This window comes from Pandoraea cepalis (assembly GCF_902459665.1).
Classification (GTDB): domain Bacteria; phylum Pseudomonadota; class Gammaproteobacteria; order Burkholderiales; family Burkholderiaceae; genus Pandoraea; species Pandoraea cepalis.
Genome location: NZ_CABPSL010000001.1, coordinates 741,645 through 855,812, shown reverse-complemented (window position 1 = coordinate 855,812; position 114,168 = coordinate 741,645). Strand labels below are relative to the sequence as shown.

At 62.7% G+C, this 114,168-nt stretch carries 105 protein-coding genes, 1 other RNA gene and 2 pseudogenes (2 of these 108 running past the window's edge); 46 read left to right on the top strand and 62 right to left on the bottom strand.

Annotated elements, in window-relative coordinates; all coding sequences use genetic code 11:
• The 3 genes from PCE31106_RS03950 to tyrS form a co-directional block, all read right to left on the bottom strand.
• Positions 1-9, bottom strand: the beginning of a protein-coding gene (locus PCE31106_RS03950; RefSeq protein WP_017235654.1) for a YbhB/YbcL family Raf kinase inhibitor-like protein. It extends 618 nt beyond the left edge of the window; the window shows 9 of its 627 coding nt (coding positions 1-9); it begins with the start codon at positions 7-9; the stop codon falls past the left edge of the window.
• 183 nt (positions 10-192) lie between these two features.
• Positions 193-660 (bottom strand): D-aminoacyl-tRNA deacylase, encoded by a 468-nt coding sequence (dtd, locus tag PCE31106_RS03945; RefSeq protein WP_150562448.1) that lies wholly within the window; start codon positions 658-660, stop codon positions 193-195.
• A gap of 52 nt (positions 661-712) precedes the next feature.
• On the bottom strand, positions 713-1,957 hold the full coding sequence (tyrS, locus tag PCE31106_RS03940; protein ID WP_017235652.1) for a tyrosine--tRNA ligase: 1,245 nt from the start codon (positions 1,955-1,957) through the stop codon (positions 713-715).
• Positions 1,958-2,156: 199 nt separating this feature from the next.
• Between tyrS and PCE31106_RS03935 the strand changes: the two genes are divergently transcribed.
• On the top strand, positions 2,157-3,527 hold the full coding sequence (locus tag PCE31106_RS03935) for a M23 family metallopeptidase (protein ID WP_017235651.1): 1,371 nt from the start codon (positions 2,157-2,159) through the stop codon (positions 3,525-3,527).
• A gap of 93 nt (positions 3,528-3,620) precedes the next feature.
• Complete coding sequence (locus tag PCE31106_RS03930; protein ID WP_150562447.1) at positions 3,621-4,769, top strand: anhydro-N-acetylmuramic acid kinase; 1,149 nt, start codon at positions 3,621-3,623, stop codon at positions 4,767-4,769.
• A 99-nt stretch (positions 4,770-4,868) separates the two neighbouring features.
• Here PCE31106_RS03930 and erpA read toward each other — a convergent pair whose 3' ends face one another.
• The 4 genes from erpA to rplM form a co-directional block, all read right to left on the bottom strand.
• Positions 4,869-5,234 carry an iron-sulfur cluster insertion protein ErpA gene (gene erpA / locus PCE31106_RS03925; RefSeq protein WP_017235649.1) on the bottom strand — a complete coding sequence of 122 codons (366 nt, stop codon included), beginning with the start codon at positions 5,232-5,234 and terminating at the stop codon, positions 4,869-4,871.
• A 97-nt stretch (positions 5,235-5,331) separates the two neighbouring features.
• Positions 5,332-6,375, bottom strand: coding sequence for an N-acetyl-gamma-glutamyl-phosphate reductase (gene argC / locus PCE31106_RS03920; protein WP_017235648.1), 1,044 nt, complete (start codon positions 6,373-6,375; stop codon positions 5,332-5,334).
• Between the two features lie 183 nt (positions 6,376-6,558).
• Positions 6,559-6,954: a 30S ribosomal protein S9 gene (gene rpsI / locus PCE31106_RS03915; RefSeq protein WP_010805092.1), complete on the bottom strand. Its 396-nt coding sequence runs from the start codon at positions 6,952-6,954 to the stop codon at positions 6,559-6,561.
• 10 nt (positions 6,955-6,964) lie between these two features.
• A complete protein-coding gene (gene rplM / locus PCE31106_RS03910; protein ID WP_010805091.1) occupies positions 6,965-7,393 on the bottom strand; it encodes a 50S ribosomal protein L13 in 429 nt (142 codons plus the stop codon).
• Between the two features lie 636 nt (positions 7,394-8,029).
• On the opposite strand from rplM, the gene PCE31106_RS03905 reads away from it, so the two are divergent.
• Entirely contained in the window at positions 8,030-8,452 is a 423-nt protein-coding gene (locus PCE31106_RS03905; RefSeq protein WP_026132304.1) for an OsmC family protein, read from the top strand.
• Positions 8,453-8,540: 88 nt separating this feature from the next.
• On the opposite strand, the gene rnpB is transcribed toward PCE31106_RS03905, so the two are convergent.
• The 3 genes from rnpB to pyrC form a co-directional block, all read right to left on the bottom strand.
• Positions 8,541-8,950: RNase P RNA component class A (rnpB, locus tag PCE31106_RS03900), an RNA gene on the bottom strand.
• Positions 8,951-9,106: 156 nt separating this feature from the next.
• A complete protein-coding gene (locus tag PCE31106_RS03895; protein WP_150562446.1) occupies positions 9,107-9,889 on the bottom strand; it encodes a DUF3025 domain-containing protein in 783 nt (260 codons plus the stop codon).
• Between the two features lie 44 nt (positions 9,890-9,933).
• The gene (gene pyrC / locus PCE31106_RS03890) at positions 9,934-10,971 is read right to left on the bottom strand and encodes a dihydroorotase (protein WP_150562445.1); all 1,038 of its coding nucleotides are present in this window, start codon (positions 10,969-10,971) and stop codon (positions 9,934-9,936) included.
• Positions 10,972-11,165: 194 nt separating this feature from the next.
• Here pyrC and PCE31106_RS03885 point away from each other — a divergent pair, with 194 nt between their 5' ends.
• Positions 11,166-11,996, top strand: coding sequence for a class II glutamine amidotransferase (locus PCE31106_RS03885; RefSeq protein ID WP_017235643.1), 831 nt, complete (start codon positions 11,166-11,168; stop codon positions 11,994-11,996).
• A 74-nt stretch (positions 11,997-12,070) separates the two neighbouring features.
• Here the strand turns inward: PCE31106_RS03885 and PCE31106_RS03880 are convergent, their stop codons facing one another.
• The 7 genes from PCE31106_RS03880 to PCE31106_RS03850 form a co-directional block, all read right to left on the bottom strand.
• The gene (locus PCE31106_RS03880; RefSeq protein WP_017235642.1) at positions 12,071-12,796 is read right to left on the bottom strand and encodes an amino acid ABC transporter ATP-binding protein; all 726 of its coding nucleotides are present in this window, start codon (positions 12,794-12,796) and stop codon (positions 12,071-12,073) included.
• A complete protein-coding gene (gene gltK, locus PCE31106_RS03875) occupies positions 12,793-13,473 on the bottom strand; it encodes a glutamate/aspartate ABC transporter permease GltK (protein ID WP_017235641.1) in 681 nt (226 codons plus the stop codon). Before gltK ends, PCE31106_RS03880 begins: the two co-directional genes overlap by 4 nt.
• Complete coding sequence (locus PCE31106_RS03870; protein ID WP_017235640.1) at positions 13,473-14,213, bottom strand: amino acid ABC transporter permease; 741 nt, start codon at positions 14,211-14,213, stop codon at positions 13,473-13,475. The genes gltK and PCE31106_RS03870 overlap by 1 nt, the downstream gene beginning before the upstream one ends.
• A 109-nt stretch (positions 14,214-14,322) precedes the next feature.
• A complete protein-coding gene (locus tag PCE31106_RS03865) occupies positions 14,323-15,231 on the bottom strand; it encodes a glutamate/aspartate ABC transporter substrate-binding protein (protein ID WP_150562444.1) in 909 nt (302 codons plus the stop codon).
• Positions 15,232-15,395: 164 nt separating this feature from the next.
• Positions 15,396-16,682 carry a Glu/Leu/Phe/Val family dehydrogenase gene (locus tag PCE31106_RS03860; RefSeq protein WP_017235637.1) on the bottom strand — a complete coding sequence of 429 codons (1,287 nt, stop codon included), beginning with the start codon at positions 16,680-16,682 and terminating at the stop codon, positions 15,396-15,398.
• Positions 16,683-16,891: 209 nt separating this feature from the next.
• Positions 16,892-17,848 carry a LysR family transcriptional regulator gene (locus PCE31106_RS03855; protein ID WP_150562443.1) on the bottom strand — a complete coding sequence of 319 codons (957 nt, stop codon included), beginning with the start codon at positions 17,846-17,848 and terminating at the stop codon, positions 16,892-16,894.
• A 145-nt stretch (positions 17,849-17,993) separates the two neighbouring features.
• Positions 17,994-19,898 (bottom strand): ABCB family ABC transporter ATP-binding protein/permease, encoded by a 1,905-nt coding sequence (locus PCE31106_RS03850; RefSeq protein WP_150562442.1) that lies wholly within the window; start codon positions 19,896-19,898, stop codon positions 17,994-17,996.
• Between the two features lie 212 nt (positions 19,899-20,110).
• Here PCE31106_RS03850 and PCE31106_RS03845 point away from each other — a divergent pair, with 212 nt between their 5' ends.
• On the top strand, positions 20,111-20,530 hold the full coding sequence (locus PCE31106_RS03845) for an acyl-CoA thioesterase (RefSeq protein ID WP_017235634.1): 420 nt from the start codon (positions 20,111-20,113) through the stop codon (positions 20,528-20,530).
• Between the two features lie 100 nt (positions 20,531-20,630).
• Here the strand turns inward: PCE31106_RS03845 and PCE31106_RS03840 are convergent, their stop codons facing one another.
• From PCE31106_RS03840 to PCE31106_RS03745, 20 genes are all read right to left on the bottom strand, one after another.
• On the bottom strand, positions 20,631-21,398 hold the full coding sequence (locus tag PCE31106_RS03840) for an enoyl-CoA hydratase (protein WP_150562441.1): 768 nt from the start codon (positions 21,396-21,398) through the stop codon (positions 20,631-20,633).
• Positions 21,399-21,568: 170 nt separating this feature from the next.
• Entirely contained in the window at positions 21,569-22,768 is a 1,200-nt protein-coding gene (locus PCE31106_RS03835) for an acetyl-CoA C-acyltransferase (protein ID WP_130024952.1), read from the bottom strand.
• A 17-nt stretch (positions 22,769-22,785) separates the two neighbouring features.
• On the bottom strand, positions 22,786-25,230 hold the full coding sequence (locus tag PCE31106_RS03830) for a 3-hydroxyacyl-CoA dehydrogenase/enoyl-CoA hydratase family protein (protein WP_150562440.1): 2,445 nt from the start codon (positions 25,228-25,230) through the stop codon (positions 22,786-22,788).
• 17 nt (positions 25,231-25,247) lie between these two features.
• Positions 25,248-27,035: an acyl-CoA dehydrogenase C-terminal domain-containing protein gene (locus PCE31106_RS03825; protein WP_150551580.1), complete on the bottom strand. Its 1,788-nt coding sequence runs from the start codon at positions 27,033-27,035 to the stop codon at positions 25,248-25,250.
• A 48-nt stretch (positions 27,036-27,083) separates the two neighbouring features.
• Positions 27,084-27,677, bottom strand: a complete 594-nt coding sequence (locus PCE31106_RS03820) for a TetR/AcrR family transcriptional regulator (RefSeq protein WP_017235629.1) — start codon at positions 27,675-27,677, stop codon at positions 27,084-27,086.
• Positions 27,678-27,888: 211 nt separating this feature from the next.
• Complete coding sequence (clsB, locus tag PCE31106_RS03815) at positions 27,889-29,046, bottom strand: cardiolipin synthase ClsB (protein WP_150562439.1); 1,158 nt, start codon at positions 29,044-29,046, stop codon at positions 27,889-27,891.
• A gap of 18 nt (positions 29,047-29,064) precedes the next feature.
• Positions 29,065-29,529: a dihydroneopterin triphosphate diphosphatase gene (gene nudB / locus PCE31106_RS03810; RefSeq protein ID WP_150562438.1), complete on the bottom strand. Its 465-nt coding sequence runs from the start codon at positions 29,527-29,529 to the stop codon at positions 29,065-29,067.
• A 175-nt stretch (positions 29,530-29,704) separates the two neighbouring features.
• Positions 29,705-31,507, bottom strand: coding sequence for an aspartate--tRNA ligase (gene aspS, locus PCE31106_RS03805; protein ID WP_017235626.1), 1,803 nt, complete (start codon positions 31,505-31,507; stop codon positions 29,705-29,707).
• A 47-nt stretch (positions 31,508-31,554) separates the two neighbouring features.
• Positions 31,555-32,199 carry a DUF502 domain-containing protein gene (locus PCE31106_RS03800; protein ID WP_017235625.1) on the bottom strand — a complete coding sequence of 215 codons (645 nt, stop codon included), beginning with the start codon at positions 32,197-32,199 and terminating at the stop codon, positions 31,555-31,557.
• Between the two features lie 102 nt (positions 32,200-32,301).
• Positions 32,302-32,643, bottom strand: coding sequence for an FmdB family zinc ribbon protein (locus PCE31106_RS03795; RefSeq protein ID WP_150562437.1), 342 nt, complete (start codon positions 32,641-32,643; stop codon positions 32,302-32,304).
• A gap of 158 nt (positions 32,644-32,801) precedes the next feature.
• Positions 32,802-34,247: a high affinity choline transporter 1 gene (locus tag PCE31106_RS03790; RefSeq protein WP_150562436.1), complete on the bottom strand. Its 1,446-nt coding sequence runs from the start codon at positions 34,245-34,247 to the stop codon at positions 32,802-32,804.
• A gap of 375 nt (positions 34,248-34,622) precedes the next feature.
• On the bottom strand, positions 34,623-35,321 hold the full coding sequence (locus PCE31106_RS03785) for a methyltransferase domain-containing protein (protein WP_150562435.1): 699 nt from the start codon (positions 35,319-35,321) through the stop codon (positions 34,623-34,625).
• Between the two features lie 14 nt (positions 35,322-35,335).
• Positions 35,336-36,901: a ubiquinone biosynthesis regulatory protein kinase UbiB gene (ubiB, locus tag PCE31106_RS03780; protein WP_017235621.1), complete on the bottom strand. Its 1,566-nt coding sequence runs from the start codon at positions 36,899-36,901 to the stop codon at positions 35,336-35,338.
• Positions 36,902-36,904: 3 nt separating this feature from the next.
• The gene (locus PCE31106_RS03775) at positions 36,905-37,540 is read right to left on the bottom strand and encodes a ubiquinone biosynthesis accessory factor UbiJ (RefSeq protein ID WP_039830728.1); all 636 of its coding nucleotides are present in this window, start codon (positions 37,538-37,540) and stop codon (positions 36,905-36,907) included.
• A gap of 143 nt (positions 37,541-37,683) precedes the next feature.
• Positions 37,684-38,676: a Tim44 domain-containing protein gene (locus tag PCE31106_RS03770; protein ID WP_150562434.1), complete on the bottom strand. Its 993-nt coding sequence runs from the start codon at positions 38,674-38,676 to the stop codon at positions 37,684-37,686.
• Between the two features lie 208 nt (positions 38,677-38,884).
• Positions 38,885-39,619 (bottom strand): bifunctional demethylmenaquinone methyltransferase/2-methoxy-6-polyprenyl-1,4-benzoquinol methylase UbiE, encoded by a 735-nt coding sequence (gene ubiE, locus PCE31106_RS03765; protein WP_017235567.1) that lies wholly within the window; start codon positions 39,617-39,619, stop codon positions 38,885-38,887.
• Positions 39,620-39,679: 60 nt separating this feature from the next.
• Positions 39,680-40,093, bottom strand: a complete 414-nt coding sequence (locus PCE31106_RS03760) for a gamma-butyrobetaine hydroxylase family protein (RefSeq protein WP_150562433.1) — start codon at positions 40,091-40,093, stop codon at positions 39,680-39,682.
• 79 nt (positions 40,094-40,172) lie between these two features.
• On the bottom strand, positions 40,173-40,610 hold the full coding sequence (locus tag PCE31106_RS03755) for an HIT family protein (protein ID WP_026132289.1): 438 nt from the start codon (positions 40,608-40,610) through the stop codon (positions 40,173-40,175).
• Positions 40,611-40,684: 74 nt separating this feature from the next.
• Positions 40,685-42,376 carry a Na+/H+ antiporter gene (locus PCE31106_RS03750; RefSeq protein WP_150562432.1) on the bottom strand — a complete coding sequence of 564 codons (1,692 nt, stop codon included), beginning with the start codon at positions 42,374-42,376 and terminating at the stop codon, positions 40,685-40,687.
• A 52-nt stretch (positions 42,377-42,428) separates the two neighbouring features.
• Positions 42,429-46,424, bottom strand: a complete 3,996-nt coding sequence (locus PCE31106_RS03745) for a DUF3683 domain-containing protein (RefSeq protein ID WP_150562431.1) — start codon at positions 46,422-46,424, stop codon at positions 42,429-42,431.
• Between the two features lie 585 nt (positions 46,425-47,009).
• Here PCE31106_RS03745 and PCE31106_RS03740 point away from each other — a divergent pair.
• Positions 47,010-47,468 carry a (2Fe-2S)-binding protein gene (locus PCE31106_RS03740; protein WP_017235561.1) on the top strand — a complete coding sequence of 153 codons (459 nt, stop codon included), beginning with the start codon at positions 47,010-47,012 and terminating at the stop codon, positions 47,466-47,468.
• 15 nt (positions 47,469-47,483) lie between these two features.
• Positions 47,484-49,706: a xanthine dehydrogenase family protein molybdopterin-binding subunit gene (locus PCE31106_RS03735; protein WP_254440891.1), complete on the top strand. Its 2,223-nt coding sequence runs from the start codon at positions 47,484-47,486 to the stop codon at positions 49,704-49,706.
• Between the two features lie 215 nt (positions 49,707-49,921).
• On the opposite strand, the gene PCE31106_RS03730 is transcribed toward PCE31106_RS03735, so the two are convergent.
• On the bottom strand, positions 49,922-50,521 hold the full coding sequence (locus PCE31106_RS03730) for a YqaA family protein (protein ID WP_150562430.1): 600 nt from the start codon (positions 50,519-50,521) through the stop codon (positions 49,922-49,924).
• A 142-nt stretch (positions 50,522-50,663) separates the two neighbouring features.
• Here PCE31106_RS03730 and PCE31106_RS03725 point away from each other — a divergent pair, with 142 nt between their 5' ends.
• The 4 genes from PCE31106_RS03725 (at position 50,664) to queF (ending at position 54,738) form a co-directional block, all read left to right on the top strand.
• The gene (locus PCE31106_RS03725) at positions 50,664-51,284 is read left to right on the top strand and encodes a nucleotidyltransferase family protein (protein ID WP_150562429.1); all 621 of its coding nucleotides are present in this window, start codon (positions 50,664-50,666) and stop codon (positions 51,282-51,284) included.
• 121 nt (positions 51,285-51,405) lie between these two features.
• Positions 51,406-52,935, top strand: coding sequence for a threonine ammonia-lyase, biosynthetic (gene ilvA / locus PCE31106_RS03720; protein ID WP_150562428.1), 1,530 nt, complete (start codon positions 51,406-51,408; stop codon positions 52,933-52,935).
• A 56-nt stretch (positions 52,936-52,991) separates the two neighbouring features.
• On the top strand, positions 52,992-53,924 hold the full coding sequence (locus tag PCE31106_RS03715; protein WP_017235556.1) for a 5'-nucleotidase: 933 nt from the start codon (positions 52,992-52,994) through the stop codon (positions 53,922-53,924).
• Positions 53,911-54,738, top strand: coding sequence for an NADPH-dependent 7-cyano-7-deazaguanine reductase QueF (gene queF, locus PCE31106_RS03710; protein ID WP_150562427.1), 828 nt, complete (start codon positions 53,911-53,913; stop codon positions 54,736-54,738). Before PCE31106_RS03715 ends, queF begins: the two co-directional genes overlap by 14 nt.
• 66 nt (positions 54,739-54,804) lie before the next feature.
• Here the strand turns inward: queF and PCE31106_RS03705 are convergent, their stop codons facing one another.
• The 5 genes from PCE31106_RS03705 to PCE31106_RS03685 form a co-directional block, all read right to left on the bottom strand.
• On the bottom strand, positions 54,805-55,326 hold the full coding sequence (locus PCE31106_RS03705; protein ID WP_150562426.1) for a hypothetical protein: 522 nt from the start codon (positions 55,324-55,326) through the stop codon (positions 54,805-54,807).
• Entirely contained in the window at positions 55,323-55,742 is a 420-nt protein-coding gene (locus PCE31106_RS03700; protein ID WP_150562425.1) for a hypothetical protein, read from the bottom strand. Before PCE31106_RS03700 ends, PCE31106_RS03705 begins: the two co-directional genes overlap by 4 nt.
• A 169-nt stretch (positions 55,743-55,911) precedes the next feature.
• Positions 55,912-56,304: a RidA family protein gene (locus tag PCE31106_RS03695; RefSeq protein WP_198288736.1), complete on the bottom strand. Its 393-nt coding sequence runs from the start codon at positions 56,302-56,304 to the stop codon at positions 55,912-55,914.
• Between the two features lie 39 nt (positions 56,305-56,343).
• On the bottom strand, positions 56,344-57,834 hold the full coding sequence (locus PCE31106_RS03690; RefSeq protein ID WP_150562424.1) for an N-acyl-D-amino-acid deacylase family protein: 1,491 nt from the start codon (positions 57,832-57,834) through the stop codon (positions 56,344-56,346).
• Between the two features lies 1 nt (position 57,835).
• The gene (locus PCE31106_RS03685) at positions 57,836-58,717 is read right to left on the bottom strand and encodes a MurR/RpiR family transcriptional regulator (RefSeq protein WP_017235550.1); all 882 of its coding nucleotides are present in this window, start codon (positions 58,715-58,717) and stop codon (positions 57,836-57,838) included.
• Between the two features lie 165 nt (positions 58,718-58,882).
• On the opposite strand from PCE31106_RS03685, the gene PCE31106_RS03680 reads away from it, so the two are divergent.
• Positions 58,883-60,154 carry an amino acid deaminase gene (locus PCE31106_RS03680; RefSeq protein WP_150562423.1) on the top strand — a complete coding sequence of 424 codons (1,272 nt, stop codon included), beginning with the start codon at positions 58,883-58,885 and terminating at the stop codon, positions 60,152-60,154.
• A gap of 188 nt (positions 60,155-60,342) precedes the next feature.
• Here PCE31106_RS03680 and PCE31106_RS03675 read toward each other — a convergent pair whose 3' ends face one another.
• The 5 genes from PCE31106_RS03675 to PCE31106_RS03655 form a co-directional block, all read right to left on the bottom strand.
• Complete coding sequence (locus PCE31106_RS03675; RefSeq protein WP_150562422.1) at positions 60,343-60,894, bottom strand: MarR family winged helix-turn-helix transcriptional regulator; 552 nt, start codon at positions 60,892-60,894, stop codon at positions 60,343-60,345.
• 4 nt (positions 60,895-60,898) lie between these two features.
• Positions 60,899-62,494: an MDR family MFS transporter gene (locus PCE31106_RS03670; protein WP_150562421.1), complete on the bottom strand. Its 1,596-nt coding sequence runs from the start codon at positions 62,492-62,494 to the stop codon at positions 60,899-60,901.
• A gap of 264 nt (positions 62,495-62,758) precedes the next feature.
• Complete coding sequence (locus PCE31106_RS03665) at positions 62,759-63,328, bottom strand: YdeI/OmpD-associated family protein (protein WP_150562420.1); 570 nt, start codon at positions 63,326-63,328, stop codon at positions 62,759-62,761.
• Positions 63,329-63,660: 332 nt separating this feature from the next.
• On the bottom strand, positions 63,661-64,551 hold the full coding sequence (locus PCE31106_RS03660; protein ID WP_150562419.1) for an oxidoreductase: 891 nt from the start codon (positions 64,549-64,551) through the stop codon (positions 63,661-63,663).
• Positions 64,552-64,597: 46 nt separating this feature from the next.
• Entirely contained in the window at positions 64,598-65,812 is a 1,215-nt protein-coding gene (locus PCE31106_RS03655; protein ID WP_150562418.1) for an MFS transporter, read from the bottom strand.
• Between the two features lie 129 nt (positions 65,813-65,941).
• On the opposite strand from PCE31106_RS03655, the gene PCE31106_RS03650 reads away from it, so the two are divergent.
• Entirely contained in the window at positions 65,942-66,892 is a 951-nt protein-coding gene (locus PCE31106_RS03650; RefSeq protein WP_150562417.1) for a LysR substrate-binding domain-containing protein, read from the top strand.
• A 355-nt stretch (positions 66,893-67,247) separates the two neighbouring features.
• On the opposite strand, the gene PCE31106_RS03645 is transcribed toward PCE31106_RS03650, so the two are convergent.
• Positions 67,248-68,168 carry an alpha/beta fold hydrolase gene (locus tag PCE31106_RS03645; protein ID WP_150562416.1) on the bottom strand — a complete coding sequence of 307 codons (921 nt, stop codon included), beginning with the start codon at positions 68,166-68,168 and terminating at the stop codon, positions 67,248-67,250.
• 104 nt (positions 68,169-68,272) lie between these two features.
• Between PCE31106_RS03645 and PCE31106_RS03640 the strand changes: the two genes are divergently transcribed.
• Together PCE31106_RS03640 and PCE31106_RS03635 are read left to right on the top strand one after the other, a co-directional pair.
• A complete protein-coding gene (locus PCE31106_RS03640; protein ID WP_150562415.1) occupies positions 68,273-68,641 on the top strand; it encodes a MerR family transcriptional regulator in 369 nt (122 codons plus the stop codon).
• Between the two features lie 239 nt (positions 68,642-68,880).
• Positions 68,881-69,507: a tyrosine-type recombinase/integrase gene (locus PCE31106_RS03635; RefSeq protein WP_150562414.1), complete on the top strand. Its 627-nt coding sequence runs from the start codon at positions 68,881-68,883 to the stop codon at positions 69,505-69,507.
• Positions 69,508-69,840: 333 nt separating this feature from the next.
• On the opposite strand, the gene PCE31106_RS03630 is transcribed toward PCE31106_RS03635, so the two are convergent.
• Complete coding sequence (locus tag PCE31106_RS03630) at positions 69,841-70,800, bottom strand: LysR family transcriptional regulator (RefSeq protein ID WP_150562413.1); 960 nt, start codon at positions 70,798-70,800, stop codon at positions 69,841-69,843.
• 88 nt (positions 70,801-70,888) lie between these two features.
• On the opposite strand from PCE31106_RS03630, the gene PCE31106_RS03625 reads away from it, so the two are divergent.
• Complete coding sequence (locus PCE31106_RS03625; RefSeq protein ID WP_150562412.1) at positions 70,889-71,617, top strand: SDR family oxidoreductase; 729 nt, start codon at positions 70,889-70,891, stop codon at positions 71,615-71,617.
• 305 nt (positions 71,618-71,922) lie between these two features.
• Here PCE31106_RS03625 and PCE31106_RS03620 read toward each other — a convergent pair whose 3' ends face one another.
• Together PCE31106_RS03620 and argC (PCE31106_RS03615) are read right to left on the bottom strand one after the other, a co-directional pair.
• The gene (locus PCE31106_RS03620; RefSeq protein ID WP_150562411.1) at positions 71,923-72,477 is read right to left on the bottom strand and encodes a P-loop nucleotide/nucleoside kinase family protein; all 555 of its coding nucleotides are present in this window, start codon (positions 72,475-72,477) and stop codon (positions 71,923-71,925) included.
• Positions 72,478-72,897: 420 nt separating this feature from the next.
• Positions 72,898-73,827: an N-acetyl-gamma-glutamyl-phosphate reductase gene (gene argC / locus PCE31106_RS03615; protein ID WP_150562542.1), complete on the bottom strand. Its 930-nt coding sequence runs from the start codon at positions 73,825-73,827 to the stop codon at positions 72,898-72,900.
• A gap of 136 nt (positions 73,828-73,963) precedes the next feature.
• On the opposite strand from argC (PCE31106_RS03615), the gene PCE31106_RS03610 reads away from it, so the two are divergent.
• From PCE31106_RS03610 to PCE31106_RS03565, 10 genes and pseudogenes are all read left to right on the top strand, one after another.
• Positions 73,964-74,848, top strand: coding sequence for a LysR family transcriptional regulator (locus tag PCE31106_RS03610; protein WP_150562410.1), 885 nt, complete (start codon positions 73,964-73,966; stop codon positions 74,846-74,848).
• A gap of 71 nt (positions 74,849-74,919) precedes the next feature.
• A pseudogene (locus tag PCE31106_RS24230) lies at positions 74,920-75,021 on the top strand (GNAT family N-acetyltransferase); the annotation flags it as partial.
• Between the two features lie 549 nt (positions 75,022-75,570).
• Positions 75,571-76,467 carry a nitrilase family protein gene (locus tag PCE31106_RS03600; protein WP_437343784.1) on the top strand — a complete coding sequence of 299 codons (897 nt, stop codon included), beginning with the start codon at positions 75,571-75,573 and terminating at the stop codon, positions 76,465-76,467.
• A gap of 61 nt (positions 76,468-76,528) precedes the next feature.
• Positions 76,529-77,692 (top strand): substrate-binding protein, encoded by a 1,164-nt coding sequence (locus PCE31106_RS03595; RefSeq protein ID WP_150562408.1) that lies wholly within the window; start codon positions 76,529-76,531, stop codon positions 77,690-77,692.
• A gap of 76 nt (positions 77,693-77,768) precedes the next feature.
• Positions 77,769-78,602 (top strand): branched-chain amino acid ABC transporter permease, encoded by an 834-nt coding sequence (locus PCE31106_RS03590; RefSeq protein WP_150562407.1) that lies wholly within the window; start codon positions 77,769-77,771, stop codon positions 78,600-78,602.
• A gap of 88 nt (positions 78,603-78,690) precedes the next feature.
• Positions 78,691-80,457: an ABC transporter permease subunit gene (locus tag PCE31106_RS03585; protein ID WP_254440911.1), complete on the top strand. Its 1,767-nt coding sequence runs from the start codon at positions 78,691-78,693 to the stop codon at positions 80,455-80,457.
• Positions 80,454-81,161 (top strand): branched-chain amino acid ABC transporter ATP-binding protein, encoded by a 708-nt coding sequence (locus PCE31106_RS03580; protein WP_035534536.1) that lies wholly within the window; start codon positions 80,454-80,456, stop codon positions 81,159-81,161. The genes PCE31106_RS03585 and PCE31106_RS03580 overlap by 4 nt, the downstream gene beginning before the upstream one ends.
• Positions 81,162-81,252: 91 nt before the next feature.
• On the top strand, positions 81,253-82,254 hold the full coding sequence (locus PCE31106_RS03575) for an asparaginase (RefSeq protein ID WP_150562406.1): 1,002 nt from the start codon (positions 81,253-81,255) through the stop codon (positions 82,252-82,254).
• 10 nt (positions 82,255-82,264) lie between these two features.
• Positions 82,265-83,425: a transporter substrate-binding domain-containing protein gene (locus tag PCE31106_RS03570; RefSeq protein ID WP_150562405.1), complete on the top strand. Its 1,161-nt coding sequence runs from the start codon at positions 82,265-82,267 to the stop codon at positions 83,423-83,425.
• Complete coding sequence (locus PCE31106_RS03565; protein ID WP_150562404.1) at positions 83,422-84,042, top strand: ANTAR domain-containing response regulator; 621 nt, start codon at positions 83,422-83,424, stop codon at positions 84,040-84,042. Before PCE31106_RS03570 ends, PCE31106_RS03565 begins: the two co-directional genes overlap by 4 nt.
• 368 nt (positions 84,043-84,410) lie before the next feature.
• Here PCE31106_RS03565 and PCE31106_RS03560 read toward each other — a convergent pair whose 3' ends face one another.
• On the bottom strand, positions 84,411-84,863 hold the full coding sequence (locus PCE31106_RS03560; RefSeq protein WP_150562403.1) for an Rrf2 family transcriptional regulator: 453 nt from the start codon (positions 84,861-84,863) through the stop codon (positions 84,411-84,413).
• A 101-nt stretch (positions 84,864-84,964) separates the two neighbouring features.
• Between PCE31106_RS03560 and PCE31106_RS03555 the strand changes: the two genes are divergently transcribed.
• Complete coding sequence (locus PCE31106_RS03555; RefSeq protein ID WP_150562402.1) at positions 84,965-85,870, top strand: NAD(P)/FAD-dependent oxidoreductase; 906 nt, start codon at positions 84,965-84,967, stop codon at positions 85,868-85,870.
• A gap of 400 nt (positions 85,871-86,270) precedes the next feature.
• Here the strand turns inward: PCE31106_RS03555 and PCE31106_RS03550 are convergent, their stop codons facing one another.
• Together PCE31106_RS03550 and PCE31106_RS03540 are read right to left on the bottom strand one after the other, a co-directional pair.
• Positions 86,271-87,134: a class I SAM-dependent methyltransferase gene (locus tag PCE31106_RS03550; RefSeq protein ID WP_150562540.1), complete on the bottom strand. Its 864-nt coding sequence runs from the start codon at positions 87,132-87,134 to the stop codon at positions 86,271-86,273.
• 96 nt (positions 87,135-87,230) lie between these two features.
• Positions 87,231-88,124 (bottom strand): NAD(P)/FAD-dependent oxidoreductase, encoded by an 894-nt coding sequence (locus PCE31106_RS03540; RefSeq protein ID WP_150562401.1) that lies wholly within the window; start codon positions 88,122-88,124, stop codon positions 87,231-87,233.
• A 148-nt stretch (positions 88,125-88,272) separates the two neighbouring features.
• Between PCE31106_RS03540 and PCE31106_RS03535 the strand changes: the two genes are divergently transcribed.
• The 3 genes from PCE31106_RS03535 (at position 88,273) to PCE31106_RS03525 (ending at position 90,330) form a co-directional block, all read left to right on the top strand.
• Positions 88,273-88,905, top strand: a complete 633-nt coding sequence (locus tag PCE31106_RS03535; RefSeq protein ID WP_150562400.1) for a TetR/AcrR family transcriptional regulator — start codon at positions 88,273-88,275, stop codon at positions 88,903-88,905.
• A 572-nt stretch (positions 88,906-89,477) separates the two neighbouring features.
• Positions 89,478-89,822: an ArsR/SmtB family transcription factor gene (locus PCE31106_RS03530; protein ID WP_017235523.1), complete on the top strand. Its 345-nt coding sequence runs from the start codon at positions 89,478-89,480 to the stop codon at positions 89,820-89,822.
• On the top strand, positions 89,812-90,330 hold the full coding sequence (locus PCE31106_RS03525; RefSeq protein WP_150562399.1) for an SRPBCC family protein: 519 nt from the start codon (positions 89,812-89,814) through the stop codon (positions 90,328-90,330). Before PCE31106_RS03530 ends, PCE31106_RS03525 begins: the two co-directional genes overlap by 11 nt.
• Positions 90,331-90,447: 117 nt before the next feature.
• Here the strand turns inward: PCE31106_RS03525 and PCE31106_RS03520 are convergent, their stop codons facing one another.
• A complete protein-coding gene (locus tag PCE31106_RS03520; RefSeq protein ID WP_150562539.1) occupies positions 90,448-91,338 on the bottom strand; it encodes an alpha/beta fold hydrolase in 891 nt (296 codons plus the stop codon).
• A 176-nt stretch (positions 91,339-91,514) separates the two neighbouring features.
• Entirely contained in the window at positions 91,515-92,120 is a 606-nt protein-coding gene (locus PCE31106_RS03515) for a TetR/AcrR family transcriptional regulator (RefSeq protein WP_150562398.1), read from the bottom strand.
• 286 nt (positions 92,121-92,406) lie between these two features.
• On the opposite strand from PCE31106_RS03515, the gene PCE31106_RS03510 reads away from it, so the two are divergent.
• Positions 92,407-94,119: a SulP family inorganic anion transporter gene (locus PCE31106_RS03510; RefSeq protein ID WP_150562397.1), complete on the top strand. Its 1,713-nt coding sequence runs from the start codon at positions 92,407-92,409 to the stop codon at positions 94,117-94,119.
• A gap of 77 nt (positions 94,120-94,196) precedes the next feature.
• Here PCE31106_RS03510 and PCE31106_RS03505 read toward each other — a convergent pair whose 3' ends face one another.
• On the bottom strand, positions 94,197-94,625 hold the full coding sequence (locus tag PCE31106_RS03505; RefSeq protein WP_150562396.1) for a GFA family protein: 429 nt from the start codon (positions 94,623-94,625) through the stop codon (positions 94,197-94,199).
• Positions 94,626-94,831: 206 nt separating this feature from the next.
• Between PCE31106_RS03505 and PCE31106_RS03500 the strand changes: the two genes are divergently transcribed.
• The 3 genes and pseudogenes from PCE31106_RS03500 (at position 94,832) to PCE31106_RS03490 (ending at position 97,310) form a co-directional block, all read left to right on the top strand.
• A complete protein-coding gene (locus PCE31106_RS03500) occupies positions 94,832-95,575 on the top strand; it encodes an SDR family NAD(P)-dependent oxidoreductase (RefSeq protein ID WP_254440910.1) in 744 nt (247 codons plus the stop codon).
• A gap of 117 nt (positions 95,576-95,692) precedes the next feature.
• Positions 95,693-96,320 (top strand): annotated as a pseudogene (locus PCE31106_RS24145) (tyrosine-type recombinase/integrase).
• A gap of 234 nt (positions 96,321-96,554) precedes the next feature.
• Complete coding sequence (locus tag PCE31106_RS03490) at positions 96,555-97,310, top strand: hypothetical protein (protein WP_150562394.1); 756 nt, start codon at positions 96,555-96,557, stop codon at positions 97,308-97,310.
• A gap of 368 nt (positions 97,311-97,678) precedes the next feature.
• Here the strand turns inward: PCE31106_RS03490 and PCE31106_RS03480 are convergent, their stop codons facing one another.
• The gene (locus tag PCE31106_RS03480; RefSeq protein ID WP_150562393.1) at positions 97,679-98,662 is read right to left on the bottom strand and encodes a LysR substrate-binding domain-containing protein; all 984 of its coding nucleotides are present in this window, start codon (positions 98,660-98,662) and stop codon (positions 97,679-97,681) included.
• Between the two features lie 189 nt (positions 98,663-98,851).
• Here PCE31106_RS03480 and PCE31106_RS03475 point away from each other — a divergent pair, with 189 nt between their 5' ends.
• Entirely contained in the window at positions 98,852-100,192 is a 1,341-nt protein-coding gene (locus tag PCE31106_RS03475) for an MFS transporter (protein WP_150562392.1), read from the top strand.
• A gap of 34 nt (positions 100,193-100,226) precedes the next feature.
• On the top strand, positions 100,227-101,792 hold the full coding sequence (locus tag PCE31106_RS03470) for a sulfatase-like hydrolase/transferase (RefSeq protein ID WP_150562391.1): 1,566 nt from the start codon (positions 100,227-100,229) through the stop codon (positions 101,790-101,792).
• Positions 101,793-101,978: 186 nt separating this feature from the next.
• On the opposite strand, the gene PCE31106_RS03465 is transcribed toward PCE31106_RS03470, so the two are convergent.
• Positions 101,979-102,881, bottom strand: coding sequence for a LysR substrate-binding domain-containing protein (locus PCE31106_RS03465; RefSeq protein WP_150562390.1), 903 nt, complete (start codon positions 102,879-102,881; stop codon positions 101,979-101,981).
• A gap of 150 nt (positions 102,882-103,031) precedes the next feature.
• Between PCE31106_RS03465 and mdcA the strand changes: the two genes are divergently transcribed.
• From mdcA to mdcH, 9 genes are all read left to right on the top strand, one after another.
• Positions 103,032-104,693 (top strand): malonate decarboxylase subunit alpha, encoded by a 1,662-nt coding sequence (mdcA, locus tag PCE31106_RS03460; protein WP_150562389.1) that lies wholly within the window; start codon positions 103,032-103,034, stop codon positions 104,691-104,693.
• A complete protein-coding gene (locus PCE31106_RS03455) occupies positions 104,693-105,601 on the top strand; it encodes a triphosphoribosyl-dephospho-CoA synthase (protein WP_150562388.1) in 909 nt (302 codons plus the stop codon). Before mdcA ends, PCE31106_RS03455 begins: the two co-directional genes overlap by 1 nt.
• 11 nt (positions 105,602-105,612) lie before the next feature.
• Positions 105,613-105,915, top strand: coding sequence for a malonate decarboxylase subunit delta (locus PCE31106_RS03450; protein WP_017235507.1), 303 nt, complete (start codon positions 105,613-105,615; stop codon positions 105,913-105,915).
• 12 nt (positions 105,916-105,927) lie between these two features.
• On the top strand, positions 105,928-106,785 hold the full coding sequence (locus PCE31106_RS03445; RefSeq protein ID WP_150562387.1) for a biotin-independent malonate decarboxylase subunit beta: 858 nt from the start codon (positions 105,928-105,930) through the stop codon (positions 106,783-106,785).
• Positions 106,782-107,603 (top strand): biotin-independent malonate decarboxylase subunit gamma, encoded by an 822-nt coding sequence (gene mdcE / locus PCE31106_RS03440; protein WP_150562386.1) that lies wholly within the window; start codon positions 106,782-106,784, stop codon positions 107,601-107,603. Before PCE31106_RS03445 ends, mdcE begins: the two co-directional genes overlap by 4 nt.
• 179 nt (positions 107,604-107,782) lie before the next feature.
• Entirely contained in the window at positions 107,783-108,178 is a 396-nt protein-coding gene (gene madL / locus PCE31106_RS03435) for a malonate transporter subunit MadL (RefSeq protein WP_017235504.1), read from the top strand.
• Between the two features lie 13 nt (positions 108,179-108,191).
• Positions 108,192-108,956, top strand: a complete 765-nt coding sequence (madM, locus tag PCE31106_RS03430; protein WP_026132280.1) for a malonate transporter subunit MadM — start codon at positions 108,192-108,194, stop codon at positions 108,954-108,956.
• Complete coding sequence (locus PCE31106_RS03425) at positions 108,953-109,612, top strand: malonate decarboxylase holo-ACP synthase (protein ID WP_150562385.1); 660 nt, start codon at positions 108,953-108,955, stop codon at positions 109,610-109,612. The genes madM and PCE31106_RS03425 overlap by 4 nt, the downstream gene beginning before the upstream one ends.
• Positions 109,609-110,547, top strand: coding sequence for a malonate decarboxylase subunit epsilon (gene mdcH, locus PCE31106_RS03420; RefSeq protein WP_150562384.1), 939 nt, complete (start codon positions 109,609-109,611; stop codon positions 110,545-110,547). Before PCE31106_RS03425 ends, mdcH begins: the two co-directional genes overlap by 4 nt.
• Positions 110,548-110,624: 77 nt before the next feature.
• Here the strand turns inward: mdcH and yddG are convergent, their stop codons facing one another.
• Positions 110,625-111,557 carry an aromatic amino acid DMT transporter YddG gene (yddG, locus tag PCE31106_RS03415; RefSeq protein WP_150562383.1) on the bottom strand — a complete coding sequence of 311 codons (933 nt, stop codon included), beginning with the start codon at positions 111,555-111,557 and terminating at the stop codon, positions 110,625-110,627.
• Positions 111,558-111,644: 87 nt separating this feature from the next.
• Positions 111,645-113,180: a MocR-like pyridoxine biosynthesis transcription factor PdxR gene (pdxR, locus tag PCE31106_RS03410; RefSeq protein WP_150562382.1), complete on the bottom strand. Its 1,536-nt coding sequence runs from the start codon at positions 113,178-113,180 to the stop codon at positions 111,645-111,647.
• Positions 113,181-113,477: 297 nt separating this feature from the next.
• On the opposite strand from pdxR, the gene tauA reads away from it, so the two are divergent.
• A protein-coding gene (tauA, locus tag PCE31106_RS03405) for a taurine ABC transporter substrate-binding protein (protein WP_150562381.1) crosses the window boundary here: on the top strand, positions 113,478-114,168 show its 5' portion. Its footprint extends 368 nt past the window's final position; only the first 691 of its 1,059 coding nucleotides appear in the window; the start codon lies at positions 113,478-113,480; the stop codon falls past the right edge of the window.

Below are 114,168 nucleotides of genomic sequence, written 5' to 3'. Positions count from 1 at the left end.
GACTTTCATCGGTTTCTCCCAAGCATTGTCGTTTCGGAACTCGACGACGGTATCACACCGATGCGAATCGCGTGCGGGCCATCCCCCACAACCGGACGATTCCGAGCAATTTTCGGGATAGGCCCTGGGCGGATGCGGCCGGCGGCGCAGATAACGCGCGGTATCGGCAGCACACGCCGCCCACCCCGAACGTCAACCGGCGTCGGGACGCGTCTGAAGCCAGAACGTGACCGGTCCGTCGTTCACGAGCGAGACGCGCATGTAAGCGCCGAATTCGCCCGTTTCCACGATCGGATGGCGCGCACGCGCCTGAGTCACGAAATGATCGAAGAGCCGCTTGCCGTCGGCCGGACTGGCCGCCGGGGTGAAGCTTGGCCGGGTGCCGCTGTGGGTGTCGGCCGCCAGCGTGAACTGCGAGACGAGCAGCAACCCGCCGGGCGCGCCGTTGCCGTCGAGGCTCGACACGCTGCGGTTCATCTTGCCCGCCTCGTCCGAGAACACGCGATAGCCGAGCAGCTTCGCGAGCAGCTTGTCCGCGCTCGCTTCGGTGTCGCCGCGCTCGGCGCACACGAGGGCGAGCAGGCCCGGCCCGATGGCGCCCACCGTGCGGCCATCGACCGTCACGGCGGCTTCGAGCACCCGCTGGATGAGCGCGATCATCGGCTGCCCCGCGCCAGCACGCGCCACATCAGCGGCGATCGGGCGGCGACGCTCAAGCGAGCGTCACGCGCGCGAAGCGGCGCTTGCCGACCTGCACGACATAGGTGCCGGCGTCGATCTTCGCGCCCTTGTCGGACACGGCCTCGCCGTCGATCCGCACGCCGCCCTGCTCGATGTTGCGGTTGGCTTCCGACGTCGACGGCACCAAGCCCGCCTGCTTGAGGAGCTGAGCGATCCCCAGCGGCGCGCCTTCAAGGGAAACTTCCGGAATGTCGTCCGGCACACCGCCCTTGGCGCGCGCGTTGAAATCCTCGAGCGCGCGCTCGGCATCGGCTTGCGAGTGGAAGCGCGCCACGATCTCCTGCGCGAGCAGCACCTTCACGTCGCGCGGATTGCGCCCGCCTTCGACGTCCTTGTGCAATTGGGCGATCTCGTCGAGCGTACGGAACGAGAGCAGCTCGTAGTAACGCCACATCAGATCGTCCGAGATACTCATGAGCTTGCCGAACATCTCGCTCGGCTTCTCGCTGATGCCCACGTAATTGGCCTTGGACTTCGACATCTTCTCAACGCCGTCCAGCCCTTCGAGCAGCGGCATCGTCAGAATGCACTGCGGCTCCTGGCCGTATTGCTTCTGCAATTCGCGGCCCACGAGCAGGTTGAACTTCTGGTCGGTCCCGCCGAGTTCCAGATCCGACTCCAGGGCCACCGAGTCGTAGCCTTGCATGAGCGGATACAGGAATTCGTGGATGGCGATCGGCACGCCGCCCTGGAAACGCTTGGTGAAGTCCTCGCGCTCGAGCATGCGCGCCATGGTGTAGCGCGACGCGAGCTTGATCATGCCGTCCGCGCCCAGTTTCATCGACCATTCGCTGTTGTAGCGAATTTCGGTCTTGTTACGGTCGAGCACCAGCGCGGCCTGCTCGAAATACGTCTTGGCGTTCGACTCGATCTGCTCGCGGGTGAGCGGCGGACGCGTGCTGTTACGGCCCGACGGATCACCGATCAGCGACGTGAAGTCGCCGATCAGGAAGATGACCGTGTGCCCCAGATCCTGCAACTGGCGCATCTTGTTGAGCACCACGGTGTGGCCGATGTGGATGTCGGGCGCCGTCGGGTCCAGTCCCAGCTTGATGCGCAGCGGCTTGCCGGTCGCTTCGCTGCGCGCCAGCTTCTGGAGGAACTCCTCTTCCACGAGCAGCTCGTCGCAACCGCGCTTGGCGATCGCCAGTGCGGCCCGCGCGGCGTCGGTCACGGGATACTTCTTTTCCGAGGTGAGTGCGTGTTCACTTGTCATAACATCATTGTCCAGACTGGTTCAGGGTTTCCCTTGAGCAGTCAGTAAAGGCGGAGGCCGCGGTAGCTCTGCTATAATCGCGGCTCAATTCTCGGCTCGGGCCGAAGCGACGCCGGGTTGCCCCGGAATTCCGACAGGCAATCTCGAAGCGTGCCGCTCCGCCCGGGCTTTTTTTGTAAGTTGCGCAGAATTTTACGTGATGTGGCCAAAACTCCGTGATTTTTTTGCGCGTGAACTGCTGACGCTGATCGATCCCACGCAGCCCAAGCACCGTCGCAGGAAGGTGCAAATCGTGGCAACGGTCGGTTCTGCCCTGACGTTGGGAATGGTGACCGCTTTCGGCGTGGCACCGATGGTGCCCGACGCGGCCCGCAACGGTGTGAGCGTGACATTGCCGCTCACCTTCCCCGACCTGGCCAAACAGATTCAGCAGCTCGACGCGCAATCCCAGACCTTTATTCATCAAGTGGCCCTGCGCCGCGGCGAAACCCTGGGCGACATGCTCTCGCGGTTGTCGATCCAAGACCCCGCGGCCGAGCGGTTCATTCGTGAGAACGCCGTCGCCCGTCGCCTGATCGGCGTGCCTCCAGGGAATGTCGTGCAGGCCGAGACCGACGACGACGGCAAGCTCGTCTCGCTCTCCACCGTGTTGTCCAACGGCAGCACTGCGGCCCAGCAACTGGTGATCGATCGCAACGACGGCGGTCGCCTGCGCGCCCGTATGGAGCAGCTTGCCAACGATACCGAATGGGCCATGCGCTCCGGTGCCATCGCGGGCAATTTCTTCACGGCGATGGACGATGCGGGCGTGCCCGATGCGGTCGTCGCGCAGATGGTGAACATCTTCTCCGGGGTGATCAACTTCCAGCGTGACGTTCGCCGCGGCGACCGCTTCCGCCTCGTGTACGAGGTGATCAAGCAGCAGGATCGCACCGTGCGCACTGGCCGTGTGCTGGCGATCGAATTCATCAATCAGGGCAAGACACACCAGGCCATCTGGTACGCCGATCCGAAGGGCGCGCCCGAGGGCGCGTACTACGGCTTTGACGGTCGCAATCTGAAACAGGCTTTCCTGCGCACGCCGGTCGAATTTTCGCGGATTTCGTCGGCCTTCGGCGGTCGCGAGCATCCGTTCCAGCACAAGTGGAAGCAGCACGAAGGCGTGGATCTGGCAGCGCCTATCGGCACGCGCGTGTTTGCAGCCGGCGACGGCGTGGTCAAGTTCGTCGGAAAGCAAAACGGTTACGGCAATCTGGTCGAGATCGATCACTCAGGCAATTACCAGACGCGTTACGCCCACCTGTCCGGCTTCGGCCAAGGCATGAAGCCCGGTACGCGTGTCACCCAAGGTCAGGTCATCGGCTTCGTCGGACAGACGGGCTGGGCCACCGGCCCGCACCTGCACTATGAACTGCGCTTCAAGGGTGTGCCGCTCAACCCGTTCTCAACGGACGTGGCGGCGGTCGCGCCGCTTTCGGGTCCGCGCCTGAAGCTATTCGACATGTACGCCGAGAACCTTCTCAAGCGCATCGATCTGATGCGCACCGTGCAGGTCGCCGAGCGCGATTGAGGTATGCTGGAGACCGCACTGTGCGGGGCGATAGGTGACTCACCTGCGCCCCCTCCCGGTGCGGATTCGATTTCTCCGGCCCCCGCTCCGCCCATGACCGACACCGCTCGCCACCTCGACGCCCCAGCATCTCCCTCCCATTTCATCGGCCTGATGTCCGGCACCAGTCTCGACGGTGTCGACGGCGTGCTCGTCGCGTCAGCCAGCGGGCCGGTGCTCGCAGAAGCCTATCTCCCTTTTCCGGACGATCTGCGTGAAACGTTGATGGTGTTGCAAGCGCCCTCGGAAAACGAGCTGCACCGGGAAGCGCTGGCGGCGAACGCATTGGTAAGCGTCTATGCGGACTGCGTGCGCGAGCTGCTCACGGCGGCCGGATTGCCGGCGTCCGCTATCGCTGCCATCGGCGCCCATGGGCAGACGATCCGCCACCGTCCGGGCGAGTTCGATGGAATCGGTTATACGCGCCAACTCAACGCGCCCGCACTGCTTGCGGAATTGACCGGCATCGATGTCGTCGCAGACATTCGCAGCCGGGATGTCGCCGCCGGCGGCCAGGGCGCACCGCTTGTGCCCGCCTACCATCAGGCGGTGTTTTCGGATGCCGGGCAGACGCGCGTCGTCTGCAATCTCGGCGGCATCAGCAATGTGACGATTCTGCCGGCGGCGGCATCCGGCCAGCCCGTCTGCGGCTTTGACTGCGGCCCGGGCAATGCGCTGCTCGATGGCTGGGCCGCCCGTCATCTCGGAACCTCGTATGACGACGCAGGCGCCTGGGGAGCCAGCGGACACGTCGACGAAACCTTGCTGGGCACGTTGCTGAGCGAGCCATACTTCCGTCAGACGCCGCCGAAGAGCACCGGTCGCGACCTGTTCCACGCGAACTGGCTCGATGCCCGACTGGCGGCCGCTCCGGGCGTGTCGCCGGTGGATGTCCAGGCCACGCTCGTCGCGCTGACCGCGCAGTGTGTCGCCGACGACGTGTTGCGTTACGCGCCCGACTGCCGAGGCTTTTACGCCTGCGGCGGCGGAACGCGCAATCGTGCACTCATGCAAGCCATCGCGGCGCGTTTGCCGGGTGTGACCGTCGCGACGACCGAGGCGCTCGGCGTACCGCCGCATCAAGTCGAGGCCCGCGCCTTCGCCTGGCTCGCGCAACGTTGCCTGGTCAGGCAACCGGGGAATCTTGCATCCGTCACCGGCGCGCACGGCCCTCGCATTCTCGGCGCGATCTATCCGCACTGAGCCAGGCGCACCCATGGCACCAGGAAATCGACGGAGCAATAAGAAAGGGCCCTCGCGGGCCCTGTCTCGTACTGCATCCAGATACGGCTTTCGTGCGGCTCAGACCGAGAACGAAGAACCGCAGCCACAAGTCGTGGAAGCGTTCGGGTTCTTGATCACGAACTGCGCGCCGTTGATGTCTTCCTTATAGTCAATCTCGGCGCCGACGAGGTATTGATAGCTCATCGAGTCGATCAGCAGCGACACGCCGTTCTTGTCGAGCACGGTATCGTCTTCGTTGACGTCTTCATCGAAGGTGAAACCATACTGAAAGCCGGAGCAACCGCCGCCCTGCACGAAAACGCGCAGTTTCAGCTCGGCGTTGCCTTCCTCGTCGATCAGTTGCTTGACCTTGTCCGCGGCGCTGTCGGTAAAGACCAGGAAAGCGGGCATTTCCGTGACGGCGGCCTCAAGCGGTGCGTTCATCGCAAATCTCCAAAAATCGGTTCGGTACCATTCTAGTCTCTATTCCCAGATTGTGCCGACGGCAGAAAAATCAAGGGCTTAGAGACCATAAATACCGTTACGGCAGTACGGGAATATGGGTCAGCCCCATGTTCTCCGGCAAGCCGAACATCAGGTTCATACACTGCACGCCCTGACCGGACGCGCCCTTGACCAGATTGTCCTCGACGACGAGGATCACCAGCGTATCTTCATTGCCCGGACGATGCACCGCCATACGGACATAGTTCGATGCGCGCACCCAGCGCGTTTCCGGCATCGAGCCGGCCGGCAGCACGTCCACGAACGGCTCGCCGGCGTAATACGTCTCGAACAGCGCCTGGAAATCGGTGTCGCGCGCTTCGGGCAGGATCGTCGCGTAAAGCGTCGAGTGGATGCCGCGAATCGTGGGCAGCAGGTGCGGCACGAACGTCAGGCCCACGTCGTAGCCCGCGATCGCCTCCAGACCCTGCTTGATTTCCGGGTGATGACGATGGCCCTTCACGGCGTAAGCCTTGAAGTTGTCGGCCGACTCCGCGAGAATCAGCGACGTCTCCCCCTTGCGACCCGCACCGCTCGCCCCTGACTTGGCATCGGCGATCAGGTGCTTGGGGTCGACCAGCTTGCGACCACCGGCAAACAGCGGCGCATAGCCTAATTGCACGGACGTGGGATAGCAGCCCGGCAGACCGATGACGCGGGCGCTCTTGATCTTGTCGCGGTTGATTTCGGGCAGGCCGTAGACGGCTTCTTCGAGAATGTCAGGGCAAGCGTGGGGCATACCGTACCACTTTTCGAACGTGGCGATATCTTTCAGGCGGAAATCCGCCGCCAGATCGATCACGCGCACACCGGCGGCGAGCAGCTCACGCGCTTGCGCCATGGCCACGCCGTGCGGCGTGGCGAAGAACACCACGTCGCAATCGGTCAGGCGGGCGTCGTCGGGCGTGCAGAATGCCAGGTCGACACGGCCTCGCAGGTTCGGATACATATCGGCGACCGGCGTACCCGCTTCCTTGCGCGAGGTGATCGCCGTCAACTTCACTTCCGGGTGCTGTGCCAGCAAACGGAGCAGCTCCACACCGGTGTAGCCGGTGCCGCCTACGATACCTACCTTGACCATGTCCTACCCCTTTCAATCGGAACCGCGATTCTATCAAGCTTCCACGACACGTGTGGGACGGCAACGCGCCTGACACCTGCGCGAGTCACACGCGCCAAAGGCGACGCACAATAGAAAAAAGGCCGCACGAGGCGGCCTTTCCTTGCATCCGCCAGAGGCCGATGCGAACAAGCACTCGGGCGATTAACGCTTCGAGAATTGCTTGCGACGGCGAGCCTTGTGCAGACCCACCTTCTTACGTTCGACTTCACGGGCGTCGCGCGTGACGAAGCCAGCGGTCGACAGCGTCGGCTTGAGCGTCGCGTCGTAGTCGATCAGTGCGCGGGTGATACCGTGACGAACCGCACCGGCCTGACCCGTTTCACCGCCGCCGGACACGTTGACCTTGATGTCGAACGTTTCAGCGTGGTTGGTCAACTCGAGCGGCTGACGAACGATCATCAGCGACGTTTCGCGAGCGAAGTACTCTTTGATCGGCTTGCCGTTGACGACGATGTCGCCCTTGCCAGCCTTGATGAAGACGCGAGCAACAGCGCTTTTGCGACGGCCGGTGCCGTAATTCCAATCGTTTTTGAACATGGCGTGGCCCTTAGATCTCGAGCGACTTCGGTTGCTGCGCTTCGTGCGGATGGTTACCGTCGGCGTAAACCTTCAGCTTCTTGATCATCGCGTAGCCCAGCGGACCCTTCGGCAGCATGCCCTTCACGGCCTTCTCGAGCGCACGGCCCGGGAAACGCTCTTGCATTTTGCCAAACGTGGTTTCGTAAATACCGCCCGGGTAACCCGTGTGACGGTAGTACTTCTTGTCGGTTTGCTTTGCGCCCGTAACTTTCAGCTTGGCAGCATTGACGATGATGATGTAATCACCCGTGTCAACGTGCGGCGTGAATTCCGGTTTGTGTTTGCCGCGCAGACGGCGTGCCACTTCGCTGGCGACACGGCCGAGGACTTTGTCCGTCGCGTCAATCACAAACCATTCGCGCGTCACCTCTGCCGGCTTAGCGGAAAACGTCTTCATGATCGATCCAAATAAAATACATTTGCCCCATTAACATCAACTTCCTGCTTGTCTGCCGGCCGCGTCCTCGCGATTTGCATCGCATGGCGCAGTCCTGTGCTTGCAGGCTCTCCCTGATGTATCTTCCGTGGGCATTTCCGGAAAAGCCGTTGATTATACAGAAAAAACCACTCGTCGGTAAACGGCGTTTCCCGACGCACAAAAAAAACCCGAACCTCATGGGTCCGGGTTAAATCCACCAAAGGAGGAGGGTGGAGGAGACACTGGCAGAATTGCTGTGAAGCACAACAACCAATGACTGCAGTCTAGCAAACCCGATGGTGCGATGCAAGAAAATCTATAGTGCGAAATCAATAACCATAATGCGGAACGGTCGGAAAATGAGGAGTCGACGACTATTTGCATTAAAATCAATCAGTTATCATCAAAACACCTTACGCAACAACGCCGCCAGTAGAGTCCAACATCTAACTTTAGGGTTTATCCGCCTGAAACCACGATCAAAAAAGCGCCAATATTGCGACGCAGCAACCCGTGCTGCCCAGGTCGGCATCCCAAGGTCGCGTTGAGCGTCGTACGCGCCTTAGCGGAAGCCGTTACAATTTTCGCTTGAACGGGATATCGGGGTTTCGGAATATGGAATGCAAGGTGAGTTGGATGGGCCAGGACGGTATGGCTTTCGTCGCCCAGACGGGAAGCGGACACATCGTCGCGATGGACGGTGCCCCGGAGGGTGGCGGTCACAATCAGGCGCCGCGTCCGATGGAAATGCTGTTGGTTGGCACGGGCGGATGTACGGCGTATGACGTCGTGCTGATTCTCAAGAAGAGCCGGGCCGAAGTGAAGGATTGCAACGTCACGCTCAAGGCCGAGCGGGCCAGCGAAGATCCGAAGGTCTTTACCAAGATTCACTTCCACTTCACGGTGACGGGGCGCAATCTGAACCCCGCCACGGTGGAGCGCGCGGTGACCCTCTCTCACGACAAGTACTGCTCGGCGTCGATCATGCTCGCGAAGACGGCGGAGATCACCCATAGCGTCGAGATCGTCGAAGGCTGAGAATCGCTCGGTCCGGCCATGGCTCGCCGACACGATGACGTTGGAAACACAAAAGGCTCCCAGCGGGAGCCTTTTGTGTTTTGTTCGGATGCAGAGCCGGCCGATAAGCCGGATTCTGTGAACGCGACTCGCGCCGCGCCTGACAATCATTCCTCTAGGCGACGCATCACTGCGCCGCTCAAGCTTCCTACCCGCAGGCTCCCGGGGGCCCCGTTGCCGGCATCCGCACGAGGCGCATGCCGTTCACCTGCCTATTTGGAATTGCTCCGGGTGGAGGTTACCGTGCCGTGTGCGTTGCCGCACGCCGCGGTGCGCTCTTACCGCACCGTTTCACCCTTACCTGATCCGCCTGGCTTGCGCCAGGGGCCATCGGCGGTCTGTTCTCTGTTGCCCTGTTCCGCGTCTCACGACGGATGGCCGTTAGCCATCACCCTGCCCTGTGGAGTCCGGACTTTCCTCCCCCTCCCAAAGGGAGGCGGCGATTGTCTGGCCGACTCTGCGGGCCGAAGTGTATCACGCGTGCCGCCGTGCCGCCGCCGTGCCGCCGCCGTGCCGCCGCCGTGCCGCCGCGATACCGCCGCGATACCGCCGTCCTACTTCCGATCCCAACTCTGCCCGACGTCCACCCTCCCGGCCCACGCGCCACCGAGACACTCAGCTCGTCCGACGCCGGCCAGGCCGGAAGACCGAGGTGTCCCGATAATAGGCGGGGTCTTGGTTGGCCGGCCACCAACCGGGGATGCCCAACACCGGCAAGGGGGCGAAGTCACGTGTCGTGAGCGGCCCATTGGCGAGCCCCGGCGCGATCCGGGCGTCGAGCCAGGCGCGGCGCGCATTCGGTGTCCAGCCAAAGTAGGCGTGTGGCACGTCCACGATCCACGCGTGCGCGGTCACTGCCGGGTACGGGGCAACGAGCTTCTCCAGCAACGCATGCCCGAAAGGCTGCACCTCGCAGGCGCGCCCCCAATCGGCACGCCGTGCAACGAAGAGCGTGTGCCAGTCGAACGCCCGAAGCGCCCCGCCCAGCGCAGGGTCGCTACACGCGAAGAGGACGGCATTTTCGTCGAAGAGGGTGGCGGCATCGCGCGTGGCACCGCGCGTGGCTTGCACACCGTCGACGGCGATGGCGGCGGCCTGACGAGCGTTGAGCGCCGCCTTGCCGCGCGGATAGGCCAGCCAGATCAGCGCATTGAAGAAGTCATGCAGATTAAGGCGCGTCGGCACCCCGCCTGTGTCCGCGATGAAGGCCTCGTAGGCGGTGTCGGCGGGAAGCGCCTGTGGGGCGACGAATCGCAACGCCCGCCCCCGCCCACTCACCTGTCCGGCCGCCGCCGCTTGCGCCGACAGCGCCTCGCGCCAGTCGGCGCCCGCCAAGGCGTCCCGTCCCCGCTCGGCAACCGCGTCGAACCAGGGCGCGTGCCAGTCGATCGCCGGCAAGCCTGTCCGCGTGGACGCCAAAGGCGCCGACGCGTCCTCTGGACTCACCCCTTGAACTTCCAGCCGATGACTTCGCCGCCGCGCAACGGCACCACGGTCGCATCGCCCATCGGCAGCGCCGCCGGCAGTTCCCAGTCTTCACGCACCAGAGTGATCTTGTCAGTATTGCGCGGCAGTTCGTAGAAATCCGGGCCGTGGAAGCTGGCAAAGCCTTCGAACTTGTCGAGCGCGCCGGCCTTGTCGAACGCCTCGGCGTACAGCTCTACCGCGTGCAGCGCCGTGTAGCAGCCGGCGCAGCCACAGGCGGCTTCCTTCGCTTCGCGTGCGTGCGGGGCACTGTCGGTGCCGAGGAAGAAGCGCGGACTGCCGGACGTAGCCGCCTTCACGAGAGCGTCGCGATGCGTCTCGCGCTTGAGCACCGGCAGGCAGTAGTAATGCGGTCGAATACCGCCCGTGAAGATCGCGTTGCGGTTGTACAGCAGGTGATGCGCGGTGATCGTGGCGGCGATGGGGCCGTCGGCCTGCGCGACATACTCGGCGGCGTCCTGGGTCGTGATGTGTTCGAACACCACCTTGAGGCCCGGGAAATCGCGGCGCAGCGGCGACATCACACGGTCGATAAAGACCTTTTCGCGATCGAAGATGTCGATGTCGGCGCTCGTCACCTCACCGTGCACAAGCAGCGGCATGCCAACGTCCTGCATCGCTTCGAGCGCGCCGCGGCACTTGGCCAGATCGGTCACGCCGGCGTCGGAGTTCGTCGTGGCGCCGGCGGGGTAAAGCTTCACCCCATGCACGAAGCCCGATGCCTTCGCGCGACGGATTTCGTCGGCGGCCGTGTTGTCGGTCAGATACAGGGTCATGAGCGGCTCGAACGCATTGCCGGCCGGGCGCGCCGCGAGAATACGCTCGCGATACGCGGCGGCGAGTTCGGTCGTCGTGACCGGCGGCTTGAGGTTCGGCATGATGATCGCGCGCCCGAACTGGCGGGCGCTGTCGGGCAGCACGCTCTTGAGCACGTCGCCATCGCGCACGTGCAGGTGCCAGTCATCGGGGCGGGTGATAGTCAGTTCGTTGATCATGGGCGTTTTCCGGGAGCTGGGGGAGACGGCAAGCCCATGAGACCGTCGCCGCGCGGTGACGCGTCGGCGCGACGGACCGATTGGGCGGCAATGTACGTACACAGGGGCCAGTGCTATGCTTGTGCAACCCCATATTGTACTGGTTGCGGCGCTCCGACACGACGTGCGCAACCCATCTTCGATTGACCCGCCCCATGTGCCAACTGCTCGCAATGAATTGCGCGGAACCGACCGACATCACGTTCTCATTTACCGGTTTCGCGGCGCGTGGGGGCGGTACGGATCACCACGCGGACGGCTGGGGCATTGCATTCTTCGAAGACAAGGCCTGCCGGTTGTTCATCGATCACCAGGCCGCCGCGAACTCGCCCATCGCCGAGCTGGTGAAGAAATACCCGATCAAGTCCAAGAACGTCATCGCGCATATCCGCAAAGCGACACAGGGCATCGTTGAGCTGGAGAACTGCCACCCGTTCCAACGCGAGCTGTGGGGACGCCACTGGATCTTCGCGCACAACGGCGATCTGCACGACTACGATCCGTTTCTCTCGGGCGTCTACCAGCCCGTGGGGACGACCGACAGCGAGCGCGCCTTCTGCGACATCATGCAGGGCCTGCGCAAGCGCTTCCCCGGTTCGCAACCGCCACTCGACGAGTTGTTCCATGCGGTCGAGGACATTACGCGCACGATCACGCGCCACGGCGTATTCAACTTCGTCCTCTCGAACGGCCAGGCGCTGATCGCGCACTGCTCGACACGGCTGCACTTCATCGCCCGCCAGTGGCCGTTCACGAAGGCGCATCTGATCGACGCCGACTGGGAAATCGATTTTTCCAAGTTCACGACGCCGGCCGATCGCGTGGCGGTGATCGCCACGGCACCGCTCACCGACAACGAAGTCTGGACGACCTTCGCACCGGGTGAATTGATTCTTTTCGAGAAGGGGGGGCCGTCGCTGCGCACCGTCGTGCCGATTCCCGAAGCCGTTCGTCTGCGCAACGAGCAGAACACTGCCTGTCAGTAAGCCCGCGACGACGCCGACGAGCATAAAAAAGCGTGCCCGAAGGCACGCTTTTTTCATTCCACCCGCACCAACGATCAGTGCAGGATCTTGGCCAGGAAGTCCTTGGCGCGGTCCGACTTCGGATTCGCGAAGAACTCGTCCTTCTTGTCGTCTTCGACGATGATGCCTTGATCCATGAAGATCACACGGTTCGCGACCTTCTTGGCGAAGCCCATTTCGTGCGTGACCACCATCATGGTCATGCCTTCCTGCGCCAATTCGACCATCACGTCGAGCACTTCGTTGATCATTTCCGGGTCGAGCGCCGAGGTCGGCTCGTCGAACAGCATGGCGATCGGGTCCATGCACAGGGCGCGAGCGATGGCCACGCGCTGCTGCTGACCGCCCGAGAGCTGGCCCGGGAACTTGTGGGCATGCGCCGTCAGGCCCACGCGCTCCAGCAACTTCAGGCCCTTGACACGGGCGGCGTCCTTGCTGCGACCGAGCACCTTGACCTGCGCGAGCGTCAGGTTTTCGGTGATCGACAGGTGCGGGAACAATTCGAAGTGCTGGAACACCATGCCTACGCGCGAGCGCAGCTTGGCCAGGTTCGTCTTCGGATCGGCGACCGATGTGCCATCGACGATGATCTCGCCTTGCTGGATCGGCTCCAGACCGTTGACGGTCTTGATGAGCGTGGACTTGCCCGAACCCGACGGGCCGCACACCACCACGACTTCACCCTTCTTGACTTCAGTGGAGCAGTCCGTGAGCACCTGGAACTGGCCGTACCACTTGGAGACGTTTTTAAGGGTAATCATTTCGCCAACCTCTTCTGAAGACGTTTAACCGACATCGAAACCGTGAAGCAGATCACAAAGTAGACCGCTCCGGCAAACACAATCATTGCGGGCAACGTGCCGTCACGCTGGCCCACCTGGTACGCCATGCCGAAGAAGTCGGCCAAGGCGATCGCGTATACGAGCGAGGTGTCCTGGAACAGAATGATGCCCTGGGTCAGCAACAACGGCACCATGTTGCGGAACGCCTGCGGCAGCACCACGAGCGCCATCGCCTGCCAGTACGACATGCCCAGCGCGTAGGCGGCGGACATCTGGCCCCGCGATACGCTCTGGATACCCGCGCGAATGATTTCCGAATAATACGCCGCTTCGAACAGCGAGAAGGCGACGAGTGCCGAGACCATCCGGATGTCCCAGGTCGGCGGCACATCGAGCACCGAACGCAACACCTGCGGCACGATCAGGAAGAACCACAGCAGCACCATCAGCAGCGGAATCGAGCGGAACAGGTTCACGTACAGATCCGCAAACCATTTCAGCACGGTCACGCCCGACAGACGCATCATCGCGAGAATCGTGCCCCAGAGGATGCCCACGACCACGGCGAGCACCGTGATCTGCAGCGTGGTGATCATGCCCTTGACGAGCAGCGGCATCGCGTCGATAGCGCCGCCCCATGCGAAGATCTCACCCATTATTTGCCCCCGATGTAGCCCGGCAGGCGGGTCTTGGCTTCGATGAAGCGCATGAGCACCAGCACCGCGACGTTGATGATCATGTACGCGATCGTCACAGCAATGAAGGACTCATAGCTATGCGCCGTGTAATCGATGAGCTGCTTGCCCTGCCCGGTCAGTTCGAGCAGGTTCACCGTCGAGATCACGGCCGAGTTCTTGAAGATGTTGACGAATTCCGAGGTGACCGGCGGGATCACCACACGGAAGGCCACCGGCAGCAGTACGAAGCGGTACGTCTGCGGGAGCGTGAGCCCCATGGCCAGACCGGCGCTCTTCTGGCCCTTGGGCAGGGAATTGATACCGGAGCGCACCTGCTCACACACCCGGGCCGCCGTAAAGAGCCCCAGGCCGATCACGCCGGTGAGCAGCGAGACGCTCGCCGGATTAAGCGCGAACAACCACGTACGAACCGATTCCGGCAGGAAGTCGGGCGCCACGTAGTACCAGAAAAACAACTGAATAAGCAACGGGATGTTCCGGAACAACTCGACGTAGGCCGTCGCGAAGCCGGATATCCATTTGTTGGGGATGGTGCGCATCACGCCGAGCACGGAGCCCACGATGAGCGCAATGATCCAGCCGCCGAGGCCAACTTCAAGCGTGAGCTTGAAGCCCGAGAGCAACCACCCGAAATAGGTCGTCCCCTCGCCCGTTGCCACAGGCTGGAAGAAAAAACTGAAATCGAGACCGAGAGCCATGATCTCCCCTTTTCTACTTGTCTTGCTTAAAAAGAAGCGGAAGGATTGGCTCCTTCCGCTTCGGCATTACGCACTGATGGTGCTCGGCGACTCGTGAAGCCTGCGAGGCTTACTTGGCGCCTTGAACGTCAGCGTGGTCGTTCGGCGACTTCCACAGCGCGGCCATCTCGGCCGACGGGGGAAAGTCCATATTCACGCCGCCCAGCGCAGCGATCGGCTGCTGGAACCACTTGGCGAAGTCCTTCTGCGCCTGGCCCGACTTCTGGTAATCGGCAACGGCCTTGTCCACCAGCTTCTTGAAGGCCGGATCGTCCTTGCGCATCATGCAGCCGTAGGCTTCATACGATTGCGGCTTGCCGACAATGCTGTAGTCCTTGGCGTCCTTGAACTTGGCGCGCTCGCCCGCGAGCAGGGCGTCATCCATCATGAACGCGACGGCACGGCCCGAGTGCAGCGTGATCGCGGCTTCTCCGTGGTCCTTGGCGCTGATGATGTTCATGCCCATGTTGTCCTTCTGGTTCATCTCGCGCAGCAGACGCTCGGAGGTCGTGCCCGCCGTGGTCACGACGTTCTTGCCCTTGAGGTCGGCGAAGTCCTTGATGCCCGAGCTGTTCTTCGCCAGCAAACGCGTGCCGATGATGAAGAACGTGTTCGAGAACGCGGCCTGCTTCTGACGCTCGGCGTTGTTCGTGGTCGAACCGCACTCCATGTCGATCGTGCCGTTCTGAACCAGCGGAATGCGGTTCTGCGACGTGATCGGCGTCTGCGTGACCTTCAGGTTCGGCAGCTTGAGTTCCTTCTTGACTTCGGCCACGACGGCCATCGCCACATCGTTGGCATAGCCAACGACATTGTGGTTATTGTCATAGAACGAGAACGGAATCGAGGATTCGCGGTTACCCAGCGAGATGACGCCGGTGTCCTTGATTTTCTTGAGCGTACCGCTTTCCTGCGCCTGGGCAGCACCTGCCATCAAGCCAACACAGCACATCGCCAATGCAATTTTCGAGAGGGTCATTCTTTAGTCTCCTTGGCAAAAAACAGATGCATTTTAGCACCGCATTTGCCCATTTTTTTATTATCGAATGTTCGGAACGTACGTCTTTCTTAACGCAAATCGCCCCGAACATTCTGTTTTACGCATTATTGCGTATTACTACTTAGCCGGACAGCACCGCCTGATCAGGGGTACAGACCGCGCATCTCACGGGCTTGCAGAATACGGGTACACGCCACGATGAATGCGGCAGTACGCAGCGAAACCTTATGCTCCTGCGCCACATGCCACACGCCATCGAACGCTTCGCGCATGATGCGCTCCAGACGGTGGTTGATTTCTTCCTCGGTCCAGAAGAAGCTCGAGAAATCCTGCACCCACTCGAAGTACGAGACCGTCACGCCGCCGGCGTTGGCCACCACGTCCGGCACGACAAGAATGTTCTTGCTGCGCAAGATGTCGTCGGCCGCCGTCGTCGTCGGGCCATTGGCCCCTTCGACCACGATCTTCGCGCGGATCTTGTCGGCGTTTTTCTCGGTGATCTGGTTTTCGAGTGCCGCCGGAATCATGAACTCGCAGTCCAGCGACCAGAATTCGTCGTCCTTGATGGTCTCAGCCGCCGGGAAGCCGCCCACGCCGCCGGTTTCGGCCACGTGCTTGAGCAGGTTCGGCACGTCGAGGCCGTCGGACTTGTAGATCGTACCGGTGTGATCTTGCACGCCGATGACATGTGCACCCGCCTCGTGGAACAGACGGGCGGCAATGCCCCCCACGTTGCCAAAGCCCTGCACCACCACGCGTGCGCCGCGCACGTCGAGTCCCAGGCGGCGGGCCGCCTCGCAACTCACCACGAACACGCCGCGGCCCGTGGCTTCACGACGGCCCAGCGAGCCGCCCAGCGAAATCGGCTTGCCGGTCACCACGCCGGTGGCCGTGGACCCCTCGTTCATCGAGTAGGTATCCATCATCCACGCCATGATCTGCTCATTGGTGTTGACGTCCGGCGCCGGAATATCCTTCGTCGGCCCGATGATGATGTTGATTTCGCTGGTGTAACGACGCGTCAGACGCTCGAGTTCGCCGCGCGAGAGCTTGCGCGGGTCGACACGAATGCCGCCCTTGGCGCCGCCGTAAGGCACGTTCACCGCTGCGTTCTTGACCGACATCCAGGCCGACAGCGCCATGACTTCGGACAGCGTGACGTCCTGGTGAAAACGCACTCCGCCCTTGCCGGGGCCGCGCGACGTATTGTGCTGGACACGATAGCCCTCGAAATGGGCGATGGTGCCATTGTCAAGTTCGATCGGGCAGTCGACGATCAGGATGCGCTTGGGACGCTTCAGGGTTTCGACCCAGCGCGACAGCGTGCCCAGGTAAGGCGTGACGCGGTCGACCTGTTGAAGGTAGTTGCCCCACGGACCGAGATCATCGGCCTGCAGGTAAGAAGGCAAGATATGTGACGTTTGCGACATTATGGAATTCTCCGGCTTCAATCTGCGCCGCACGCACATACCGTGCTTGCGACACGAATGGCTGGCACTTTACCGAGAACCCCCGAGAACAATCCAATGCCGAATAAACATGCAACTATGCATTTCCTGCATAGTTTTATCGCCCGTCTGAAATCATCCCGACATTCCGCGAATCGACGCGCATCGCCCCGATCCGGCACGCACGCCGGTCAGCCTTTGATCTGATCGCGCACGGCTTGCCAGAACGCCTCGAGCGCATCGCGCTTGGTCAGCTCGCGCCGGTTGCTGGCGTCGGTATAGGCCAGACGGTCGCGATACAGGCGAATCTCCATGTCCAGATGCCATGGGGCCCCCGCCTTGCCTGGGGGCGCGAGATCGACCAACTCGCCGCGCGCGACCGAATCGATCACGGCGCTTTCCGGCAGAAAGGCCACACCGTGTCCGGCGAGCACCATGGCCTTGAGCGCCTCGGCCATGTCCGTCTCGTACACCTTGTCCAGATGCAGCCGGCTCGACGCGTCGCCGGCGAGCAGATCGGTCATCCGGCCGAGATAGGCATTCGCCGTGTAGGCGAGGTAGGGCACCGGCGCGTCTGGCGTGCCAGGCAGCTTGAAGCGGGCGCGCTTTTGCGGCGTCGGGGCGCTGTAGGGGCTGAACCGCTCGCTGCCGAGCACGATCATCTCGTAGCGCGCCGCATCGAGTTGCAAGGGCTGGCTCGGATGGTAGTAGCACATCAGGAGATCGCAGCCTCCATCGGTCAGCGACATCGCCGCGTCGTGCACGTTGAGCGCACGCAAACGGCTGCGCAACAGGCCCAGACGCTTCTCCAGCGCCTTGAGCCACCGCGGGAAGAACGTCATCGACAGCGTGTGTGGCACGGCGAAATCGAGCACCGAATGGTCGGCCGAGCGCTGTTCGCGCAGCAAGGCGCGCGCCTCCTGCGCTTGCGAGAGCAATGCCAGCGCCTGCTCATAGAACACTTCGCCGGCCGCGGTGAGGCGCGTGGGATAGCTCGATCGGTCGATCAGTTCGCTGCCAAGCCACGCTTCGAGCGACTGAATCCGGCGCGAGAACGCCGGCTGCGTCACATGGCGCAACTCGGCCGAACGACTGAAACTGTTCGTCTTGGCGAGCGACACGAAGTCCTCGAGCCATTTGATTTCCATGCGGCACTCCCGCGTCGGCGATGTCAGCGCGCTAGTCTACTCAATCGTCCGGCCGGCGCACAGGCCCGCGTCCGCGCCAGTCGCCCAACCGCCCAACGGCCCAACCGTCCTGCCTTCCGCCCGACGGCCGAGTCGCCACGCCCCCTCAGGACACCACCGTGGCGAAGTGCGACGCCTCGGCATCGCCCTCCCCGTCGCGACGCTGCTGTTGCAACGCCCACATCTGCGCGTAAAGTCCTTCGGCACGCAGCAGGTCGTCGTGCGTGCCGCGCTCCACGATGCGGCCCTTGTCGAGCACGATGATCTGCGCGGCGTGCACGACCGTCGAGAGGCGGTGCGCGATGACAAGCGTCGTGCGTTCACGGGCGATGTTGCGCAATTCCGCCTGAATCGCCTGCTCGGAGCGCGAGTCCAGCGCCGAGGTCGCCTCGTCGAAAATCAGAATGTGCGGATTCTTGAGAAGGGTCCGCGCAATCGCCACACGCTGCTTCTCGCCGCCGGAGAGCTTGAGCCCGCGCTCGCCGACCATCGACTCATAGCCGGCCGGCAGGCTCTCGATGAAGTCGTGGATATGCGCCGCACGGGCCGCGGCGATGACCTGCTCGCGCGACGCCGACGGATTGCCGTACGCGATGTTGTAGTAGATCGTGTCGTTGAACAGCACGGTGTCCTGCGGCACGATACCGATGGCCGCTCGCAGCGAGTCCTGCGTGACGTCGCGAATGTCCTGCCCGTCGATGGTGATGCGCCCCGCCGCCGCGCCGGGGAAGCCGACGTCGTAGAAGCGGAACAGCAGGCGTGAGAGCGTCGATTTACCCGAGCCGCTGTGCCCGACGACAGCCGTGGTCGTGCCCGCCGCCACGGTGAAATCGACGTCGTGCAGAATCTGGCGCGACGCCTCGTACCCGAAATTTACGTGCTCGAAACGCACGGTGCCGCCATGACAGACGAGCGGCGCCGCACCCGGCGGATCGGCGACTTCGCGATTCACGTCGAGCAACGTGAACATGCGATCCATGTCGGTCATCGCCTGTTTGAGTTCGCGATAGATCACGCCGAGGAAATTCAGCGGAATGTAGAGTTGCAGCATGAAGGTGTTGACGAGCACCAGGTCGCCGAGCGTCATGCGGCCACTCATCACGCCTTGGGTGGCATGCCAGAGAATCAGGATGAGTCCGGTCGCGATGATCGCCTGCTGTCCGAAATTCAGCACCGAGAGCGAGTTCTGCGACCGAATCGCCGCGGCGCGATAGCGCTTGAGGTTCTCGTCGTAACGCTGCGTCTCGAACGCCTCGTTGCCGAAATACTTCACCGTCTCGTAGTTGATCAGCGAATCGATCGCGCGCGCGTTGGCTTTCGAGTCGAGTTCGTTCATGGTGCGACGAAAATGCGTGCGCCACTCCGTGACTTTCACCGTGAACACGATGTAGAACGACAGTGCCACGAGCGTGACGATGGCGTAAAACGCGTCGTAGCGCACGACGAAGAAGCCGAGCACGAGCGCCACCTCGATGAGCGTGGGCAGAATGCTGTAGAGCGAGTACGAGATCATCGACTGGATGCCCCGCGTGCCGCGCTCGATGTCGCGACTCATGCCGCCCGTCTGACGCTCCAGGTGAAAGCGCAGCGACAGCGCGTGCAAATGGCGAAACACCTTGAGCGCGATTTTTCGCACCGCGCTTTCCGTCACCTTCGAGAACAACATTTCCCGCAGTTCGGTGAAGAGCGACGTGGACAGGCGCACTATCCCGTATGCCACGACCAGCAGACCGAGCCCGCCCACGACGATCAGGCTCGCATCGCCCGATGCGCGCGCCGTGGCGGAGAAGGTCGCCACGGGGCCGAGCCCGTCGACGATGTGCTTCATGATGATGGGCACGCCGAGGTTGGCCACCTTCGCCATGACGAGGCACGACAGCGCCAGCGTGACGCGTCCGCGGAATTCGAGCAGATACGGGAACAGCGATTTGATGACTTGCCAGTCGCCGCGGGGGGGGCGAGCGGCGTCGGAGGCCGTCGGTGCAGGCTCGGCCGAAGAATAACGTCTCATGATGGGGAGGGGCGGCGTCCGGCTCGTTCGAGGGCTTTCCGCTAAAATCGTCGATGGCGTATTTTCGCAGAACCCGGCGTCTCATGCTGAGCCGACGCCGGGCGGCTCTTCCGCCCGTGGAAACCCGAAGCAGGACCGGCGGCGGCGTGCCGTCGCCGTCGTTCTCGCGGCTTCCGACTTTCGCAGTCTTCCCGGCTCACGCAAGGATCCTCATGAGTACCTCGACTGCTGCCCTCACGGCCCTGCCCGAAGAAAAAGAACTGGCGTTGCGCGTGCTGCCGATGCCCGCCGACGCAAACGCCCACGGCGACGTATTCGGCGGCTGGATCATGTCGCAGGTCGACATTGCCGGCTCGATCCCCGCCGCACAGCGCGCCAACGGTCGCGTGGCGACCATTGCCGTCAACTCGTTCCTGTTCAAGGAGCCGGTGTTCGTGGGCGACCTGCTGAGCTTTTACGCGACGATCGTGAAGACCGGCAATACGTCGATCACCGTCTACGTCGAGGCCTATGCGCAACGCATGCGCCTGTCGCACGAGATCGTCAAGGTCACCGAGGCGATGGTCACCTACGTGGCGACCGACGAAGATCGCCGTCCGCGCCCGCTGCCCAAGCTCGACACGGCGAGTTGAGCGTCCGCCAATGAAAAAAACGCCGCCGCCTCGCAGAATGAGGCGTGCGGCGTTGATGCGCCTGCTGTGCCGCCGAGTCTTCCCGGCGACGGCGGGGGCGTTATGAAAACTGACTGAAATCCGGCTTGCGCTTCTCGAAGAACGCCGTGAACGCCTCACGCGCTTCCGGAGAGACGAGCCGTTTGCCGAACTCCAACGCCTCGTCGCGAATACGCGACTGCACCGCTTGCGCGCTGTCGCCCTTCATCAACTGCTTGGTCACGCGCAGCGACGCCGCCGGCATGGCCGCGAGTTGCGCGGCACGCTTCGCGGCGTAGTCGGCCAGTTCGTCCGCCGGCACAGCACGGTTGACGAAGCCCATCGCAACAGCCTCGTTCACGTCGAACGGCTCGCCGAAAAGCAGCTTCTCGGCGGCACGCTGGTAGCCCGCCACGCGCGGCAGCAGCCAGCTCGACGCCGCCTCCGGACACAACGCCAGTTGCGAAAACGGCAGCGAGAAGCGAGCGGTTTGCGTGGCATACACGACATCGCAGTGCAGCAGCAGCGTCGTGCCGACGCCGACCGCATTGCCCGCCACGGCCGCGACAATGGGTTTGGTCGCCTGGCTGATCGCACGCAGGAACTGGAACACGGGGGCGTCGTCGTCCTTCGGCGGGTTTTTCAGGAAGTCTTCGAGATCGTTGCCCGCCGAAAAGGCCTCCGGCTGCCCCTGGATCAGGATCACGCGCAACGACGGATCGGCCTCCGCCTCGGCAATGCCTTCGGCCATTGCCTGATACATCGCGGCGGTAATCGCATTCTTCTTGTGCGCGCGGTTGAAGGTCAGCACTTGCACCGCGCCCTGGCGATGCACCAATACGTCTTCCATCTCGTGTGTCTCCTCGGATGTTCCGGGCCTCTGGCGACGCCGGGTCACTGCCCGCCGTAGATGAGAACGCCGGGGGCGGTCGCGCTGTTGCGAAACCGCACCCCGGCGCCCTGGGCCGTCGTACGCCGCATGTCTGACGATTGCCAGCCGAGGGCCTACGGCACGCCCGCTTACATGCGCTCGAGAATCCCCGCCGCGCCCATGCCGGTCCCCACGCACATGGTCACCATCCCGTACTTCAGGTTGTGACGGCGCAGCGCGTGCACCACGGTCGCGGCGCGGATCGCACCGGTCGCGCCCAGCGGGTGGCCCAGCGCGATGGCGCCGCCCATCGGGTTGACCTTGCGGGTATCGAGATCCAGATCCTTGATGACGGCAAGGGCCTGCGCGGCAAACGCCTCGTTCAGTTCGATCCAGTCCATGTCCTGCTGCGACAGGCCCGCCGCGCGCAGAGCCGCGGGAATCGCCTCCTTCGGACCGATACCCATGATCTCGGGCGGCACGCCGCGCACGGCGAACGACACGAAACGGGCGAGCGGCGTGAGGTTGAACTGCTTGAGAATCTTCTCGCTCACGACGAGCAGCGCGCCGGCACCATCCGACGTCTGCGAACTGTTGCCGGCCGTGACCGACCCCTTGTTCGCGAACACCGGACGCAGTTTGCCCAGCCCTTCGATCGACGTATCCGGCCGTGGGCCTTCGTCGAGCGACAGCGTGCGCGTCTTGATCGACACTTCGCCGGTGGCCAGATTCGGGAAGCGTTCGACGATCTCGATCGGCGTGATCTCGTTCGTGAATTCACCTGCCTGTTGCGCCTGGATCGCCTTCTGGTGCGAGGCCAGCGCGAAGGCGTCCTGCGCGTCGCGCGTCACGCCCCACTGCTGCGCCACCTTCTCGGCGGTCAGCCCCATGCCGTACGCGATGCCCACGTTCTCGTCGCGCTCGAAGATCGACGGCGAGAGCGACGGCGTGTTGCCCATCATCGGCACCATGCTCATGCTCTCGATACCCCCGGCGAACATTGCGTCGGCTTCGCCCACACGAATGCGGTCCGCCGCCATCGCGAGCGCCGTGAGGCCCGAGGCGCAGAAGCGGTTGACGGTCACCCCGCCCACCGTGTTCGGCAGACCCGAGAGCAGCGCGCCGATACGCGCCACGTTCAGGCCCTGCTGGGCTTCGGGAATGGCACAGCCGATGATGGCGTCTTCGATGACCTTCGGATCGAGATCCGGCACCTGCGCGAGCGCGCTCTTGAGAATGGTCGCGAGCAGGTCGTCCGGACGCGTGTTCTTGTAGCTGCCCTTGGGTGCCTTGCCGATCGGCGCGCGCGTGGCGGCAACGATGTAGGCGTCTTGCAGTTGTTTGCTCATGTCAGTCTCCGATCGGCTTAGTTGCGCACCGGCTTGCCGGATTGCAGCATGCCCATGATGCGTTCCTGGGTCTTCGACGTGCCCAGCAGTTCGATGAAGGCGCGACGCTCGAGCGCCAGCAGCCATTCTTCGTTCACGAGGCTGCCGGCCTCCACGTCGCCGCCGCACACGGCTTCGGCGATGCGCGAGGCGATGAGGAAGTCGTGCGCCGAGATGAAGTTGCCGTCTCGCATATTCACGAGCGACGCCTTGATGGTCGAGATCCCCGAGCGACCGGCGACAGGAATGCCAGCCGGCTTGAGCGGCGGACGATAGCCGGCAATGGCCAGCGCGCGCGCCTCGTTACGGGCGACCGACAGCAGTTCGTGCACGTTGTACACGATGGTGTCCGTCGGCTTCAGATAGCCCATGTCGCGGGCGTCGAGCGCCGAGGCCGAGACCTTCGCCATCGCCGCGTTGGTGAACGACTTGGTCACGAACTGGAGATACTGCACGCTCCCCGCGGCACTCGCGGCTTCCGCTGCGCGGATCGCCGCTTCCTTCAGGCCGCCGCCGCCCGGCACCAGCCCGACACCGACTTCCACGAGACCGATGTAGCTCTCGAGCGCCGCCACGCGCTTCGCGCTATGCAGCAACAGCTCGCACCCGCCGCCCAGCGCAATGCCGGAGACGGCCGAGACGACGGGCACCTGCGCGTACTTCACACGCATCATGCCGTCCTGGAACTTCTTGATGAACGGCTCGATACCCTTCGCCCCGCCCATCATGAACGCGGGCATGGCCGCTTCGAGATCGGCGCCGGCAGAGAACGGACCACCCGGCGCACCGAGTTTGAGCGACGTGGGCTGCCATACGACCACACCGCGATAGTGCTGCTCGGCCAGATCGATCGCGCGGGTCAGCCCGTCGATGACGGCCGGCCCGATGGTGTTCATCTTCGACTTGAACGAGACGATAAGCACGTCGTCCTGCCCCGGGGTCTCGTCGACCCACAGGCGCACGGCGTCGTTCTCCTCGATGGTCTTGCCGAACTTGCGCGGGTCGGCGCTGGCGTCGCCCACGAGCGAGGCCGGGAAGACCTGACGCTGATACACCGGCAGCGTGCTGCGCGGAACAAACGCATCTTTGGCCGGCGCATACGAGCCCGCCGCCGTGTGCACACCGCCCGCCTCGGCGACCTTGCCGCTCGTCACCCACTTGGGCAGCGGCGCGCTCGAGAGCGCCTGACCGGCGTCGATGTCTTCCTGCACCCACTGCGCAATGTCCTTCCAGCCCGCAGCCTGCCAGTCCTCGAACGGACCGGTGCTCCAGCCGAAGCCCCAGCGAATGGCGAAGTCCACTTCACGTGCGTTGTCGGCGATCTGCTCGAGATACACACCGATGTAATGGAACACATCGCGGAACACCGCCCACAGGAACTGTGCCTGCGGGTTCGTCGATTCGCGCAGCAGACGCAGACGCTCGGCCGGCGCTTTCTTCAGAATGCGCACGACCATCTCATCGGCCTTCTTGCCCGATTCGACATACTCGCCCGATTGCGGGTCGAGCACCTTGATGACCTTGCCTTCCTTCTTGTAGAAACCCGCACCCGTCTTCTGACCCAGCGCGCCCTTTTCGACGAGTGCCTTGAGCACCGGCGGCGTGGCATACGTCGGGGCGAACGGGTCGTCCTTGAGGCCGTCCTGCATCGTCTTGATCACGTGCGCCATCGTGTCCAGACCGACCACGTCGGCCGTGCGGAACGTGGCCGACTTGGCACGACCCAGCTTGCTGCCGGTCAGGTCATCGACCACATCGAACGGAATGCCATACTTCTGCGCTTCGGCGAACACCGCCAGAATCGAGAACACGCCCACGCGGTTGGCGATGAAGTTCGGCGTATCCTTCGCGCGCACCACGCCCTTGCCGAGCGTGGACGTGAGGAACGTTTCGAGTTGGTCGAGAATCTCCGGCGCCGTGGTGGCGGTCGGGATCAATTCGACCAGATGCATATAGCGCGGGGGATTGAAGAAGTGCACGCCGCAGAAGCGCGACTTCAGATCGGCATCGAAGCCTTCCGAGAGTTCAGTGATCGACAGGCCCGACGTATTCGACGCGAAAATTGCGTGCTTGGCCAGATGCGGCGCGACCTTCTTGTACAGGTCATGCTTCCAGTCCATGCGCTCGGCGATCGCTTCGATCACCACGTCGCAGCCGGCGAGGGTTGCAAGGTCGTCCTCGTAATTCGCCGCTTCGATGTATTGGGCGTCGGCCTTGTCGGCGAATGGCGCGGGGCTCAGCTTCTTCAGGCCGTCGATGGCACGCAGGACGATGCCATTCTTCGGGCCTTCCTTGGCCGGCAGATCGAACAGCACGACGGGCACTTTCGCATTGACGAGGTGCGCGGCAATCTGCGCACCCATCACGCCGGCGCCCAGCACAGCGACCTTGCGTACGACCAGGGGTTTGTTGGTTTGGCTCACGGTGATCTCCTCCGCTCTCAGAACAGGTCGACGTCGACTTCCATCAGCGTCTTCGCACCGGCACGGGCCATGCGGATTTGCGACGCGGTCTCCGGCAGCAACTTGGCGAAATAGAAACGCGCCGTGGCGAGCTTCGATTCGTAGAACTTGTCGCCGCTGCCTTGCTTGTCAAGCGCGATGCGCGCCATGCGTGCCCAGAAGTAAGCGAACACGAGATGGCCGACCACGCGCTGATACGGCACCGAGGCGGCGCCCACTTCGTCTGGATTGGCCATGGCCTTCATGCCGATTTCCATCGTCAGCTTCTGCACCTTGTCGCCGATGTCCGCGAGGGGATTGACGAACTCCTGCATTTCTTCCTTCGTGCCTTCGGCCTCGACGAAGTCCTGCACGAGCTTGCCGAACTTCTTGAGCTTCGCCCCCATGTCGCCGAGCACCTTGCGGCCCAACAGGTCGAGCGCCTGAATCGAGTTCGTGCCCTCGTAGATCATGTTGATGCGTGCGTCGCGCACATACTGCTCCATGCCCCACTCGGAGATGAAGCCGTGGCCGCCGTAAATCTGCATCGCATGGTTGGTGCACTCGAACGCGTTGTCGGTCAGGAAGGCCTTGATGATCGGCGTGAGCAGCGCGACCAGATCGGCGGCTTCACGACGCTCGGCTTCGTCACCGTGCGACAGCTCCTTGTCGATGTGCAGCGCGGTCCAGTAAGAGAACGCGCGACCGCCTTCCACATAGGCTTTCTGCGTGAGCAGCATGCGGCGCACGTCCGGATGCACGATGATCGGATCCGCCGGCTTGTCCGGCGCCTTCGGGCCGGTGAGCGAGCGCATCTGAATGCGCTCCTTCGCGTACACCAACGAGTTCTGGTAGGCGACTTCCGTCAGGCCCATGCCCTGCATGCCCACGCCCTGACGCGCGGCGTTCATCATCACGAACATGGCATTGAGGCCCTTGTTCGGTTCGCCAACGAGCCAGCCGCGCGCGCCGTCGAGGTTCATCACGCAGGTGGCATTGCCGTGAATGCCCATCTTGTGCTCGATCGAGCCGCACTTGATGCCGTTGCGCTCACCCGGTGCGCCATTCGCGTCGGGGATGAACTTCGGCACAACGAACAGCGAGATACCCTTCGTTCCCGGCGGCGCGTCCGGCAGGCGGGCCAGCACAAGGTGGACGATGTTGGCGGCCATGTCGTGCTCGCCGGCGGAGATGAAGATCTTGGTGCCGGAGATGGCGTACGAGCCGTCGCCATTCGGCTCGGCCTTCGTGCGCAGCATGCCCAGGTCGGTGCCGCAGTGCGGCTCGGTCAGGCACATCGTACCGGTCCATTCGCCCGATACGATCTTCGGCAGATAGGTGGATTGCTGCTCAGGCGTGCCATGCGCATGCAGGCACTCGTAAGCGCCGTGCGACAGGCCGGGATACATCGTCCAGGCCTGGTTGGCGGAGTTGAGCATTTCATACAGGGCGTTGTTGACGACCTGCGGCAGCCCTTGGCCTCCGAACGCGGGGTCGCACGCCAGCGAGGGCCAGCCGGCCTCGACGTATTGCTGATAGGCCTGCTTGAAGCCGGTCGGCGTCGTGACGACGCCATCGCCTTCGTACTTGCAGCCCTCGCGATCACCCACCTGATTCAGCGGGAAGACGACTTCGCTGCAGAACTTGCCGGCCTCTTCGAGCACCTGGTTGATGGTGTCGGCATCGATGTCCGCGTGTTTCGGCAATGCCTTCAATTCGTTTTCCACGCCCAGCAGTTCGTGCAAAACGAATTGCATGTCGCGCAGCGGCGCGTTGTACTGTCCCATGACCTACTCCTCCGAACAAATCGAATTGAATCGCGGACGGCTCGCGCCTCACCCGCGCTGATAAGACGAAATCAGTTTTTCCAGCGCCACCCGGGTCATCTCGACGGCCCCCGGCTCCCGGAGGAACCGCGCGTCGTGATGCAAGCCAAGTGTCAGGCTGTACATTTCAAAGAGCATCAGACGCGGATCGGTGTCCGCACGCAAATGCCCCTCCTCCTTCGCTTGCGTGATCGCGCGCAGCAGGGCCGATCGCCACAACCGCACGCTCTTCACCAAGGCCTCGCGCACCGGACTGGCCGCGCGATCGTCGTACTCGACGGCACCGCTGATATAGATACAGCCCGTCGTCACCTCGCGAATGCGCTTGTCCATCCAGCGATCCACCAGCGCCCTGAGTCGCGGCAGGCCGCGCGGGGCTTCCATCCCGGGGGCGAACACCTCGTCCTCGAAACGCCGGTGATACTCGCGCAGCACTTCAATCTGCAAGTCCTCGCGCGAACCGAAATGCGCGAAGACGCCGCTCTTGCTCATCTGCATACGATCAGCCAGCAAGCCGATCGTCAGCCCCTCAAGTCCATCGCGCCCCGCAAGTTCCAGCGCGGCATTCAGGATGGCGGCTCGTGTCTGTTCACCCTTTCGCATATGTTTGGCATCGCTTTGGTTATCCGTTCTCCGATGCTAACCAAAAAATCGAACGGCCGTCCTATTATTGGGGGACACCCATGGGCGAACAAGGAATTTATTAGATCGGAATACCTAATCGGTAGCCGTCGGAGGGCGGGGTTCGGCGACGTCGGCACAGGGCCGAGAGCCATGAGCAACGGCGGATCATCCGTCGGCATCCGCCCGACAATCAGTCGTATTTGCCGCGCGTGAGGAGCCGCATCGTCAGGCGATAGAGGCGATACGCCATCCACTGGCGGAAGCGCCGCCAGCGCGAGCGTGCGCCGTAGCGGGCGGGGTCGATGAGACGCGCCTCGTCAAAGGCTCGGCGGATATGGTCGCGCAGTTCGATGACCAGCGGATCGTCGAGCACCACCACGTTGGCTTCGTGATTCAGGAACAGCGACAGCGCATCCAGATTGGAGGAGCCGACCGTCGCCCATACGTCGTCGACGACAGCCACCTTGCCATGCAGTTGACGTACGTCGTACTCGCCGATGCGCACGCCGGCATCGAGCAACTTGGCGTAAAGCCAGGGCACCGCGGCATCGAGCAGGCGGAACTCGTTGCGGCCGATCAGCAGATGCACCGCCACACCGCGTTGGGCCGCCTGCGTCAGTGCGCGTCGCAGCCGGCGGCCGGGCACGAAATAGGGATTCGCGAGCCAAACCTCGTGGCGCGCGCGGCCCAGCGCCATCAGATACGCCTTTTCGACTGCGCGACGATTGTGCAGGTTATCGCGTGCCACGAAGGCTGCCTGACCGGCGTAAGGGGCGTGCAGACGCCCACGTTGCCCGCGGCGCCGATGACGGAACGGCGTCCCCAGATACCCCGGCGCGAGGCGCAGCCACTGAATGTGAAACGCGATGGAGATTTCGGCGACGATGGGACCGCGGCATTGCACGGCAAAGTCCCAGCGCGGATCGTCCATGCGGGTGTCGCCACCGCCGTTGTCGTCGTCGATGATGTTGATGCCGCCGACAAATGCCACCGCGTGATCGACGATGGCCAGCTTGCGGTGCGTGCGCGAGAAACCGAACTTGCCGAACAGCCGCGGATTGTAGACGCGATACGCCACGCCGCTCTCGCGCCAATCGGCGAGAAACGGCAGTCGGCGGCTCGTGCCGATGCCGTCGAGGATGACGCGTACCGCAACGCCGCGTTGCGCGGCGCGTTGCAGCGCTGCGGCGACCTGCCGCCCCGCCTCGTCGGCTTCGAAGATATACGTCTCGAGCGCCACGTCGCGGGTGGCGCGGTCGATGGCGGCAATGAGCGCTGTGAAGTAGCGCTGACCGAGATAGAGCAGCGTCAGATCGTTATCGCGGGAGAACGGCAGGTACTTGCTCATCGGCGCGCCGTGCCGCGGCTAGCGCACGCGCAACGGCAACTGCCGGATGGCATCGCCGTTCGACGGTGAGAAACAACGCGCGGCGGCCGCTTCCCACGGCAGCCACGCATAGGCGACATGCTCGCGCGGCGAAAGCGTCACGGCGGTGTTCTGCGGCACGCACAAGCCGAACCAGTGTTCCGTATTGCGCGTCACGCCCGGTGCATAACGATGGGCCCAACGCGGATAGATGTTGTACTGAATTTCGTGCTGCCAATCGGTCAGCGCAGCGGCGGGCACCGGGGTTCCGTTTGCCACGCGAATACCGGTCTCCTCGAAGACTTCGCGCACGGCCGTCTCGAACAGCGGTTCGTCGAGCCGGTCCTTGCTGCCGGTGACCGACTGCCAGAAGTTCTCGGCGTCGGCACGCTCGATGAGCAGAACGTCGAGCGCCGGCGTATAGATCACGACGAGCACCGATTCGGGAATCTTGAAGGGTTTCATGCAGGTGGCGATTCGAGAACGGCACCGAAGACCGGCACCGATGACGCATTGTATAGGGCAAACGCCGGGTGTTGCGGCATGCGCGATGCCCCCGAAAAACGAAAACCCCCTCGCCTGACGGCAGAGGGGGTTTTCAGCTTGCGTGCGGGGCCGACGAGCGGCCCCGTGAGCCACGTCAGGCCTTGGGCGCTTCCGGCTGGCGCAGACGGATATGCAGGTCGCGCAGTTGACGCTCGTCGACCGACGACGGTGCCTGCGTGAGCAGATCCTGCGCACGTTGCGTCTTCGGGAACGCGATCACGTCGCGGATCGAATCGGCGCCGGCCATCATCGTGATGACGCGGTCGAGACCGAATGCAATGCCCCCGTGCGGCGGCGCGCCGTACTGCAGCGCGTCGAGCAGGAAGCCGAACTTCGCGCGCGCTTCTTCCTCACCGAGATTGAGCGCACGGAACACCTTGCTCTGCACGTCTTCCTGGAAGATACGGACCGAACCGCCGCCGATTTCCCAGCCGTTGAGCACCATATCGTAGGCTTTGGCCAGGCACTTGCCCGGATCGGTCTCGAGGTAGTCGATGTGCTCGTCCTTCGGGCTCGTGAACGGGTGATGGCACGCGACCCAGCGGGCATCTTCCTCGTCGTACTCGAACATCGGGAAGTCGACGACCCACAGCGGACGCCAGCCGGCTTCGAACAGGCCGTGGCTCTTGCCGAATTCCGAGTGACCGATCTTCAGGCGCAGCGCGCCGATGCCGTCGTTCACCACCTTGGCCTTGTCCGCACCGAAGAAAATGATGTCGCCGTCCTGCGCGCCGGTACGCTCGAGAATCGAGGCAACGGCGGCGTCGTGCAGATTCTTCACGATCGGGCTTTGCAGACCGTCGCGGCCCTTGGCCACTTCGTTGACCTTGATCCACGCCAGGCCCTTCGCGCCGTAAATCTTCACGAAATCGGTATAGGCGTCGATTTCGCTACGCGAGATCTCCGCACCGCCCGGCACGCGCAGCGCAACCACGCGACCGCCTTCGGTCGTGGCCGGCACCGAGAACACCTTGAAGTCCACGTCGCCCATCACGTCGGTCAGCTCGGTGAATTCGAGCTTCACGCGCAGATCGGGCTTGTCGGAGCCGAAGCGACGCATCGCTTCCGCGTACTCCATGACCGGCACCTTGGCGTCGAGGTCGACGTCGATCGCTTCCTTGAACACGTGACGAATCATGTTCTCGAACAGATCGCGGATTTCCTGCTCCGTGAGGAACGAGGTTTCGCAGTCGATCTGCGTGAATTCCGGCTGACGGTCAGCGCGCAGGTCTTCGTCGCGGAAGCACTTGGTGATCTGGTAATAGCGGTCGAAGCCGGCCACCATCAAGAGCTGCTTGAAGAGCTGCGGCGACTGCGGCAACGCGAAGAACATGCCGGCGTTCACACGCGAGGGCACCAGATAGTCGCGTGCGCCTTCCGGGGTGCTCTTCGTGAGCATCGGGGTTTCGATGTCGATGAAGCCTTGCGCGTCGAGATATTTGCGCACTTCCATCGCCACCTTGTAGCGCAAGCGCAGGTTGTATTGCATCTGCGGACGACGCAGATCCAGCACGCGATGCGTGAGGCGCGTGGTTTCCGACAGGTTTTCGTCGTCGAGCTGGAACGGGGGGGTGACCGACGGGTTGAGCACTTCGAGCGCGTGGCACAGCACTTCGATCTTGCCGCTCGTCAGGTTGGCGTTCTCGGTGCCCGCCGGACGGCTGCGCACCAGGCCCGTGATCTGCACGCAGAATTCATTGCGCAGGCCTTCGGCGGCCTTGAACATCTCCGCGCGGTCCGGATCGCACACGACCTGCACCAGACCTTCGCGATCGCGCAGGTCGATGAAAATGACCCCGCCGTGATCGCGGCGGCGATTGACCCAGCCACACAGCTTGACCGTTTGGCCCAGTTGTTGCTCGGTCACCAGACCGCAGTAGGAGGTACGCATGGACATTTTGCTGTTCCGATTTTCAAAAAATGGCGCCGGCGATTCCCGGTGGCTCAGAGGAGCGGACCGGGACGTTGCTGGCGCGGGTTGTGGGCGGGCGCCACCACGCCCATCGATACGATGTACTTGAGGGCGGCATCGACCGTCATGTCGAGTTCGACCACGTCGCTCGCCCGCATCATCAGGAAGAAACCCGACGTCGGGTTCGGCGTCGTCGGGACATAGACGCTCACGAACTCGCCCTGCAAATGATTGACCACGTCGCCGCCCGGCGCGCCGGTCAGGAAAGCGATGGTCCAGGAATCCGCGTGCGGATATCGCACGAGCAACGCCTTGCGAAACGCGTTGCCGTTGCTCGACAGCAAGGTGTCGGACACCTGCTTGACGCTGCCATACAGCGGTCCAACGATGGGAATGCGCGTCAGGATGGCTTCCCACCAGCCGACCAGCTTCTGGCCGATGAAATTATGCGCCAGAAGGCCAACAACGAACACGAACGCGAGCGTCACCACCACGCCGAAGCCGGGCACGCGCATGCCGATAAGGTGCGACGGCTGCCAGTCGTCCGGCAACAGCAGCAAGGTCTGATCCATCGTGCCGATGATCAGGCCGAGGACCCACAGCGTGATGGCGAGCGGCACCAGCACCAGCAGGCCGGTGAGGAAAATCGTCTTCAACGCGGGTTTTTTAACGCGCATGGCAGGGCTCGCGAAGGTGGGCGGCTATGGGTATGTCAGCAGGCGAATCCGCGTTCCGGCGCATCCGGCCGCCGGGCTCGAACGCGCATCGTTCTGTCTATCTCAGTGGCAGGCGCAACCGCCGCCACAGCTCGCCGCCGGCGCGCTCGACGACTCGCCGCCAGACGACGAGGCCGAAGCGGACGACGTCGCGCTCTCGCCCGACGCCGCTGCCGGCGCCGACGAGGTCGACGCCGCGCCCGAGGCACTCGCGCCGCCCGAACCGCCACGGAAATCGGTCACATACCACCCCGAACCCTTGAGCTGGAACCCGGCCGCAGTCACCTGCTTGCGAAACGTTTCCTTGCCGCATTCCGGGCACTGGGAGAGCGGATCATCGCTCATTTTTTGCAGCACATCCTTGGCGAAACCGCATGTTTCGCAACGATAGGCATAGATAGGCATGGTACTTTCCGACGGAAAAAGGCGCGCAAAGCCTTGAATTATAACCGCTTCACAAGGCTTTCGGGATTTGTCCAGCGACATATGGGGACGCAACGACCCAAGATCAAGATGGGTCGTTGCCGTAATCCGCGTAGTGAAAGGCTTCCCGGCCTGGGTCGTCAGATCGTCGACCCCTGCGGCTCCCGAGACTGCGCATGCCCTGCGTTGGGTTGGAGGAGCGAGCCAACGACCATGCCGGCGATTGAGGCCGCCAGCCCCGCCAACTGCGCCGGCACCATGGCCTCGGGCGCCAGCCATTCGCACCCGATCCAGACGACCAGGCCGAAGAGCACGGCGAGCGTGCCGCCCAGCGAGCTCGAACGCTTCCAGTAAAGTCCGAACGCCAGCGGCACGAAGCAACACACGAGCGTGACCTTGTATGCGCTCTCGACCATATGGAAGATCGACGCCGTGGAATTCAGCGCGTACACCAGCACCAGCGCCGTGAAACAGAGCACGACGATACGCATCAGTCGCAGCAGGTGCTTGTCGTCGATACGACCGCGCAGCATCGGGCGGACGATGTTCTCCGCGAACGTCACCGAGGGCGCCAGCAGCGTGGCCGACGCGCAGCTCTTGATGGCCGAGAGGAGCGCACCGAAGAACATCACTTGCGCCACGACCGGCACACTAGTAAGCACCAACTGCGGCAGAATCTGTTGCGGATCGGTGCCGATGTACTTCTGCACCATCGACGGGGCGATCAGCAGGGCCGAGTAGGCCAGGAAGATGGGGATGAACGTGAAGAAGAAGTACAGCACGCCGCCCGTGACCGAACCGGCGACCGCGACATTCTCCGACTTGGACGACATCACGCGCTGGAACACGTCCTGTTGCGGAATCGAGCCGAACATCATGGTAATGCCCGCGGCAATGAACGCCAGCACTTCGGTTGGGTTCAACTCCGGCAGGAACGCGAACTTGCCGGCCTCCGCCGCGTGCGCGATCACCGCGCTCGCTCCCCCCGGCACCATGCCGGAGACTTGCACCGCGATGTACACAAGCCCCACGACGATGATGATCATCTGGATGAAGTCGGTCACCGCCACCGAGATCATGCCGCCGAGCAGCGTATAGGCCAGCACCGAGACCGCGCCGATCACCATGCCCATGGGCTCGGACATTGCGCCGCCGGACACCGCGTGAAACACGAGTCCCAGCGCCTTGATCTGCGCACCGACCCAGCCGAGGTACGAGATCACGATGGCGATACTCGTCACCACTTCAACCGTACGGTTGTACCTGAGCTTGTAGAAGTCGCCGATCGTCATGAGGTTCATGCGATACAGCTTGCGGGCGAAAAACATGCCGACGAGCACCAGGCACATCGACGAACCGAACGGATCCGAGACCACGCCGCGCAGCCCTTCGCCGAGGAAGGTGGCGGGAATGCCGAGCACCGCTTCTGAGCCGAACCAGGTGGCGAAGACCACGGCGATGACCATGCCGTAGGGCAGTCGACGGCCGGCGACGGTGAAATCCTTGGTATTGCGGACCTTGAGGGCGGCCAACAGCCCGATGGCCACTGAAATGACCCAATACAGTATGACAAACCAGATCAGCATAGCGCGGCCCCCGCCAATCCCCGGGGCGTCGGTCATGGCGTGGCGGCGTCAGTCTTGCGCCCGGTCCGGCCTCAAAAGGCCACTGCGCAAGCGAACGATACCGCGCCTTGGGCCGCAGCCTTCCGGGCAACAAAAAATCAGGTCGTGCATGACGGGGCCGATGCGATGGAGCGCCTTTTATCTGCCCGCTGTGCCGCCTGGCGAAAAAATTTCGGCCGATTATAGCGGCGCGAGCGCCACGCGGGGAGGAAAAATCGCGACGGCCCGGTTCGATGACGGCAAATATCGGGAATTGCCTAGCGTCTGAGGTGACGTTGCATGCTGATGGTGCCTGTGCGCAGTCACCGCCGAGACGCCAAAAGGCGTGTTCGACGCTCAGCGCCGGCGCCAGATCATCCAGTGTTCGGCCCCGGCGAAGACCGGCACCGAGTCGTCGACAAGCCGGTCCGCCTCGCAGACGAAGTCCTGACCGAGCAGAGCATCCAGGGCGTCCGGCGCGATGCCGAACGGCGGGCCCTTCAGCGTTTCCTTGAGGAAGAAGAATCCGGCCAGACGTCCACCTTGGGGCAGCAGTTGCGCCATCCGGCGTGCGTAGTCCTGCCAGAGGGTGCGGGGCAAGGCGCAGAGAAACGCCCGCTCGTAGACCACCTCGAGCGCGAACGGCGGCGTATAGGTGAAGAAATCGGCCTGTTCCACGAGCGCCGCGTGTGAACCGAGCCCCGCCTTGGCCGACGCGACGGCGGTCGCCGAGAAGTCGATGGCCCGCACCGGCCAGCCTTGCGTGTCGAGCCACGCGGCCTCATACGCCGAGCCACAGCCCGGGATCAGCGTGGCGCGGGGTGCGCCCTCGCCTGCGACGAAGTCGCGCAACGCCCTGGGCACCCCGGCCGCATCCCAAGGCATGAAGGCACTCGCGAAGCGTTCGTCCCAGAATTCCGAGCGCGACGGATCGCGATGGGAGAAAGTCGGGACGGAAGGTGTGGCAGGCGCGGCGGGCGCACCGCCCGTCTCCGGGCGGTCATCTTCTCGAGGGGCGGCAAATGCGACGTAAGGCGTTCGGACGATGGGCACCATAGGCTCCGCTATTTTCAGAATCCGCCGTAGAGCCAGACAAACGCCGTCAACACGCCGATGGCGACGCCGCCCACCAGACAGAACGCGCCCGTCAGCAGCCGATTGGTGCGGCGTTGCTCCTGAAGTAACGCCAGCAGCACGGTGTCGTCCTGCGGCCGCGCATGCGCGGCGAGTGCCTGGTGGATCAGCCGCGGCAGTTGCGGCATCGTCTTGCTCCACTGCGGCGCTTCGGCTTTCAGCCGTTCAAGCCAACCGCGCGGGCCGATCTGTTCGGCCATCCACCGTTCGAGGAACGGCTTGGCCGTCTTCCACAAATCCAGATCCGGGTCGAGCTGACGGCCGAGGCCTTCGATATTGAGCAGCGTCTTTTGCAACAGCACGAGCTGCGGTTGAATCTCGACGTTGAAGCGGCGCGACGTCTGGAACAGGCGCATGAGCACGAGCCCGAGCGAAATCTCCTTGAGCGGCCGGTCGAAGTAAGGCTCGCAGACGGCGCGAATCGCCCCTTCGAGTTCTTCGACCCGCGTGTCGGCCGGCACCCAGCCCGACTCCAGATGCAGCGATGCCACCCGGTGGTAATCGCGACGGAAGAACGCGAGGAAGTTCTGCGCGAGGTAATTCTTGTCGAACTCGGACAGCGCGCCGACGATGCCGCAGTCGAGTGCGATATACCGGCCGAACGTCGCCGGGTCGAGACTGACCAGGATGTTGCCCGGATGCATGTCGGCGTGGAAGAAGCCGTCGCGCAGGAACTGGGTGAAGAAGATCTCGACGCCCTCGCGCGCAAGCTTCTTGAGGTCGACGCCCGCCTCGCGCAGCACGTCGATCTGGCTGATCGGCACCCCGTGCATGCGCTCCATCACGAGGACGGCGCTGGAACTGAATTCCCAATAGATCTCGGGCACCATCAGCATGCCCGAGTCGATGAAGTTGCGACGAAGTTGCGCGGCGTTGGCGGCCTCGCGCATCAGGTCGAGTTCGTCGTGCAGATACTTGTCGAACTCGGCGACCACCTCACGCGGCTTCAACCGCTTGCCGTCTGGCCACAACCGCTCGACCCAACCGGCGAGATCGCGCATGAGCGCCAGATCGCTGTCGATCACGTTGAGCATATTCGGGCGCAATACCTTGACCGCGACTTCTTTGCCGGCGTGCTCGCCATCGCGAACCCGGGCGAAGTGCACCTGCGCAATCGAGGCACTCGCGACCGGCATGCGCTCGAATTCCACGAAGACGTCTTCGAGCGGGTGACCCAGCGACTTCTCGATGCTCGCGCGGGCAACTGCCGGATCAAACGGCGGCACCTGATCCTGGAGACGCGCCAGTTCCTGCGCGATATCGGGCGGCATCAGATCGCGGCGCGTCGAGAGCACTTGTCCGAACTTCACGAAAATCGGCCCCAGCGATTCAAGCGCCAGACGCAAACGTTCGCCGCGCGGCGCTTTGAGCCCACTGCGCCCGAACGACAACACACGCAGCAGCCCGCGTGCGATGGGATGAGGAATGCTCGAGAGCACCAGTTCGTCGAGCCCGTAGCGGTAGCTGACGAAAAAGATCTTGATCAGACGCAGGAGGCGCATCGTTCAGCGACCTCCCAGGGGGCGAGATACCGAGGCGGCTGCCGCATCGCGCCCGGCCGTCTGGCGTTCGAGCTTCTCCAGGCGCTTTTCCAGCCGCGCGAGATCGTCGCGCAGCGTGCCGATGCCGCTGCGCATCGCATCGAGGCGCCCACGCCCGACCAGCAGCGGGTTCTCTTCCACGAGGTAATCGGCGAGCGAGCGCGCCAGCGTGCCGCCGGTGCGGCGTGCGCCGGCCACCGCCGCCTTGCCGGTTTCGGTCACCCGGTGTGCCGCGGCGTCGCCGATCACCTTGCTCAGGTCTTCGGCCACCTCCCAGCGCAGATGCTGGGCCAGATAGGAGACCGTGTTGGCAAACTCGGCATCGCCCTCGATCTTGACGTGTCGCATGACAGCCGCCTGACCGCCGCCCGCGAAGTCGGCGAGCGCCGCCGGCGGCACCGCGATGCTGACGTCGCAAGACAGGTTGGCATCGGCGGCGACCAGATAGCCGTCGTCGCCCACGCGCAGACGCAGGTCGATGGCCGACATCGCCAGCCGGGCAGACGCCCCGATGTGATGGCGCAGACGGTCTCGCGCCCACGGTTCGCGGGCAAGCAAGTGGTTCACGGTGGCGGCAAAGGCTTTGGCGGCTACGGTCATGAGCTTGGCGGTCGGCCGGCGATGCGCGCCGGTCGTACCGAAAGACGCCGCCCGGCAACGATCGGCGGACGGCAAAAAAAAGAGCCCGCGCTTTAGACGCGGGCTCTCATTGTAAGGCAGGTTACGGCAAAACCGTCGTGCGCTTAGCTAGCCTGTTGAATCCCGGCGAGCACCCAGCCGCCGCTACCGGTCACCGGCTTGGTCAGGTTCCACACTTCGTTGAACGGCTCGGCCGCGGCACCCTCGGCTTCGCGGATCAGGCCCGAGAAGCGAACGCTTGCCACATACTCGACGGCCGATTCCTCGATGCCAAGCAGTTCGGCATTGAGTTGCACGACGTCCGTGCGGTTGACCGACTTGCCGCGCTCTTCGAGGTCCATCTTGATTTCCGCGAACATCTGCGGCGTGGTGAACTCGTTGATATCGGCCTGATCGCCCTTGTCCCAGGCCGCTTGCAGACGGTTGAAGTACACCTTGGCACTGCGCAGGAATCCGTCGACATCGAAGCCGGCCGGCACGCCGAACGGGGCGGCTGCGGCAGCGGCCCCCGCGGCGACGGGCACGCCCGACAGCGACGGCTGGGCCGACGAAGACGCCGGTTGTGCCGGTTGCGACGGTTGTTGCGGCTGGCTGTCCCACGACTGGCGCAGCGTGTTGTTCGACGCGTCGTTACCCGCGCCCGCATACGCCGGCGTCTGGGACTGCGACTTATTGCCGCGGAAACGACGGATCAGCCACATCACGGCGAAGGCGATCAGCGCAATCATGATGACGTTGGCCATCATGCTGGCGAACGCGCCGCCCAGGCCGAAGTGCGAGAGCAGGGCCGCGATACCGAGACCGGCCGCCAGACCGGCGATCGGGCCGAGCCAGCGATTGGCCGGCTTGGCGGCGGCCGCGGCCCCTGCGGCACCGGCCCCTGCTGCCGCCGGTGCGGCCTGTTGCGGTGCGGTGCCCGGCGTGGCTTGCGTCGGTTGTTGCGGCGCTTGCTGGCGCTGCGTCACGGTGCTGGACTGCTTGCCGATGCTCCGGCCGCCGCCAACGCGTTTGGCATCGGCGTCCGCGATCGTCATGCCGACCGCCACTACGCCGGCCACCACGCCCAACAACAGCTTGTTTTTCAGGAACTGGAACATCGTTCTGGTCTCTCCGTGGAGTTTATAGGTTGCTGTCTACTGACAGGCGTCAACCGGAATGGTTCAGCACTTTTTTACGTACTGAAACCAGATGAGGCGACGGCCGATTCTGCCACAGCAGAATTAGCTCGTTCTTAGAGAAACGCCCCGGCGCGGCTTTTTTCCGCAGTCCGGGGCGCTGGGGTGCGTCTTGTAAGTAAGCGCAAACTCAGAATTTGCGTCCGATATGCAGCGCGACGACGCCTGCGGTCAGGTTGTGATATTCCACACGTTCGAGACCGACCTGTTCCATCAGGGACTTGAGCGTTTCCTGGTCCGGGTGCATGCGAATCGACTCGGCCAGATAGCGGTAGCTGTCGGCGTCGCCCGCGATGCGCGAACCGAGCCACGGCAGCACCTTGAACGAATACGTGTCGTACGCCTTCTCGAGCGGCTGCCAAACCTTCGAGAACTCGAGCACCATGACCTTGCCGCCCGGTTTGATCACGCGGCGCATTTCGGCGAGCGCGGCATCCTTGTGCGTCATGTTGCGCAGGCCAAACGCCACGGTGACCACATCGAAATAGTTCGACGGGAACGGCAGCTTTTCGGCATCGCACAGCAGGGTCGGGGTGACAATGCCTGCGTCGAGCAGGCGATCGCGCCCCACGCGCAGCATCGATTCGTTGATGTCGGTGAGCCAGACTTCGCCGGTCGGGCCGGCCGCGCGCGCAAACGCCTTCGACAGGTCGCCCGTGCCGCCCGCGATGTCGAGCACCTTGAAGCCGGGGCGCACGGCGGCGCGTCCGATCGTGAAGGCTTTCCAGATCCGGTGCAGTCCACCCGACATCAGATCATTCATGATGTCGTACTTGCTCGCGACCGAATGGAACACCTCGGCGACCTTGCCGGCCTTTTCCTTCTCGTCGACGGTTTCATAACCGAAGTGGGTCTGTTGGCCCATTGCAATCTCCCAGATTCATGTAAGCGGGCGCGCCACACGCACGTGCGCCCCGCCGGGGCCTCAATGGTGGTGGCAGCCACCCGCGGCCGGCGACGACATCGGCGTGTCGCGATCGACCCCCGCTGACGCGAGCTTGTCCAGGTATTCCTGCCACAGCGCGTCCTGACGCACGCACAGCTCGTAGAGGTAATCCCACGAATAGATGCCGGTATCGTGTCCGTCCGAAAACACCGGGCGCACGGCGTAGTTGCCGATCGGCTCCAGGCCATTCAGATCGACATCGCGCTTGCCGGTTTGCAGCGTCTCCTGCCCCGGGCCGTGGCCACGCACTTCCGCCGACGGCGAGAGTACGCGCAGGAATTCGAACGGCAGGCGGTAGTGTGTTCCGTCCTCGTAGCCCAGTTCCAGCACCTTCGATGTGCGATGCAGCGTCAAGGAAACGGGAATCGGCGTGTCTTTCTCCAGCCCAGCCATGGTCTTGCTCCAGAATAATCGGTCGGTGCGCCGACATGCGACACATCGGCCGGCAGTATAGCCGCTCAGGCCTCAACGGTCATGCCGGCCACGCCGGGAGACGATTCAATTCCGCCACCACGGCCTCGCGCAGGGCGGGTGTCCAGGCGGCGCGCTCGGCGAGCACCGCCGCCGGCACCTCGCGTTGCGGCGCGCTCCAGACCGAGCCGGGAAAATGAACGTCGTCGCGATATCGCGGAATCACGTGCCAGTGCACGTGCGGCACCATGTTGCCCAGACTCGCCACGTTGATCTTGTGCGGCGACATGACCGTGCGCTGGGCTGTCTCGACGGCGAACACGGCGCGCATCACATGCTCGCGCGCCGCCGCGGGCAGATCGCTCATTTCGGCGACGTGGGCATGCCAGATCACCCGAGCGAAGCCCGGGTAGCCGATCTCGTTCGCCAGCACCACGCGCAGCACCGGGTCGCGCCATACGACATCGCCGCCCTCTCCGGTGCAAAACGGACATTCCATCATGCGTCTTCCCTCGTTTGCCCTGCCCTCCCCGCGTGCGCCGCAGACGGTTCAGGTCAGTGCTGTCAGTGCGCTCACTGCTTGTTGCGCTTGTAACGTTTGCCGGTGGCCGGGTCGACCGGGCCGAGCGCAAGTTCGGCGAAGTCGATCTCGCTGATCAATTCGCGCAGCGTCTCGTCGTTGATACGGTGCGCCAGACGCAGACGCGACAGTTCCCCGCGCTCGGCCTGCAGGGCGGCGGCGCGCAGCCGGCGTTCGACTTCGACCTCACGCACCGCGCGCACGCGCATCTCGTCGTCGGTCGCGTTCGACGCGTTGAGCGTGCGGCGATACCGCCCCATCACCCGCGCGGCCGCTTCGGCGCACACGGCAGTGTCGAGTTCGTCGCCCGACTTCGCAATGACTTTTTGCAGCGACTCAACAGTGCGGATCGCCGCCTCCGACGCCGCGAGGCGCGCCTCGCCCATCTCACGATTGCGCGGGTCCTCGACCGGCCAGCGCACGCCGCGCAGCAGGAACGGCAAACCGAGGCTGCCGCCGACAAGCGAGAGCAGAATCACGCCGGCGGCCAGGAAAATCAGCAGATCGCGTCCCGGAAACGGCGCGCCGCCCGGCAGGGCCAGCGGCACCGAGAGCGCACCGGCCAGCGTCACCGCGCCGCGCACGCCCGAGAGGGCCGTCACGCCAGTGAAGCGCATGCCGGGCTTCATTGTGATTTCGCCACGTCGCATACCGAGAAAATACATCACGCGCCACGCCACCCACACCCAGCAGAAGCGCAGCACGATGAGCACCGCCGAAATCGCGCCGACGTAGGCCATCAGTTCGCCGAGATTGAGCAGCGTTCCCCAATGCGGCTCGCCGGGCCGCAACGCGGCACGCACGATGTCAGGCAATTGCAGGCCGAGCAGCACGAACACTGCGCCATTGAACACGAATTCGAGCATCGACCACACCCCGTTACCGAGAATGCGGGTGGCGGTGCGGGTATTGAGCAGATCGGTCGAGCTGACCGTCATGCCGGCGGCCACGGCCGCGAGAATGCCCGAGAAGCCAAAATGTTCGGCCAGCAGATAGGCCGCAAACGGCATGAGCAACAGCAGCAGCACGACCGTCGCCGGCTCTTCGGCGGACGCCGCCATCACGCGGCGATGGAACTGCGTGAACAGCCACGTCACGGCCCAGCCGGCGAGCAGGCCGCCCAGCGCGATGACGAAAAACGAGAACGTGGCGTTACCGATCGAAAAGAGTCCCGTGGTCGCGGCCACGATGGCGAACTTGAACGCGACCAGGCCCGACGCGTCGTTCATCATGGCCTCGCCTTCGAGCACGTGCATGAGGCGCGTGGGCATCTGCAGGCGTGCGGTGATGGCGGAGACGGCCACGGCATCGGTTGGCGAGAGCACGCCGCCGAGCGCGAACGCCACGGCGAGCGGAATCGACGGAATCATCCAGTGGATGAAATAGCCCACGCCGAGCACCGTGAAGATCACCAGGCCGAGCGCCATCGCGACGATTGGCACGCGCAGGTGCCAGAACTCGCGCTTGGGCATGCGCCAGCCGTCGGCGAAGAGCAACGGCGGGATGAACAGCAGGAAAAAGATCTCCGGGTCGAGATCGATGTGCAGCCCCGCGCCCGGAAAAGCGAGCGCGGCGCCCACAGCGATCTGCACGATCGGCACCGGCAGAACTTTGACGTAGCTGACCAGCACGCCGGTCAGCGCCACCACAAACAGCAGGATCAGCGCGGTGAGGACTACCCCCATGCCGCCTCCATGGTCCGTCGGTCAGGCATCGGCCGCGTCCCCGAGCGGGCCATCAGACCAGCACGCGTTCGATGCCGCCGTGGTTCGCATCCTTCACGTAGTCCACCAGCCACTCGTCGCCCAGCACATGCTTGGCGATCTCCACGACGATATAGTCCGCCGTGATGTCGGCGTCGTCGTTATAACGCGACAGCCCTTGCAGGCACGACGGGCAGCTCGTCAGAATCTTGACGTCCTCGACCTTGCCGTCCGCGCGCAGCTTCGCCGCGCCCTTGCGCATCTCCTCTTCCTTGCGGAAGCGGATCTGCGTCGAGATGTCCGGACGCGTGACCGCCAGCGTGCCCGACTCACCGCAACACCGATCGTTCTTCTCGATCTTGTAGCCGTCGTGCTCGCTGCCCATCAACTGATTCACGAGCTTGACCGGATCCATCGTCTTGATCGGCGTGTGGCACGGGTCGTGATACATGTAGCGCGTACCGTTCACGCCTTCGAGCTTCACGTTCTTCTCGAGCAGGTATTCGTGGATGTCGACAATGCGGCAGCCCGGGAAGATCTTCTCGAATTCATAGCCCGCGAGCTGGTCGTAGCAAGTGCCGCACGACACGACCACGGTCTTGATATCGAGATAGTTCAGCGTGTTCGCCATGCGGTGGAACAGCACGCGATTGTCCGTCACGATCTTCTCGGCCTTCTCGCCCTGCCCCGAGCCGCGCTGCGGATACCCGCAGCACAGATAGCCCGGCGGCAGCACCGTCTGCACGCCCACATGCCAGAGCATCGCCTGCGTGGCGAGCCCGACCTGCGAGAACAGGCGCTCCGAGCCGCAGCCCGGGAAATAGAACACCGCTTCCGAATCGACCGTGGTGGTCTTCGGATTGCGAATGATCGGCACAACCTTGTTGTCTTCGATGTCGAGCAGTGCGCGCGCCGTCTTCTTCGGCAGGTTGCCCGGCATCTTCTTGTTGACGAAGTGGATCACTTCCTCGCGCAGCGGCGGCTTGCCCACCGTTGCAGGCGGACGTGCCGTCTGCTTCTTCGCGAGCTTCTTGAAGATGTCCGCGCCGAAACGCTGCGCCTTGTAACCCCAGTCGATCATCACCTTGCGAGTGATGTTGATCGTCTCCGGGTTCGTCGCGTTCAGGAAGAACATGCCGGCGGCCGCGCCCGGATTGAACTTCTTCTTGCCCATCTTGCGCAGCAGGTTGCGCATGTTCATCGTCACGTCGCCGAAGTCGATCTTCACCGGACACGGCGTCACGCACTTGTGGCACACCGTGCAGTGATCGGCCACGTCGTTGAACTCGTCCCAGTGCTTGATCGACACCCCGCGGCGCGTTTGCTCTTCGTACAGAAACGCCTCGATGAGCAGCGACGTTGCGAGAATCTTGTTGCGCGGGCTGTAAAGCAGGTTCGCGCGCGGCACGTGCGTGGCGCACACCGGCTTGCACTTGCCGCAGCGCAGGCAGTCTTTCACGCTGTCCGCGATCGCGCCGATATCCGACTGCTGCATGATCAGCGACTCATACCCCATCAGCCCGAAGCTGGGCGTATAGGCATTGCGCAGGTCGGCGGGCAGTTCCGGCATATCGAGCAGCTTGCCCTTGTTGAAGCGCCCTTCCGGATCCACGCGTTGCTTGTACGCGCGGAATTCGCCGATCTCGGCTTCCGTCAGGAACTCCAGCTTGGTAATGCCGATACCGTGTTCGCCCGAGATCACGCCATCGAGCGAACGGGCGATGGCCATGATGCGTGCCACCGCCTTGTGCGCATCCTGGAGCATCTCGTAGTTATCCGAGTTCACCGGGATGTTCGTGTGCACATTGCCGTCGCCCGCGTGCATGTGCAGCGCGACGAACACGCGGCCGTGCAGCACGCGCTTGTGAATCGCTTGCGCTTCCTCAAGGATCGGCTTGAACTCCGCGCCCGAGAAAATCTTGCGCAGTTCTCCGCGGATCTCCTGCTTCCACGACACGCGCACCGTACGATCCTGCAGCAAGTCGATGAGTCGGGTTTGCGGCTGCTTGCTCAGCCGATCGTTGAGCGCCACGTTGAGGTCGCGCACGCCGTGTCGGTTGAGCAGCGGAATCGCTTCGGCCAGCGGCAGTTCGAAATGATCGCGCAGGAACACCCAGCGCGCGCGCACGTCGCGCAGCAGCGTGAGTGCCGTTTGCACGCGATCTTCGAGCAGTTCGGCCGACGGAATCTCGTTCGCGTCATCCGTCTTGCCCAGCGGCAGATTGCCGGCGTCGAAGAAGACTTCGAGCGCATCGACCAGTTGCAGCTTGTTCTTGAGCGACAGCTCGATGTTGATGCGTTCGATGTGATCCGTGTACTCGCCCATGCGCGGCAGCGGAATCACCACGTCTTCATTGATCTTGAAGGCGTTGGTGTGGCGCGCGATGGCGGCGGTACGCGAGCGGTCGAGCCAGAACTTCTTGCGGGCTTCGGCCGACACCGCGACGAAACCTTCGCCGCTCTTGCCGTTGGCCATGCGAATCACTTCCGACGTCGCCTGAGCGACGGCGTTGTCATCGTCGCCAACGATATCGCCGATCAGCACCATCTTCGGGAACGCATTGCGCTTCGACTTCGTGGCGTAGCCCACGGCGCGCAGATAGCGTTCATCCAGATGCTCCAGGCCCGCCAGAATCGCGCCGCCGGCCGCCGTCTGCGCGAACATGTAGTCCTTGATCTCGACGATGCTCGGAATCGCTTCCTTCGCCTGGCCGAAGAACTCCAGGCATACCGTGCGCGTGTGCGCGGGCATCTTGTGCAGAATCCAGCGCGCGCTCGTGATCAGACCATCGCAGCCTTCCTTCTGAATGCCCGGCAGACCGGCGAGGAACTTGTCCGTCACATCCTTGCCGAGCCCTTCCTTACGGAAACGCTTGCCTTCGATGTCCAGTTTTTCCGTCTTGAGCAGCACGGCGCCCGGGGCGTAATTGCCGTCGAACCACGTCAACTCGAAGCGGGCGACCGGAATGTCGTGAATCTTGCCGAGATTGTGATCGAGACGGGTGACCTCGAGCCAATTGCCCTGCGGGTCGACCATGCGCCACCACGCGAGGTTATCGAGCGCGGTGCCCCACAGCACGGCCTTCTTGCCACCGGCGTTCATCGCCACGTTGCCACCGATGCACGATGCGTCGATCGACGTCGGGTCGACCGCGAACACCAGACCAGCCCGCTCGGCGGCCTCGGCCACACGACGCGTCACCACGCCGGCGCCCGAGAAAATCGTCGGCACCGGCTCGTCGACGCCCGGCAGCGCCGAGTACTCGACCTCATCGAGCTGCTCGAGCTTTTCCGTATTGATCACGGCCGAGAACGGCGTGAGCGGAATCGCGCCGCCCGTGTAGCCGGTGCCGCCTCCGCGCGGAATCACCGTCAGTCCCAATTCGAAGCAACCCTTCACCAGCGCCGCCATTTCGGCTTCGCTGTCCGGGGTGAGCACGACGAACGGATACTCCACGCGCCAGTCCGTCGCGTCCGTCACATGCGAAACGCGCGACAGACCGTCGAACTTGATGTTGTCATGCGCGGTCGTGCGACCGAGCACCTTCTTCGCGCGACGGCGCAGCTCGGCCATCTTCGCGAACTCCTCGGCGAAGTCTGCCACGGCGCGGCGTGCCGCCACCTCCAGTTGCTCCACACGGGCGGCGCGTTCGCGGCCGTTCGCATCGGCGTTCGCAGCCACATCCGCGCGGCGACGCTTGTCGATCTCGTTCAGACGATGGTCCAGCGCGTCGATCAGCAGCTTGCGGCGCTTCGGATTATCGAGCAGGTCGTCCTGCAGATACGGATTGCGGCGAACCACCCAGATATCGCCGAGTACCTCGTAGAGCATGCGGGCCGAGCGGCCGGTGCGGCGCTCCGCGCGGAGTTCGTCGAGGATGTGCCAGGCGTCGGCGCCCAGCAGGCGCATAACGATTTCGCGGTCCGAAAACGACGTGTAGTTGTAGGGGATCTCGCGCAGTCGCGGCGGCTGGGCGGCGAGTGCATGCTTGGCGTCGTGCGGCTCGAAGGCGGGCAAGGGTGCGTTCATCTTGTCGGGCTCGTCAATGCGGCGGTGCATCCGCCGTCGGCGTTCGTCTCGCGAGACGCGCCGAAAGTCAAAATCGGGTAAGCGCAATGGATGCCGGCGGCAAGCGCGACGGGTGCGCGCGGGCCGGCAACAGACGATCTGCGGTCAACGAGATCGACGACTGCCGTGCGAAGACGTCGATGACGAATCGTGTCCGATCATCGCGTAGAAACACAGGGGGGTGAGGCAGTTCGTGCGCATGCCCAGATCTTTCTTCCGGCTTGGGAACAGGTTGGTAGGGGAATGTAGCCAGAATTGTACTTCATTGCACCGCAACACGTCGGCACCGCGCCGAATTCGCCGCGAGGCGCGAGATTCCCCTCCTTCCCGACGCTCCGGCGCGTTCACTGCCGCGTTGACCGCCCCTACACGAGCGCCGGCCCCTTCGCATTCCCGCCCTATCGCCGCCCTATCGCCGACCTTCCTGCTGATCGCTATATCCGAATGGATACAACGACTTATGACACACGCCTGCGCTGAAACTTTCACCGAATGGGAGTATGTTTTGCCGATCCCCGGTCTCTCCACCCGTCAAGAGGTGTCTCTATGGTCTCGTTTCAACTGAACGGCCGTGTCGTGCAGGTCGATGTCGACCCGGCCACTCCCCTGCTCTGGACCCTGCGCGACGCGCTCAACATGACCGGCACCAAGTTCGGTTGCGGCATGGCGCTGTGCGGCGCGTGCACCGTGCATCTCGACGGTGCGCCCATCCGAAGCTGCATCACCCCGGTCTCCGCCGTCGCGGGAAAGGCCATCACCACCATTGAAAACGTCGGGGCGGACGCCGTCGGGCGTGCTGTGCAGAACGCCTGGGTCAAGCACGACGTGCCCCAGTGCGGCTACTGCCAGAGCGGCCAGATCATGTCCGCCACGGCGTTGCTGCGCGAGAACAAACAGCCCAACGACGAACAGATCGACGCCGCCATGTCCGGCAACATCTGCCGTTGCGGCACCTACGCCCGCATTCGTGCGGCGATCAAAGACGCTGCGGCGTCGCTGGCCTGAGGCGAGGAGATACCCATGCGTGAACTTCGCTTTTCCCCGCGCCCTGGCGTCGCCGTGGGCGACTTCGCCGGCCTGACGCGCCGAGTGTTTCTCAAGACCTCGGCGCTTGCGGCCGGTGGCCTCATGCTCGAAATGTCGCTGCCCGGCGCCATGCGAACAGCCAGCGCCCAGGGCGCGGCCGCCACGCCCGTCGTGCCCTCGGCCTTCGTGCGCATTGCGCCGGACGACACGGTCACCATCCAGGTCAACCGCCTCGATTTCGGACAAGGCGTACAGACGGCGCTGCCCATGCTCGTCGCCGAAGAACTCGATTGCGACTGGGCCAAAGTGCGCAGCGAGCTTGCGCCGGCGGCCGACGTCTACAAAGACCCCGTGTTCGGCATCCAGATGACGGGGGGCTCGGGCTCCGTCGCGCATTCGTGGCTGCAATACCGGCGCATTGGCGCATCTGCTCGGGCCATGCTCATCGCGGCCGCGGCGCAGCAGTGGAAAGTGCCGGCGGCGCAGTTGCGCACCGAGAACGGCGTCGTGCTCGGCCCGAACGGCCAGCGCGCCACGTACGGCAGTCTTGCCGCGCGCGCGCAGGCGCAGCCGGTGCCGGCCGATGTCGCGCTCAAGGAACCTTCGGCGTTCCGCCTACTTGGCAAGCCAACGGGACGGCTCGACGCGCGGGCCAAGTCCATGGGCGTGCCGATGTACGGCATGGACTTCAAGCTGCCGAACCTGAAAGTTGCTGTCGTTGCTCGCCCGCCCGTGTTCGGTGCCAAAGTGAAGCAGTTCGACGCCAAAGCTGCGCGGGCGGTCAAGGGCGTGCGCGATGTCCTTGAGATCCCGGACGACCGGGGCGGCACCGCCGTGGCCGTCATTGCCGATGGCTACTGGCAGGCCAAGACCGGGCGCGACGCGCTCAAGGCCACGTGGGACACGACGGGCGTCGAGCATGTCGACACGACCGCCCAACTGGCCAAATATGTGGAAATGGCCAAGACGCCGGGCACGGTCGCGATCGACGCGGACATCTCCAAGCTCAAGGGTGCGCCCAAGACCCTCGTTGCCGAATACCACTTCCCGTACCTGGCGCACGCGCCTATGGAGCCGCTCAACTGCACCGTGCAGCTTTCCGACAAGGGCGCGCAAGTGTGGACCGGCACACAGTTCCAGACCGTCGACCAGGCCGCCATTGCGCGCACGCTCGACCTCAAGCCCGAGCAGGTCAAACTGCACACGCTCATGGCGGGTGGCGGATTTGGCCGCCGCGCGGTCCCGACGTCCGACTATGGCGTCGAGGCGGCCCAGGTGGCGAAAGCGTGGCGGCGTGCGGGGCATCGTGAGCCGGTGAAAGTGATCTGGAGCCGGGAAGACGACATCCGTGGCGGTTACTACCGTCCGATGTACGTCCATCGTGCCGAGATCGGCCTGGATGCCAAGGGCAACGTGCTGGCGTGGGATCACACCATCGTGGGTCAGTCGATTTTACAGGGCACGCCGTTCGAAAAGATGATGGTCAAGAACGGCATCGACGGCACCAGCGTCGAGGGCGTTGCGGGCACCCCATATGCGGTGCCGTTGCGGCTCACGTTGCACAGTCCGCAGGTCAACGTGCCGGTGCTGTGGTGGCGATCCGTGGGCAACACGCATACGGCGTACGTCATGGAAACATTGATAGACGAACTATCGAAGGAAGCGGGTCAGGACCCGGTGGCGTATCGGTATGGGTTGATGGGAGATAAGCATCCTCGGCACCGGGAGGCGTTGGCGTTGGCGGTTGAACGTTCCGGCTATGGAAAGACGCAGTTACCGCCGGGCCAGGCGTGGGGTGTGGCGGTGCATGAGTCGTTTGATTCCGTGGTGGCGTACGTCGTAGTGGCTGAGATGCGCAATGATTCACCGCGTTTGGTGAGTGTGACGGCGGGGGTGCATTGCAATTTCGCGGTCAATCCGTTGACGGTGGCGGCGCAGGTCGAGGGAGCGGCCTTGATGGGATTGGGGATGACGATACCGGGCGCGGCGATCACGATGAAGGATGGAGAAGTTGAGCAGAGCAACTTCCATCAATACATGGTGGCGCGTTTGCCCGACATGCCGGCCATCAGTGTGCACATTGTGGGTTCGGGGGATGCGCCGACGGGGATGGGAGAGCCGGGGTTGCCGCCGTTGGCGCCGGCGTATGCGAATGCGGTATTCGCGTTGACGGGAAAGCGGATGCGGGCGTTGCCGTTCGACCTGACGAAGGCGTAACGGAAAGGGAGGCGAGGCGTAGCGCAAGCGCGCGTCGGGCGGGTTGGGCTTGGGGGAGCGTGACGGTGGGCCGGACCGGGGCCCCTTTCTGCAGCGAGTTGGGTTTATGTCTGAGAGGCGGAAAGGGGCCCCGGTCCGGCCTCTCGGGCATAGGAAGAAGGAAGCGCGTGGCATGACCACCGGTGTGTGTGTCAGTCCAGGCGTCAGCCCGGTCGTCAGCCAATGAGCAGGTGTTTAAAGGGCGCAAAGATGCCGTGCCAAAACGACTCGGGCACGCGCAGCATCAGAAACGTGACGGCGACATAGCGAAGCGTTTTGCCGACGGCGATATAGAAGAGGCATTCGCGCCAGGAGAGTCGCAGCCATCCGGCGAGGGTACAGAACGGGTCGCCGACCACGGGTAGCCAGGACAGCAGGAGCAGGGGTGGGCCGAAGCGGCGCATCCAGCGGTGATAGCGCTCATTCATCGGGGCTTGTCCGTTGGGGCGCTTCGTGCTGGCGGGCTCTGGCATCGGGCCGCCCGCGAGTGCGGCGGTACGGGCGTGCGCGCGTCGGCGGGCTTTCAGGCGAACGAAGCCGCGGCGAGCGGCGAAGCCCATCCACCAGTCGAGCATGCCACCCGCGGTATTGCCTATGCTGGCCACCGCGATGGCGGTCCAGAGCATATGTGGATTGAGCGTCACGTAGCCGAACAGTGCGGGCTCCGAGCCCATGGGCAGAAGCGTGGCCGACAGAAACGACACCAGGAAAATGGCCGGCAGGCCGATGCCGGGCAGGGCCAGCACGCCGAGCAGCCAGGTGATGAACGACTCCATGCAACTCCGGGAAAAGACAAAAACGACCGAAAAAATGGCGGCAAACCTGCCACCATGACCGACCGGACGGTCGGCACATCCCGCGAGAGGGTACACGCACACGTTTGGCAGAAACAAAAAGTCTGGCGCATAATGCACGACCATGACCCGATCCTCGACGCCGCCCGTGGCCATTCTACTGGCAGGCGGACTCGGTACCCGCTTCGATGCGGCAGGGCGCAGGAACAAGCTGCTCGCGCCGCTGCCTGGCGATCCCCTGAACCGACCCGTTGCCCTCGCCAGCGCCCACGCGCTGCTGGCGGTGTTGCCGCGCGTCATCGCCGTGGTGCGCCCGGACTCGGCCGAGTTGGAGAGCCTGCTGTTGCAAGCCGGGTGTGAAGTTGTCATGAGCCACGCCACCCAACGCGGCATGGGTGCAACGCTTGCCGCCGGCATCCGGTCCGGCGTCGACGAAGCGCCGCCCTCGGGGCTCGACCATCTCGACGGCTGGCTCATCGCGCTGGCCGACATGCCCTACATTCATCCGAACACCATTCGCGCGATTGCCGGCGGACTCACGTCGCCCGACGCCATCGTCGCCCCGAGGTACCAGGGACAACGCGGCCACCCCGTCGCGTTCGGATCCGCCTTGACACCGCGCCTGAGCGCCCTCGATGGCGACATCGGCGCGCGCGACCTGTTGATTAGCGGGCACATTACGATCGTCGATGTCGACGACGCCGGAATCGTGCGCGACATCGACACCCCAGACGACCTTCGCTAGGGCGCGCACTCTCCTTTCCCGTTTTTTCCCGAGAAACCAAGCGCGACCGCCCCGGCGGACGTGCTGGTCTATCATTGTCCTTTCGTTCCTCGATGTGCCTAACCTGAAGAAGCCTTAAATCATGTCCGACGCAGCTCCCGACTATCTGAAGAAGATTCTGACCGCCAAAGTCTACGACGTCGCCAAAGAAAGCGAACTCGAACTCGCACGCACGCTCTCCATGCGTCTGCACAATCGAATTTATCTCAAGCGCGAAGACAACCAGACGGTGTTCTCCTTCAAGATTCGGGGTGCATACAACAAGATGGCCAACCTGAGCGAAGCCGACCGCGAGCGCGGCGTGCTCACCGCATCGGCGGGCAATCACGCGCAAGGCGTCGCTTACTCTGCTGCGCGCCTGGGCTGCAAGGCCGTCATCGTCATGCCCGTCACCACGCCGCAGGTGAAAATCGAGGCCGTGAAAACCCACGGCGGGCGCGCCGTCGAAGTCGTGCTCGCGGGCGACTCCTACAGCGACGCCTACGCCCACGCGATGACATTGCAAGAAGAGCGCGGCCTGACCTTCGTGCCCCCGTTCGACGACCCCGACGTCATCGCCGGCCAGGGCACCATCGCCATGGAAATTCTGCGCCAGCACCAGGGACCGCTGCATGCCATCTTCGTGCCCATCGGCGGTGGCGGCCTGGCCGCGGGCGTGGCGGCCTACGTCAAAGCCGTGCGGCCCGAGATCAAAGTCATTGGCGTGCAATCCGTCGACTCCGACGCCATGGCCCAATCGATCCACGCCGGCGAACGTGTCCTGCTGAGCGACGTCGGCCTCTTCGCCGATGGCACCGCCGTCAAATACGTCGGCGCCGAGACCTTCCGCCTGTGCGCGGCCTATCTCGACGAAGTCGTGCGCGTGGACACCGACCAACTTTGCGCCGCCATCAAAGACGTCTTCCAGGACACCCGCAGCGTGCTCGAACCGTCGGGCGCCTTGTCCGTGGCCGGGGCCAAGCTCTACACCGAGCGCGAAAAGCTCAAAGGCGAAACGCTCGTCGCGATCACCTCCGGCGCCAACATGAACTTCGACCGTCTGCGCTTCGTGGCCGAGCGTGCCGAAGTCGGTGAAGCCCGCGAAGCCGTGTTCGCCGTCACCATTCCCGAAGCGCGCGGCAGCTTCAAGCGCTTCACCGAAGTGGTGGGCAACCGCAACGTGACCGAGTTCAACTATCGCATCAGCGAAGCGTCGAGCGCCCACATCTTCGTGGGTATCCAGATGCACAACCGCGACGAAGGCGAGCGCATCAAAGCCGGCTTCGAACGCCACGGCTTTCCCACGCTCGACCTGTCCAACGACGAACTCTCCAAGCAGCACATCCGCTACATGGTCGGCGGCCGCTCCACACTCGCCAGCCATGAAGTGCTGTACCGCTTCCAGTTCCCGGAGCGTCCGGGCGCGCTGATGACTTTCCTCTCGGCCATGAGCCCGAACTGGAACATCAGCCTGTTCCACTACCGCAACCAGGGGGCCGACTACAGCAATATCCTCGTGGGGATCCAGGTGCCCGACAACGAGAAGGCCGCGTTCCGCGACTTCCTCGCCACGCTCGGCTATCCTTACTGGGACGAGAGCGACAACCCGGTCTACAAGCTGTTCCTCGCGTAAGCCGGCCCGATAGACGCCGCCGCTCACCGCCTCACGACAGGAGTTTCGCTGCCACCATGCCGATCACGCTCGAGAACAAACTCGTTGTCGCGATATCCTCGCGCGCGCTGTTCGACTTCGAAGAAGAGAACCGCGTGTACGAGGCCGGGGTGGCCGGCGGCGACGACCGATCGTACCGGCAGTACCAGCTCGACCGCCTCGACGTGCCCGCACGCGTCGGCGTCGCCTTCCCGCTCGTGCAGAAGCTCCTCGCCTTCAACCAGGGCAACGAGATCGACAACCACCGCGTGGAAGTCGTCGTCCTCTCGCGCAACGATCCCGTGAGCGGCATGCGCGTGTTTCGTTCGGCGCGTCAGGTCGACCTCAAGATCGAGCGCGGCGTGTTCACACGCGGGCGCGATCCGTTCGGTTATCTCAATGCGTTGGGCGCGCACCTGTTTCTCTCCGCGAACGAGCGCGACGTGCGCAGTGCGCTGGTGGCCGGATTTCCTTCCGCGCGCGTCTATCCCGACTCGGCGAAAAAAGCCGAGCTGCATCCCGACGAAATCCGCATCGCCTTCGACGGCGACGCCGTGCTCTTCTCCGACGAAGCCGAACGGGTCTTCCAGCGCAACGGCCTCGACGCGTTCCAGCAGCACGAGACCGAACGTGCCGCGACCCCGCTGCCGCCGGGTCCGTTCAAGCCGCTGTTGCAGGCCCTGCATCGCCTGCAAAGCCTGGCGGGCCACGAAGTGCCGGTCAAAATCCGCACGGCGCTGGTCACGGCGCGCTCGGCCCCGGCCCACGAGCGGGCCATCCGCACGCTGATGGACTGGAAAATCGACATCGACGAGGCGATGTTCCTGGGTGGGCTCGACAAGGGCGCGTTCCTGCGCGAATTCGAGCCCGATTTCTTCTTTGACGATCAGACACGCCACTGCGAGTCCGCCGCGCGGGTGAGCCCGACCGGACACGTTATCAGCGGCATTGCCAACCATGACCACGCCTGACCAATCTCCGCTCGGCAAGGAAGTTGCCTACACCGAGCAATACGACCCGTCCCTGCTCTTCGCGATCGCCCGTGCCCCGGCGCGCGCGGCCATCGGCGTACCCGACGTCCTGCCGTTCTTCGGCGCGGACATCTGGAACGGCTACGAACTCTCGTGGCTCAATGAAAAGGGCAAGCCGCAGATCGCGCTGCTCACGGCCATGGTGCCGGCCGACTCGCCGAACATCATCGAATCGAAATCGTTCAAGCTTTATCTCGGCTCGTTCGCCCAGACCAAGCTGGCGAATGCCGATGCCGCACGGGCGCTGATTCAGCAGGATCTGTCCGAAGCCGCAGGCGCGGCGGTGCAGGTGCGTCTCGTCGAGCCGGGTGGCTTCGCCAAACTCGAACTCGACGAACTTGACGGCCTGCTCGTCGACCGGCTCGATATCGACACGGATATTTATTCGCCGGATGCGACCTTGCTCAAGGCCGCACAGGGCGAAGCGCCTGTGGAGGAAACCCTCGTCTCGAACCTGCTCAAGTCCAACTGCCCGGTGACGGGACAACCCGACTGGGGCAGTCTGCAGATTCGCTACGTTGGCCCGCCCATCGATCAGGAAGGGCTGCTGAAGTACGTGATTTCGTACCGACGCCACACCGGCTTCCACGAGCAATGTGTGGAGGGCATCTTCATGGACATCCTGCGTCAGTGCCAACCGAGCCAACTGGCCGTGTACGCACGCTACACGCGACGCGGCGGGCTCGACATCAACCCGTTCCGCACCAACTTCACGTTGCCGATGCCGGACAACGCCCGCACGGCTCGCCAATAAGTCGGGGGCGAAAAAAAGCGACGGGTTGATGGGGCCCGTCGCCAATCCACGCACATCAAAAGGGGCTCAGCGCATGAAGCTGACCCGGGCCATCATCCGGCGGGCCGCGTTGCCCACGTTGGCATACTGGGGTCGACCGCCGCAGCGGTGCAGCGTTTCCTTCATGGCGCGATAGGCCGCGTCGAACTGGCGCAACTCGATCAGGCACTCGCCAACGCGATACATCGGGCCGGGCGACGCCTCGTCCAACAACGCCGCCGCCATGAACAGCGACAGTGCCGCCTTCGGTTCACCGAGCCGTTGCACCGAGAGCGCCAGCGCCACCGCGTAGTCGGCCTGGAGCGGACACGCCGACAACAGCGGTGCGAAGCACTCGATTGCCTGCGCGTAGTCGCCACGCTCGTAAGCACCATAGCCGCAGCGATACGCGGCATCGCACTGCATCGCGTCCCACGCGCCGGGACTCGGCATGCCCATCGCCGCCTGCTGCTTTTGTGCGTCGCGTACCACTGCGAGCGCCTCGTCGATCTCCTTGGCGATATGCTGCGACGATGGCCGCTTGTCCTGGGGAATCTCGAACGTGCTCACGCGCGGTGTCCTCCCATGGTCGACTCGAATCGCGCCGGTTCGCTCAGTTCCATATCTTCCCGTGCGGCACGACGCTTCGCCGCGGCATAGCACACCTGACTGAGGCCATACGTCACCAGCATGCCCCCCAGGGCGCCCACGCTCCCACCGAAGCCATTTCCCAGCCATCCGACCCCGGACTCCCGAGAGGCGCTGCCGACCGGCTTATTGGCCTCGACGCAGACGTAGACGGCGGTCGCGAGCCCCGCCAATCCGAATACGAGCGTTGCCAGCCCCACGAGCCCACTGGTACATCCCGCCGTGTTGATGTGGCTCGCGCTTTGAGACCGCGAACGGACGTCGTCTGGCGTTGGCGGAAAATCTATCGCGGCCTGCAGCATATCGACCGCATCGACGTCCGTCCGGGGTGCTTGCATCGTCGGCGCGCTTCCGGAAATTGCTCCTAGTGTCACAGTCCACCTCCTCTTGGGTTAGGAGATTGAAGACTGCGCGCTCGCGACGACGCCCGCCATCGAAGCCAAACCGCAAACTTTGTGAAACGGGTACTGAAGTGTCCGTCAATGCATAGCCCGCATGTCGCGGGCCTTATGCGGCAGGCTTCTTGTATGCCACGCAGTCCACTTCCACCTTGCAGTCGATCACCATGCTCGACACCACGCAGGCGCGCGCGGGCGGATGATCGCCGAAGTATTCCTTGAACACCTTGTTGAACGACGCGAAGTCACGCGGGTCGTCGAGCCACACGCCAATGCGCATCACATGCTCGGGTCCGTAACCGGCTTCGGTGAGAATCGCCAGCATGTTCCGGATGGCCTGATGCGACTGTGCAACGATGCCCCCGTCGATCACTTCGCCGTCTTTCATCGGGGTCTGACCCGAGACGAACAGAAAGCCGTCAGCTTCGGTCGCGCGTGCGAACGGCATGCGTTGCCCGCCTGTGCCCTGCCCGCCTTCTACGCCATATCGTTTGATGCTCATCATTGCTCCTTTCGACTAAACGGTTTCATTTCCACTCATTCAAAGCGCCGGCTGCGGCGTGCCGCGACGCACGAAGCGGCCTGCGCGCGCATTCTGCGTGGGCGCGCGATCCTGCCAAGCCAGCACGCCGTTGACCCAAACCGCCGCAATACCGTACGCAGGCTGCATGGGATCGGTGAAGGTCGCGGCATCGGCCACGGTGGCCGGATCGAACAGCACCAGGTCGGCCCAATACCCCTCGCGCACCAGCCCCCGGTCCGTCAGCCCAAAGCGCTCGGCGGAGAGCCCCGTCATCTTGTGGACGGCCTCGGCCAGCGGGAACAACTGCTGCTCGCGGCTGTAGCGACCGAGCACACGCGGGAAGGCGCCCCACAGACGCGGATGCGGCAACGGGTCGTTCGGCAGCCCGTCGGAGCCGACGACCGTTGCCGGGTGCCGCAGAATGCGCCGCACATCGTCTTCCTCCATGCAGTGATACACCGCGCCCGCCGGTTGCAGACGCTTCGCGGCCTCCATCAGGTCGACGCCCCACTCGGCCGCGATCGTCGCGAGCAGCTTGCCGCCCTGTTCCGGATGCGGCTGCGACCACGTAACGAGAATGTCGAAGTCGTCCGTCACCTGCTTGAGGTCGAGCGTCGACGAACTGGCCGTGTACGGATAGCAGTCGCAGCCGACCGGCTGGAAGCGCTGCGCCTGGTCGAGCGCGTCGAGAATCTCCTTGCTGCGCCCCCAGTTATCGACGCCCGCGCACTTCAGGTGCGAGACGACGACCGGCACGCGGGCATGACGGCCGATGCGGAAGGCTTCATCAAGCGCTTCGAGAATCTCGGCGAACTCTGTGCGCAGGTGCGTCGCGTAGAGACCGCCCGCAGCGGCGAGCGGCTCGGCGAGCGCGAGCACTTCCTCGGTCGGCGCGGCATTCGCGTTCGCGTAGGCCAGTCCCGTCGACAACCCCAACGCGCCGTGCTCGAGCGCTTCGCGCAATTGGGCGCGCATGCCTTCGATTTCGGCCTCGGTCGCGGGCCGGTCGAGGCGGTCCATATGGTTGCTGCGCAGCGCCGTGTGACCGATGAGCGCCGCCACATTGATCGCGGGCTGCGCGGCTTCGAGCGCGGTAACGTAGGCGGCGAAGGTCGGATACTGGAATGCGTCGGCGTCGCCCAGCAGGTTCATCGGATCGGGCGGATCGCCCCTGAGCGTGACCGGCGCCGCGCTGATGCCGCAGTTGCCGACGACGACCGTCGTCACGCCCTGCGAGAGCTTCGGCGTCATGTCGGGCGTGCGCACGACGTTCGTGTCGTCGTGCGTATGTACGTCGATGAACCCCGGGCTCAACACCTGGCCGTCGCCGCGAATCTGTTGCGCGGCGTGCCAGCCGGCGAGCGCACCGGCCGGGGCGATCGTTTGGATGCGGCCGTCGCGCAGCGCGACGTCGAAGCGCGCGTCGGTCATGGGCGCGCCGGAGCCGTCCGCCAGACGCACGTTGGTGATGAGGGTGTCGACCGTTCGGTTCGCGAGGCAGTCAGTCATGTCAGTCTCCCAGGGGCTGGCGATCGCCGCCGCCCCGATGCGTATCGAGCACGTACTTGATCCGCCGCAACAGCGCCTGGCTCTGCGGCTTGGCGAGCAACGCCAGTTCCGTGGCCAGCACGTCCATCGCCAGCAGCATCGCGTAGCGCGACGACGACGGCTTGAAAATGAAATCCGTTTCCAGCGCACGGATCGGCAGCACCTCGTCGGCCAGCGCCGCGAGCGGCGAGCCGGTCGCCGTGACCGCCACCACCTGCGCGCCGTACTCGCGGGCGATCTCGCAGGCCGAGACCAGCTCCGGCGTGTGGCCGCTCACCGAGAAGGCGAGCACCACGTCGTCGCGCCCGAGCGTGCTGGCAACCATGCGGGCGAGCACGGCGTCCTGATAGGTCGCGACCGGGCGTCCGAGCCGGACAAGCCGGTAACGCGCTTCATCGGCCATCAGCGACGAGCCGCCCCCCATTCCGAACGCGTACACCATGCGCGCCGACAGCAACCGGGCCGCCGCGCGACGCGCGGTGTCCGGCTTGATGAGGCTGCGATGCAACTGCAACGTGGTCTGGATATCGTCGGCAATGCGGTCGATGGTTTCCGTCGAGCCGTCCGGCCCGCTCGCCGCGTTCGCGCCGAAAAAGCGCTGTCCGACGACGGCGGCTTGCGCCAGACGCAGCTTGAGATCGCGCACGTCGCGGCAGCCCATCGCCTTGGCGAAACGCGTCACGCTCGCCTCGCTCACGCCCGCGCGCTCGGCCAGCACGTTGATCGACACCGCTGCCGCGCCGGCGACATCGTCCAGCACCACCTGCGCGACCTTGCGCTCCGCCTGGCTCAGCGCGTCGGTGCGCTCGGCAACGCGCGTCACGATATCGAAGGTTTCGGGCATCTCTCGGGTCCATGTGGCCCCCCCGACGCTGTGCCGGGGTGCCTTGCTGATAGGTTTGGCAACTTTTTTGGTACTTTATAACAAAATTGTCAAACACAGGGAATTAAAAGCTATTATAGGAGGCATCCAGCGGCCCTATCCGCATCGTCACGGAGATGATTTCCAATGAATGATACAAACTATCAGCACGGCATGATCGATACCCTCAACAAGGGTCTGGGGGCGATGGAAGTCCCGCTCGCCCCGTCCGCGACGGCCGGATTGGGATGGAATCTGCTGGACGAAGATCTGAGCCTGCCGACGGCGGTGCTCTACGAGGAAAAGATCCGTCACAACCTCGCGTGGATGCAGCGCTTCGTGCATGAGTACGGCGTGAAACTCGCCCCGCACGGCAAGACGACGATGGCGCCCAAGCTGTTCCGCCGCCAACTCGAGGGGGGCGCGTGGGGCATCACGCTCGCCACGGCGCAGCAGACCCACGCGGCGTATCACCACGGTGTGCGACGCGTGCTCATGGCGAACCAGCTCGTCGGCAAGCGCAACATGGCGCTGATCGCCGATTTGCTGACGGATCCCGATTTCGAATTCTTCTGTCTGGTGGACTCCGCCGCCGCGGTGGAGCATCTGGGCAAGTTTTTCCGTGCGCGCGGCCAGTCGATCCAGGTGCTCATCGAACTGGGCGTGACGGGCGGCCGTACCGGGGTGCGCGACGCCGCGCAGCAGCAGGCGGTGCTCGACGCCCTGGCGCAGTATCACGACGCGGTCAAGCTCGCGGGTGTGGAAGTCTACGAGGGGGTGCTGAGCACCGAAGCGGACATTCGTGCGTTCCTGCAACGCGCGGTGGGCATCACGCGCGAACTGGTGGCGGCGGGTCGCATCGAGCGCACGCCGGCGGTACTCTCGGGTGCGGGTTCGGCGTGGTACGACGTCGTCGCGGACGAGTTCGCGCACAAGGACGTGGGCGCGCCGCTCGACGTCGTGTTGCGCCCGGGCTGCTATCTCACGCACGACGTCGGCATCTACAAGGCCGCGCAAGCGCAGATCGCCACGCGCAACCCGATCGCGAAGCAGATGCGCTCGCAACTGCAACCGGCGCTGCAACTCTGGGCGTATGTGCAATCGATCCCAGAGCCGGAGCGCGCGATCATCGCGCTCGGCAAGCGCGACGCGGCGTTCGATGCCGGCATGCCGGAACCGGCGCTGCAGTTCCGTCCGGGCGAGAGCAAGACACCGACGGCGACGCCGGCGCACTGGGAAGTCACGGGCATGATGGATCAGCACGCGTATCTGCGCATCGCCCCGGGCGACGACATCCGCGTGGGCGACATGATCGCGTTCGACATCTCGCATCCGTGTCTCACGTTCGACAAATGGCGTCATTTGCCGGTGATCGACAGCGATTACAACGTCGTCGACATCGTGCAAACGTTCTTCTGATCGCGCATCGACAACGCAACGCGTATCGCTCCAGCCGCTGTAGCGCGCTACAACGACAAAGCCGCCCGATGTGCACTGCCCCGCGAGGTTGGACGCGAATCCAACCGTTGGGATGCAGCTCACGATGGGCGGCTTTTTTACGTCCGACACGGTCGCGATGTGCGCAGTGGCGCGTCGCGACGAGGCGCTTACGCGCGACTGCGCGACGCGCGTTTTCCGGGTGACGTGGCTAACGCCGGTGTCGGCGTCTCGACGTGCGCGGGTCGCGTCGCGTCACCACTTGACTTCGCGTCGGTATCGGTCGCTTTCGCTCGCGACGCCACCGACTTGAACTGCGCTTCCAGATGGCCGAGCGCGGTTTCCAGCGTTGCGATCTCGGCGGGCGTCATGCCTTCGAGCGCGTCGTCGAAGAACGCCTGGCGGCGGGGCGTCGCCTCGTCGTACACGGCCATGCCGGCGACGGTAAGTGTGACGTTCGTGAGACGGTTGTCGTGCGGATCGGTGGCGCGCGAGATCCAGCCGAGCGCTTCCATCGACTTCAACTGACGCGTGAGCGACGCCGGATCGAGACGGCAATGTTCCGCGAGAAACTTCTGAGAACAGGTGCCTCGCTCGGCCAGCGCGAGAATGATTCGCCAGCGCGGCAGCGGGTGTCCGACCTGGGCGTCGAAGGCAAGCATCATCGCCCGATAGGTCTGGCCGAGTTGCTGGATAACGTTGCGTCTTTGCGGTGTGGGCATCGCGTCACTCCCCGACGGGCGGCTGCGGCTTGGCGCCGCGCGTCAGACGAATGAGCGGCACGCGCTTGACGAACCACAGACCGGCAAGCGCTGCCGCGAGCGACATCATTTGCCCGTTGTGGATGGCGGCAACGAGCGACGTGCGAGCCGATTCGATGAAGAGCGCGCCGTTCTGCCCCAGGGGCGCGAGCGCGCTCAGGAAATCGCTTTGCGATTGCGCATTGACGAGGATCTGCGGATCGGCAAGTTGCGGCACCCAACGCGTACCGCCGTTGGCGGCGAGGGCATCCGTCACACGGCCGGTGTAGCTGTGGTTCACGAGCGTACCGACGATGGCCGTGCCGAGCATCCCGCCGATCATGCGCAGCGATTGCATGAGCGCGGTGGCGATGCCCAGGTGCGCGGGCCCGGCAACTTCCTGAGCGAAGACGGTGAGGTTCGGCATGACGAAACCGAGGCCCAGTCCGGCGAACAGCATGTAGGTGGCGATCAGGGCATGCGGCGTGCCGCGATGCGTGGTGATCACGCCGGCGCACGCGAGCGCGAGCAGAAAGAAGCCGCCGTAAAGCATCACGTTAGGGTTCGGCAGACGGGTGATGAGGCGGCCGTTCACGATGCTGCCGACGGTGATACACACGACCATCGGTGTGATCAGCAGACCCGTTTCGCGCGGCGAGAGGCCGAAGCCGCCCTGGAGCAGCAATGGCGCGTAGAACAGCACCCCGAACATGGTGAAGCCGGCGAAGGCTGACAGCACGAAGAGCGGCGCGAGTTTCTTGTCGCGGAACATTTCGAACGGCACGATCGGATGCGACGTGCGCCGCTCCCACCAGTAAAGCGCATACGACGAGATCGCCAACACGACGAGCAACATGAGCACGCCGCGCGAGAGGCCATCGGCGGGCAGCCATTCGACGAGCATTTGCAGGCTACCGAGCGTGGCGGTGATCAGGACGGCGCCGAGCCAGTCGAGGCTCGCCTTGCCGTGCCCGCCGGCGCGCATGTGCGGCAGGTGACGGCCGACAAACCACAGTCCGAGCAGTCCCACAGGGAGGTTGACGTAGAAAACCGAGCGCCAGCCGTAGGCTTCGGTGAGGAAACCGCCGAGCGAGGGCCCGATGGCGTTGGCGATCCCGAAGGCGGAGCTGAGCATGACCTGCCAGCGCAGACGCACGTGGGGATCGGGAAACAGCTCGGGGATGCAGGCGAACGCGGTACCGACGAGCATGCCGCCGCCGATACCTTGCAGAGCGCGCGCAATGACGAGGAACAACATGCTGTTCGAGGCGCCGCACAGGACCGATGCGGCGGTGAAGATGATGATGGCCGCAACGACGAAGGGCTTGCGTCCGTAGAAGTCGCCGAGTCGTCCGAAGATCGGCACGGTGATGACGGAAGTCAGGAGATACGAGGTCGCGACCCAGGCGTAGTACTCGAAGCCCTTGAGTTCAGAAACGATGGTCGGCAGCGCGGTACCGACCACTGTCTGGTCGAGCGCCACCATCATCGTACAGAAACACAGGCCGAGCATCGCCACGATCGATTGCCGGAACGGCAATACCTGCCCCGCCGAATGCGGGGTATTGGGACTGGGAGCCATTTTTTGACGGATCAATGTTTGATCAGTCAAATATTTTAACACGTCGAGGGGCGTGGCGTGTTTGCCATGCATGAGACGGCCGCTCCGAGCAACGGCACAACGGTGAGAGCCGTTCGATAACGCCTATGGCTCGACTGACGTCTGGGCGGCGCCAACCAGTATTGTTCGACGCTCGCCAGCGCGGCAGCGTGGTGCGCGCAGCGGGTTACTCACCCTGCGCGCGGCATCGTCCGGCGACTTTGTTTGGCTGTTGAACTGCGCGGCTTACGGATGAATGGTTTCACCGCGATTCAGCATACCGATGAACTCCTCGATCCTGCGCCCCCGCGTCGCGGACGTTTTGGCGTTCTGTATCCGAAACAGGATCGCGTAGCGGTTTCGGCCGCTCAGCGTTGCAAAGAACTCGCCGGCCTTGGGATTGGCATCCAGTGCGACCTGCAGATCGTCCGGCACGACCGAGTTACTGGGCGAGGTATAGGCTGCCTCCCAGCGGCCGTCCGCTTTGGCTCTCTCGATTTCCCGCATGCCAGAAGGCAGCATTCTGCCTGCGGCGATCAGCGTTTCGGCCCGCTCTTTGTTGAGCCGGGACCAGATACTTTTTGCGGAGCGTCGCGTGAAGCGCTGCAACCAGTATTCATCACTTTCCGTCTGCTTTTGACCGTCGATCCAGCCATGGCAAAGGGCACTTTCCAGCGCCTGCTCATACGTCAATGTCTGCAGCCCGGCGCCCTTCTTGGCAAGACGCAGCCATATCCCGGTCGACGTAACGCCGTTCTGAGTCAACCAATTTTCCCATTCGTGCTGGTCAAGGAATGTGAAACGAGGTTCAGTCATGGAGATATCCGGATGAATGCTTTCACGCAGCGATGGTCCATGATTCGCCGAAGCCTCACAGACTACCGATTCTTGCGGATTTTGGAATACCCGATTTAGCGACAATCCAGCGTGGACTTGCCCTAGGGAAGATGGAGGTCTTCCCGACTTAACATCCCGTTGATCGGGCGTCCCGCCAACATCCGCCGTTGCCATCGGGCAGGTATCGGCCAGCTTCTGCCGTTCGCCTGAATTAAAGGCCGGACACTCGGATGCCCAGTTGACTTCGAAACCCGTCAACGTCCGATCCGGCTCTTGGACGCGTGGATCGAACACGGACGGCCGTGCTGAGCCTAACCCGGTCCATCGCTCGCCGCCGCCAGCAGCGGCACGATTAGATCGCTGACCGGCGTGGCGATGCCACGCGCGCGGCCGCAACGCTGTATGACGCCGTTCCGGCTATCCCATTCGAGCGGCCGGCCTGCTTGCCGGTCGGCGAGGATCGATGTGCCAAGGTCGGATGGTGCGCGCCGGAATCCATCGACGATTTCTCGCATGACCTCATTGCCTAGTGCCGCGCCTTCCGCACGAGCGACCTCGATGCACTCCTTCAGATACGCGAGCGACAGGTGTTCGATATCGGCGCGGGAATACATGCCGGCGCGGCGGCCCGTCAGAACCATCAATCCGGCGACTGCGTTCTGAAGCAGTTTGCGCCAAGCGATGCTGGTGAAGTCCTCGGTCACATCCACGGAACATCGGGTGTCGCGCAACGCCGTCACGACCGCCCGGGCAGCCGGCGTGTCCGGCAATGTGAGTCTCGGTTTCGCATGCAGCCACACCGAGGCATCGACTTTCCGTTCAGCGGGAAACCAGACCACCGAAGGCAGCACACGGTCTTTCGACACGTAAGGCGCGAATTGATCCCTTTGTTCCACGCCGTTCTGCAACACGCAAACCACGGTCTTCTCGCCGCACAACGCGGACAGCCATGTCGACGCAGCTTCGACCTGCGTCGTCTTCACCGCGACGAAGACGAGATCGAACGTCGTTTCGATGCCGGCCGGATTTGTCCGCACGGGACCAGGCACGTAAATCTGTCCGCCGTCGAATCGCACGCGCAGATGGTCGTGTGCGGTGCGCCCGAATAGCGCCAGGGTACGGCCTGCTTCGTGAAGCGCAGCGGCAACGGTAGCGCCGATTGCGCCAGGGCCCACCAGGGCGATTGTCGGAGTGTCATGCATTGTCGTAGGCTCCATGATGTGTTGAGCATCGCTCGTACTTGGCAACTCACGTCGTGCTCAGATGACGGCGAAGCGCAAGCGCTAACGGAAAGATGACAAGCGCGGTGGCGGCGGTCACGATCGTCGCACCGTGCACGCCGATCCGATCGCCCACCAGTCCGTACGCGACCGGAGCGAGTGCCCCCGATGCGATCGTGCCGGTGTAGAAGAGCGCGAACGCCCGCTCGGTGCGGCCGGCCGGCGCGAGTTCGGGTACCGTCCCATAAAGTACCGACGACGTGCCGTTGAGCATCACACCGAGCAGCGGCAGCAGGATCGTCGCGGGCGCGAGCGGCAGCCAGATCACGGCGAGAATCAGCAGCGCGGTGGCGCCTTCGGTGGTGAACACCGTTCCTATCACGCCGACCCGCGCGCCGAGCGCGCCGCAAGCGAACTTGCCCGCCGCGCCGCCGATGAACACCAGCGCCAGCGCCGTACCCATCATCTGAGGCGAGATGCCTTTCGAGCGCAGGAGAAACGGCAGGAACGTGAGCAAGCCCATCCGCACAGCGGTATCGAGCACGCCGATCGCGAACAGCAGCGAGAATCCGCTTCGCGAACCTTTCGTGGCTTCGCTGGCCGTCGCTTCGGCTTCCGATTCGTTTCTGCGCACCGAAGGGAGGAAAAGTGCGATGACCAGCGCGACCAGAATACCGATGGTCGACATCGCCCACAGCGCATGACGCCACGGCATGAAGTTAATCAGCAGCGAAACGGCCGCGGGCAGCGCGGATTTGCCGAGATCGCCTGCAAAGTTATAGACACTGAGCGGAGCGCGGGCGTCGCGTCCGTATGCACGCGACACGGCGCCCGACGCGAGCGGATGCTGCGTGCTCGATCCGCAACCCGACACGGTGAGCGCAACGCATAGCCCCAGCAAAGAGCCCGACATGCCCGCGAGGGCATAGCCTAGGGCGGCGAGCAGCGTTCCGATCGCGAGCGTCGCGCGCGTGCCAAGCAAGCGTGCCAGGCTGCCGGCAGGCACTTGCAGCGTCGCCATGGTGCCCGCGTAGATGCCGCGCAACAGCGCGAGCGCGCCGTAGCCGAGACCGAAATCCGCCTGCCATGTAGGCAACAGCGCGTAGATCATGTCGGTGTAGCCGTCGTGCAACGCGTGTGCCGTGCACGAGAGCCATAAAACGCGTTTGCGTTGCGCGGAGCGGGTCGGATCGGGGCACTCGGCTGTGTTCGTCGCCGGCGCGCAGAAGAAGAGAAGTCGCATTCGTTGGACCAGGGCGCGCAAGTGCGAGTCACGTCGCGCATATCGTTGCAAGCCAGACCGAAGTGTACGGTTGCCCCACCGGTGCAACAACTGACATAAAATTGCCTCGGACGGGAGAAAAAGTCACCTATGAGTACCAGGAAGCGCGTCGCCGCGGATACCGAAAAGTTACCCCCCTTGAATGCCTTGCGGTACTTCGAGGCGGTGGCCCGTCTCGGCAGCTTCGCGGGTGCGGCGAACGAGCTTCACGTGACGCATTGGGCGGTGGGTAAGCAAATCCGCATGCTGGAAGACTGGTTCGGCGTTCCGTTGTTCGAGCGTCGCGCGCGCGGCGTCGTGCCCACCGACGAGGGAACCACATTGCTCGGCGATGTCAACGGCGCGTTCGCGCAGCTGGGCAATTCGGTGGGCCTATTGCGACGGGAATCGATCACGCGTCGAATCAGGGGTGTGGTACGCGTGAATGCGTTGGCGAGCTTTGCGCTGTGCTGGCTTATTCCCAGGCTGGCAGATTTCCAGGCGCTGTATCCGGACGTCGATGTGAGGCTTTCGACCACTTCGCGCCGGCTCCGCTATGTCAGCGATGCATTCGACGTCGGCGTGCGCTCCGGACCCGAAGACGCGGCCGGCCTCAAGTCATCGATCCTGATGCCCGACCTGCGCTTGCCCGCATGCAGTCCAAAGGCTTTGGTCAGTCGTCCGCTCCGCACCGTCGCCGATTTGCGCAACCACACATGGCTGCATTCGACGAGCACGCATACAGCATGGTCTGAATGGGTACGGGAGGCGGGCGAGCCGACCATGCGGGGTGTACGCCATCTCAATTTCGATCACGTGTTTCTACAGTTAGCCGCGGCGACGGAAGGCCTCGGCGTTACCCTGGCGTCGCTGCCCCTCATCGAGCGCGAGATCGCCGCGGGGAGGCTCGTGTGTCCATTGCATGGACCGGTTTGGCGCGGCCCCGATTACACCATGGTCGTCAATGTGGATCGTGCGGACGACGAAGCCGTCAGGGCGTTCAGAAAGTGGATCGTCACTGCGGCAAAAGCCAGCTTCCCATCGAGCATGAAGTCTTTCTAGCGTGGACTGTTGACGCTGATGGTTAATGCTCATTGAGGGACGAGGGGTATGCTCGCGCTGTTGCAGAGAATGGCCGATCGCGGCCGCCCTCCTTCGTCAGGGGATGTGCATTCGGATGACCGTCTATCTCCGACAAGAGACATTTAAGGCAGCCAACAGAGAACATCCGGGAAGGGTCAGAAACTGCCCTTCGCGCGTGACCGGTATCGGCCATAAACGGACTTCTACAAAGCACGAACGTCTGGCCGTTCTCCTCGGACGTTGCGACGCTCAATCCGCGCCAGGCTGCGGGGAAGAATTGAAATGATCGACTCCGGACACACCAGGCCGGTGTTGCGGGCCGGCCAAGCGCGAGTTAGTGCGCCTTCAAGAATGCGGCAATCAGTCCGGTAATCGCTTGCGGCGCATCCTCGAAGCTGTAATGGCCGACCCCGGCGAGTCGGTGAACCGGCGCCATGGGAAATAGCTCGCTGAACAGCGGAAGAAAGTGTTCAGCTGCCAGCGTCCGATCGGCCTCCCCCCAGATGGCAAGCGCTGGCTTTGAACGGATCGCGTCGAGTGCTAGCGCGTCTGGCACTTCGAAACGATGTGCCCCGATCGCGAAGCCCTTTGCCCAGCCAATCGCGCCTGCACTGTCGGTCGGCAGAGCGAAGCGCGAGCCGTAGGCGCGCAGCCACGTATCGTCAATACGCGCGTGGTTTTCGAAGCCGTTAAGCTTCAAGACACTCAGGATGTTGAAGCCCAGTTCGTCCAGCACGGGTTCGAGACGACCTTGCGAATCGGAGCGGAGAATCCACTGGAACCATGGCGAGACTGCGGCATTCGCATTCAGCCGGTCGAATAACGTGCTTTGACCAAACGGCGTCGGTCCGTTCGTGCTGACGACTCGGCGAATGCGGCCCGGATGCCGTGCGGCGAGTCCCATGCCAACGGGGCCGCCGAAGTCGTGCATGACGAGAGTGATGTCGTCTAAATCCAGCGCAAGCACGAGCTTTTCAAGGTTGTCGATATGATCCTGTAGCCAGTACGTGCGATGTTCCGGCGTCTCGCTCTTGCCGAATCCCATGTGGTCGGGCGCGATCACACGGTAGTCGCCCGCGAGCGCCTTGATCAGATCACGAAACAGGTAGCCCCACGTCGGTTCCCCGTGAATGCACAGGACGACCGCGCCGTCGGCAGGCCCTTCGTCAACGTAATGCATGCGAAAGCCGGCAACATCGCTGAAGCGCGGCGAAAACGGAAACGTTCCGTCAAACGTGTCATTGGATGGTGTCATATTGGGGGTCTCTTGACGAAGGGACCGGCGGGAAATCCGCGCGGTCGAAAGAGGTTAAACTTTGACATCGCTGTCAAGGTCAAGCGTTTCTTTCTGGGGATGTCATGCGTATCGGAGAACTGGCTCGCCGCACCGGTGTCAGTGAGCGGATGCTGCGGTATTACGAGAACGAAGGTCTCCTCAATCCGAGGAGGACCGATTCGGGCTACCGCGAATACGGTTCCGACGAAGTAGACGCCGCACAGCGCATCCGCACGCTCAGCGCGGCAGGTTTGAAGATCAGCAGTATCCGGCTATTGCTGCCTTGTGTACTCGGTGAGAAACCGGTGTTTCATCCATGCGTAGAGGCGCGCGCGTTGCTGCGCGGTGAAGTCGAAAAGCTCGACGTTCGGCTGCGCGAACTCAGTGAAACGCGAGAAGTCGTTGCGAGGCTGCTCAATGCGGTCGATACCAACGAGACATTGGCGCTCTAACAGTTGCGTAGGTTCGAGTACTGATGCACCGCCGCTGGGCGAGACCGATCGAGTTGACGTGTTTCGATCGAGGGTGGAAGCAAATGATTCGGATCACCGTCCAGAAAATGTCTCCACGAACGACCGTAATCGAGCGTGGTAGAGACGCTCACAAATAGCTGTCCGACGGCGGAGAAGGGTCGGGTAGCGACCGTCCGTACGTGCACACTCAATCTCCCTTTATCTGAAAGGAGATTGTCATGAAATCCGAGAATGTCGCCGTTAGCCGTCGTGTGCCATGGAATAAGGGCAAACTCACCGGGCAGAAACCGCCGCTAAAGCTCCGGGAAATTTGGGCGATCCGGACGAGGCTTCAGATGGCGTCGAACGTTCGTGAGCTCTCGATGTTCAATCTCGCGATTGATAGCAAGCTGCGGGCGTGCGACCTCACGCGGTTGCGGGTCCAGGATGTCCGTCGCGGAAGCCAGGTGGCGTCGAGGGCAACAGTTATGCAGCAGAAGACACAGCGGCCAGTGCAACTTGAGATCACGGAACAGAGCCGGGAGAGCCTCGAAGCGTGGATCGAAGCCCAGGGACTGAAGGCTGCGGATTTTCTGTTCCCGAGCCGGATTCATACGTCCCCGCAACTGTCGACGCGGCAATATGACCGCCTGGTACACCGCTGGGTCGCATCGATTGGCCTCGACGACACCGCATACGGTACCCACACGATGCGCCGCACGAAAGCTTCGCTGATCTACCGGCGGACGAAGAACCTTCGAGCGGTGCAGTCGCTGCTCGGGCACACAAAGCTGGAAAGCACGGTTCGCTACCTGGGAATCGAGGTCGACGATGCCCTCGAGATGGCGGAGCAGACCGAGGTTTGACCGCATGGCGGCCGGCGAGCGGTCGCTTGCCGGCCATAACCGGTCACTCGACGACACGGACTGAATCGTCAACACTCATGTGCTGTACTTCCGCGTAAAGACAAACTGACGAGGCGTTTTCAGCACGAATGGTGATCATTCCGGATCCGCGCGATGCGGGGAACCAAACCGCTCGGCTAATTGTCGTCGTGGACATCTTGGGTTTGAGCATGTCAACAACGATGCGCTTTGCTTAAAATAATCTCCAGGATTCGGGGCGGCTCGCATTGCCGTTACATGAAAGGACTAAACACACTTCCGTGGGAAGGATGCTCAACAACGTTGTATCGAGCGTTAAGCAATTTTCGCGGAGTCCGCTGCCGCAAGCGAACCTCGGGTAGCGTTCTGCTCCTCCTTAACCAGTTCGATGAATGCCCTAAGTGGAGCGGACTTAAATCTGCTCGAGAAGTACAGTTGAGGCCCTTCGAATGTGCGCCACCAGTCATGCAAGACAGGGTGTAGCTCACCGATTTCCAGATAAGGGGTTAGCCAGTTTTCGAAAGTGCCGATGACACCGCGTCCGTCGCGCGCGAATCCGATTGCTGCCGAAGCACCATCCACGCCGACGATGAGGCGGCCAGGCGGATCGACCCTGACTGTTTCCTCGCCACGCTCGAACATCCACTCGACGAGCGCGCCGCTCGAAAAACGCAACCGGATACATTCGTGATTCAGCAAGTCGCTCGGGTGTCTGGGAGCGCCGCGCGCTGCAAGGTACCCGGGTGCAGCGGCCCATGCGATCCGCTGACAACGCGGTCCAATCGACACGGCTATGGTGTCTTGTGCCAAATGCTCGCCGTATCGAATCCCAGCGTCGCAACCAGCTGCCACTATATCGACGAGTCGGTCATCCACCATGATTTCAACGCGAACTTGCGGATGGGCTTCCATGAAGCGGTCGATGATCGGCGGCAGGATATCGACCATCACCGCGCCCGTCACGTTGATCTTGAGAAGCCCACGTACGACGCTCCGCGAACTAGCGGCGTCACGCAACGCGGCACGCGTTTCTGCCATTAGCGGCGCAATACGGGTGGCAAGTGTGCGCCCCGTCTCCGTCGGCGTGACGCTGCGTGTGGTGCGGATCAGCAACGGGACGCCCAACTGCGCTTCAAGTTGTGCGATCCGTTCGCTTACTGTCGAAGGAGACAGGCGCAGCCGTTGGGCAGCGGCACGAAAACCTCCCGTATCCAGCACAGTCAGGAAGACCGAGAGCAGATCCAGATTGGAATCGACGTCATGATTGTTCGGCATGCCGATCAGTCTATTCGACTTTTACATGATTATCAAAAAGTATCAAACAGAATAGAGTGGCCGCAAGCTCATTCCGGAGGACAAAAACATGAATACCACTAAAACTGTTTTGATCACAGGCGCTAACAAGGGCATCGGCTACGAAACGGCTCGACAACTCGGTCGGCTGGGATATCGCATCTGGCTTGGCTGCCGTGATGCCGCGCGCGGCGAGGTAGCAATGAAGTCTTTGGTGGCAGAGGGCCACGACGTTCGGCTTTTGCCTATCGACGTGAGCCAGGACGAAAGCGTACGTGCTGCTGCTGCGCGTGTGCGGGACGAAGACGGTCGCCTTGATGTACTGATCAACAACGCCGGCATTCCAGGCGGCCCTCACACGACGCCCAGCCAACAACCGATCGACAGCATCCGCGCTGTATACGAGACAAACGTTTTCGGTCCGATCCGCGTGACTCAGGCGTTTGTGCCGTTGCTGAAATCTGCTGGTCAAGGTGCTGTCGTGATGGTGAGCAGCGGGCTCGGATCTCTCGGCTGGCTGTCTGATCCGGCTAACCAGTTCTATGGCGTGAATATCCTCGGCTACAACAGTTCCAAGTCGGCCCTCAACGCTGTTGTGCTGGCTTTTGCAAAAGAGCTCGCGTCAGTCGGCATCAAGGTTGATGCTGTCGATCCAGGCTACACCGCTACCGATTTCAACAACCATTCGGGTTACCGCACAGTGGAACAGGCAGCCGCTGGCATCGTCTGGCTCGCGACCCAAGACCCGGCGGGGCCGTCGGGACGCTTCTACTTCGAACAGAATCAGATTCCTTGGTGATAGGCCCTTTGCGTGTCCGCCTGACGCCTGCGTGGCCGTAGCGCCGGAGCGGTCTTGAGGACTCGAGAGGACACGCGAATCAGGGTGAGTCCAGGAGTTGAGAGATATTTCCTGGTGGTGGGGCTCTCGCGTTAGCACTCGAAGAGCGATCCAGAATCGAGCGGACCACGACGTTGGTCGCCCGCTCGAATGGCCGCTTTCGAGAAATCTGGCCGGCCGTTCAGGGTCGGCTACGGTCAATCAGGTAGGACCGAATTCGGCCAAAAGCAGGCATCGCGTTTCCCCTTCAACCGGACACTCGAATGTCATGACCCCGTCCGGGAATGGACCTTTCCTGTCTCGTCATAGACAATGATGTTGAATCCTTCGCCGGGCGCGGGTGGGACAAAGTAGCGGGTGATCTGATCGTACTGTTCTTCCGATGTATGGAAAGGATGCTCGCCTGACACGTTCCTCGCCATTAAACGAGATTTGCAGATCTCGTCGCTCACATCCAGATAGTGAAGCCGATGCTCGCAGCCGACCGCCTGGAATAGTGAGTGGCCCCACGCACGTGTGCTGGCCGTATTAAATGGAAAGTCGAGTACCACGGATATGCCCGTCGCGAGGAGCGCCTTGATGTGCTCTGTGAGGACCGCTCTCATGCGTGCTGCGCGGCTTGCATAATCGTTCAGCGTATGAATCTCGTCTGGGTAAAGACATGCAATCCATTTGTCCTCGCTAACCAGGACCGTCCGAGAGACACCAACCAGGCGAGCCGTCAACGTGGACTTGCCCGAAGCGATTTTCCCACAAACCATATGCAAAACAGCCGTCTCACGAAAGCCAACTGCGTCGACTACTCGATTCTCACTTGTCATCTCCAGGCGCTCCGTCCAGGGCCCAGAAAGCAAAAACCCGCTTTCTGGGCGGGTTGTGAATGCATATTGCCAACTCAATAGCTATCCCGCCGAGACTCTCGCGGTGCTAATAATCGAGTTGAGGATAAATTGGTTCATGTCGCAGAGCTTAATTCAACCAGCGAGACGGGGCAAGTGCCGGCGCCAACCGCACAGCACAGTCCGAGCAGTAGAGTGACCATCCAACGCCGGACGACAGCTAACGCGTCGAAAGCGGCCAGTCCATTGGCGCTGATCCCAACGACGGTTCAGGGTCGTCCTGAGCCGGCGGACCGATAACCCTTACCGACCGGAACGAATCGTTCGACGGCCACAAACAGATGCGGCAACCGTCGTTGGCGCATCCGTTCGTCGCCGACCGTCATCACAAGCCCGCGACAATTACTGCGACGCAAGCATCAGGTCCAGGTTCTGAACCGCAGCGCCAGACGCGCCTTTGCCAAGGTTGTCGAAAACGGCGGCCAGCAAGACTTGTCCGTCGTCCACGTTATGAAACACGCTTAATTGCATGTCGTTCGTACCGTTCAGCACTTGTGGATCCAAGTGCTCCACGGCGCTCGATTCATGCAGCGGCAAGACCCGCACGTGAACCGCCTCAGCATAGTGGCGAGCGAGGGCGGTGTGTAGCGCCACGCCGTCCACGCCGGGCGCCAGCAACCGCACCGCCAGGGGCACCGTCAGCACGATGCCCTGACGGAACGCTCCGTATGCCGGGACGAAAATGGGACGCTCCGCGAGCCCCGCGTGCTTCTGGATTTCCGGCGCGTGTTTGTGCGCGAGTTTCAGGCCATAGACCTGGTATGACGGCGCGTTGACGGCTCCCGCCCCCTCATACTCCTCCACGCCTGCCCGTCCCCGACCGGAGTACCCCGAGACCGCATGAATGCTGATCGAGTAATCGGGCGGGATAAGCCCGGCCTGCACCAACGGCCCCAGCAAGCCAAGCGCACCGGTCGGATAGCAACCGGGGTTGGTGACGCGGCGGGCGTTGGCAATTCGTTCGGCCTGCCCCGGCGCCATCTCCGGAAATCCGTAGACCCAGTCCGGCTGTGTGCGGTGCGCGGAGCTGGCGTCGATGACTCGAACCGCAGGATTGACAATCGCGGCCACGGCCTCGCGTGCCGCGGCATCAGGCAAACAGAGAATCGCGATGTCGCAGGCGTTGATGAATTCCGCGCGACGCCGCAAATCCTTGCGCTCCGCGGCATCAAGCGTCATTAGTCTGATGTCGGTCCGGTGACGAAGCCGTTCCTGGATCAGCAACCCGGTGGTGCCTTGATCGCCGTCGATGAAAACAACGGGAGAGCCCATACGTGAAATACTCCGTTGACTTTGAATGGTAACCAGCAAAAACAAGCACGAGTCCCTATATTCCGCGGACAGATAGAATAGGGAAAGTTGAATTTCATAACGTGATCATTCAGTTTTTCTGACTTTGGACGCCGACATGCGAGAAATCAGCCTGGACCGCTTGCGCACCCTTGTGGCCATCGCAGATCGTGGCTCATTCGCCGACGCGGCACGTGCATTGCACTTGGCACCGCCAACGGTCAGCCTCCACATCGCGGAACTGGAAGACCGCATTGGGGCGCCATTGCTGTCGCGAAAGCGCGGCCATGTCAGGCCGTCGGCAATAGGCGAGGTGCTGGTGGAGCGCGCACGTCGATTGCTGTCCGATGCGGAGCAGGCGTTAGCGGATATTCAACGCCAGGTGCAAGGACTCGAAGGGCGCGCGCGGATCGGCGCTTCGACGGGCGCGATCGCACACCTGTTACCGCAAGCGCTTGAGGTGCTGCGCCAGCACCATCCCGCCATCGACATTCAGGTTGCAGTGCTCACGTCGCGGGAGACGTTGTCCGGACTGGTGGATGGAACGCTGGACGTTGGGCTCGTTGCGCTGCCTCAGCCGCCCGAGGCTGGACTCGTGATCACGCCTTGGAGGCGCGACCCCGTGATGGCTTTTGTGCCGGCACATTGGCAGTGCCCTGCCCGTGTCACGCCCGCATGGCTCGCTGGCCAACCGCTCATTCTCAACGACGCGACAACGCGTCTTTCACAACTGACGGCGGAGTGGTTCGCGACCGGGGGGCATCAACCGGTGCCACGCATCGAGCTTAACTACAACGACGCGATCAAGAGTCTGGTCGCGGCAGGATACGGCGCCGCGCTGTTACCCCATGAGGCGACTGCGCCATTGCCCGACAAGCGCGTTGTCATGCGCCCATTGCGGCCGGCGATGTGGCGTCGGCTCGGCATTGCCCATCGCGCGGGGCACATCGAGCGCTCCACGCAACACGTACTTGATGTGTTGCGCGATCTGCGAATGGCATAGTCATTGCGCTGCATGCGCCTCACATCGACACCCCATTAACGAGGCATGACGGATGAATGTAACGTTCGAGAGCACAACGCACAGCGACGTCGAATCGCTTCTATCAACGGCACGGATTCGCGAAGACGATAGAAACGGAGTGGGATATCTACTACGTTCGCAAACCGCAATGACGACAGTTACCGGCCATCTCCGGTCGGTCATGGATCGCATTCAGGCGGCCGTTCACCCTCGATCAGCGGTCCTTCAACACGAGTCGCTTGCCACCATTGAGGAGAGTTGGCTTGCCTAGCGTTACGAGAGTCGGCTTGCCTGCATTGTGAGGAAACGCGAGTTAAGGCGTGACGGCGATAGTGCTGCCCGGCGTGTTGCATTGCGGCGAGCCTAGGGCAACAAGCGAATAGGGCCGCAGCCGTTGGCCCACAAGCGGTTGCGCGCTCGGCAAGCAGGCAGCCGGCGTCGTGACTCGGGGCCCGTGGGGCTACGCGAAACGCCCTCAGAGCCTTCCGGATTTTGGACTCGCCGGAGAGAGCTAAGGGCTTTCCCTAGAATCAGTCAAATCTCCTTGACGGGCTGACGCGGGCTTCGTACATTTGCGCCATCGATTGCCGAGTTTCATTGGCAATCCGCGGCAACGATGCCGTGCTACATGGAAGGCTATGCAGCCCCCGAACTTGCGTACCAACGCTGGTTCGGGGGCTTTTTGCTTTTGGAGAACAGAATTGGAAAACTTTCAGCGCAGCCCTGCCCCTCGGAACACTAACGGTCCGGTTGTGGCCTGCGTACAGATGGAGCCCCGCGTCGGCGAAAAGCATGAAAACGTCGCGAGGTCGCTCCGCTACATCGAGGAAGCTGCGAAGAACGGCGCGGCCCTCGTTGTCCTGCCCGAATTGGCCAACACCGGCTATGTTTTTGCCGACCGCGAAGAAGCGTTCGCGCTGGCCGAAGATCTTCCGAACGGCGAGACGGTCCAGATCTGGGCTGACGCGGCACAGCGTCTTGGCGTACATATCGTTGCGGGCGTTGCAGAGCGCGAGGGCAAGCGACTTTACAACTCGGCTGTCTGCGTCGGCCCGTCCGGGCACATCGGGACGTACCGGAAGCTCCACCTTTGGAACAACGAAAACGTCTACTTCGAACCGGGTAATCGCGGCGCGCCGGTGTTCCATACAGCGCTCGGGAGGATCTCGATCGCAATCTGCTACGACGGATGGTTCCCGGAGGTGTACCGGCTGGCAGCCGCCCATGGCGCCGACATCGTCTGCGTGCCAACGAACTGGGTGCCCATGCCGGGGCAGCCGGCAGAGCACCAGGCGATGGCCGCGACGCTCACCATGGCCGCTGCACATAGCAATGGCCTGATGATCGCGTGCGCGAACCGGATCGGCACCGAGCGCGGGCAACCATTCATCGGACAAAGCCTGATCGTGGGCGGTGACGGATGGCCGCTGGCCGGCCCCGCTAGTCAGGATCGCGAAGAAATCCTGTATGCACAAATCGATCTGCAGGGCATCCGGTCTGGGCGCTCGCTCAATGCTTTTAACCACTTGCTGCGCGACCGGCGCATGGACGTGTACGACCCGATGCTGGGCACGGGCTGGCCTTCCTCACGTCCGTGAGCTGCCAGGCAATGTCCGCATGATCCTGAAAACGAAACCGACCTTACGTGAAGGAGACACCATGAATCAGTTCAAACATCGCGTCCTTGTAGGCGCCGTAGCTGCGATAGCCGCGCTTGCTGCAAACACATATGCCGCAGAGCCCATCAAGATCGGTGTTGCGGTTGGCTTGTCCGGCGCCAACAGCGTAGTCGCACCTGCCGTCGTGCAGTCATCGCAGCTCGCGGTCGAAGAAATCAACGCCGCCGGTGGCATCCTGGGACGCAAGGTCCAGCTCGAAATCGCAGACGACGCGTCTGGTGCAGTCGGCGCACAGAAGGCGTACGACACGCTGGTGTTCCAGAAAGACGTTGACGCGATCATCTCGATGGAGACCAGTGCGGCGCGCAATGCTGCTTTGCCCATCGTCGCTCGCGGCAAGAAGCCGTTCATCTACACGTCGTTCTATGAAGGCCGGTCGTGCAGTCCGTGGATGTATGTCAACGGCTGGGTGCCGGAGCAACAGGTCGCACCTGTCGTCGACTTCTTCGAGAAGAGCAAGGGCGCGAAGACGTTCTACCTGGTCGGCAGCGACTATGCGTTCGGTCGCGGCATGCTCGAGTTCACAAAGAAATATATCGAGCAGCACGGCGGCAAGGTTGTCGGTGAAGAGTACCTGCCGATCGACAGCACGGACTGGACACCGATTCTTTCCAAGATCCGTTCCGTTCATCCCGATGCGCTGATTAGCGCCACAGCGGGGGGAGCGCCTAATGTGGCGCTCGCCAAGCAGCTGAAGGGTTCGGGGATGACGCTGCCGTACGGCAACCTCGCCATTGACGAAGGGACAGCGAAGAGCATGGGTGACGTTGCCACGGGCATCTACATGTCCGGGTCCTATCTGACGAGCATTGACACGTCCGCAAACAAGAAATTTCTCACTGCAATGGACAAACAGTTTGGGAAGGACGTAAAGACGCCCAACGAACTGTCCGAGCCGCAGTACGAGGCCTTCTTCCTTTACAAGGCCGCGGTCGAAAAGGCGGGCTCGACAGACCCAGGCAAGGTGATAAAGGCACTTGGCCAGGTATCGTTCAATGGGCCACGCGGCGTGGTATCGATGGACAAGAGCCGGCACACGCCGCTTGCGATGCGCCTCGGTCAGATCCAGCCCGATGGTTCCGTGAAGATTTTGCAGACCTTCCCTGATGTCAATCCGGGCTCGCAATGCCCGAACATCAAGTAGACGAGGTCAAGGACAAGGCATCCGCCTGCTGGCTTGGCGTGGTACGCCGCGCGGGCGGATGCGACTGGAGACGGAAATGGTTCTAGCACTAGATATTTTCACCACCGCGGCGATACTGTTCATCGTGACCGCCGGCTTGATGATGATTTTCGGCGTGATGAAAATCGTCAACTTCGCCCACGGTGCGCTGCTGACGATGGGTGCCTACTCGAGCTTTGTGGTCACGCAATTGAAACTCAATCCATGGTTTGGCGTGCCACTCGCAATGGCTGTGGGCGTAGGAGTTGGCATGCTCGTCGAGCAGGTGATCGTGCGTCCCCTGTATAAGCGCCCCCTCGACGCAATCCTTGCCACCTGGGGTCTCGGAATCGTCATCGGGCAGATCATTGTGATGGTGTTCGGCCGGGAGGTGCAGTTTGTCGAAACGCCGCTGAAGGGAGCATTCTCGATCGCCGGTACGGACTATTCTGCCTATCGCCTGCTGCTGATTCCGATCGCGTTGGGCTTGTGCGGGCTTCTCACCGCGCTACTGTCCGGCACACGCTTTGGCGTCAAGACCCGTGCGGTGATCATGAATGAGGATCTCGCGCGCGGACTCGGCATTCATTCTGGACGCATCCGCTTCATCACGTTCAGTCTGGGCGCAGCGCTTGGTTCCCTGGCGGGCACGCTGATTACGCCCTTGTCAAGCGTCGATCCCAACATGGGGCTACCGTGGCTGGTCAGTGCCTTCATGCTGGTCATGGTTTCAGGCTACTCGATGGTCAGCCTGCTGGTTACGTGTCTGGTGTTCGGGGCGTGCCAGGTTCTTGTTAGCACGTTTGTCAGTCCGGTATTGGGTGGCCTGACCATCGCCGTACTTGCCGCTCTCACGCTGCGCGTTCGTCCGAAGGGGTTCTCGCATGGCTAAAATCAACATGTCGCCGGCCCCTGTCGGCGTCAAATCCTCGCAAAGCGAGATTCGGTTGTCGGATCGGCGAAAGATACCTTCGCGCGGAATGCTTCTGGTCGGTGCATCGGCCGTTCTGCTGCTGGCCGTCGGTCCGTTCCTGTTCGGCACGTACCTCCTGAACGTCCTGATTCAGGCGTTCTTCTTCTCGATCGTCGCGGTAACCGTCGACATCCTGTGGGGCTATACGGGTTACCTGACGTTCGGGCAATCGGCCTTCTTCGGCGTTGGTGCCTATGCCGCGGGCCTCTTGTTCACATACGGCGGCTTCTCGCCCGGATACGTCGTACTGGCAGTGGGCGCCGCCATCCTCGTCGCGGCCGTGATCGCAGTGTTGCTCGGCTGGCTGTCATTTTATCGGGGCGCTTCTCCATTCTTTGCCACTGTGATGTCGCTCGTCTTGCCAATCGTTCTCAGCCAGGTGCTCCTGTCTGGCGGTGAGTGGACCGGCTCAAGCTCGGGCCTGACCGGCTACGAAACATTTGATCTGTCGCTCCACGCGTGGTACTGGATAGCGGGTGCTGGATTGCTGGGCATCGCGACGCTTGCGTGGCTTTTCGTGCGCAGCGATGGCGGCCGCGTGCTGGTGGCCATTCGCGATAATGAATCGCGCTGTTCATACCTTGGCATCAACACATCGCTTGGGAAGATTGTCCTGCTGGTTGTGGCGGCCATTGTTGCCAGCATCGCGGGATTTGGCTATGGATCGTTCAGCGGCGTGGTTGCGCCGGAACTGACCGGCTTCGTTCTAGGGACGCAGTTGATCATATGGGTCGCACTCGGCGGTCGAGGTACATTGTGGGGACCTGTGATTGGCACGCTGCTGATCAATGTTGCAACGTCGTATCTGAGCGGCAGCATGCCGTTTGCATGGCAGCTCATCCTTGGTGCGGCGTTCGTCGCGGTAATTGTCCTGTTGCCGCAAGGCCTGGTGCCATTGCTGCTCAAACCGTTTCGCAGTCTGACTGGAAATGCCGTTGAACTCGAACTGGTTGAGCGTCCCGTGCGCCCCGATCATGTGCAACCGGCTTCCGCGCCGGCGCTGCAGATGGCCGGTGTCGCCAAACATTTCGGTAGCCTGAAGGTGCTGCAGGGCATCGACCTGAATGCCAAAGCGGGGGAACTGGTTGGACTGATCGGGCCGAACGGAGCAGGCAAAACCACATTGATGCGATGCATGAGCGACGGTGCAGAGCGTTCCGACGGCACGGTTGTGCTTTGCGGAAATGATATCCGCGATTTGCCGCCTGACCAGTGCGTGCGTTTCGGTCTGGGCCGCAAATTCCAGAACGCGAACATATTCGATTCCCTGACAGTCGGGGAATGCCTGAGGATCTCTGGCACGATCATCGAACGGCCTTCGTTCTTCAAGCGTTCACACACGCTTGCATTGCCACCGTATGCGCTCGAGGTAGTTCGCACAACGGGCCTCGACCAGAAGCTGGGGGCCGTAGCGAAAGACCTGTCGCACGGCCAGCAGCAGGCACTGGAACTGGCGATGGTGCTTGCATTGGAGCCGCGTATCGTGCTGCTCGACGAACCAACGGCAGGATTGACAAAAACCGAACGTACGCAGATCGGCAACGTGCTTGCGGCATTGGCTCACCAGTATCAACTGTGTTGCCTGCTGGTTGAACACGACCTCGACTTCGTGAAGGAAATCGCAACACGCATCGTAGTCCTGCATCAGGGTCAAATCGTGATGCAAGGCAGCTTCGATGAGGTAGTCAATTCGGAGTTGGTCAGAACGATATATGCCGGAACCGCGCACGATACGGGAAGCGCGGGTACCGCCACATCAGGGGAGGCATCATGAGCCAGATCGCATTGGACCTGCAGGACGTGACCAGCGGATACAAGGCTTCCGTGGTGCTGCGCAAGCTATCCATGACCGTCGCGAGCGGCGACGCGGTAGCCCTGCTTGGCAAGAACGGCATGGGCAAGACGACGCTGCTCAAGACGATCATGGGCTACCTGCCGAAAAAGAGCGGTGCAATCCATCTGAACGGGCAGGACATCACCCGCCTGCCGCCGCACCGGATTGCCCGTGCCGGAATCGCTTACGCGGCGCAGGAACACGCGTTGTTTCCGGATCTCACTATCCGTGACAATCTGCGCCTCGGACTTGAAAAGGTATCGGTGTTCGACGAGCGGTTTGCGGAAATCGAACCGATTTTTCCGGTCTTCAAGAGCCGACTCAAGCAACATGCGGGCACACTGTCCGGCGGCGAGCAGAAGATGTTGCTGGTCGCCCGCGCCCTCATGATGCGCCCATCGATCATCCTGCTTGATGAAATCACTGAGGGTCTGCAACCGTCGGTCATTGACCGCCTTGCCGAAGCGCTGCTTTGGGAACGACGTCGCCACGGCACAACACTGCTGCTGATCGAGCAGCACGTGCCTTTCGCCCTGAAGGTCGCAGACCGCTATGCCGTGCTGAAGCAGGGCGAAATTATCGACAACGGTGATGCGAAAAACCCGGTAGCTGCAGATTCGGTATTCGAGCACCTCCGCGTCTAAGTCGGTCTGAAAAGACACGCCGCGGGCGGGCGGTTCAGCCCTGCATGGCGTGTCTATCGCCGTCGCCAACGATGACCCATTTAACGAACCGATGACTGCCTCTGCTCCTTCCCAACTCCCTAAGTGTGCCTACATCGCAACGGGCGGTACCATTGCGATGAAGATCGATCCGCTGAAACAGGCGCCGGTCCCGGCTCTGTCCGGCGAAGACCTGTTGGCGGCTGTCCCGGCCATCACCGCGATCGCAAGACTGGAGGTCAACAACCTGTCCAATGTGCCTTCCGATTACATGGGGCCGCAGCGTTGGATTGAGCTGCACAGGGCAATATCATCTGCGCTGGCAAAGGATGACGTGGCGGGCGTTATTGTTTCCCATGGAACGGACACCCTGGAAGAAACCGCCTGGTTTCTCGATCTGACAACCGACACGCACAAGCCGATCGTTCTAACCGGTGCGCAGCGTAACGCGTCTGCATCCGATTTCGATGGTCCGCGTAACCTGCTCAATGCTGCGCGAGTTTGCCTTTCGCCGGATGCACGCGGCAAAGGCGCCGTTGTTGTATTGAACAACCAGATCAATGCGGCGCGGGAGGTCACCAAGGCACATACGGCTGATGTGGAAGCATTCCGGTCCGGGGATTTCGGGTTCCTTGGAACAGTGGACGAAGACCGTGTTGTATTTGCCCGCTCACCTGTGCGCCGGCAGTTCATTCGTCTTGAAAGGGACACACTGCCGTACGTGGAAATTGTACCAATGTACGCCGGCGCCGATGGTGGCCTGGTTCGCGCCGCCCTGAAGCTGGGCGCCAGAGGAATCGTGATACAGGCGCTTGGTTTTGGCAACGTCAACGCCGAAATGTACGAGGCGATCAGGGAAGCAATCATGGCCGACGTGCCTGTTGTCATTTCGACGCGCGTGCCCAACGGCCGGGTATTGCCGGTGTATGGTTTTGTTGGCGGCGGGAGCACACTGAAGGCGGCAGGTTCGATCTTCGCCGACAATCTCAGCCCACAGAAAGCGAGAATTCTCCTCATGCTGGCGCTACAGAATTCTTCGGCGCGGGAAGATATCCAGCGTCTCTTCGATCGATAAGGTATTTCAGATGAACTCGAGCCGAAATTCCGTTACTGAGCCAGGCTGGCGCATCGGCGTCCTGTTCTCACGAACCGGCGTCACAGCGGCAACAGAATCCGAGCATTTTTTGGGCACTGTACTCGCAATCGAAGAAATCAACGCCGCTGGTGGCGTCGACGGGCGATTGCTTGACCCCGTCGTGTATGACCCGAAGAGCGACCCGGATGAATACAGGCGGCTCGCTACACGCATGCTGCAGGAAGACGACGCAACGGTAATATTCGGGTGTTCCACTTCTTCCAGCCGTAAGGCAGTGCTGCCGGTGATCGAGCGCAACAACGCACTGCTCTGGTACTGCTCGATCTATGAGGGCTTTGAGTATTCGCCGAACATCATCTACACGGGCGCAGTACCTAACCAGAACAGCATGCAACTTGCGGCGTATCTTCTCCGCCATCACGGAAAGCGCTTTTTCCTGGTTGGGGCCGACTATATCTATCCGCGCGAGTCGAACCGAATCATGCGCGATATGGTCGAAGAGCACGGCGGAGAGATCGTGGAAGAAGTCTACCTGCCAAGCGACGCGGCCCCTTCCGCCCTCGAAGCGGTCGTGCGGGAGATCAAGGCCGTCGAGCCGGACGTAGTTTTTTCGACCCTGATCGGACGTGGAGCACGCGCGTTCTACAAACTCTATCGCGAACACGGTATCGATCCCGCCTGTATCCCGATCGCCAGTCTGACAATGACGGAGGGCGAAACGCGGATGATTGGCCCGGAATTGTGTGGCGGGCATATCGTAGCTGCCAGCTACGTCAATACGTTAGACAATGAGAGCAACCGGCGTTTCATGAATGCGTGGCAGGCGCGTTTCGGAGACCAGCCGGCCAGCATGTGGTCGGAAATGGCATACAACCAGGCACACCTCTTCGCCCTCGCCTTGGCACGCACCCGTAGTCTCGACACAGCAAAGCTGGTGGCGGCTGTTCGTGAAGTCGGGTTCGATTCACCCGAGGGGTTGCTCAGGATCGACCCTGAGAATAACCACGCGATCCTTACGCCACGTATTGCCGTCTGTCGCCCAGATGGAGCGTTCGACGTCGTGTGGGAAGGCAGCGGTCCGGTCAAACCAGATCCTTATCTGACCTCTTACGGCTTCACGGACTTCTGGCTTAACGGAGAACTCACATGAACACCGGCGCGCGTCGGCTGTTCGACGATTTGCGTTCGCTGCGGGTCGTCGTGATCCATCCGCCGGGAGAGGATCGTGGCGTTCTGGAAGAGCAATTGCGCCGCATCGGTTGCCCCGTTCGCACCGTCTGGCCATTTCCGGCTCAGTTGCCCGCAGATGCGGACGTGATCCTCTTTCTTGTTGGCCCCGAGTTACGCAGCGCGGGCAACTGGTGCGCGGCAGACACCGATGCGACGCTCATCGCGCTGTCCGACTATGAGAACCCGACAGCTTTGAAACTGCTCGTCGACACGCGGGCGCATGGCGTGATCACGAAGCCGTATCGCTCCACGGGGATACTGAGCACGCTGGTGCTGGCACGCGCCTCCTCTGGCTATCAACAGCGACTTCAGCACAAGATCGGAAAGCTTGAAGAAGCAATCAAGGCGCGACGCCATATCGAGAAGGCGATACGGATTCTGATGGATGCCCATCGACTCAGTGAGAATGACGCCTACGAGCACATGCGGTCACGCGCAACAAGTCTCCGGGTCACGGTAGGGGAAATTGCTACGATGATAATTGACGCCCATGAGGCAATGGAAAAGCTGGGTTTAGGAAAGGCACCCAAACTCTGATCGAAGCGGTGTTGAGGCCAACAGTTCAGCCACATAGCCCTGTGATCGCCCGCAGACTTAATCCGGCACTGCGTTCTAATCGACGTTCCCGGCAAGGTCGGTCAAGTTGCATTCCACACGGCATTCAAGCGTGCAGCCTCTCTGAGGTATGTCGAATGACCGGTTTATGCTGACAGACAGACGTTCCACTCACATACGCGACCGGCAGCAACGGGTCGGAAACCGACCGTCATGAGCGACGGCGAGCGGCCAGCGGCAGTCACTAGCCCGTCCCGCAAAACTGCCATTTAGACGGCGGGTTCGCATCCCAACCCTGCCAATCGCCTACGTGTGCATCGCCGAACCGGACGGGCCGCATACGGCGACTGCTATTTATTCCCTACGCGAGACGATTTCGACCGCAACGCCGAAGTTTCAACTTCTCCTGCAAGCATCGCAATGGTGACCTTCTCGAATTTTTTCAGCAGGACAGCCTCGGCTTCGAGAAGCGTCGCCGAAAGATGGGCATTCACAGCTTGTTCGACAAGACATTCCGGATGATCCTCCGAAACAAGATGCGAGAAAAGCGAAGGTTCACCGACCGCACGGTAGACGTCCAGTAGCGTGATGTTTTCGAGGGGTTCGGCCAGCACCCAACCGCCTCCGTGCCCTTTCTCCGAAGTGACGTATCCAATATCGCGCAGACCGCTGAACAAACGCCTCACGACGACGGCGTTCGTGCACAGCATTTCACCGAGCGCTTCGGAGGTGAGCGGACCCTCCGCATGCTTCATGTGAATCAACGCGTGCAAGACGCGAGACATGCGGCTATCGGTCTTCATCGTGGGCACTCATCTCAAGAAACTTTTCAAGTTGCATAAGAGTTTAACATGGCGTTATCATGCAACTCACAATGTTGCATGATGATCTGGAGAGGGAACGTATGGACGAGCACTACGACGTCATCGTGATCGGCGGCAGCTTCGCCGGTCTTTCAGCCGCAATGCAGCTGGCGCGCGCGCGACGGCGTGTGCTTGTGCTCGATAGTAGAAAGCCACGCAATCGATTCGCATCACACGCTCATGGTTTTCTCGGGCAGGATGGCAAGGCGCCCGGCGAGATCATCGATGAGGCGACGGCGCAACTCTCGGCGTATCCGACGGCGCACGTCGCGACAGGCGAAGCACGCACGGCGGAGCGTGTTGATGATTGCTTCATCGTCACGCAAAGCAGTGGGAGCACCGCAAGCGCGGATCGATTGATCCTTGCGACGGGCGTTCGAGACGAACTGCCCTCTCTCCCCGGCCTGGATGAACGGTGGGGTATCAGCGCGCTGCATTGTCCGTATTGTCACGGTTACGAAGTCGCGGACAAACGGCTCGGCGTCCTGGCAACGCATTCACTATCGATTCATCAGGCGATGCTCGTTCCCGACTGGGGACCGACAACCTGGTTTACGCAAGGCATAGTCGAGCCATCGCTCGAAGAGACTGCGTTGCTCGAAGCCCGCAATGTGCGAATCGAACGGGCGCCAGTCGTGGAAGTGCTTGGCGACGTACCCAACATGACAGGGTTGCGTCTCGCCGACGGCCGCGCCATCGACATCGATGCACTGTTTGTGGGGCCGCGCACCCAGATGGCAAGTCCGCTCGCAAAGCAGCTCGGATGCGAGTTCGACGAAGGTCCGATAGGTCCCGTTATCCGCGTGGACGACTGGAAGCAGACCACCGTTCCGGGAGTGTTTGCCGCTGGCGATGCGGCGAGCGCATGGTCCAACGCGACGTTCGCCTCGGCCGCCGGCGTTGCAGCGGGCGTTGCGGCACATCGCTCGCTCATTTTTGGCTTGTAATCGATCGTGGAAGTGGCCGCGCCCTGGCAGCGGGTCTAACGCGTCGAGTGCATCAAACGGCTATCCGCGAGGCACGCATTCGTCCGAAGTTGCCACGGGGCGGTCCGATCGATCATTCCTGCGCCTTGGTTCTTCCCACGAGCAGGTAAAGGCCATTGAGGCCGGAAGCCGAACGGCCGCTTCACGGTCGGAAATCGCCGTTCAACCAGCCGTGCGTCGAGTGACTCGGATGGGTCGGAAACCGACCGTCATGAGCGACGGCAAGCGGCCATCAAGCGCCACTACTCTTTTTGCCCTCAATGGCTAATCAGCGCCGCGTTTCGGTCGTTCGGCGCTCAAGGTAGACCCTCCCCGAGACACGAGGAATTGCCGGTTCTGACACATTGGTCGACGTAACCTGTCAACGTGCGGGATTGCGTGCATTGACGACCCACGCCGCGCCGTTGATCATCACCGACCGCTCACCGGGGAGGCTCTCGAAGGCGGCACGAACTGCGGCCGCGGCGCGGGCGCGGAGGTCGTCGGGCTGATCAGCGAGCACACGCGACAGCGGGCCGACCTCAAGCGTCATCTTCACCGCGGCGTCGACCGCAGCGTCCCGCGTTTCGCCCTCGCCGAATGGGACGGACGCGTCGAAGGGCATGATAGCGATATCGGTGAAGCCGGCCGCCGTCAGGATGCGCGCCACGCGCGCTCGGTCGCCGAACGAAAACGGGCCGGGCGCTTCGGGATCGGGCAGCGCGCTCGGCGGGAGAATGCCCTTGAGCGCGCCCACCGGCAGGCGCATCCAGTCGTTCTCGGCCGCCCCGCGCCAGCAGACAAAAGCGACCCGCCCGCCAGGCCGGAGTGCGCGTCGCATGTGGGCGAACGCCGCTGTCGGATCGTCGAAGAACATCACGCCGAAACGCGAGAACAGGATGTCAAACGCGCCTTCGGGCAGCTCTGCGCTGCTGGCGTCGGCCACCTGAAACAGGGCCGGCGTATCGTGGCGCGCAAGCGCGCGCGCTCGCTCGATCAGCGGCTCGGATATGTCCACGCCCAGCACTTGGCCCCCCGCGCCAACGCGGGCGGCCAGAGCCAGACTCGATGCGCCCGCGCCGCAACCGATGTCCAGCGCGCGCTCACCCGTCGCGGGCGCGGCGGCTTCTATCGCGGCCTGGCCAAACACCGCCACCAGAGCGTCGAGCCGGGCCTGGTTGGCGACCCAGCGCTCACCGCTTTGACCATTCCAGTCACCCACCTGATCAGCACTTTGCTTTGCCATGTCATCTCCTTGACTCGACGATCCGCTCTTCACTGCGCCGATCTACGCCAACCTTTTCGAAGGCGACGACGCAATGGGAGAAGGGAATCTGTGCTCTCAAACCACCATCGACTGCTGGGCGAAGATGCCCGCCAATGCGCCCTGCGAGGATGCCTGGGTGACCGATGGCAAGAAGGGCGTGGCGAGGTCGCCAGCGGCGTAGATGCCGGGCATGCTGGTTTGGCGGCGCTCGTCGACCTTGAGTACTATGCCGGTGGGCGTATCGACCGTGGCGAGGCCCAGAGATGTATGCAGGCTTGCGGACGGCTTGTTGCGCGGATGGGCGAACAGGACGTCGACCGAGACATTGCGACCAGTATCCAGATTGACGGTGGTGATATGGCCCTTCTGGTGGGCGATCTCGACGATCCGTCCATCGACGAGAGGTATGTTGCGGCGCGCCAGATCGGCCTCGATATCGGGCGCGATGTCATGACCATCGGTGAAGACAGTCAACTTGTCAGTCCAATCGCGGAACAGCTTGGCAGATTGGTACGACTGCGGGCTGGACCAGACAAGGCCCCAATGCTGGCCAGCGACTTCAAAGCCGTCGCAATAGGGGCAGGGCACGATGGACGTGCCCCAGCTTTCGGCGAAGCCCGGAACATCAGGCATCTGGTCGGCGACGCCATAGCTCAGGATCAGGCGGCGCGCCCTCAGGCTTTCGTGATCGTCAGTGACGACACAGAAATCGTCGATGGCGCCAGACACGCTTTCGGCCCGGGCATTGACGAAGCTGATCGTTGGATAGCGCGACAGCTGCTGCCGCGCCTCGACCAGGATGTCCAGCGGCGGCTTGTGATCGTGGCCGAGCAGGCCATGTGAGTGGCCGGCAAAGCGGTTACGCGGCCGGCCGGTATCGAGAACGGTGACCTTGCGGCGGGCACGGCCAAGCTGCAAGGCGGCGGCGAGGCCAGCAAAGCTGCCGCCTATGATGATGACGTCATTCATGGTGATGGGCTCCGTGTTGTGAATGAGGGGTGGGCCCCGGGGACGCCTGATCTGGACAACCGGTTGAAACCTGCCCTTGGCTTGCACATTGCGATACTATGCGGTATCGTATTAACAGATTTCAATACTGTCAAGTACCATAATTATCGTGACCGAAAATAGCCAGAGCCGGCGCGGCCGGCCCGCCAACGAGGCACTTCGCCAAACGATCGTCGACGCGGCCTGCAAACTCTTTGTGGAATTGGGTTTTCAAGCGACGACCATGGACAAGGTCGCGCAGCGGGCGAAGATATCCAAGCTCAGCATCTATCGGCACTTCGAGAACAAGGAGGCGCTGTTCAGCGCGGCCATGGTGGCCCGCTGCGATGAGTTTGCACCGCAGGCCCTTTCTGACGGCGTCGACGGTTCAGCCGAAGATCAGCTCATGGCGATGGGATCATCCCTGCTTCGCACGCTGTTGAGCCCGGACGTCCGCAGTGTCGAGGCCATGGTCTTGGCCGACAAGACGAATCAAAAGGCGTTAAGCAAGCTCCACTACGAGGCCGGGCCTGCCCATGTCATCGCCCACATCGAGGCCGTGTTGCGTCAGTTGCACGAGAAGGGGATGCTGAACGTACCCGATGCGCACCTGTCCGCCCGCTTGTTTGCCGCGCTTTTCAAAGGGTCCGATCTCCTGCTGATCGCACGCTTCGATGAGGCGAGAGCAGAGGACGACAACGAAATCGAATCCTATTGCCGGTCGGCCGTCGCCATGTTTATCGCCGCGCACGGTGGCATCTGAGGGTGCGCTATCGCGGTCGATGAAGAACACGCCGTTCGCGCCGAGCAATCTATTTATGATGCGTTGACGAGCCTGATGGGCCAGGCTCATTGCATTAGCGAAAAGCCGCGCGCGGGCAGGCAAGCAGGCGGGCAGAGCCCTCTTTACACACGATAGCGGTCGCTACTGCGGCCTGAGCGGAACGACAGAGAAGGGTCGCAAGCAGATGCTTGTGATAGGACGCAATCGGCCAGGAAGCGCATCGGACGTGGCTCCTGTCGGCAACAAGTCAAACGACGACTTTGCGTCCGCTATCGGCCATTCGACAACGCGTTTTGATCGCTTGATTGTTTCAATCAGTTGGCATCGGTGCAGTCGCGTGACTTGGCATGCGCTTATCGTTTCCGTATCAACGGGGCTTCATGCGCGAGCCGCGTCAAGACGTCAGCGAATATGCGCCAGCTTTCCCCAAAAGACAGCAGCCAACGACCTGCGCATCGTAGGCGAGGTCGCCCGACACCTCCAACGCGCGCCCAACATACCCCCAAGACTGGTTATTGCGCCAACCGATAAGCTCGCGTATAGTTAGCCTAATGGATAACTATGGAATTGCGCTGAACTCGGTCTTTCACGCACTGGCGGACCCTACGCGCAGGGCAGTTATTCAACGGCTCGGCGTGGGGCCCGCGACGGTGAGCGAGTTGGCAGAACCCTTCGACATGGCTCTGCCGTCGTTCATGAAGCATGTGCGGGTACTGGAAGACACCGGGTTGATTCACTCGAGCAAGACCGGCAGAACTCGCACGTGCATGCTCGATCGCCAGAATCTGGCGGCCGCCGAACGGTGGTTTGCCGAGCAGCGCGCGATCTGGGCAAGCAGGTACGACAACCTCGACAACCTGTTGGAAAAACTCCAAGGACAAGACAATGAAAGCTGACCTTCGATTTGATTTCGTCGTCGATATGGAAAAAAACAGCATCACGGTGAAGCGGGAATTCGCAGCAGGACGCCAACTGGTGTGGGATTGCCATACAAAGCGCGAATTGCTCGATCAATGGTTCGCGCCCAAGCCGCTCACCACCCGGACAAAGCACATGGAGTTCAAGGAAGGCGGCTATTGGCACTACGCCATGACGACGCCTGACGGGGAATCATTCTGGAACCGTCTGGACTACCAGGCAATCAATCCGATCGATGGCTACGTAGCGCTCGACGGTTTTTGTGATGAATCGGGCGTCGTGAATCCGAGCCTGCCGAGGGCACGCTGGGACGCCGCTTTCGCCGATGCGAAGGAACGGACCCTTGTGACCACCGTTGTGCTCTACAACTCGCCGGCCGATGTGCAAAAAGCTATCGAGATGGGATTGAAGGACGGTCTGGCAGCCACTCTCGAACGCCTCGACGAGTTGCTGCTCACCATCGTACCGTCAGAAGCGCGTGCATAAGGACTACCGCAAGCCCCTGGCCAGCAGCGGAGAAATCCATCACTTTCCGCGCTTGGCCAGACGTCGACTTGGCGATCAACGCCACCCATCGCCGACAATCGGCAGATCGTCCGTCATTCAAACTGAAGTAAAAAACCTCGCCAAGGCGTGCGCTACGGCCTCAGGCTGTTCCTCTGGCTGAAAGTGTCCGCAATTCACGATGGTCTCCCCGCTCACCTCATCTGCGAATGGGCGGAGTGCAGCCGACATATCCGGGATCGACCCCTGGTCTGCACTGAGGCCGAGTACCGGCATCTTGAGCTTCCGGTCGTGAGACAGCGCACGGTTCTGTTCGACCGAAAGCGCCGCGGCGCGATAGAATGCGAGCCCCGCGCGCATTCCGCCAGGCGCGCAGTAGGTCCTCAGATACTCGGCAATTTCGTCCTCGCCGTAACATGCCGGATTGGCCGCCTTGCTCCAGAAGAACCATTCGAGATAGGCTCGTTCCCGACCGGCAAGCAGAATCTCCGGAAGGTCCGGGACCGCGTGAAAGGAGAAATGCCAGGTCTTCCACGACAGCTTGGAAGACGACGGCAGCATGTCCGGCAGGGTGATGCCTGGAATGCCCGCATCCATCAGCGCCAGCGCCTCGACTTCCTCGCCGAATAGGTGCGCATACGGAAACGCAACCCATGCGCCAACGTCATGCGCGGCGATACTGTATCGCTTGATGCCGAGATGACTCACAAGGTCGTGCACGCGTTGTGCGACGGTTTGCGTGTCATAGCCGTCGAGCGGTCGATCACTATCGCCTTGGCCAGGCATATCGATGGCGACGACACGAAAGTCGTTGGCAAGCAACGGCATGACCTTACGCCACGCGTACCAACTCTCGGGAAAGCCGGCGATGAGGACTACCGTACGTTCTGCCTTCGCGCCACCGTCGACATAGTGGAAACGCAGACCATTCACGGTAGCAAATCGATGTTCAAAACCGGCGGGGGCGGCCGGCAGTACGCCATGTATCATGACGGAGTCCTTTTCGAATAGCGCAGCGCGACGGTCATCGCAGTCAGTGCGACCACGCCGCATACGCTGCGGGTGTATGAACAGATGGAAGGGTCGGTGCTGCCTTCGCTACGCGGTAAGCCGCGACCGGAGGCGAGTCCGACCGGCACGAGCGCAAAAAATTTAGCGGTTCATGGTCACTCCAGGACTTTGAGTGCAAGGGCAACAAATGCGTCCGCATCGTCGCTGAATGCACTGGCTTTTCCGAGCACGCGCATGCCCTGCAACAGCGCAAGCAACACATCTGCCACGGTCGTGGGATCGCTTGCGGTGGTGATCGAGCCGTCGGCCTGCCCTTGGGCGACCAGTCTGGCCAATAGATCTCGACGCTGCGCAAGCTGGCCCCGCAACGCATCGCCGACCCGAGAGAATTGAGGCAGCTCGGCAATGCCCGCCACCAGCAGACAGCCGAGTTTGCCCTCCTTTCCTTGGCTAAGCCGGGCATATAGGCCAAGCAGCGATGCGATGCTGGCGCGTGCATTCTCCGCGCCTTTTATCATGGCGCTGACCTCCGCCTCGCGCCGGGCGATATAACGCTCGAGCGCTTTGGCAAAGATCCCTTCCTTGTCCAGATACGCCTTGTAAAGGCTGCCGGCCGTCAGGCCGGTAGCCTGCTGGAGATCGCTAATTCCTGTGGCCGAATATCCCGAAGCACTGAATAGCGCGATGGCACGACTAAGCACTCGCTCTTCGTCGAATTCTCTAGGCCGCCCCCGGGGCCGGCTTGCAGCAGCCTGGATCATCTTTATCTCGCCAATTTAGGAAACGATCACATCCTAAATTCTCTTTCTCACGTTGTCAATCGGCCGGCAGACAGACTATCTCGAGGCTTGGCAGGATGGGCATGCGGAGCACCTATCGCGTCGAATTCGCCGGGACAACGGACACATGCCGCCGGCAAGACTCAACTTGCGAGTGCCATAACGAACTCGAGGAATCTCGTTCCGAACAAATCCGGCGATAATGGCTCGTCAGCGTGTGACGCCTTGACGGTTATCAACCGCCGTATATTCGATAACGCCCCTCGATATGACTATCGATACCGGCCATGCCGCCGCCGTACAGCTTCAGAAGCCATCCACCTATACGAGTTCAGTCGAGCCACCTCCCCCGCGACGGGTTCGTATTGGGCGTGACGTACTGGCCGGCGTTTCGATAGCAGGACTCTTGCTGCCTGAGGCCATTGCCTACGCGGGTATCGCTGGACTGCCACCGCAGGCGGGCCTGATTGCGCTGCTCACCGGGCTTGTCGTCTATGGGCTAACGGGCAGTAGCCGATTCGCGATCGTATCGGGAACATCCTCATCCGCAGCCGTGCTTGCCGCCACGGTGGGGGCCGGCGACGGGGGCATCGGTGCGCAGCTCGCCTACGCCGCCGCCCTCGTTGCGGCGACTGGCATTCTTTTTCTGCTGGCCGGCGCGTCGCGTTTGGGCGCCATGTCGGACTTTGTCTCGAAGCCGGTCTTGCGCGGATTTGCGTTCGGCCTGGCGCTGACGATTGCCATCAAGCAATTGCCGACCATACTCGGCGTGCACTCGCATTACACCGATACGCTGCGAATCGCTTTCGATCTCGCGCATCAAGCGCCCAGTTGGAATTTCTATAGCGTGGCGCTGGGGGCGGCTGCGCTGGCCATCCTTTTCGGGCTGGGCCGAAGTGCCCGCATGCCGGCGACGCTGGCGGTGATTGTGCTCGGCATCGCGTTGGGGTACCGGATCGACTGGCATGCACATGGCATTGGCACCGTTGGCGCGATCGATTTTCACGATATGACGGTCGGCCTGCCACGGTTCGACCGCTCACAGTGGCTGCAAACCGCGGAACTCGCGTTTGCGCTGATGCTGATACTGTACGCGGAATCGTACGGGTCGATCCGCAGCTTCGCGCTAAAGCATGGCGATGTCGTGTCGGCTAACCGGGACCTCATGGCGCTCGGCTGCGCAAATCTTGTCTCCGGATTACTGCACGGGATGCCGGTGGGTGCAGGCTACTCGGCGACTTCCGCCAACGAAGCCGCCGGCGCGCAGACCCGCTTCGCGGGGATATTTGCCGCAGCGGTCATTGCGCTGATCGTGCTGATGCTGTTACCGCAGTTGTCTCGCACGCCCGAACCGGTGCTCGCTGCGATCGTCATTTATGCCGTCAGTCACTCACTGCACCCGGACGTGTTCAAACCATACTGGACGTGGCAACGTGACAGACTGGTCGTAATAGCGGCGCTGCTGGCTGTGCTCGTGTTTGGCATACTTCACGGCTTGCTGGTCGCCATCGGGGTGAGCCTTCTGCTAACACTGCGCAACTTGTCTGAGCCGGCGGTCTCGGTGCTCGGGCGCCTGAGAGATAGCCACGATTTCGTCGACGTCTCCGCACACACGGATGCAACCCCCATCCCCGGCATCACGATCGTGCGGCCAGAGGTACCCCTCTTCTTTGCCAATGCCGAACGCGTGCTCAGTAAGGTGCGTTTAATGCTGCGGGGGCAGTCGACGCCGGTGCAGACGGTAATGCTGAGTCTCGAAGAAACACCCGATGTCGATAGTTCAGTGATCGAAGCACTGCGCATCTTCTCCGCCGAATTGACGTCGCGTGGACAGCGGCTGCTCCTGGTGCGGCTCAAACCGCGCGCGCTGGCGGTGCTTGAACGAGCCTCCGACGAGACGTTGCCGCGTAGCGCACTGTGGGAGTTGAGCGTCGATAAATGCGTGCAGTCGATTGCGGGTGAAATGGACCAGAAGGGCTGACGATAACGGCGGAGAAGTTTGTGGATTCAACCAGGAGTAGTCCTTCGCTCGTTTGTGTGTCGACGTACTCAGCCAGACTAACCAACGTAAGTCGGTCCGTCCCATCCATCGAGGTACTTCGGCAGTTTGTCATCCACGTCGATGATCCTATGCCGATGGAACAGATGCATCGTCGCCCGCATTGGTTCGGGCAACTCACCGCCCGCCGCCCGCGCAACAACGCTGTTGGGAATGACTAACATGCCGAGGCGATTCGTGCCAAACACTGTTTCGCCGCAATGGGGACAAAACGCGCGCGACAGTTGCTTTGTCGGATGTGCAAATTTCGAGAGGCTACCGCTGACCACCGCGACTCGCTCGGGTTGCCATGCAGTTGCCGACAACATTGAAGTCCCGTAGAAATCTCGGCAGGACTGGCAATGACAGTTCGCTCTTGCTTCCGGTTGGCCTTCTAACTGAATATTGACGGTGCCACACAGGCACCGCAGGGAATTTGGTTCGGTCATATCGGCTCCGAGTTGTGCGTCGGAAGTATATATAGTCGAATGCTCGCTTTGAGCAAGGCGGACTGTCCCCTGCCGGCCAATTTGGGACGATCGAGGGACGAACACTAGGTGGCGTCCGTCATCGATCGGCTTTTACGGTCACCGTGTCAAAGGCCATGAGTACGATCTCTGCCATTCCAAAAACGTTACACTTTATATCAACCTCCGTGAAAACTCCGTCCCCTGTCGCTCTTGTCACTGGCTCGACCTCTGGTATTGGTGCCGCAATCGCGCGGCGACTCTCAAAAGACGGATTCTCAATCGTCCTGCATTCGCGCAGTTCGGCTGCTGCAGGTCATGCGTTGGCCCGGGAACTCGGAGCGGCAGCTTATGTGCAAGCCGATCTGGCCGATGACGCGGACAGAGTAAAGCTCATCCGTGAAGCGATTGCCGTATGGGGCCGACTCGACGTTCTGGTCAATAACGCGGGGATCAGTCGCGTTATCCCCCATGCGGATCTGGCAGCGGCCACGCCGGACGTATGGCAGGAGTTGCATGAAGTCAATGTTGTTGCCCCGTTCCGCCTGGTAACCGAAGCGCAATCCGCACTCCGTGAAGCGGCCACACGAGGAAAGCCCGGTTGCGTCGTAAACGTGAGTTCGCATGCCGGCGTCCGACCAAAGGGGGCGTCCATACCTTACGCAGCGACTAAAGCGGCGTTAAACCACGTGACTCGCTTGCTCGCTGTTTCGCTTGCCCCAGATATTCGCGTGAATGCTGTCGCTCCTGGTTTGGTCGATACACCGCTAACGGCTGACTGGACGCAAGCTCAGCAACTTTGGAAGGAACAGGCACCTATGCGTAGGGCAGCTTGTCCCGAGGATATTGCTCAGGCTGTTGCATTTCTAGTCGACTCAGATTATCTGACGGGGGAAATTCTGCTCTCGGATGGGGGATTGAATCTCACGTAGCAAGCGCGTGACGAATGACTGGCTGCTTTGGAGAAATCTGAAGGACTGTTGTGGATCGGGCTGCGACCACCCGACACGGCGCACACTCAATCTCCATTCGCTTGAAAGGAGATTGTCATGGAATCCGAGAATGTCGTGGTTGTCCACCACGTGCCGTGGAGCAAGGGCAAGCTCACCGGGCAGAAGCCCCCGTTAAAGCTTCGGGAAATCTGGGCGATTCGGACGACACTTCAGATGGCGTTGAACGTTCGTGAGCTCGCGATGTTCAATCTCGCGATTGATAGCGAGCTGCGGGCGTGCGACCTCACGCGGTTGCGGGTCCAGGATGTCCGTCGCGGAAGCCAAGTGGCGTCGAGGGCAACAATCATGCAGCAGTAGACACAGCGGCTAGTGCAATTTGAGATCACGGAACAGGCCCGGGAGAGCCTTGAAGCGTGGATCGAAGCCCGGGGGGACTGAAGGCGGCGGATTCTCCGTTCCCGAGCCGGATTCATACGTCCCAGCATCTGTCGACGCGACAATATGCCCGCCTGGTACACCGCTGGGTCGCATCGATTGACCTCGACGACACCGCATATGGTACCCACACGATGCGCCGCACGAAGGTTCGCTGATCTACCGGCGGACGAAGAACCTTCGAGCCGTGCAGTTGCTGCGCGGACAAAAAAAGCGGGAAAGCACGGTTCGCTACCTGGCAATCGAGGTCGACGAGGCCCTCGAGATAGCGGAGCAGACCGACGTTTGATCGCATGGCAGCCGGCGAGCGGTCCTCTGGCGGCCATCATGCGACGGTCGCGAGACGGATCGCATTGACATTCGAGCGTCCCCGACGCGTCCGAAAGAGGACATCTGGCAATATAGCGAAAGCGCCAAATAGGGCTTTAGGGAAAACGTGAATTGCGAAGGGGTTCAATTGCGCACATCGTTTCCTGCCCTTGAACGCCACCAAACAACTTACAACCGCCGAAGCGGGGGCGCCATGTCACTACTGGGCTTTCTATTAAAGAGCAAAGCCAACACGGAGGCTCAACACAAATCGCTTGTCGATGAGTTTATCGACCTCGTGGCCATGACGGCGGCCAATAGGAACGAAGCGGAAACCTATCTCCAGCTGGCCCGGTTATCAGACGCGTATGGCTCGGACGTGCTTCTGCTCAACGGTTCGACACATTTCCGTGATTCTGCGATCCAGCTGAGCGACCAAGAAGCTCGCGCTCTGCAGACAAAGACTTCTGCGGAGTATCTTGGGCTTCGGTTCCTAAATCTGTGGCTGCGTGCCCAGCAGGAGAACTCCGACGATGGCAAAGAGCTTTTCTTGAGGATGTGCGGGCCAATCTATAAGGCTCGCATCACTTATTACACAAACCTGACAGGCACGAGCAGGTTCCGATTGCAGCGCGTGGCCGCGATGGGGCTAGAAGATACGCGCCGGTTCCAAGACCTGAAGAATTTCATGCTGCTGCGAGAGTTGGGCGAAGGTTGTACAACGCAACATATCGTCGGCTGCATCCTAGGCTACACGGATTTTTACCTGTCGAGACTTGGCCTGAATCCGAATGCCGCAGAAAACTATGGCCCGCTTATCCGGGACGAGCGCCTCGCCAAGTTTGAAACCATCCAGAATGCCTATACACGCAACGAGGATGTTAAGCCCGAATCGATGAAGCTGATTGAGGTGGGTCGTACGGCCGGTGCTGAACAGTTCCTGGAGGTTATGGCGTTGCTGGAGCGATGAGGCTGACGCCTCATCGCGGGTCCAGGACTAAACCACTGCGGCGGGTCGGGTGTCGGTTCAAATCTGGATCGAGCGGCCGGTGACGTTCGTAGTCTGGCCACTCGATTTGCTGGACCCAATAGTCGCCTTCGGGTCGAAAACCGCCGATGGACTGACAACGGTTACCGGCCAGGAAACCTCAGTCATGGACGCCGTCAGTCGGACGCTCGGGCGCCCGATTCTCTCTGTGGATTCAACCGGTCGTTCCCACCACTGCTGCGGGGAAATTCAGGTTTCTCCGCTAGTCGATGCAACCCTGCAACCTGCATCCACCATCTGGATCGAGACCGTCTCCAGCTCCCCCACGGTCGCTACAACACACGGCCACCTTAAATCCGCGCCACCTTTGCCGCTTCGCTAAGGCAGGCACGAAACAGCGCGGTGGCCGGCGTATCGTCGGCATCGGCACGCCATGTGGTACTGACCGGGCCGAGCGCGGCACCGAGGCTCAATGGCAGAATCTTCAGCACACCGCCCTCCTCGTGATGCCGCGCCAGCGAGCGCGGGAGCAGACCCAGCACGGGGTACGACTGCAGCATGCCCACGTTGGCGTCGATCACCACCGACTCGATGGTGTTGATCGGCGTACCCACGCCGTGCGACTCCAGTACCGACAGCAGATGCCGGTACATGGGCGCACCTGCACTCGGCACGATCCACGCCAACCCTGCCAAGTCCGCCCACTTGATGCGCTTGCGAGATGCCAGCGGGTGCGTGCGCGCCACCACGATGACCGTCGGGTCGTCGAACAACGGCTCGCTGGTGAATTCCGGCGCGGCCAGTCCCCGCGCGAGGCGCCCAACGATCATATCGAGTTGACCCACGCGCAGCGCCGGCAAGAGTTGATCCAGCGTGCCTTCGTGCAGGCACACCGTAGCCGTCGGCGAACGCTGCTTGAACAGCGCCACGGCCGCCGGTATCAGGATCGGCGCGGCCACCGACAGCACGCCCACCTCGACGCGGCCACCAACACCGCTGGTCATCGCGTGCAACTCCTCACTGGCACGCTGGGCGTGCAGCAATAGTTCGCGCGCGTGGCGGATCAGGCACTCGCCGTAGGTCGTGGGCCGGATACGGCGTCCATCACGCTCGAACAGCGGCACACCGATCCCTTTTTCCATCTCGTTGAGCATCTTCGAGACGGCCGGCTGCGTCACGTGCAGTGCCTCGGCGACCTTGCCGACCGTCTGGCGATCGGCGAGTGCCACGAGCAACTGCAGGTGCCGCAGTTTCAACTGGCGCGAAAAATACCCGTCAATAACACTACGTTCGAGCGACACGCCAGGCGATGCGCCGGAGGTTGCGGAAGCCATCGATTCATAACCTTAAATTTATGATTTGGAGGCAATATCTCATTGGACGGTAACGAAGTAAATCCACACAATCGTGATGGCTTGCCACACGGACAGCCCTGAGCGCCCTAGTGGCGGCCACAACAACACAAACACGAGACATGGCAGCCGCCCGCCCCGGAGCCCGGCCGCCGCCAGGAGGATTTCGCCATGCCAACCACGCCCGCCCTGCCCCGCGCCAACCGCCGGGCGATCGTCGCCGCCACCATCGGTAACGCATTCGAGTGGTACGACTTCATCGTCTTCGGCTTCCTGTCGGTGATCATCGCGCGGCAGTTCTTCCCGTCGTCGAACCCGACCGTATCGATGCTGCTGACCACGGCAACTTTTGGCAGTGCATTCCTGATGCGGCCGATCGGCGGCATCCTGCTGGGCATCTACGCCGACCGTGCCGGGCGCAAGGCTGCGCTGTCGCTGGTGATCCTGCTGATGACGGTGTCCTCGGCCATGATGGCGCTCACCCCCGGATACGCGACGATCGGCATCGCCGCGCCGATCATCGTGGTGCTGGCACGACTGCTGCAAGGCCTGTCGGCCGGGGGCGAGTTCGGCAGCGCCACGGCGATGCTGATCGAGTACGCGCCGCCTCACCGGCGCGGCTTCTACGGAAGCTGGCAAAACTTCGGCCAGTTCGTCGCTGCCGTGACGGCCGCGCTGATGGGCGCCCTGGTCACGCGCGGGCTGAGCCAGAGCACACTCGATGCGTGGGGTTGGCGTGTGCCGTTCCTGTTCGGCATGCTGATCGGTCCCGTCGGGTTCTACATCCGCACCCGGCTGCACGAAGTGGTGCCGGCGTATGAAGACGCCGACGAAGGCGCACGCGCCGCCACGGTCGGCAAGGCCGCCTCGACACTCACGACGGTCTGGCGCGAGCACCAGGCCGCACTGTGGATCGCGTTCGGGCTGGTCGTCGCAAGCTCTGTTGCTCAATACGTGCTGAATGTGTACCTGCCCGTCTACGCGGTGACGCAACTGAAGCTGCCGGTGTCCGCACCGTTCATCGTGCTGATGGTCACCGGCACGCTGCGCATGATCCTGATTCCGCTGTTTGGGCTGCTGTCTGACCACGTCGGGCGCAAACCGGTGATGGGCGCCTCAATGGCGCTGTACGTGCTGACCATCTATCCCCTGTTCCTTTGGCTAGTCGCCGCGCCGAGCCTGCCGAGACTGCTCGGGGTGGAGGTCGTGTTCGCGGTGCTGATGGCAGCCGCACTGGGCCCCGCGTCAACCGCGCTGGCCGAATTGTTCCCCGCACAGGTACGGGCCACCGGCCTTTCGATTTCCTACAATTTGGCCACCACGCTGTTCGGCGGCTTCTCGCCGTTTCTCGTCACCTGGCTCATCAGCGCAACCGGCGACAAGATGATGCCGGCCTACTTCGTGACAACGGCCATGGTTGTCGGTCTCGTCGCGTTGTGGCCGATGCCCGACCTGGCACGCCGTACAACCGGTGTGCGGTTCGGCACCAGCAATGACACGACGTCGCGCTGAACGTCATCTCTTAAATTCAATTCGGATACCTACGATGTCGTCGATCCGCAACGTGCTTTTCGTGATGTGTGACCAACTGCGGGCGGACCACCTGTCGTGCTACGGGCATCCGTATCTGGCCACGCCCAACATCGACGGTCTCGCCCGACGTGGCGTGAAGTTCGAGCGCGCGTTCGTACAGTCGGGGGTGTGTGGTCCGTCGCGAATGTCGTTCTACACAGGGCGCTACGTCGCTAGCCATGGCGCGACGTGGAACCGCGTGCCGCTGTCGATCGACGAAATCACGCTAGGGGAATATCTTTCCGCGCGCGACATGAAGCTGGCGCTGGTCGGCAAGACGCACATGATGCCGGACAACCACGGTCTGAAGCGCCTGCATCTGGATGGCGGCAATGCGCTCGGCGCGCTGCTGCGCGAGGGCCATTTCACGCTGGTCGACCGCTACGACGGGCACCACGCAGAACCCGCCGGCGGCTACGCGGAATACCTTCGCCAACAAGGCTACGCAAGCGACGATCCGTGGTCAGACTTTGTGATTTCGGCCGAAGATGCGCAGGGCCGCATCGTCAGCGGCTGGCACATGCGCAATGCGCACCTGCCCGCGCGTGTGCGCGAAGACGACTCCGAAACGGCCTATACCACCGACCAGGCCATCCGTTTCATCGAGCGCCAGGGCGATACGCCATGGGCGATGCATCTGTCGTATGTCAAGCCACACTGGCCGTATATGGCCCCAGCGCCGTACCACAACAAATACACCCTCGAACAATGCCTGCCCGTGCGGCGCGCCGAGCGTGAGCGCGAGGCGCCACATCCGGTGACGGGTGCGTACTTCCAGCAGGAGGAATGCGCCAATTTCATGCGCGACGAGGTCATCGCCAAGGTGCGGCCCGCTTATCAAGGTCTGATAAGCCAGCTCGACGATCATCTCGGACGACTGTGGGAAACCCTGGACAGGCTCGGACGGTGGAAGGACACACTCATCGTCTTCACCGCCGACCACGGCGACTTCCTCGGCGATCACTGGCTAGGCGAGAAGGAATTGTTCTACGACACCGTGCAGCGCGTGCCGTATATCGTCTACGATCCGTCCCCCGAGGCCGACGCCACGCGCGGCCACAGCGACGCACGCTTCGTCGAGGCCATCGACACCGTGCCGACAGTGCTGGACGCGCTCGGCATGCCTGTTCCCGATCACCGCGTCGAAGGTCGCTCGCTGCTTGCGCTGACGCGAAACGACGCAGCGCAAACGCCCTGGCGAGATGCCGTCTTCTCCGAGCTTGACTACGCCTATCGGCAGGCACGCCAGATCCTGGGCCGCCGCCCCGACGCATGCCGTGGCTGGATGGTGCGCACCGACGCGTGGAAATACATTCACTGGGACGGATTCGCGCCGCAGCTTTTTGACCTGCGCAACGATCCCGACGAATTCGTCGACCTCGGTACCGACCCGGCGTTTGACAACGTGCGACAGGCCATGCGCGAGCGCCTGCTGACCTGGTCCCTCGGCCTGCGCAATCGCACCACCGTGACGCACGACGACGTCGAACGCGGCACGCATCAGTACAAGAAGGCCGGGGTGTTCTACGGGGTGTGGTGAGCAACCGAAACGACAGACAGTCGCTCGACCAATAGACGCACAGAATGCATTCGTAGGGCCCATCGAGCGCATCGGGTTCGTCCGGCGACCGGAGGCGCTTGCGGTGTGCGGCGGCGCATCGTTGATCCAGTACGGCATGATCGAATGCCTTCAGCCGCACCAATACATCGAGCGGCATCCTGACACCTACGCCCTGAGCATGCGACACTCCGCGCTCAGGGCGAGCAGATTCGGATCGCGCTCGCGGTTTTTCGGAAGCACCAACACGATATTCTGGCTGCGTGCATAGCGTTGCGTGAGCGGAATCAACTGCACCTTCGGACTGAAATCCGCAACGCGTCGCGGCAGCAACGCGTACCCGATGCCGCCGCTCACGAGATTGATCAGCGAAAAGATATCGCCCACCTGCATCGCAATGTCCGGCGCGAATCCCGCGAGATCAAAGGCCGATTTGAAATCGTGATACGTCGCGAATTCGTCGCCGAGCGACACGAACTTCTCATGACGCACGGCCCTGAGGTCGATGGCCGTCTCTTTCGCATACGGCGAGCCCAGCGGCGCCGCGAAGAGAATGTCGTCCTCGAACATCGGGACGACCAATAGGTCCGGACTCTTCGGTGGTGCGCCGAGGGCAATGACAATCGCGTCCAACAGACCGTCGTCCAGCTTGGACATCAGATCGCGATTGGACCCCAGCGTAAGATCGATATCCAAAGCGGGTCGGCGCATTTTCAACCCGACCAGCAATCGCGGAATCGTCCCGACCGTCATCGAGTACAGCCCGCCGATCTTGAGTCGCGTCGACGTGAATCCGGCCGCCTCGCGCGTGCGCTGCACGCCAGTCTCGCACTCGCTCAGCATCCGCGCCGCATGCTCGGAGAACACATACGCCGTCGCCAACGGAATCAGCTTTCGACCATCCTTCTTGAACAACGGACACCGGAGCCCAGCCTCCAGCGAGTGGAGCGCACGGTGCACGCTCACCGTACTCTGCCCGAGCACTTCCGATACCCGGGCCATATTCCCCAGCGCCATGAACGCCTGAAACACTTCCAGCTTCTTCAGGGTGATGCCGTCGTCAATTGCCATGCTCGCGCCTCATTTCGTTCAGGTACGTTTGCTTCGAACCTCCCAATTATTACCCTAAAGCTAATGAACCAACACATAAGTTGATTGAAACGAGAGGTTTTGACGCATAGCTTAGAGGCTACTGACGACTCAATGGCTGGAGCCTCCGACATGCAAGAGATGCCCACAATCCCGGCGAAATGGCGTCGCCGGCGCGACGAAAAGGCGCGCCGCCTCGCGGCCGCCCGCAGGATCGCCCATGGCAAGGTAATCGAGACCGGCGACATCGTGGCGGCCCTGCAAGCACTGATCGCACCGGGCGACCGCGTGGTGCTCGAAGGCAACAATCAGAAGCAGGCGGATTTCCTCTCGCGCTCACTGGTGCAAGTCGATCCGGGCATCGTGCACGACCTGCACATGATCATGCCCAGCGTGGGTCGCGCAGAACACCTCGACCTCTTTGAAGTCGGCATCGCCCGGAAGCTGGATTTCTCCTTTGCCGGGCCGCAGAGCCTGCGCATCAGTCAGTTGCTCGCCGACGGACAGTTGGAGGTCGGCGCGATCCACACCTACATCGAGCTTTACGCGCGGCTTGTCGTGGACTTGATCCCGAACGTCGCCCTCGTGGCGGGCTTCAAGGCCGACCGCGCCGGCAACATCTACACAGGCCCCAGCACCGAAGACACACCGGCGCTCGTGGAACCCGCGGCATTCTCCGACGGCATCGTGATCGTTCAGGTCAACGAGATCGTCGACGACGTGACCGACCTGCCGCGCGTCGACATTCCGGCGTCGTGGGTCGATTTCGTCGTCGTGGCCGACAAGCCCTTCTTCATCGAGCCGCTGTTCACGCGCGACCCCCGGCTGGTCAAACCCGTGCACGTGCTGATGGCGATGATGGCCATTCGCGGCATCTACGAGCGTCACAACGTTCAGTCGCTCAACCACGGCATCGGCTTCAACACCGCGGCCATCGAACTCATTCTGCCGACCTACGGCGAGCGCCTCGGACTCAAAGGCAAGATTTGCCGGAACTGGACGCTCAACCCCCACCCGACCCTGATCCCCGCCATCGAATCGGGATGGGTCGAAAGCGTGCATTGCTTCGGCACCGAGCTTGGCATGGAGCGCTATGTGGCCGCGCGTCCCGACGTTTTCTTCACCGGTCGCGACGGCTCGCTTCGCTCCAATCGGATGCTCTGCCAACTGGCCGGTCAGTACGCCGTCGATCTGTTTATCGGTGCCACGCTGCAAGTCGACGGCGACGGACACTCGTCCACGGTGACGCGTGGCCGGTTGGCCGGCTTCGGCGGTGCACCGAACATGGGGCACGACCCGCGCGGACGCCGTCACGCCACGCCTGCCTGGCTCGACATGACGCAGCCAGACACCCTGCTCGAACGCGGCAAGAAGCTGGTCGTTCAGATGGTGGAGACATTCCAGGAAGGCGGCAAGCCGACGTTCGTCGAAACGCTGGACGCCGTTGCTGTCGCCAAACAAAGCGGCATGCCACTCGCCCCCGTGATGATCTATGGCGACGACGTGACCCACCTGCTCACTGAAGATGGCATTGCCTACCTCTACAAGGCACGCTCGCTGGAAGAGCGGCGCGCCATGATCTCTGCAGTGGCCGGCGTCACCGCGATCGGCCTGAAGCACGACCCGGCCAATACGGCCAAGATGCGCAGCGACGGCCTCATCGCCTTGCCGGAGGATCTTGGCATTCGTCGCACGGACGCGAGCCGCGAGTTGCTCGCCGCAAAGAGCATCGGCGAGCTGGTGGAATGGTCGGGTGGACTCTACGACCCGCCCGCGCGCTTTCGGAGCTGGTAATGGACAAGACCCTCATTCGACGGATCGAGTCGCCGTCCCAGCCGATCGCGATCGCAACGAAACTCGCCACGCTCGTCGAGTCCGCGCTGATCGACGAAGTGACGCTCTCTCCCAAGCCGGGCCTCGTCGATGTTCGCGGATGCGGCGCACATCACGACCTCACATGGGGCTTGATGGTGCAGTCGGCCAATGTCTTGCGGCCGACGTTCGAGGCCATGGTCAAGGCCGGTGTGTTGATCGAAAACCCAATGCGCCTGCGCGAGCAGATCGGCCGTCTCGGGCGCCTGGGGGAAACGGCAATGCTCGCCGCGACCGGCGGCGTGAACACCCACCGCGGCGCCATCTGGGCACTGGGCCTTCTGATCACGGCCGCAGCGCAAGCGCCCAACGCCCTGAGCGCCCATGCCGTCGCGCGTCGCGCCGCAACGCTCGCGCGCCTGCCCGACCGCTTTGCGCCATGTGCCACCGGACATAAAGGCGAGCGCGCGTGCCTCGACTATGGCGTGGGCGGTGCGCGAGGTCAGGCATGGGCAGGCTTTCCGCACGTGACGAAAGTCGCGCTGCCCGCACTCAGGCGAGCCCGCGCGGCAGGCATGCGCGAGGACCATGCCCGTATCGACGCCCTACTCGCGGTCATGGCCACGCTCGACGACACGTGCGTCCTCGCTCGGGGGGGGCCCGACGCGCTGCACGCGATGCAGGCCGGCGCGAGCGCCGTTCGCGCGGCAGGGGGCCTGTCGACGGCCGACGGTCGACGCAAATTTCGACAACTCGAATCCGACATGCTGGCCCGACACATCTCGCCAGGCGGTGCCGCCGACATGCTGGCCGCCGCCCTGTTCCTCGACCGGCTTTCCGCAAAGGGGTCGTCGTCGCGGCTTAACGAATCACCGTTTCTGAGTCTTTAGGAAGCACGTCCATGGAAACGCTTCAATTTCATTTCTCCGGCGGCGCACCCAGTGCGGGCAGAGCCTGCGTCGGCGTCGTCGGGTCGGGCGACCTGGAAGTCCTGCTGTCTCCGGGCGAGCCGGGGCAGATCCACGTCGAACTCACGACCTCCGTCAATGGCCTGTCCGCGATCTGGCACGCGCAGCTCGAGCGCATCTTCGCATCGCACGCCTGGCCCGCGCTGCACGTGGAAATCAACGATTTCGGCGCTACCCCGGCTGTCGTTCGCCTTCGCCTCGAGCAAGCGCGCGAAGCCCTCGAATCTCCCCAATAAGGGCCCATCGAGATGACGAATACTCCGATACAACGAGACAGCTTCATCGAACGCGACGCGCGCCGTCGCGCCCTCGCCCTGCTCGACCCCGGCACGTTCCGCGAGCTTCTGGATCCGTTCGAACGATTGTCCTCGCCCTGGCTGCCCCAGCAAGGCATCGTTGCGCAAGCGGACGACGGTGTGGTCGTCGCCCGTGGCACGCTCGATTCGCAACCGGCAGTCGTTCTCGCCATCGAGGGCGCCTTCCAGGGCGGAAGCATGGGGGAAGTCTCCGGCGCGAAAATCGCCGGGGCCCTTGAGCTTGCCGTCGAAGACAACCGCCGAGGCATACCGACACGCGCGGTCATCGTCTTCGAGACGGGCGGCGTGCGTCTGCAGGAAGCCAATCTCGGCCTCGCCGCCATCGCGGAAATCCACGCGGCCATCCACGAACTCAGAACGTTCGGGCCCGTCATCGGCATCTCCGCCGGGGTGGTCGGCTGCTTTGGCGGTATGAGCATCGCCGCCGGCATGTGCAGCTATCTGCTGGTCACACGCGAAGCACGGCTTGGGTTGAATGGGCCGTCCGTCATCGAGCAGGAGGCCGGTGTCGAGGAATACGACTCACGCGATCGGCCGTTCATCTGGGGTCTGACGGGTGGGGAGCAACGCCAGGCGACAGGACTTGTCGACGCCTGCCTCGACGACGACACCGCAGCGATTCGCGCGCAGGTGCTCGCATGGCTGCGGGCCGACGCCCCGAAGCCGCAGCGTAGCGAACAAATCGAGTATTACCTTGAGCGGCTGATACACGTCGATGTGACGAATCAGCCTTCGCCCGAAGACGTGCGCGCGCTTTACGCCGCCGCCCGCGCAGGAGACCCCTCATGAGCCGTTCCGAACGTTCCTCACGAGGTGCCGTGTGGATGCACGCTTTGACGTGCGACGCTGCGCACCGCACCGAGACCGATGACTACGGCAGCACGTTGCAGGTCGTGGATGCCTCGCTCGCCGAGTCCCCCGCTCGCTACATCGCCGTGATTCCGGACGAGAACAATCGCTTTCCCCGCGCACGACACGGCGAAGTCGGATTGATCGAGGGATGGCAACTGGCGCGCGCCGTGCGGGACGTGATCGCACGCGACCGGGACCGCGAGAGCAAAGCCGCCATCGTCGCCATCGTCGACGTGGCGAGCCAGGCTTACGGACGCCGCGAAGAAGCCTATGGCATTCATCTCGCGCTTGCGGCGGCGGCCGATGCCTATGCCGCGGCGCGTGTGGCCGGACACCCGGTGATCGGGCTCATCGTCGGGCGAGCGATGTCCGGCGCGTTTCTCGCGCATGGGTATCAGGCGAATCGTCTGGTCGCGCTCGACGACGCGGGCGTGATGGTTCACGCCATGGGGAAAGAGGCCGCCGCGCGCATTACACAGCGTTCGGTCGACGAACTCGAAGCGCTGGCCGAAGCCGTTCCCCCGATGGCGTACGACATCGCCAACTTTGCGTCGCTTGGGCTGCTGTGGCGCCTGCTGAAGGTCGGTTCAGCCCAACAGCCCGATCCGGAAGACGTCGGTGAAGTACGGCGCGTGCTGGCGCAAGCGCTCGCGGACATTCAGAGAGATCCGACTCGCGGTCTTTCCAGTCGACTCGGCGCGCCTTCCCGACAGGCCTCATCGACGGTACGCGAACGACTGAAGGCACTTTGGTAGTTCGCCCCCGACCGCCCGGCGTGAACGCCGGGCCATCCACAAGACTCACCGCCGCGCGCCTGGAGAGCGATTGTCGGCCCAGATATCCGATTCCCGTTTCACCCCTGAATCCGACGACTCGACGCTTGCCATAACACCAGAAAAGTCAGTTCGTCATTGCTTCAACCAGGAGACAGCTTGTGATTATTTACGGTACGACCCTGCTCGCGATTTGCCATCTCGCCGGCATCTTCCTTGGCGACCTGCTCGGCCAGGCCATCGGTGTGAAAGCCAATGTCGGCGGCGTCGGTATTGCCATGCTGCTATTGATCTTCGCTCGACTCTATCTGCATCGGCGCGGCCTCATGCCCGCGGCAACCGAAGCCGGTGTTTCTTTCTGGGGCGCAATGTATATCCCTGTCGTGGTCGCCATGGCCGCTCAGCAAGACGTTGTCACCGCCTTGCGAGGCGGCCCCGTCGCACTGCTCGCTGCCGTGGGCGCCGTGCTGGTCTGCGGCGTCGCCATTGCGCTGATCAACCGAACGGGCAACGCGCAGCCGCTTCCGCCGCTGTCCGAGACGGCACAGAACGCTTGAGAGAGGATCAGTCATGCTATCCATGTTCGAGAAAATATTGCACCACAACGGATTGGTCACCGCCTTCGCCCTCGTGGGCATCATCATGGGGCTTTCCATGTGGGTGTCCCGACGGCTCACATTCGGGCGCGTACACGGTTCGGCCATCGCCATCATGATCGGCCTTGTGTTGGCCTATTGGGGCGGCGCCGCCTCGGGCGGACAAAAAGGACTCGCGGACGTCTCGCTGTTCAGCGGTATCGGACTGATGGGCGGCGCGATGCTGCGCGACTTCGCGATCGTTGCCACCGCGTTCGAGGTACAGGTCTCGGAAGCCCGCAAGGCCGGTCTGATTGGCGTTGTGTCCCTGTTGCTCGGCACCGTGCTGCCCTTCATCGTCGGGGCATCGCTCGCCCATGCGTTCGGCTACACCGACGCCGTGAGCATGACCACCATCGGCGCAGGTGCCGTGACCTACATCGTCGGCCCGGTGACGGGCGCCGCGATCGGTGCCAGTTCCGACGTGATGGCCCTGTCGATTGCCGCTGGGCTCATCAAGGCCATCATCGTCATGGTCGGCACGCCGTTTGCCGCCCGCCTGCTGGCGCTGGACAACCCCCGCGCCGCCATGGTGTTCGGAGGACTGGCTGGCACCGTGAGCGGTGTGTCGGCGGGCCTCGCGGCCACCGATCGCCGCCTCGTGCCCTACGGCGCGCTCGTTGCAACGTTCCATACCGGCCTGGGATGTCTGCTCGGACCGTCGGTCCTGTTTCTAGCGACGAAGGCCCTTGTGCAATGACATTGGACCGCGCTGCGCAACGGCCACCGCTACGGCCCCACGATCTTCTCTGGTGTGACGATGTTGCGCTACCGGAGGGGATGGCGGTGCCGGGGTGGGTGGCTGACGCACTGGCAAGCGGTACGCCTGCCGTCGTGCGCAGGGCGCCGCTCGCGCAACCCGACCTCGTACCGGTCGGGTTGCGTGGGACGTCCCGCGACCAGCGCATCGCGGCGCACGTGCCGCGCCGATCGGTGCGCCGCATCGTCTCGCCGGAATCGCTGCTCGATCGCGTCGCCGGGATCGAGCCCACAACACCGCTGCCGTGCCTCAGAGCACTTCGTGATCTCGCCCCGGCCCTCAATGCCTTGGGATTGCATTGGGGACCGACCGGCGGCGTCGGCTTTGCGCTGGCCACCGGCTTGCCGGCCCTGCATTCGCAAAGCGATCTCGATGTCCTCATTCGCCTGCCGTTTCCGCCATCCGACGCGCAATGCGACGCGCTCGCATGGATTGCGCGCGACAGAACTTGCCGCATCGACATCCAGGTCGATACTGGGCGCGGCGGGTTCTCGCTTCGCGAATGGCTGCGCTCGCCGCCTCGCATGCTCGTGAAAACCGACCAAGGTCCGACACTGGTTGCGGATCCGTGGGGCGACGTCGGAGACGCGACGTGAGCATCTTGTTCACCTATCCCGGTCAGGGGGGGCAGCGCCCTGGCATGCTGGGCGCATTGCCCGACACGCCCGAGGTCCAATCAACGTTGGCCGAAGCGCACGATGCCACTGGCATCGATCCGATGACGCTTTGCAGTACAGATTCGCTTCGCTCGACCACCGCCGTGCAGTTGAGTCTGCTGATCGCGGGGGTCGCCATGACAAGAGCGCTCGCCGCACAAGGGGCCACACCGCACCTTGTGGCGGGCCACTCGATCGGTGCCTGGACGGCAGCCGTCGCGGCAGGGGCGCTGGATTTCAGGGATGCGCTGGGTCTCGTGCACCTGCGAGGCCGCTTGATGGAGACGGCCTATCCGCGCGGCTATGGCATGACGGTGATTACCGGATTGTCCGCAGCAGCGGTGGCCGACATTGTGGAGGCAGTTCACACCGACGACTCGCCCGCTTACGTCGCGAATCTGAATGCCGAGCAACAGATCGTGGTGGCGGGCAACGATGCCGCGCTGGATCGTGTACAGGCGCTGGCGTCGAAAGCCGGTGCCGCACAGGCGGCTCGACTGGCAATGGCGGTGCCGTCGCATTGCGCGTTGCTCACGGCCCAGGCGAGCACGTTGGCGCAAGCCACCGCGAAAGTGCGCTTTCAACGGCCAACGATGACCTACGTCAGTTGCACCCGGGCGCGTGCGCTTTTTCGTCCCGACGACATTGCAGACGATCTCGCCTGGAACATGGCCCGTCAGGTGAATTGGCATGACACCGCGCGTCACGCATATGAGCGCGGGGCACGGCTCGCCGTGGAAATGCCGACGGGCGGCGTTCTGACCCGGTTGACACGGCCGATATTCGGGAATGACGGCGCCATCGACAGTGCCAATGAAAGGGTGAGTTCCATCGTCACGCGCCTCCTTCGATACCGGGGTACGGATCGCGCTTGATCGCGGACCGTGCTCTCTGGCATTCCCAGCCATCGGGGCACACGCATCGTTGTTCGACACGTGCCCTTGACGACGACTCACTCCCGCACATCAACCGCCTTCGACGTCACGCCGGTTGGCCGTCGCGATCGCGTTGCCGTCCAGCAAAGTATCGAGCCGCCGCACACCATCGCCGCGCCTTGCCAGAACGCGAAGGACAGCGGCGCTTGCAGCAACATCGCCGATATTGCCGCGGAGAACACCGGAATGAAATACGACGCCCCGGCCAGCACCGTCACGTTGCCGCGCAGAATGCCGACGTTCCAGGCGGCATAGCCGAAGCCCATCGCACATGCGGCCAGCACCAGGTAGACGATACCGAGCGTGCTCACATGCATCTGCCCACCGCCCGCCACGAGGTACTTCGCCCACAGCGCCGCCGCCACCAGCATGAAGAAGAACGTCACGCCGTTCTTGCCCTCGGCATAGCGCGTCGTCACGGTGCAATAAGCGGCCCAGATCACCGCGCCCGCGAACGCCAGGCCGTAACTCAGCGGGTTGGCGAGCACGTTGGCTGCCATCTCGGCGACGTCGAGGCCATGATCGCCGCCCAGTACCCAGCAAATGCCGAGCATCGACAGAAAGAACCCCGGAATCACCCAAAAATTCGCGCGCTGCTTGTTGAAGACGATGGCCGAGATCAGCGTGAACGTCGGCCAGAGATAGTTGACCATGCCGACTTCGATCGCTTGCTGCGCGCTGTTCGCGTAGCCGATCGACAGTGACAGGCAAAGTTCATAGGCTACGAACAGCAGGCTTCCCACATACAGATATCGCTTCGGGAATGTCTTGATCTGCGGAAAACCGACGGAGAACAGCAGAAACACCGAGGCCACGGTGTACATCATCGCCGCGCCGCCTGTCGGCCCGAAGCTCTCGCTCACGCCGCGAATCAGTCCGACGATCGAACTCCACAACACCACGGCCGCCAATCCAACGAGCGTCGCCCGGTTCTTGCACTTGCTATCCATGCTCCCTGCCTGCCTCCATGTTCAACGATGTCGCCTGCCGACGCATCATAAGCCAGCAACGCCCGCTGACTGCCGGCCGCACGCAACCTACCCCTGCGCCATCGTCTCGCGCAGAACCTCGGCCAGCGCGATGATGCCCGACTCGATGTGCTCAAGCCGTATCGACGAAAAGCCCAGCCGGAACCGGTTGAGCGGCGGCGAATCGCCCATGAAGAAAATGTCGCCCGTCTCGATGAGAATGCCGCGCACCTTCGCCCGCGCCGCCAGTACGTTCGCGTTCAGTGTCGGCGGCCCTTGCACCCAGCACGACGCCCCGCCCTTCACCTGCACGAACGACACCTCCGGCATATGCGCGGCAAGCGCCGCGCTCAGCACCTCGGCACGCTTCGCATAGGTATCCGCCAGACGACGCAGCAAGGCGTCGTGATGGCCCAGTGCCAGGAACATCGAAAACGAGCGTTGAATGAAGGCCGACGGATGGCGAATCATCAAGCGGCGCAACGCCCGCAACTCCGCCACCAGCGCCGCCGGCGCCACGATATACCCCAGGCGCAGCCCAGGGGCGAACGACTTGGATAAGCTCCCGATATAGATCACACGGTCGCTGCGATCCAGGCTCTTGAGCGCCGGAATCGGAATGTCCGAATAGCTGTTTTCGCTCTCGTAGTCGTCCTCGATCACCACGAAGTCTTCGGCTTCCGCCCGACGCAGCAACGCCTCGCGATTCGCCAGCGGCATCGTGGTCGTCGTGGGGCACTGGTGCGACGGCGTGACGTAGACGTAATCGCACTGCGACAAGCGATCGTCGACCGGCAGACCCGACTCGTCCACGGGCAAGCCCACGAGCTTTGGCGTGCGTATCGCGAAGATGTTGCGCGCGTCCGGGTAGCCCGGGTCTTCGATCCCCACCGTCGTGTGCGCTCCGACCAGCAAATCCGCCAGTAGGTACAGCGCCTGTTGCGCCCCATTGGTGAGCACGATCTCGTCGGCGTCGGCCCACACGCCGCGTCGCGGCAGCACGCGCGTGCGGATCTGCTGGATCAGTGTCTCGTCATCGCGCGCGATCATGTCCGGTGCCCAGTCGCGGATCTCCATGACGGTGAGCGCCTTGTGGCAACACTCGCGCCAATCCGCCGTCGGGAACATGGTCGGATCGAACTGGCCGTAAATAAAGGGGTACTGATACTTCTGCCAATCGATGGGCTTCACGATGTTGCGTTGCCCCGAAGGACGCACCACGTAGCGCCCCTCCCAGTCCGGTGTCGCCGGATCCCGTGGCGCGATGGTGCCAGCCGCCAACGCCGGCGCATCGCGCGCCGGCGTGACCTGCGACCCGACGCGGGGCGCCAGAATATCGCCGTTGACGAAATACCCGCGCCGCTCCCGCGCAATCAGGTAGCCCTCGTCGACCAGTTGCTGATAGGCGAGCACCACCGTGTTGCGCGCCACGCCAAGCCCTTCGGCCAACTCGCGCGACGACGGCACCGCAGCGCCGCGCATCAGCCGCTCGTCGAGAATCGCCGACACCAGCATCTGGCGAATCTGGCTCTGCAAACTCATGCCGGCGTGCGCCGACATCTGAAACAACTGGTTCCACATCGCCGCGGAAATCCGGCTCGACATCGTGCCCCCTCTCGACTCACCCTTCCAGAACGTCAATTATTACTCAAGTGACGGTGACATCCATTCCGAGTTGGGGTTTATCCGCAGTCGCGCGAAATCACGCCGGATTCCAGCATTCATGCGGCTTGCGAGCCGATTTCGGGTCCACTGGACCAGTTGGCATCATCAAATGCGGCCAACTGGCTCTAACGAACAAAAAGGCTGGCGGCAATGATGCAATCACTTGGCGCCGATTCTTAACAGCGTGTGCGTCAAACCCGAGTGTTCTACCGAAAACTTTCCGATTAGAGGTGAACCATGAATGGACTTCCGAACCGGCTGCGACGGGCGTTCGCCGCCACGGCGCTGGCGGCAGCTGCACTCCCCGCTGCGCTGACGCTCGGGCTTACGCTGCCCTCGACGGCGCAGGCGCAGGAAAAAGAGGTGACGATTGCGTACCAGCAAATCGTCGATCCGTGGCTGGTCGCCATTACCGGCGGCGAATTCGAGAAGGCCACCGGCTACAAGATCCACTGGCGTCAGTTCGAGTCGGGCGCCAAGGTCGCCACGGCCCTCGCCTCGGGCGACATCAAGATCGGCGTGCTCGGCTCCAGCCCGATGGCCGCCGCCGTCTCGCAGGGGCTGGACCTGCAACTGTTCTGGATTCTCGACGACATCAACCAGGCCGAGGCAATGGTCGTGCGCAACGCCTCGAACATCAAGTCGCCCGCCGACCTGAAGGGCAAGAAGATCGGGGTGCCGTTCGTCTCGACCACGCACTACCACACGATGTTCGCACTGCAACAATGGGGCATCAAGCCGACCGAGGTGAAGGTGCTCAACATGCAGCCGAACCAGATCGTAGCGGCGTGGGAGCGTGGCGACATCGATGCGGCCTACGTCTGGGATCCGGCGCTCGCGCAGATCAAGAAGAGCGGTCACGTGCTGATCACCTCCGGAGAGCTGTCGAAGCAGGGCAAGCCGACGTTTGACGGCATCGCCGTCGACC

Coding starts and splice junctions, on each gene's coding strand:
- dtd (WP_150562448.1), bottom strand. CDS start 660: ATGATCGCGCTCATCCAGCGGGTGCTCGAAGCCGCCGTGACGGTCGAT.
- tyrS (WP_017235652.1), bottom strand. CDS start 1,957: ATGACAAGTGAACACGCACTCACCTCGGAAAAGAAGTATCCCGTGACC.
- PCE31106_RS03935 (WP_017235651.1), top strand. CDS start 2,157: ATGTGGCCAAAACTCCGTGATTTTTTTGCGCGTGAACTGCTGACGCTG.
- PCE31106_RS03930 (WP_150562447.1), top strand. CDS start 3,621: ATGACCGACACCGCTCGCCACCTCGACGCCCCAGCATCTCCCTCCCAT.
- erpA (WP_017235649.1), bottom strand. CDS start 5,234: ATGAACGCACCGCTTGAGGCCGCCGTCACGGAAATGCCCGCTTTCCTG.
- argC (WP_017235648.1), bottom strand. CDS start 6,375: ATGGTCAAGGTAGGTATCGTAGGCGGCACCGGCTACACCGGTGTGGAG.
- rpsI (WP_010805092.1), bottom strand. CDS start 6,954: ATGTTCAAAAACGATTGGAATTACGGCACCGGCCGTCGCAAAAGCGCT.
- rplM (WP_010805091.1), bottom strand. CDS start 7,393: ATGAAGACGTTTTCCGCTAAGCCGGCAGAGGTGACGCGCGAATGGTTT.
- PCE31106_RS03905 (WP_026132304.1), top strand. CDS start 8,030: ATGGAATGCAAGGTGAGTTGGATGGGCCAGGACGGTATGGCTTTCGTC.
- pyrC (WP_150562445.1), bottom strand. CDS start 10,971: ATGATCAACGAACTGACTATCACCCGCCCCGATGACTGGCACCTGCAC.
- PCE31106_RS03885 (WP_017235643.1), top strand. CDS start 11,166: ATGTGCCAACTGCTCGCAATGAATTGCGCGGAACCGACCGACATCACG.
- PCE31106_RS03880 (WP_017235642.1), bottom strand. CDS start 12,796: ATGATTACCCTTAAAAACGTCTCCAAGTGGTACGGCCAGTTCCAGGTG.
- gltK (WP_017235641.1), bottom strand. CDS start 13,473: ATGGGTGAGATCTTCGCATGGGGCGGCGCTATCGACGCGATGCCGCTG.
- PCE31106_RS03870 (WP_017235640.1), bottom strand. CDS start 14,213: ATGGCTCTCGGTCTCGATTTCAGTTTTTTCTTCCAGCCTGTGGCAACG.
- PCE31106_RS03865 (WP_150562444.1), bottom strand. CDS start 15,231: ATGACCCTCTCGAAAATTGCATTGGCGATGTGCTGTGTTGGCTTGATG.
- PCE31106_RS03860 (WP_017235637.1), bottom strand. CDS start 16,682: ATGTCGCAAACGTCACATATCTTGCCTTCTTACCTGCAGGCCGATGAT.
- PCE31106_RS03855 (WP_150562443.1), bottom strand. CDS start 17,848: ATGGAAATCAAATGGCTCGAGGACTTCGTGTCGCTCGCCAAGACGAAC.
- PCE31106_RS03850 (WP_150562442.1), bottom strand. CDS start 19,898: ATGAGACGTTATTCTTCGGCCGAGCCTGCACCGACGGCCTCCGACGCC.
- PCE31106_RS03845 (WP_017235634.1), top strand. CDS start 20,111: ATGAGTACCTCGACTGCTGCCCTCACGGCCCTGCCCGAAGAAAAAGAA.
- PCE31106_RS03840 (WP_150562441.1), bottom strand. CDS start 21,398: ATGGAAGACGTATTGGTGCATCGCCAGGGCGCGGTGCAAGTGCTGACC.
- PCE31106_RS03835 (WP_130024952.1), bottom strand. CDS start 22,768: ATGAGCAAACAACTGCAAGACGCCTACATCGTTGCCGCCACGCGCGCG.
- PCE31106_RS03825 (WP_150551580.1), bottom strand. CDS start 27,035: ATGGGACAGTACAACGCGCCGCTGCGCGACATGCAATTCGTTTTGCAC.
- PCE31106_RS03820 (WP_017235629.1), bottom strand. CDS start 27,677: ATGCGAAAGGGTGAACAGACACGAGCCGCCATCCTGAATGCCGCGCTG.
- clsB (WP_150562439.1), bottom strand. CDS start 29,046: ATGAGCAAGTACCTGCCGTTCTCCCGCGATAACGATCTGACGCTGCTC.
- nudB (WP_150562438.1), bottom strand. CDS start 29,529: ATGAAACCCTTCAAGATTCCCGAATCGGTGCTCGTCGTGATCTATACG.
- aspS (WP_017235626.1), bottom strand. CDS start 31,507: ATGTCCATGCGTACCTCCTACTGCGGTCTGGTGACCGAGCAACAACTG.
- PCE31106_RS03800 (WP_017235625.1), bottom strand. CDS start 32,199: ATGCGCGTTAAAAAACCCGCGTTGAAGACGATTTTCCTCACCGGCCTG.
- PCE31106_RS03795 (WP_150562437.1), bottom strand. CDS start 32,643: ATGCCTATCTATGCCTATCGTTGCGAAACATGCGGTTTCGCCAAGGAT.
- PCE31106_RS03790 (WP_150562436.1), bottom strand. CDS start 34,247: ATGCTGATCTGGTTTGTCATACTGTATTGGGTCATTTCAGTGGCCATC.
- PCE31106_RS03785 (WP_150562435.1), bottom strand. CDS start 35,321: ATGGTGCCCATCGTCCGAACGCCTTACGTCGCATTTGCCGCCCCTCGA.
- ubiB (WP_017235621.1), bottom strand. CDS start 36,901: ATGCGCCTCCTGCGTCTGATCAAGATCTTTTTCGTCAGCTACCGCTAC.
- PCE31106_RS03775 (WP_039830728.1), bottom strand. CDS start 37,540: ATGACCGTAGCCGCCAAAGCCTTTGCCGCCACCGTGAACCACTTGCTT.
- PCE31106_RS03770 (WP_150562434.1), bottom strand. CDS start 38,676: ATGTTCCAGTTCCTGAAAAACAAGCTGTTGTTGGGCGTGGTGGCCGGC.
- ubiE (WP_017235567.1), bottom strand. CDS start 39,619: ATGGGCCAACAGACCCACTTCGGTTATGAAACCGTCGACGAGAAGGAA.
- PCE31106_RS03760 (WP_150562433.1), bottom strand. CDS start 40,093: ATGGCTGGGCTGGAGAAAGACACGCCGATTCCCGTTTCCTTGACGCTG.
- PCE31106_RS03755 (WP_026132289.1), bottom strand. CDS start 40,610: ATGGAATGTCCGTTTTGCACCGGAGAGGGCGGCGATGTCGTATGGCGC.
- PCE31106_RS03750 (WP_150562432.1), bottom strand. CDS start 42,376: ATGGGGGTAGTCCTCACCGCGCTGATCCTGCTGTTTGTGGTGGCGCTG.
- PCE31106_RS03745 (WP_150562431.1), bottom strand. CDS start 46,424: ATGAACGCACCCTTGCCCGCCTTCGAGCCGCACGACGCCAAGCATGCA.
- PCE31106_RS03740 (WP_017235561.1), top strand. CDS start 47,010: ATGGTCTCGTTTCAACTGAACGGCCGTGTCGTGCAGGTCGATGTCGAC.
- PCE31106_RS03735 (WP_254440891.1), top strand. CDS start 47,484: ATGCGTGAACTTCGCTTTTCCCCGCGCCCTGGCGTCGCCGTGGGCGAC.
- PCE31106_RS03730 (WP_150562430.1), bottom strand. CDS start 50,521: ATGGAGTCGTTCATCACCTGGCTGCTCGGCGTGCTGGCCCTGCCCGGC.
- PCE31106_RS03725 (WP_150562429.1), top strand. CDS start 50,664: ATGACCCGATCCTCGACGCCGCCCGTGGCCATTCTACTGGCAGGCGGA.
- ilvA (WP_150562428.1), top strand. CDS start 51,406: ATGTCCGACGCAGCTCCCGACTATCTGAAGAAGATTCTGACCGCCAAA.
- PCE31106_RS03715 (WP_017235556.1), top strand. CDS start 52,992: ATGCCGATCACGCTCGAGAACAAACTCGTTGTCGCGATATCCTCGCGC.
- queF (WP_150562427.1), top strand. CDS start 53,911: ATGACCACGCCTGACCAATCTCCGCTCGGCAAGGAAGTTGCCTACACC.
- PCE31106_RS03700 (WP_150562425.1), bottom strand. CDS start 55,742: ATGCAAGCACCCCGGACGGACGTCGATGCGGTCGATATGCTGCAGGCC.
- PCE31106_RS03695 (WP_198288736.1), bottom strand. CDS start 56,304: ATGAGCATCAAACGATATGGCGTAGAAGGCGGGCAGGGCACAGGCGGG.
- PCE31106_RS03690 (WP_150562424.1), bottom strand. CDS start 57,834: ATGACTGACTGCCTCGCGAACCGAACGGTCGACACCCTCATCACCAAC.
- PCE31106_RS03685 (WP_017235550.1), bottom strand. CDS start 58,717: ATGCCCGAAACCTTCGATATCGTGACGCGCGTTGCCGAGCGCACCGAC.
- PCE31106_RS03680 (WP_150562423.1), top strand. CDS start 58,883: ATGAATGATACAAACTATCAGCACGGCATGATCGATACCCTCAACAAG.
- PCE31106_RS03675 (WP_150562422.1), bottom strand. CDS start 60,894: ATGCCCACACCGCAAAGACGCAACGTTATCCAGCAACTCGGCCAGACC.
- PCE31106_RS03670 (WP_150562421.1), bottom strand. CDS start 62,494: ATGGCTCCCAGTCCCAATACCCCGCATTCGGCGGGGCAGGTATTGCCG.
- PCE31106_RS03665 (WP_150562420.1), bottom strand. CDS start 63,328: ATGACTGAACCTCGTTTCACATTCCTTGACCAGCACGAATGGGAAAAT.
- PCE31106_RS03660 (WP_150562419.1), bottom strand. CDS start 64,551: ATGCATGACACTCCGACAATCGCCCTGGTGGGCCCTGGCGCAATCGGC.
- PCE31106_RS03655 (WP_150562418.1), bottom strand. CDS start 65,812: ATGCGACTTCTCTTCTTCTGCGCGCCGGCGACGAACACAGCCGAGTGC.
- PCE31106_RS03650 (WP_150562417.1), top strand. CDS start 65,942: ATGAGTACCAGGAAGCGCGTCGCCGCGGATACCGAAAAGTTACCCCCC.
- PCE31106_RS03645 (WP_150562416.1), bottom strand. CDS start 68,168: ATGACACCATCCAATGACACGTTTGACGGAACGTTTCCGTTTTCGCCG.
- PCE31106_RS03640 (WP_150562415.1), top strand. CDS start 68,273: ATGCGTATCGGAGAACTGGCTCGCCGCACCGGTGTCAGTGAGCGGATG.
- PCE31106_RS03635 (WP_150562414.1), top strand. CDS start 68,881: ATGAAATCCGAGAATGTCGCCGTTAGCCGTCGTGTGCCATGGAATAAG.
- PCE31106_RS03630 (WP_150562413.1), bottom strand. CDS start 70,800: ATGCCGAACAATCATGACGTCGATTCCAATCTGGATCTGCTCTCGGTC.
- PCE31106_RS03625 (WP_150562412.1), top strand. CDS start 70,889: ATGAATACCACTAAAACTGTTTTGATCACAGGCGCTAACAAGGGCATC.
- PCE31106_RS03620 (WP_150562411.1), bottom strand. CDS start 72,477: ATGACAAGTGAGAATCGAGTAGTCGACGCAGTTGGCTTTCGTGAGACG.
- argC (WP_150562542.1), bottom strand. CDS start 73,827: ATGGGCTCTCCCGTTGTTTTCATCGACGGCGATCAAGGCACCACCGGG.
- PCE31106_RS03610 (WP_150562410.1), top strand. CDS start 73,964: ATGCGAGAAATCAGCCTGGACCGCTTGCGCACCCTTGTGGCCATCGCA.
- PCE31106_RS03595 (WP_150562408.1), top strand. CDS start 76,529: ATGAATCAGTTCAAACATCGCGTCCTTGTAGGCGCCGTAGCTGCGATA.
- PCE31106_RS03590 (WP_150562407.1), top strand. CDS start 77,769: ATGGTTCTAGCACTAGATATTTTCACCACCGCGGCGATACTGTTCATC.
- PCE31106_RS03585 (WP_254440911.1), top strand. CDS start 78,691: ATGCTTCTGGTCGGTGCATCGGCCGTTCTGCTGCTGGCCGTCGGTCCG.
- PCE31106_RS03580 (WP_035534536.1), top strand. CDS start 80,454: ATGAGCCAGATCGCATTGGACCTGCAGGACGTGACCAGCGGATACAAG.
- PCE31106_RS03575 (WP_150562406.1), top strand. CDS start 81,253: ATGACTGCCTCTGCTCCTTCCCAACTCCCTAAGTGTGCCTACATCGCA.
- PCE31106_RS03570 (WP_150562405.1), top strand. CDS start 82,265: ATGAACTCGAGCCGAAATTCCGTTACTGAGCCAGGCTGGCGCATCGGC.
- PCE31106_RS03565 (WP_150562404.1), top strand. CDS start 83,422: ATGAACACCGGCGCGCGTCGGCTGTTCGACGATTTGCGTTCGCTGCGG.
- PCE31106_RS03560 (WP_150562403.1), bottom strand. CDS start 84,863: ATGAAGACCGATAGCCGCATGTCTCGCGTCTTGCACGCGTTGATTCAC.
- PCE31106_RS03555 (WP_150562402.1), top strand. CDS start 84,965: ATGGACGAGCACTACGACGTCATCGTGATCGGCGGCAGCTTCGCCGGT.
- PCE31106_RS03550 (WP_150562540.1), bottom strand. CDS start 87,134: ATGGCAAAGCAAAGTGCTGATCAGGTGGGTGACTGGAATGGTCAAAGC.
- PCE31106_RS03540 (WP_150562401.1), bottom strand. CDS start 88,124: ATGAATGACGTCATCATCATAGGCGGCAGCTTTGCTGGCCTCGCCGCC.
- PCE31106_RS03530 (WP_017235523.1), top strand. CDS start 89,478: ATGGATAACTATGGAATTGCGCTGAACTCGGTCTTTCACGCACTGGCG.
- PCE31106_RS03525 (WP_150562399.1), top strand. CDS start 89,812: ATGAAAGCTGACCTTCGATTTGATTTCGTCGTCGATATGGAAAAAAAC.
- PCE31106_RS03520 (WP_150562539.1), bottom strand. CDS start 91,338: ATGATACATGGCGTACTGCCGGCCGCCCCCGCCGGTTTTGAACATCGA.
- PCE31106_RS03515 (WP_150562398.1), bottom strand. CDS start 92,120: ATGATCCAGGCTGCTGCAAGCCGGCCCCGGGGGCGGCCTAGAGAATTC.
- PCE31106_RS03510 (WP_150562397.1), top strand. CDS start 92,407: ATGACTATCGATACCGGCCATGCCGCCGCCGTACAGCTTCAGAAGCCA.
- PCE31106_RS03505 (WP_150562396.1), bottom strand. CDS start 94,625: ATGACCGAACCAAATTCCCTGCGGTGCCTGTGTGGCACCGTCAATATT.
- PCE31106_RS03490 (WP_150562394.1), top strand. CDS start 96,555: ATGTCACTACTGGGCTTTCTATTAAAGAGCAAAGCCAACACGGAGGCT.
- PCE31106_RS03480 (WP_150562393.1), bottom strand. CDS start 98,662: ATGGCTTCCGCAACCTCCGGCGCATCGCCTGGCGTGTCGCTCGAACGT.
- PCE31106_RS03475 (WP_150562392.1), top strand. CDS start 98,852: ATGCCAACCACGCCCGCCCTGCCCCGCGCCAACCGCCGGGCGATCGTC.
- PCE31106_RS03470 (WP_150562391.1), top strand. CDS start 100,227: ATGTCGTCGATCCGCAACGTGCTTTTCGTGATGTGTGACCAACTGCGG.
- PCE31106_RS03465 (WP_150562390.1), bottom strand. CDS start 102,881: ATGGCAATTGACGACGGCATCACCCTGAAGAAGCTGGAAGTGTTTCAG.
- mdcA (WP_150562389.1), top strand. CDS start 103,032: ATGCAAGAGATGCCCACAATCCCGGCGAAATGGCGTCGCCGGCGCGAC.
- PCE31106_RS03455 (WP_150562388.1), top strand. CDS start 104,693: ATGGACAAGACCCTCATTCGACGGATCGAGTCGCCGTCCCAGCCGATC.
- PCE31106_RS03450 (WP_017235507.1), top strand. CDS start 105,613: ATGGAAACGCTTCAATTTCATTTCTCCGGCGGCGCACCCAGTGCGGGC.
- PCE31106_RS03445 (WP_150562387.1), top strand. CDS start 105,928: ATGACGAATACTCCGATACAACGAGACAGCTTCATCGAACGCGACGCG.
- mdcE (WP_150562386.1), top strand. CDS start 106,782: ATGAGCCGTTCCGAACGTTCCTCACGAGGTGCCGTGTGGATGCACGCT.
- madM (WP_026132280.1), top strand. CDS start 108,192: ATGCTATCCATGTTCGAGAAAATATTGCACCACAACGGATTGGTCACC.
- PCE31106_RS03425 (WP_150562385.1), top strand. CDS start 108,953: ATGACATTGGACCGCGCTGCGCAACGGCCACCGCTACGGCCCCACGAT.
- yddG (WP_150562383.1), bottom strand. CDS start 111,557: ATGGATAGCAAGTGCAAGAACCGGGCGACGCTCGTTGGATTGGCGGCC.
- pdxR (WP_150562382.1), bottom strand. CDS start 113,180: ATGTCGAGCCGGATTTCCGCGGCGATGTGGAACCAGTTGTTTCAGATG.